78 protein-coding genes and 3 pseudogenes are annotated in these 99,683 nt (G+C 68.7%); 35 read left to right on the top strand and 46 right to left on the bottom strand.

All coding sequences use genetic code 11. From position 1 onward, the window contains the following. From AC1DKV_RS21785 to AC1DKV_RS21775, 3 genes are all read right to left on the bottom strand, one after another. The coding region (locus AC1DKV_RS21785) for a sensor histidine kinase (RefSeq protein ID WP_477137975.1) at positions 1 to 846 on the bottom strand (846 nt) is incomplete at its 3' end. Positions 847 to 849: 3 nt separating this feature from the next. Beyond that, positions 850 to 1,527: a response regulator transcription factor gene (locus AC1DKV_RS21780; RefSeq protein WP_477137974.1), complete on the bottom strand. Its 678-nt coding sequence runs from the start codon at positions 1,525 to 1,527 to the stop codon at positions 850 to 852. Positions 1,528 to 1,576: 49 nt separating this feature from the next. Beyond that, positions 1,577 to 1,918 (bottom strand): PepSY domain-containing protein, encoded by a 342-nt coding sequence (locus AC1DKV_RS21775; RefSeq protein ID WP_477137973.1) that lies wholly within the window; start codon positions 1,916 to 1,918, stop codon positions 1,577 to 1,579. 160 nt (positions 1,919 to 2,078) lie between these two features. Here AC1DKV_RS21775 and AC1DKV_RS21770 point away from each other — a divergent pair, with 160 nt between their 5' ends. Then, positions 2,079 to 2,321, top strand: a complete 243-nt coding sequence (locus AC1DKV_RS21770) for a hypothetical protein (protein ID WP_477137972.1) — start codon at positions 2,079 to 2,081, stop codon at positions 2,319 to 2,321. A gap of 22 nt (positions 2,322 to 2,343) precedes the next feature. Here AC1DKV_RS21770 and AC1DKV_RS21765 read toward each other — a convergent pair whose 3' ends face one another. Then, positions 2,344 to 3,126, bottom strand: coding sequence for an IclR family transcriptional regulator (locus tag AC1DKV_RS21765; protein ID WP_477137971.1), 783 nt, complete (start codon positions 3,124 to 3,126; stop codon positions 2,344 to 2,346). A 227-nt stretch (positions 3,127 to 3,353) separates the two neighbouring features. On the opposite strand from AC1DKV_RS21765, the gene AC1DKV_RS21760 reads away from it, so the two are divergent. The 7 genes from AC1DKV_RS21760 to AC1DKV_RS21730 all read left to right on the top strand — a co-directional run bounded on the left by AC1DKV_RS21760 (position 3,354) and on the right by AC1DKV_RS21730 (position 11,988). Next, on the top strand, positions 3,354 to 4,736 hold the full coding sequence (locus tag AC1DKV_RS21760) for an MFS transporter (protein ID WP_477137970.1): 1,383 nt from the start codon (positions 3,354 to 3,356) through the stop codon (positions 4,734 to 4,736). Between the two features lie 24 nt (positions 4,737 to 4,760). Next, complete coding sequence (locus AC1DKV_RS21755) at positions 4,761 to 5,213, top strand: type II 3-dehydroquinate dehydratase (protein ID WP_441615205.1); 453 nt, start codon at positions 4,761 to 4,763, stop codon at positions 5,211 to 5,213. Between the two features lie 339 nt (positions 5,214 to 5,552). After that, a complete protein-coding gene (locus AC1DKV_RS21750; RefSeq protein ID WP_477137969.1) occupies positions 5,553 to 6,515 on the top strand; it encodes a cyclase family protein in 963 nt (320 codons plus the stop codon). Between the two features lie 131 nt (positions 6,516 to 6,646). After that, positions 6,647 to 8,329 (top strand): class I adenylate-forming enzyme family protein, encoded by a 1,683-nt coding sequence (locus tag AC1DKV_RS21745; RefSeq protein WP_477137968.1) that lies wholly within the window; start codon positions 6,647 to 6,649, stop codon positions 8,327 to 8,329. Positions 8,330 to 8,705: 376 nt separating this feature from the next. Beyond that, entirely contained in the window at positions 8,706 to 9,167 is a 462-nt protein-coding gene (locus AC1DKV_RS21740) for an HU family DNA-binding protein (RefSeq protein ID WP_477137982.1), read from the top strand. 157 nt (positions 9,168 to 9,324) lie between these two features. Further along, positions 9,325 to 10,272 carry an alpha/beta hydrolase gene (locus AC1DKV_RS21735; protein ID WP_477137967.1) on the top strand — a complete coding sequence of 316 codons (948 nt, stop codon included), beginning with the start codon at positions 9,325 to 9,327 and terminating at the stop codon, positions 10,270 to 10,272. Between the two features lie 126 nt (positions 10,273 to 10,398). Beyond that, on the top strand, positions 10,399 to 11,988 hold the full coding sequence (locus AC1DKV_RS21730) for an FMN-binding glutamate synthase family protein (protein ID WP_477137966.1): 1,590 nt from the start codon (positions 10,399 to 10,401) through the stop codon (positions 11,986 to 11,988). Positions 11,989 to 12,015: 27 nt separating this feature from the next. Here AC1DKV_RS21730 and AC1DKV_RS21725 read toward each other — a convergent pair whose 3' ends face one another. The 4 genes from AC1DKV_RS21725 to AC1DKV_RS21710 all read right to left on the bottom strand — a co-directional run bounded on the left by AC1DKV_RS21725 (position 12,016) and on the right by AC1DKV_RS21710 (position 16,326). Next, positions 12,016 to 12,942, bottom strand: coding sequence for a helix-turn-helix domain-containing protein (locus AC1DKV_RS21725; protein ID WP_477137965.1), 927 nt, complete (start codon positions 12,940 to 12,942; stop codon positions 12,016 to 12,018). 89 nt (positions 12,943 to 13,031) lie between these two features. After that, positions 13,032 to 14,066: a tripartite tricarboxylate transporter substrate binding protein gene (locus tag AC1DKV_RS21720; protein ID WP_441615217.1), complete on the bottom strand. Its 1,035-nt coding sequence runs from the start codon at positions 14,064 to 14,066 to the stop codon at positions 13,032 to 13,034. Further along, positions 14,006 to 15,073 carry an NADPH:quinone oxidoreductase family protein gene (locus AC1DKV_RS21715; RefSeq protein WP_477137981.1) on the bottom strand — a complete coding sequence of 356 codons (1,068 nt, stop codon included), beginning with the start codon at positions 15,071 to 15,073 and terminating at the stop codon, positions 14,006 to 14,008. Before AC1DKV_RS21715 ends, AC1DKV_RS21720 begins: the two co-directional genes overlap by 61 nt. Beyond that, a complete protein-coding gene (locus AC1DKV_RS21710) occupies positions 15,073 to 16,326 on the bottom strand; it encodes a CaiB/BaiF CoA transferase family protein (RefSeq protein WP_477137964.1) in 1,254 nt (417 codons plus the stop codon). The genes AC1DKV_RS21715 and AC1DKV_RS21710 overlap by 1 nt, the downstream gene beginning before the upstream one ends. Positions 16,327 to 16,426: 100 nt before the next feature. Between AC1DKV_RS21710 and AC1DKV_RS21705 the strand changes: the two genes are divergently transcribed. Further along, on the top strand, positions 16,427 to 17,494 hold the full coding sequence (locus AC1DKV_RS21705) for a LysR family transcriptional regulator (protein ID WP_477137963.1): 1,068 nt from the start codon (positions 16,427 to 16,429) through the stop codon (positions 17,492 to 17,494). On the opposite strand, the gene kdgD is transcribed toward AC1DKV_RS21705, so the two are convergent. Continuing rightward, the gene (gene kdgD, locus AC1DKV_RS21700; RefSeq protein ID WP_477137962.1) at positions 17,472 to 18,386 is read right to left on the bottom strand and encodes a 5-dehydro-4-deoxyglucarate dehydratase; all 915 of its coding nucleotides are present in this window, start codon (positions 18,384 to 18,386) and stop codon (positions 17,472 to 17,474) included. The two genes, AC1DKV_RS21705 and kdgD, sit on opposite strands and share 23 nt — an antisense overlap. Before the next feature lie 508 nt (positions 18,387 to 18,894). Between kdgD and AC1DKV_RS21695 the strand changes: the two genes are divergently transcribed. The 3 genes from AC1DKV_RS21695 (at position 18,895) to AC1DKV_RS21685 (ending at position 23,581) form a co-directional block, all read left to right on the top strand. Then, positions 18,895 to 20,253 carry an MFS transporter gene (locus tag AC1DKV_RS21695; RefSeq protein ID WP_441615225.1) on the top strand — a complete coding sequence of 453 codons (1,359 nt, stop codon included), beginning with the start codon at positions 18,895 to 18,897 and terminating at the stop codon, positions 20,251 to 20,253. Between the two features lie 93 nt (positions 20,254 to 20,346). Then, complete coding sequence (gene garD, locus AC1DKV_RS21690) at positions 20,347 to 21,900, top strand: galactarate dehydratase (protein ID WP_477137980.1); 1,554 nt, start codon at positions 20,347 to 20,349, stop codon at positions 21,898 to 21,900. Positions 21,901 to 22,195: 295 nt separating this feature from the next. After that, entirely contained in the window at positions 22,196 to 23,581 is a 1,386-nt protein-coding gene (locus AC1DKV_RS21685; RefSeq protein WP_441615227.1) for an FAD-binding oxidoreductase, read from the top strand. A 263-nt stretch (positions 23,582 to 23,844) separates the two neighbouring features. On the opposite strand, the gene AC1DKV_RS21680 is transcribed toward AC1DKV_RS21685, so the two are convergent. The 7 genes from AC1DKV_RS21680 to AC1DKV_RS21650 form a co-directional block, all read right to left on the bottom strand. After that, a complete protein-coding gene (locus tag AC1DKV_RS21680; protein WP_477137961.1) occupies positions 23,845 to 24,786 on the bottom strand; it encodes a LysR family transcriptional regulator in 942 nt (313 codons plus the stop codon). Positions 24,787 to 24,820: 34 nt separating this feature from the next. Next, on the bottom strand, positions 24,821 to 25,720 hold the full coding sequence (locus tag AC1DKV_RS21675) for a 2-hydroxy-3-oxopropionate reductase (RefSeq protein ID WP_477137960.1): 900 nt from the start codon (positions 25,718 to 25,720) through the stop codon (positions 24,821 to 24,823). A gap of 63 nt (positions 25,721 to 25,783) precedes the next feature. Beyond that, positions 25,784 to 26,575, bottom strand: a complete 792-nt coding sequence (garL, locus tag AC1DKV_RS21670; protein WP_477137959.1) for a 2-dehydro-3-deoxyglucarate aldolase — start codon at positions 26,573 to 26,575, stop codon at positions 25,784 to 25,786. Positions 26,576 to 26,629: 54 nt separating this feature from the next. Beyond that, on the bottom strand, positions 26,630 to 28,186 hold the full coding sequence (locus tag AC1DKV_RS21665; RefSeq protein WP_477137958.1) for a UxaA family hydrolase: 1,557 nt from the start codon (positions 28,184 to 28,186) through the stop codon (positions 26,630 to 26,632). A gap of 131 nt (positions 28,187 to 28,317) precedes the next feature. Next, complete coding sequence (locus AC1DKV_RS21660) at positions 28,318 to 28,689, bottom strand: 5-carboxymethyl-2-hydroxymuconate Delta-isomerase (protein WP_441615237.1); 372 nt, start codon at positions 28,687 to 28,689, stop codon at positions 28,318 to 28,320. 42 nt (positions 28,690 to 28,731) lie between these two features. Continuing rightward, positions 28,732 to 29,826: a malate/lactate/ureidoglycolate dehydrogenase gene (locus AC1DKV_RS21655; RefSeq protein WP_441615239.1), complete on the bottom strand. Its 1,095-nt coding sequence runs from the start codon at positions 29,824 to 29,826 to the stop codon at positions 28,732 to 28,734. A gap of 162 nt (positions 29,827 to 29,988) precedes the next feature. After that, positions 29,989 to 30,933, bottom strand: a complete 945-nt coding sequence (locus AC1DKV_RS21650) for a Bug family tripartite tricarboxylate transporter substrate binding protein (RefSeq protein WP_441615426.1) — start codon at positions 30,931 to 30,933, stop codon at positions 29,989 to 29,991. Positions 30,934 to 31,361: 428 nt separating this feature from the next. On the opposite strand from AC1DKV_RS21650, the gene AC1DKV_RS21645 reads away from it, so the two are divergent. From AC1DKV_RS21645 to AC1DKV_RS21625, 5 genes are all read left to right on the top strand, one after another. Continuing rightward, entirely contained in the window at positions 31,362 to 33,053 is a 1,692-nt protein-coding gene (locus AC1DKV_RS21645) for a thiamine pyrophosphate-binding protein (protein WP_477137957.1), read from the top strand. Positions 33,054 to 33,206: 153 nt separating this feature from the next. Then, positions 33,207 to 34,640 carry an FAD-binding oxidoreductase gene (locus AC1DKV_RS21640; RefSeq protein ID WP_477137956.1) on the top strand — a complete coding sequence of 478 codons (1,434 nt, stop codon included), beginning with the start codon at positions 33,207 to 33,209 and terminating at the stop codon, positions 34,638 to 34,640. 81 nt (positions 34,641 to 34,721) lie between these two features. Further along, positions 34,722 to 35,726, top strand: coding sequence for a Bug family tripartite tricarboxylate transporter substrate binding protein (locus AC1DKV_RS21635; protein WP_441615243.1), 1,005 nt, complete (start codon positions 34,722 to 34,724; stop codon positions 35,724 to 35,726). Between the two features lie 55 nt (positions 35,727 to 35,781). Then, on the top strand, positions 35,782 to 36,855 hold the full coding sequence (locus tag AC1DKV_RS21630) for an Ldh family oxidoreductase (protein ID WP_441615245.1): 1,074 nt from the start codon (positions 35,782 to 35,784) through the stop codon (positions 36,853 to 36,855). Between the two features lie 84 nt (positions 36,856 to 36,939). Next, complete coding sequence (locus tag AC1DKV_RS21625; protein WP_477137955.1) at positions 36,940 to 37,479, top strand: MgtC/SapB family protein; 540 nt, start codon at positions 36,940 to 36,942, stop codon at positions 37,477 to 37,479. 177 nt (positions 37,480 to 37,656) lie between these two features. Here the strand turns inward: AC1DKV_RS21625 and AC1DKV_RS21620 are convergent. From AC1DKV_RS21620 to AC1DKV_RS21610, 3 genes and pseudogenes are all read right to left on the bottom strand, one after another. After that, positions 37,657 to 38,310 (bottom strand): annotated as a pseudogene (locus tag AC1DKV_RS21620) (IclR family transcriptional regulator); the annotation flags it as partial. Between the two features lie 34 nt (positions 38,311 to 38,344). Further along, positions 38,345 to 39,919 (bottom strand): class I adenylate-forming enzyme family protein, encoded by a 1,575-nt coding sequence (locus tag AC1DKV_RS21615; RefSeq protein ID WP_477137954.1) that lies wholly within the window; start codon positions 39,917 to 39,919, stop codon positions 38,345 to 38,347. 151 nt (positions 39,920 to 40,070) lie between these two features. Then, a complete protein-coding gene (locus AC1DKV_RS21610; protein ID WP_477137953.1) occupies positions 40,071 to 41,675 on the bottom strand; it encodes a methyl-accepting chemotaxis protein in 1,605 nt (534 codons plus the stop codon). 309 nt (positions 41,676 to 41,984) lie between these two features. On the opposite strand from AC1DKV_RS21610, the gene AC1DKV_RS21605 reads away from it, so the two are divergent. After that, positions 41,985 to 43,874: an EAL domain-containing protein gene (locus AC1DKV_RS21605; RefSeq protein ID WP_477137952.1), complete on the top strand. Its 1,890-nt coding sequence runs from the start codon at positions 41,985 to 41,987 to the stop codon at positions 43,872 to 43,874. Here the strand turns inward: AC1DKV_RS21605 and AC1DKV_RS21600 are convergent. The 3 genes from AC1DKV_RS21600 to AC1DKV_RS21590 all read right to left on the bottom strand — a co-directional run bounded on the left by AC1DKV_RS21600 (position 43,846) and on the right by AC1DKV_RS21590 (position 46,342). Further along, positions 43,846 to 44,574, bottom strand: coding sequence for a response regulator transcription factor (locus tag AC1DKV_RS21600; protein WP_477137951.1), 729 nt, complete (start codon positions 44,572 to 44,574; stop codon positions 43,846 to 43,848). The genes AC1DKV_RS21605 and AC1DKV_RS21600 overlap by 29 nt on opposite strands. Before the next feature lie 514 nt (positions 44,575 to 45,088). Beyond that, entirely contained in the window at positions 45,089 to 45,241 is a 153-nt protein-coding gene (locus AC1DKV_RS21595) for a hypothetical protein (RefSeq protein ID WP_441615258.1), read from the bottom strand. Positions 45,242 to 45,316: 75 nt separating this feature from the next. Next, entirely contained in the window at positions 45,317 to 46,342 is a 1,026-nt protein-coding gene (locus AC1DKV_RS21590; protein ID WP_477137950.1) for an aldo/keto reductase, read from the bottom strand. Between the two features lie 136 nt (positions 46,343 to 46,478). Between AC1DKV_RS21590 and cls the strand changes: the two genes are divergently transcribed. Continuing rightward, positions 46,479 to 47,912 carry a cardiolipin synthase gene (cls, locus tag AC1DKV_RS21585; RefSeq protein ID WP_477137949.1) on the top strand — a complete coding sequence of 478 codons (1,434 nt, stop codon included), beginning with the start codon at positions 46,479 to 46,481 and terminating at the stop codon, positions 47,910 to 47,912. Between the two features lie 36 nt (positions 47,913 to 47,948). Here cls and AC1DKV_RS21580 read toward each other — a convergent pair whose 3' ends face one another. The 10 genes and pseudogenes from AC1DKV_RS21580 to AC1DKV_RS21535 all read right to left on the bottom strand — a co-directional run bounded on the left by AC1DKV_RS21580 (position 47,949) and on the right by AC1DKV_RS21535 (position 69,146). Then, positions 47,949 to 48,419: an ion channel gene (locus AC1DKV_RS21580; protein WP_477137948.1), complete on the bottom strand. Its 471-nt coding sequence runs from the start codon at positions 48,417 to 48,419 to the stop codon at positions 47,949 to 47,951. Positions 48,420 to 48,869: 450 nt separating this feature from the next. Beyond that, positions 48,870 to 49,139, bottom strand: coding sequence for a hypothetical protein (locus tag AC1DKV_RS21575; RefSeq protein WP_441615265.1), 270 nt, complete (start codon positions 49,137 to 49,139; stop codon positions 48,870 to 48,872). Between the two features lie 125 nt (positions 49,140 to 49,264). Then, a complete protein-coding gene (gene treY / locus AC1DKV_RS21570; protein WP_477137947.1) occupies positions 49,265 to 51,898 on the bottom strand; it encodes a malto-oligosyltrehalose synthase in 2,634 nt (877 codons plus the stop codon). Then, a complete protein-coding gene (malQ, locus tag AC1DKV_RS21565) occupies positions 51,899 to 54,184 on the bottom strand; it encodes a 4-alpha-glucanotransferase (protein WP_477137946.1) in 2,286 nt (761 codons plus the stop codon). It lies immediately after the preceding gene. An 11-nt stretch (positions 54,185 to 54,195) separates the two neighbouring features. Next, complete coding sequence (treZ, locus tag AC1DKV_RS21560) at positions 54,196 to 56,085, bottom strand: malto-oligosyltrehalose trehalohydrolase (RefSeq protein ID WP_477137945.1); 1,890 nt, start codon at positions 56,083 to 56,085, stop codon at positions 54,196 to 54,198. A 38-nt stretch (positions 56,086 to 56,123) separates the two neighbouring features. Next, positions 56,124 to 58,232, bottom strand: coding sequence for a glycogen debranching protein GlgX (gene glgX, locus AC1DKV_RS21555; RefSeq protein WP_477137979.1), 2,109 nt, complete (start codon positions 58,230 to 58,232; stop codon positions 56,124 to 56,126). 26 nt (positions 58,233 to 58,258) lie between these two features. After that, positions 58,259 to 60,538: a 1,4-alpha-glucan branching protein GlgB gene (glgB, locus tag AC1DKV_RS21550; protein ID WP_477137978.1), complete on the bottom strand. Its 2,280-nt coding sequence runs from the start codon at positions 60,536 to 60,538 to the stop codon at positions 58,259 to 58,261. A gap of 55 nt (positions 60,539 to 60,593) precedes the next feature. Continuing rightward, positions 60,594 to 64,097, bottom strand: coding sequence for a putative maltokinase (locus tag AC1DKV_RS21545; RefSeq protein ID WP_477137977.1), 3,504 nt, complete (start codon positions 64,095 to 64,097; stop codon positions 60,594 to 60,596). A gap of 14 nt (positions 64,098 to 64,111) precedes the next feature. Next, positions 64,112 to 67,399 (bottom strand): annotated as a pseudogene (locus AC1DKV_RS21540) (maltotransferase domain-containing protein); the annotation flags it as partial. A gap of 709 nt (positions 67,400 to 68,108) precedes the next feature. Continuing rightward, positions 68,109 to 69,146, bottom strand: coding sequence for a sigma-54 interaction domain-containing protein (locus AC1DKV_RS21535; RefSeq protein WP_477137944.1), 1,038 nt, complete (start codon positions 69,144 to 69,146; stop codon positions 68,109 to 68,111). Positions 69,147 to 69,383: 237 nt separating this feature from the next. On the opposite strand from AC1DKV_RS21535, the gene AC1DKV_RS21530 reads away from it, so the two are divergent. Then, positions 69,384 to 70,712, top strand: a complete 1,329-nt coding sequence (locus tag AC1DKV_RS21530; RefSeq protein ID WP_477137943.1) for a sigma-54-dependent transcriptional regulator — start codon at positions 69,384 to 69,386, stop codon at positions 70,710 to 70,712. Between the two features lie 28 nt (positions 70,713 to 70,740). Here the strand turns inward: AC1DKV_RS21530 and AC1DKV_RS21525 are convergent, their stop codons facing one another. Then, positions 70,741 to 73,233 carry a glycogen/starch/alpha-glucan phosphorylase gene (locus AC1DKV_RS21525; protein WP_477137976.1) on the bottom strand — a complete coding sequence of 831 codons (2,493 nt, stop codon included), beginning with the start codon at positions 73,231 to 73,233 and terminating at the stop codon, positions 70,741 to 70,743. A gap of 388 nt (positions 73,234 to 73,621) precedes the next feature. Here AC1DKV_RS21525 and AC1DKV_RS21520 point away from each other — a divergent pair, with 388 nt between their 5' ends. The 3 genes from AC1DKV_RS21520 to AC1DKV_RS21510 all read left to right on the top strand — a co-directional run bounded on the left by AC1DKV_RS21520 (position 73,622) and on the right by AC1DKV_RS21510 (position 75,559). Continuing rightward, positions 73,622 to 74,449, top strand: coding sequence for a histidine kinase (locus AC1DKV_RS21520; RefSeq protein ID WP_477137942.1), 828 nt, complete (start codon positions 73,622 to 73,624; stop codon positions 74,447 to 74,449). 272 nt (positions 74,450 to 74,721) lie between these two features. Then, positions 74,722 to 75,030 (top strand): hypothetical protein, encoded by a 309-nt coding sequence (locus AC1DKV_RS21515; protein WP_441615281.1) that lies wholly within the window; start codon positions 74,722 to 74,724, stop codon positions 75,028 to 75,030. A gap of 64 nt (positions 75,031 to 75,094) precedes the next feature. Further along, entirely contained in the window at positions 75,095 to 75,559 is a 465-nt protein-coding gene (locus tag AC1DKV_RS21510; protein WP_477137941.1) for a PRC-barrel domain-containing protein, read from the top strand. Between the two features lie 395 nt (positions 75,560 to 75,954). Here AC1DKV_RS21510 and AC1DKV_RS21505 read toward each other — a convergent pair whose 3' ends face one another. From AC1DKV_RS21505 to AC1DKV_RS21475, 7 genes are all read right to left on the bottom strand, one after another. Continuing rightward, positions 75,955 to 77,898 carry a hybrid sensor histidine kinase/response regulator gene (locus tag AC1DKV_RS21505; protein WP_477137940.1) on the bottom strand — a complete coding sequence of 648 codons (1,944 nt, stop codon included), beginning with the start codon at positions 77,896 to 77,898 and terminating at the stop codon, positions 75,955 to 75,957. 7 nt (positions 77,899 to 77,905) lie between these two features. Beyond that, the gene (locus AC1DKV_RS21500) at positions 77,906 to 79,303 is read right to left on the bottom strand and encodes a sensor histidine kinase (protein WP_477137939.1); all 1,398 of its coding nucleotides are present in this window, start codon (positions 79,301 to 79,303) and stop codon (positions 77,906 to 77,908) included. Continuing rightward, positions 79,300 to 80,421, bottom strand: coding sequence for an ATP-binding protein (locus AC1DKV_RS21495; RefSeq protein WP_477137938.1), 1,122 nt, complete (start codon positions 80,419 to 80,421; stop codon positions 79,300 to 79,302). Before AC1DKV_RS21495 ends, AC1DKV_RS21500 begins: the two co-directional genes overlap by 4 nt. A gap of 12 nt (positions 80,422 to 80,433) precedes the next feature. Beyond that, a complete protein-coding gene (locus AC1DKV_RS21490; protein WP_441615290.1) occupies positions 80,434 to 80,907 on the bottom strand; it encodes an anti-sigma regulatory factor in 474 nt (157 codons plus the stop codon). Then, entirely contained in the window at positions 80,904 to 81,257 is a 354-nt protein-coding gene (locus tag AC1DKV_RS21485) for an STAS domain-containing protein (protein ID WP_477137937.1), read from the bottom strand. The genes AC1DKV_RS21490 and AC1DKV_RS21485 overlap by 4 nt, the downstream gene beginning before the upstream one ends. Before the next feature lie 30 nt (positions 81,258 to 81,287). Continuing rightward, a complete protein-coding gene (locus AC1DKV_RS21480) occupies positions 81,288 to 82,100 on the bottom strand; it encodes an STAS domain-containing protein (RefSeq protein ID WP_477116459.1) in 813 nt (270 codons plus the stop codon). A gap of 235 nt (positions 82,101 to 82,335) precedes the next feature. Next, positions 82,336 to 82,971 carry a type 1 glutamine amidotransferase domain-containing protein gene (locus tag AC1DKV_RS21475; RefSeq protein WP_477137936.1) on the bottom strand — a complete coding sequence of 212 codons (636 nt, stop codon included), beginning with the start codon at positions 82,969 to 82,971 and terminating at the stop codon, positions 82,336 to 82,338. Between the two features lie 464 nt (positions 82,972 to 83,435). Between AC1DKV_RS21475 and nthA the strand changes: the two genes are divergently transcribed. The 5 genes from nthA (at position 83,436) to AC1DKV_RS21450 (ending at position 87,482) form a co-directional block, all read left to right on the top strand. Then, positions 83,436 to 84,149, top strand: coding sequence for a nitrile hydratase subunit alpha (gene nthA / locus AC1DKV_RS21470; protein WP_477137935.1), 714 nt, complete (start codon positions 83,436 to 83,438; stop codon positions 84,147 to 84,149). After that, complete coding sequence (gene nthB, locus AC1DKV_RS21465; protein ID WP_477137934.1) at positions 84,146 to 84,817, top strand: nitrile hydratase subunit beta; 672 nt, start codon at positions 84,146 to 84,148, stop codon at positions 84,815 to 84,817. Before nthA ends, nthB begins: the two co-directional genes overlap by 4 nt. 40 nt (positions 84,818 to 84,857) lie before the next feature. Next, positions 84,858 to 85,223 carry a nitrile hydratase accessory protein gene (locus AC1DKV_RS21460; protein ID WP_441615436.1) on the top strand — a complete coding sequence of 122 codons (366 nt, stop codon included), beginning with the start codon at positions 84,858 to 84,860 and terminating at the stop codon, positions 85,221 to 85,223. 173 nt (positions 85,224 to 85,396) lie between these two features. Continuing rightward, positions 85,397 to 85,993, top strand: a complete 597-nt coding sequence (gene ribA, locus AC1DKV_RS21455; RefSeq protein WP_477137933.1) for a GTP cyclohydrolase II — start codon at positions 85,397 to 85,399, stop codon at positions 85,991 to 85,993. A gap of 139 nt (positions 85,994 to 86,132) precedes the next feature. Continuing rightward, a complete protein-coding gene (locus tag AC1DKV_RS21450; protein WP_477137932.1) occupies positions 86,133 to 87,482 on the top strand; it encodes a sensor histidine kinase in 1,350 nt (449 codons plus the stop codon). Between the two features lie 49 nt (positions 87,483 to 87,531). Here AC1DKV_RS21450 and cqsA read toward each other — a convergent pair whose 3' ends face one another. After that, a complete protein-coding gene (gene cqsA, locus AC1DKV_RS21445; RefSeq protein WP_477137931.1) occupies positions 87,532 to 88,872 on the bottom strand; it encodes an alpha-hydroxyketone-type quorum-sensing autoinducer synthase in 1,341 nt (446 codons plus the stop codon). A 558-nt stretch (positions 88,873 to 89,430) separates the two neighbouring features. On the opposite strand from cqsA, the gene AC1DKV_RS21440 reads away from it, so the two are divergent. The 3 genes from AC1DKV_RS21440 to AC1DKV_RS21430 all read left to right on the top strand — a co-directional run bounded on the left by AC1DKV_RS21440 (position 89,431) and on the right by AC1DKV_RS21430 (position 91,038). Then, on the top strand, positions 89,431 to 89,880 hold the full coding sequence (locus AC1DKV_RS21440; RefSeq protein ID WP_441615306.1) for a PA2169 family four-helix-bundle protein: 450 nt from the start codon (positions 89,431 to 89,433) through the stop codon (positions 89,878 to 89,880). A 148-nt stretch (positions 89,881 to 90,028) separates the two neighbouring features. Beyond that, positions 90,029 to 90,694 (top strand): class I SAM-dependent methyltransferase, encoded by a 666-nt coding sequence (locus AC1DKV_RS21435; RefSeq protein WP_477137930.1) that lies wholly within the window; start codon positions 90,029 to 90,031, stop codon positions 90,692 to 90,694. A gap of 161 nt (positions 90,695 to 90,855) precedes the next feature. Further along, entirely contained in the window at positions 90,856 to 91,038 is a 183-nt protein-coding gene (locus tag AC1DKV_RS21430; protein WP_477137929.1) for a hypothetical protein, read from the top strand. 24 nt (positions 91,039 to 91,062) lie between these two features. Here the strand turns inward: AC1DKV_RS21430 and AC1DKV_RS21425 are convergent, their stop codons facing one another. From AC1DKV_RS21425 to AC1DKV_RS21410, 4 genes are all read right to left on the bottom strand, one after another. After that, the gene (locus AC1DKV_RS21425) at positions 91,063 to 91,482 is read right to left on the bottom strand and encodes a hypothetical protein (protein WP_477137928.1); all 420 of its coding nucleotides are present in this window, start codon (positions 91,480 to 91,482) and stop codon (positions 91,063 to 91,065) included. A 169-nt stretch (positions 91,483 to 91,651) separates the two neighbouring features. Then, positions 91,652 to 92,329: a sensor domain-containing diguanylate cyclase gene (locus AC1DKV_RS21420; protein WP_477137927.1), complete on the bottom strand. Its 678-nt coding sequence runs from the start codon at positions 92,327 to 92,329 to the stop codon at positions 91,652 to 91,654. 44 nt (positions 92,330 to 92,373) lie between these two features. Beyond that, positions 92,374 to 92,790 (bottom strand): hypothetical protein, encoded by a 417-nt coding sequence (locus AC1DKV_RS21415; protein WP_441615315.1) that lies wholly within the window; start codon positions 92,788 to 92,790, stop codon positions 92,374 to 92,376. 171 nt (positions 92,791 to 92,961) lie between these two features. Continuing rightward, positions 92,962 to 93,933: a site-specific integrase gene (locus tag AC1DKV_RS21410; RefSeq protein ID WP_441615317.1), complete on the bottom strand. Its 972-nt coding sequence runs from the start codon at positions 93,931 to 93,933 to the stop codon at positions 92,962 to 92,964. Between the two features lie 340 nt (positions 93,934 to 94,273). Here AC1DKV_RS21410 and AC1DKV_RS21405 point away from each other — a divergent pair, with 340 nt between their 5' ends. The 3 genes and pseudogenes from AC1DKV_RS21405 to AC1DKV_RS21395 form a co-directional block, all read left to right on the top strand. Continuing rightward, positions 94,274 to 95,245, top strand: coding sequence for a DNA-binding protein (locus AC1DKV_RS21405; RefSeq protein WP_477137926.1), 972 nt, complete (start codon positions 94,274 to 94,276; stop codon positions 95,243 to 95,245). Between the two features lie 858 nt (positions 95,246 to 96,103). Then, positions 96,104 to 96,712, top strand: coding sequence for an NUDIX hydrolase (locus tag AC1DKV_RS21400; RefSeq protein WP_477137925.1), 609 nt, complete (start codon positions 96,104 to 96,106; stop codon positions 96,710 to 96,712). Between the two features lie 42 nt (positions 96,713 to 96,754). Beyond that, a pseudogene (locus AC1DKV_RS21395) lies at positions 96,755 to 96,862 on the top strand (IS5/IS1182 family transposase); the annotation flags it as partial. A gap of 151 nt (positions 96,863 to 97,013) precedes the next feature. On the opposite strand, the gene AC1DKV_RS21390 reads toward AC1DKV_RS21395, so the two are convergent. Further along, a complete protein-coding gene (locus AC1DKV_RS21390) occupies positions 97,014 to 98,597 on the bottom strand; it encodes a fatty acid--CoA ligase (protein ID WP_477137924.1) in 1,584 nt (527 codons plus the stop codon). A 269-nt stretch (positions 98,598 to 98,866) separates the two neighbouring features. On the opposite strand from AC1DKV_RS21390, the gene AC1DKV_RS21385 reads away from it, so the two are divergent. Then, the gene (locus tag AC1DKV_RS21385; protein ID WP_477137923.1) at positions 98,867 to 99,679 is read left to right on the top strand and encodes a TIGR03084 family metal-binding protein; all 813 of its coding nucleotides are present in this window, start codon (positions 98,867 to 98,869) and stop codon (positions 99,677 to 99,679) included. The last annotated feature ends 4 nt before the right edge of the window (positions 99,680 to 99,683 follow it).

Below are 99,683 nucleotides of genomic sequence, written 5' to 3'. Positions count from 1 at the left end.
GTCTACCTGGCGGCGCATGGCCTCGACCTGCGCGGCGGCGGCGCGGGCCGCCTCGCCGGGCAGCCGTCCGGCCTCGTTGGCCAGGATGGCCAGCGGCGTCTTGACGGCGTGGGCAAGGTCGGCGGCCTGGCGGCGCGAGCGCGCCAGCGCATCGGCGTTGCGCGCGAGCAGGGTGTTGATCTCGGTCACCAGCGGCACCACCTCGGATGGCCACGTGCCGCCCAGGMGGCTTTCGCGACGCGCCTGCATGGCGGCCAGCGCTTGCCGCAGGCGCGCCAGCGGGGCCAGGCCGAACTTCACCTGGGCCGCCACCGCCAGCAGCAAGCCGGCACCCAGCGCGGTCAGGGACCAGCCCAGCAGGCGGTTGAAGGCCTGGCGCGCGGCCCTCAGCTCAGTGCGGTCGAGTGCCACGGAGAGCGTCACGGGCGTGTCGGCCGAAGCCAGCACGATGGGGCGTGACACCACCAGCAGCGATTGTCCGTTTGGCCCGGGGCGGATCTCGGCGTGGCTGCCCGCCACCCGGTTGCCCACCGTGGCCGGCATTTCCGCATCCCACAGCGAGCGCGAACGCAAGGTGGCGCGGCCGGACTGCGCCTGCCAGTAGGCGCCGGAGTAGGGCAATTCATAGCGTGGATCGGCCGGCGCGCGCGTCAGCGTGAGCTTGCCGTCGGCGCTCCAGTCCAGCGCGGCGGCCAGGCTGGTGAGCTGGTTGTCGAGCTGGCGCACATAGGTCTGGTTGACGTGGCGCGCGAACAGCGTGGAGAGCAGCCAGCCGGTGCCGCCGAGCGCGGCAACCAGCCAGATTGCCGCCACGGCGAGCAGCCGGATTGCCAGGGACTGGCGCATGGCTCAGTGCGCCGCGGGGGCGGGCGGCKGGCGCAGGCGGTAGCCCTGGCCGCGCACGGTTTCGATGACGTCCACGCCGAGCTTGCGCCGCAGRCGGCCGACGAAGACCTCGATGGTATTGCTGTCGCGGTCGAAATCCTGGGCGTAGATATGCTCGGTCAGCGCCGCCTTGCTGACGATGGCGCCCGGATGATGCATGAGGTAGTCCAGCACCTTGAACTCATGCGCCGTCAGCACCACCGCGGCACCGTCCACGGTGGCCACGCCCGTGCGCGMGTTCAGCCGCACCGGCCCGCAGGCCAGCTCCGGCGCGGGCATGCCATGGGCGCGGCGGATCAGGGCGCGGATGCGGGCCAGCAACTCCTCCATGCGAAAGGGTTTGGCGAGGTAGTCGTCGGCGCCTGCGTCGATGCCTTCGACCTTGTCGGTCCAGCTGTCGCGCGCCGTCAGGATCAGCACCGGCACGTTGACCTGCGCAGCGCGCCAGCGGCGCAAGACGGACAAGCCGTCCAGCCCGGGCAGGCCGAKGTCCAGCACCACTGCGTCGTAGGKCTCCTGGGCGCCGAGGTGCCAGCCGTCGAGGCCGTCGGCGGCCGTATCCACGGCATAGCCGGCGCTGACCAGGCTGGCGTGGATCTGGGCGGTGAGCGTGGCTTCGTCTTCCACCAGAAGGATGCGCATGCGGGCTCAGGTGTTGTCAGGGGGTATGCGGGGTGTCTTCAGGGTGTCTTCAGGGCTTCTTGCGGGCCTGGTCGAGGTCGCGTCCCTTGGCCTTGAGCAGGGTCGCGGTGCTGGCGTCGTACTCGAGCTTGGCGACCGAGCCACCGGGCAGCAGCAACTTCACCTCGTACTGCCAGATACCGTCGTCGCGGTCGAGCTTGACGCCGATCACGTCGCCCGCGAACTGCGCGGAGACTGTCTCAAGTATGCGCGAGAGAGGCAGGATCTGGCCGGACTGCACCGCGGCGCGCGCGCGGTCGGCGTCATTGTCGGCACGCGCGGKCGGCACCGCGCCCAGCAGCGCGAGCGCGGCGAGCAACGGCAGCAGCGCGCGCGGAGCGCGGGCGAGCATGGGCTTGCGGGCGGGAAGGCGTGCGGGAGAGCGGGGGTTCATCGGGCGCAGTGTGCGGAGTCTTGCCTGAACGGAAGCTGAATGCCGTACTCAGGCTTGGTTCAGGGAGCGGCCGTCAGAATGAACCCATTCATCGTCACCGCATTCCAGGAGCMAGGCCATGCAAGGCATTCGCGTCACCCATGATAGCCCTTCCCGCCGCCGCGACGGCAGCACGCGCGCTKCGCTCCTGCTGGCCGGTGCGGTGCTGGCAGTCCTGCTCGGGGTGGTCGCGCCGTTCTGGGCGCAGGTGGATGCGCATGCGGTGCTGCACGAGTGGAAGCATCTGGACAGCGGGCTGTCGATGATCCTGCTTGGCGCGCTGGTGCTTGGGCCGGTGCTTGCCTTCSGGCTCGACGCGTAAGCGTAGCCGGCTCCGCCTGCGTTCAGCGCCCCCGGTTGAACAGCGGCGAAGTGTGGCTGGCCGCCGCGAGTTCGGCCGCCGCCGCAAGCAGCGCGGGCCCCAGGCTCGCCATGCGCTTCTCGTCGAGCCGGATCAGCGGGCCGGCAATACTGATCACGCCGATGGCGGGATGGCCGCGCCGCTGCACCGGCGCCGCCATCGCCGTCATGCCGGGCGCGAAGACTTCGTTGATGGTCGCGTAGCCGCGTTCGCGCGCKGCGTGGATGAAGGCGAGCAGGGCCTTGACCGTGGTCGGCGCATTCGGCCCGTATTCCCGGGGCTGTCCGTAGCCCTGCCGCGACACCAGTTCCAGCGCGCGCTCGTCGCTCATCGTGAGCATCCAGGCGTGCCCCGTCGCGCTGCAGGACAGGGTCGTGTCCATGCCCATGTCCGGGTCGTAGCGCAGGCCTTTGAGCGCGCCTTGTGCCTTGGCTACCCAGGTCAGCCGGTCGCCGTCGACGATCGCCAGCCGCACCAGTTCGCCCGAGGTCTCCGCCAGCCGGTCCAGGGTCGCCTGCGCCATGTCGACGATGCCGGCCGTGGCCAGGAAACCCAGGCCGAGGCCGACCAGCTTGGTCGTCAGTACGTAATCCCCGTGTTMGCGCAACTGGCGCACGTAGCCATAGGTCTTGAGGTCGGTCAGGAGGCGGTGGCAGGCGCTGCGCGGAATATCMAGTTCGTCCGCGATGGCGGCAAGTGGCGTGCCTTCCACCTGTGTCGCGAGATATTCCAGGATTCCCAGCGTTCGTTCCATCACGCCTGACATRGCGTTCTCCTTCCGTGGTGCGCGGCAGCGGCAGGCGGCCGCCTCAATCCACAATTACTTGCATCGTCATTTCATAATACAACAAGAGATTCCACTTTGGAATGCGGTTCCACAACTGCTGCTACGATGGTTTCACTGGGMCGGCCGGCATGGCGACGGGCCAAGGACACCCTGGTGAGAGCATGCGAGGCATTCGACCCGCAGCATGACGGATTGAAGGAGACAATATGATTGACGAGACCCAGCACCATTCACACGCGGCGATGCGCACGYGGGCAGTCACGGCCGCCACGATCGGCACCGCGCTGGAATGGTTCGATTTCACGCTGTACGGGGCGCTGGCGGCGACCATCCTGCCGAAGCTGTTCTTCCCGGCGATGGATCCGACTTCGGCGCTGCTCGCGTCGCTGGCCACGTTCGGCGTGGGCCTGGCGGCCCGGCCGCTCGGCGCCATCATCTGCGGGCATCTCGGCGACAAGCTCGGGCGCCGCAATCTCATGCTGGGCACGGTATCGATCATGGKGCTGTCATCGGTGCTCATGGGCCTGCTGCCGACCTATATGCAGATCGGCGTGTGGGCACCCGTGCTGCTGGTCGCGCTGCGCATCCTGCAGGGCTTCGCGCTCGGCGGCGAGTCCACCGGGGCGCAACTGATGGCGATCGAGCACGCCAGCCCGGACCGTCGCGGCAAGTACTCCGGCCTGCTGGGCCTGTGCTCGCCGCTGAGCCAGATCCTGGCCAACGGGGTGTTGCTGCTGCTGGCGTCGACCATGTCGGCCGATGGCTTCGAATCCTATGGCTGGCGCATTCCGTTCCTGCTGAGCTTCGTGCTGGTGGTGGTGGGCGTCTATATCCGCCTCAAGGTCAGCGAAACGCCGGCGTTCGTCGAATTGCGCAAGACGCAGGTGGCCGAAGCCGGCAATCCGCTGCGCGATGCCCTGCGTTTCCACTACAAGACCGTGATCCGCTGGATGCTGTTCTTCTGCGGCCCGGCGGCGATCTTCTACCTGATCGTGGTGTTCTCGCTGAGCTACATCACCAAGACGCTCGCAGTACCGAAACAGACTGGCTTCCTGTTGTTGATGGGCGCCAACGTCTGCGCCATCTTCGGCGCGATGGCGGGCGGCATGCTCAGCGACAAGATCGGGCGCAAGAAGGCGCTGGCCATCGGCTCGATTGCCACGCTGCTGATCCTGTTCGTGTATTTCGCGATCCTCGACACGAAGAGCTTCGTCCCGATGCTGGCGATCATGGGCCTCTTCCTCGGTTTCACGCAGTTCCAGAGCGGCATCCAGCCGGTTGCATTCGCCGAAGCCTTCCCTACCAATGTGCGCTACTCGGGMTCCGCGCTGGCCTATACCGGCGCCAACCTGATCGCCGGCGGCCCGATGCCGGTGGTAGCCGTGTGGCTGCTCGCGGTGTGCAATGGCTCTCCGTGGGGCGTGGTGGCCGTCTGCGCGGTGTTCAACCTGGTCTCACTGGCCATGATCCTGACCGCGCCGGAAACGCTCGGCATCGACATGAACCGTGTCGATCCCGCGGTCGACCCCGCCGCGAATATCGTCGGCCGCGAGCCTTTCGCGCAGCCCGGCATCAGCAAGACTCACTGAATTTCTAGCGTTCCGAACACCATCATGTCCAAACTCGTCTATGTATTGAACGGCTCGAACCTCAACATGCTGGGCAAGCGCGAGCCGCACCTGTATGGCACCACGACCCTCGCCGAAGTCCGGCAGCAGGTCGAGGCGCTGGCCGACTCGCTCGGACTCGCCTGCGAGTTCCGCCAGACCAACAGCGAAGCCACGCTGGTCGACTGGCTGCAGGAGGCGTTCGAGCGCGACGCCGGCGTGATCATCAACCCGGCCGGCTTCTCGTTCGCCTCGATCCCGGTGCTCGATGCCGTGCGGCTGATCCATCGGCCGGTGATCGAGCTGCACATCACCAATATCCACAAGCGGGAAGAAACGCACCGGCATTCGCTGATCTCGCGCGCGGCGACGGCCGTGATCTGCGGGCTGGGCGTGGATGGCTACCTGGTCGCCATGCAGGCCATGGCCACGGCGCTGCGCAAGTCCGCCAGCCAGTAAATTGGGGGCCGGCTGCGCCTACCTCGACCGGATGCGCCGCCGGCCCCGCGCTTGCGTGCGATCGCGCCAGGCGTTGCGTCCTTGCTTCGGGAACTGCGCCCTGAACTTCGGCGAGGTCCCGGGAGCGGACCACTCGCCTTAGGCAGTTTCCGAACGGGTTTCCATGTGTGGACAACGTCCCGTCCCGGGTCCTAAACTKAGCCAACAATAAAAAACGTACGACCGTTCTTATTTATTTGCCTGGCGCATGACCAACCATGCGCGAGCGGCATGGCCGGTGCGATGCGTTCATCTTCCGGGTCATTCTCTCTCGCAAGGTCATTCAGACAGGAGACAGGCATGGAATCAAAAAACGCCCCGCTGGTAGCCGAGTTGTTGCGCGATGCGCCGAAGAACTGGGGCAAATGGGGCCCCGATGACGAKGTGGGTTCGCTGAACTACCTCACGCGGGCCGAGGTGTTGCGCGGCGTGGCATCGGTGCGCTCGGGCAAGACCTTCACCTTGCAGATCCAGATGGGCAATCCCGCCGGCGATCCGGTCTGGCCGGGGCGTTCGCAGGCGCGCCGCCTCAACGTGATGGACAAGGGCCACTATCTGTGCGGCAAGGGCCCGAAGTTTCCCGGCGAGGCCGAGTACGCCGACGACATGATGATCATGTACCTGCAGGGCTCCACCCAGTACGACGCGCTGGGCCACGTCTGGTACGGCGACCAGTTGTGGAACGGATTCGATGCCAGGTCCACCATCGGCGGACTGGAAAAAGCCAGCGTGCTGCCCATCGCCGAGCGCGGGGTGGTGGGGCGCGGCGTCCTGATCGACATGGCGCGCCATCGCGGCAAGGCGGTGCTGGACCCGGGCGAGACCTTTACCCACCATGACCTGCTGGCTGCCGCCGAAACCCAGGGCGTGCGCATCGAGAAGCACGACATCCTGGTGGTCCGCACCGGCTGGATCGGCTCGTTCTACAAGCGCGACCAGGCCGAGTTCTACCGCAATTTCGTCGAACCGGGCCTGACCTATAGCCCCGAACTGGTCGAATGGTTCCATCGCATGGAGATCCCCAATCTGGTCACCGACACGATCGCCAACGAGGTCACGGTGGATCCGGAATCGGGCGTGGTCCTGCCGCTGCATAATGCGCTGATGCGCAACCTCGGCGTGACGCTGACCGAGATCGCGCAGCTMGACCCGCTGGCTGACGACTGCGCGGAAGACAAGCAATGGACCTTCCTCTACACGGCGGCACCTCTCAAGGTGGTCAACGGTAGCGGCGCGCCGGTCAATCCGGTGGTGATCAAGTAAGGAAGCTTGCCGCCGACGCCGGCCGTGCGCCGGCCTGCGTTCCTCCCGCAACCGCCGTCAATGGCTGCCGGATGCCGTCCGCGCTGCATCCGGCATTGGGCATCCGGCAGCCGTGCMAATCGAGGTACCTCATGACCCCTTACGAAGCCAAGCCCTGGTTGTCGAGCTACAACCCGGGACAGCCGCACGCCATCACCCCGCAGTACACCGACGCGCTGTCGATCTTCCGCGACGCCGCGCGCCGCGCGCCCGCCAGCCCGGCGATCCATTATTTCGACGCCACGCTCAGCTATGGCGAGCTGGACGAACTCTCCGACGCGCTGGCGGTGGCGCTGTCTGCCCGCGGCTGCGCGCGCGGCGAACGGGTCGCGCTCTATCTGCAGAACGTGCCGCAGTTCGTCATCGGCCTGCTTGCCGCTTGGAAACTCGGCGCCATCGCCGTGCCGGTCAACCCCATGAACCGTGCGCGCGAACTGCGTCTGGTGCTGGCGGACTCTGGCGCCAGGGCGCTGATCTGCCACGAATCGCTCTACGCGGAGGTGGTGAAGCCACTGTTCGAGGCGGAAACGAACCGGCAGGGCGGGCAGGAAGCGCCGCTGGCGTTGCCCGCGGTCATCACTACCTCCGAACTGGATTTCCAGGCGCGCGATGATGCGCGCGTGTTCGCCGCGGCCCGGCGTCAGMCCGCCGCCGGCGTGCCCGACCTGCTCGCGCTGGCGCAGGCGCATCGCGGCCAGCGGCCGCCTCCGGCCGCATGCGGCCCGGACGACCTGGCCATGCTGGTCTACACCTCCGGCACCACCGGCGTGCCGAAGGGCGCGATGAACACGCATGCAAACGTGGCGTTCAATGCGCAGGTCTACCGCGACTGGATCGGCCTGCGCGAGGGTGGCCCCATCCTTGGCGTGGCGCCGCTGTTCCATATCACCGGGCTGGTCGGCCATATTGCAGCGGCGTTMATCTGCGCCGCGCCGCTGGTGCTGGCCTGCCGCTTCGAGMCCGGCGTGGTGCTGGAGGCCATCCGCGAGCGCCGCATCGAGTTCACCATCGGCTCGATCACGGTGTTCATCGCGCTGATGAACCACCCGGACGCTACCCGCGCGCACTTCGCCACCCTGACCAGGATCTACTCGGGCGGCGCGCCGATCCCGCCGAGCGTGGTGGAGCAGTTCCGCGCCAGGTTCGGCCACTATATCCACAACGGCTACGGCCTGACCGAGACCAATTCGCCCACGCACGTGGTGCCACTCGGGCGCGAGGCGCCGGTCGACCCGGCTTCGGGCACCCTGGCGATCGGCGTGCCGGCCTTCAATGTCGACGCCTTTATCGGCGACGATGCGGGCCAGCCGGTGCCGGTGGGCGAGGTCGGCGAGATCATTTCGCGCGGGCCGATGATCGTGCCGGGCTACTGGAACAAGCCGGAGGAGACGGCACGCGCGATGGCGGGCGGCTATTTCCATACCGGCGACGTCGGCTTCATGGACGCGCAGGGCTGGTTCTACCTGGTCGACCGCAAGAAGGACATGATCGTTGCCGCTGGCTACAAGGTCTGGCCGCGCGAAGTGGAGGACGTCCTCTATACGCATCCGGCGGTGCGCGAGGCGGCGGTGGTCGGCGTGCCGGATGCCTACCGCGGCGAAACCGTCAAGGCCGTGGTCAGCCTGAAGCCGGGGGCCAGCGCTACGCCGGAGGCCTTGCTGGCCTGGTGCAAGGAACGCATGGCGGCGTACAAATACCCGCGCGTGGTGGAGATCATCGACGAGTTGCCGAAGACCGTGACCGGCAAGATCCTGCGGCGCGAGCTGCGCGGATAGGGCCGGTGCGCGCGCCGGGAAGCCTCGCCATTCCCGGCGCGCGCGCGKATTTTTCCGCCGATGGCGCAGCGAATGCGCGTGCGTGCGCGGTCTTCCCGCTCGCCGATTTCGTGTTTTTCCCTTGTTTTCAGGGGTCAATTCGATGCGTGGTGGTGCTTGCGCGCGACACAAGCGCTGGACGCCGGAGCAAAAACCCCCAAAAAACCCGGGGAAAACCCCGCTTTTTGCATCGGCATGTACGAAAACCCCTTGACGTGCGCTTGTTTCCGCTATGATTCAGTCGTTGCCGCGCGCCGATGACGCCCGACCAAGAGCCGGGCGAAATCGGATGCCACATCCCGCGCGGCACGATTTTGTTCAACTCATCTCTATCGATATGGCGACCAAAGCGAACCCGACCGCGAAGACTGCAACCAAGACCGCTGCCAAGAAGGCACCGGCAACCAAGGCACCCGTGAAGGCTGCCGCCAAGAAGGCCGCGCCGGCCAAGAAGGCTACCGCTGCTGCTGCGCCGACCGCGCGCCCGCTGAAGGACACCTTCAACAAGTCGAGCCTGGTCGCTMACCTGGTAGCACAGACCGAGCTGGATGCCAAAGCCGTGAAGACGGTCCTGGCCCATCTGGAAAACACCATCGTCAGCGCGCTGCACAAGAAGGGCGCCGGCGAGTTCACGCTGCCCGGCCTGATGAAGGTCACGGCGCAGCAAGTGCCGGCCAAGAAGAAGCGCTTCGGCAAGGACCCGTTCTCCGGTGAAGAGCGTTGGTTCCCGGCCAAGCCGGCGAGCGTCAAGGTCAAGGTACGCCCGCTGAAGAAGCTGAAGGACGCAGCCGCCGCCTGACCGGTGACTGTTTCGAGCTTGCACAGAGCTTGAATCCAGCTTGAAGAAGGAGCCGCCCGCCGGCTCCTTTTTTGTATCCGCCGCAGTCGTTCCCCAGTATCTTGCCGTCCCCGGCCAGCCGCCAGGCAGGCCGGCACCGCCTTTCCGGGAGATCGTCATGCCCAGCATCCAGTGCCGCCTGTGGCGGCTCGCACTGCGCCTGGTCCGGCGCAAGCACCGTTTTTCCAGCGMGCAGGCGCTGCACGAGGAAATTCGCAGACGCCGCAAGGCCGGTCGCGCCGAGCCTTCTGCCAGGCTGCTGGCCCGCCATGAAGTCAGCTCGGAAGCGATTGCGGGCGTGGATTTCGAGGTCTACACCGTGCGGCCGCGCGGCGCCGGCAGCGGTCGCCGCATCCTCTACCTGCACGGCGGCGGCTACGTGTTCGACATCGTCAGCCAGCACTGGGAGTTCGTCGGCAAGCTGGTCGACGAACTCGGCGCCACCGTGATCGTGCCGATCTACCCCCTGGCGCCGGAGCATACGCACCGTGAGGTCTTTGCGGGCCTGATGCCGCTCTACGAGCGACTCGTGCACGGCCACGATCCCGCCGGCCTTACCGTGATGGGCGACTCCGCCGGCGGCGGCATGGCGCTCGCGCTGGCGCAGCTGGCGCGCGACGCCGGCCTGGCGCTRCCGGGCCGGCTGGTGCTGCTGTCACCGTTTCTCGACGCCGGCGGCAGCAATCCCGGCATCGACGCGATCGAGCCGCTGGACCTGATGCTGTCGCGGCCAGGCGGCATCGAATGCGGCCGCGTCTACGCCGGAGACGATCCCGTCACGCTGGCGCAGGTCAGTCCCATCAACGGCAGCCTGCAGGGTTTGCCGCCGACCACGCTGTTCATCGGCACCCACGACATCCTGTTGCCGGACTGCCGCCTCTTTCGCGAGCTGGCACGGCAGCAGGGTCTGCCGCTGCGCTATTTCGAATACGAGGGCATGTTCCACGTATGGATGCTGCTGCCGATGCCAGAGGCCGACGCGGCCTTCGCGCAGATCCTGGCCGCGGTCGAAGCGGGCGATCCCCGGCATGCGCGCGACACCGTGCGATCGCAGGAGATGGTGTAAGGGCGCGTACGGGGGCCAGGTCGCGGCCGGCCCCCGTACCTTGCCGGTGCAACCGGCGCCAAGCCGATTCGGCGAAGAACGGCGATAATCGCGGGTTGCCGGCCTGGCCGGCCCCAAGGAGCATCCATGTTTTCTCGTCGTTACGGCGCGGTCTGGCTATCCGCGCTGGTCTTGCTCGCGCTTGCCACCTTCGCTGCCGTGCACCGCATCTCGCCTGCCTGGGTTGCCGCACCGGTTGCACTGCTGTTGATCGGGTTGCACGATATCGGCCAGTCGCGCCACTCCATCCTGCGCAACTACCCGATCTGGGGCCACCTGCGTTTCTTCTTCGAATTCATCCGCCCGGAAATCCGCCAGTACTTCATCGAGGACGACACGCACGAAATGCCGTTCTCGCGCCAGCAGCGCAGCCTGGTCTACCAGCGCGCCAAGAACGAGGTGGATAGCCGCCCCTTCGGCACCGAGATCGATGTGCGCGTGGCCGGGCATGAATGGATCAGCCACTCGCTCGCGCCCACCCGCATCCCTTCCGCGGACTTCCGCATCACCGTGGGCGAAGGCCGGGCTCAGCCGTATTCGTTGTCGGTGTTCAACGTTTCGGCCATGAGCTTCGGCGCGCTGTCTGGCAACGCCATCCGCTCGCTCAACCGCGGCGCGAAGATCGGCGGCTTCATCCACGACACCGGCGAAGGTTCGATCTCGCCCTATCACCGCGCCGAGGGCGGCGACCTGATCTGGGAGGTGGCGTCCGGCTACTTCGGCTGCCGCCGCGCCGACGGGGGCTTCGATCCCGACAAGTTCGCCGAGCAGGCCCGCTCGCCGCAGGTCAGGATGATCGAGGTCAAGCTCTCGCAGGGCGCCAAGCCCGGCCATGGCGGCGTGCTGCCGGCGGCCAAGGTGACGCCGGAGATCGCCGCCACGCGCGGCATCGCCATGGGCGAGGACTGCATCTCGCCGGCCACGCACAGCGAATTCTCCACGCCGCTGGGCCTGTTGCAGTTCGTCGACCGCCTGCGCAACCTGTCCGGCGGCAAGCCGACCGGCTTCAAGCTCTGCATCGGCCACCCATGGGAATTCTTCGGCATCGTCAAGGCCATGCTGGAATCCGGCATCCTGCCGGACTTCATCGTGGTGGACGGAGCCGAAGGCGGCACCGGCGCGGCGCCGCTGGAGTTCGTCGATCACATCGGCGTGCCGCTGCAGGAGGGTTTGCTGCTGGTCCACAACACGCTGGTCGGCGTGAACCTGCGCGACAAGATCCGCGTCGGTGCCAGCGGCAAGATCATCACCGCGTTCGACGTGGCCCGCACGCTCGCCACCGGTGCCGACTGGTGCAATTCCGCGCGTGGATTCATGTTCGCGCTGGGCTGCGTGCAGGCCCAGAAATGCCATACCGACCGCTGCCCGGTCGGCGTGGCCACGCAAGACCCGGTGCGTCAGCGCGCCATCGTGGTGYCGGACAAGGCCCAGCGCGTGGCCAATTTCCACCGTCAGACGCTGCACGCGCTGCAGGAACTGCTGCAGGCGGCGGGCCTGCAGCATCCGGGCGACCTCAAGCCGCACCATATCGTGCGCCGTATCTCGCCCAACGAAGTGCGGCTGATRTCCGAGCTGCTGAAGTTCCTCACGCCGGGCGATCTGCTCAACGGCAACTTCCGCTACCAGCTCTACGAGAAGTACTGGCCGCTGGCGCGTTCGGACAGTTTCTMGCTCTGATCCGGMGCCAGGCCACGCCGCTGGCGGCTAGCTGCMGCTCGCCTGCGGCGCCGGCAGCCGCGCGCGGCCGTGCTGCCGGAATGCCGTCGGCGTCTGCCCGACCTGCCGGGCGAAGAAGCGCGCGAAATACGCCGCATCGGAAAAACCCAGCGTGGAGGCGATCTGCTTGATGTCGAGATCGCTGTAGAGCAGGTCACGCTGTGCTTCCACCACCAGGCGCGAGTGAATCAATTGCAGTGCGCTGCGCCCGGCCAGTTGCTGGCAGATGCGGTTGAGCTGGGTAGGCGAGATGCCAAGCGTGGCGGCGTAGCCGGCGAGGTCCTGGTGCTGGCGGAAACGCGCTTCCACCAGTTGCTGGAATTGCTGGAAGTGGCGCGCGGTGCGGCCTGCAGGCTGCGCGCTGGCCTCGCCCGCTACGGAGATCCGGCKGGCGATACCGACCAGCAGCAGCGACAGCAGTGCCGACAGCGCGGCACCGCGCCACAGCGAGACCGTATTCATCTCCGCGCGAAACAGGCCAAGCGCCCCGGCCAGCACGGTGGCGTCGCTCGCATTCTCGCCGGGGCGTGCTTCGGCGGCTTCGAAGCTGGCGTGATAGGGCCGCTCGAACAGCGGCAGCGTGTCCGGCACGCCGGCCAGCAGGGTGTGGAGGTAATGGTCCGTCATGGTGATGACGATACCGTCCACGTCCGGGGTGAAGCGAAAGCCGTGCACGCAGCGCGGCGGCACGGTTACCACGGTGCGGTTCGCGAGCGGATATTCGCGGTCGTCGAGCAGTGCCCGGCCGCCGCCCTGGTGCACGTACAGCACCTGGAAAAAACGCTCGTGGCGGTGCGGCTTGATTTCCCAGTCATTGACGCCGCTGCGCTCGGGGATCGACTCGAAATGCAGCTGTTCCAGGAGCGGCTCGTTCGAGTTGACGCCGTAGAGAGAGTAGGTCGGGACGGTTTTCATGAGGCGGGGGCGGGCACCGGAGCTGCAATTGTCCCGCCCCGGGCAGGGGGCTGTCCATCCGCGCCGCGGATCAGGATCCCCGCCGGGCCTTACTGGTCTGCCCGGGCCCCCGACTTGCGCACGATCTCCGCCCACTTGTTGCCTTCGGCCACCGTATAGCGGGCAAATTCCGCGGGCGACGATCCCACCGGCTCGGCGCCCATGTCGGCGTACTGCCGTTGCACATCCGGCTGGCGCAAGGCCTGCGCCGCGTTCGCCGCCAGTTTTTCCACCACCGGGGCGGGCGTGCCGCGCGGCGCCCACAGGCCATACCACGTGCTGATATTGAAGCCCGGCAGGCCCGATTCGGCCACCGTGGGCACATCCGGCAGCGCGCGTGCGCGCTTGAGCGTGGTGACCGCCACCGCGCGCAGCTTGCCGGCCTTGATAAAGGGCATGGCGGACGGCATCGAATCGAACATCAACTGGATCTGTCCGCCCATCAGGTCGGTCAGCGCGGGCGAGCTGCCCTTGTACGGTACGTGCTGCATGGAGACATGGGCGGCGATCTTGAACGATTCGCCGGCCAGTTGCTGGGCCGAGGCATTGCCGGCTGAGCCGAAGTTGAGGCTGCCGTTGCGTGCCTTGGCATAGGCGATCAGGTCGCGCACGGTCTTGACCGGCGAGTCGTTGTTGACCACCAGCACCAGCGGTACGTCCGCCAGCTGCGTGACGGGCACGAAATCGCGGAAGGCGTCGTAGCGCATCTTGGCGTAGATGCTCGGGTTGATCACGTGCAGGGAGGCGTTGGCAAGCAGCGTATAGCCGTCCGGCGTGGCCTTGGCCACGCCCTCGGCGCCGATCATGCCGCTCGCGCCGGGCTTGTTGTCGACCACCACGGTCTGGCCCAGCGTGTCGCCCATCCTGACGGCGACCACGCGGGCCAGCAGGTCGGTGGGGCCGCCCGGGGGATAGGGCAGGACCATGCGGATCGGACGCTGTGGGTAGTCGTCGGCGGCGCGCGCGGGGGCCGCGCCGAGGGCKGCGACGGCCGTGGCGGCGCCCGCCAGCAGCGCTAGCCGGATCACGGCCCGGCGGGGCGCGTGGGGTTGGGAAGGCTGGGATGGCTCGATGCGGCTCTGCATGTTTCTGTCTCCTTGATTCTTATAGCGACTTTGCCAACGACCTGGCKGGCTTCGAGCGCGTGCAGCGCCTCGGCCAGCCCGGTCATCGGGAATACCTTCGATACGGTCGGGCGTATCTTTCCTGCACCGGCCCAGGCGTACAGCGTCTGCATCACCGCCTGCAAGGCGGGCGCGTGCTGCGCGCGTTCGTTGGCCGGCGTCCAGCCGATATAGCGGCCGACGAAAAAGCCGTGCAGGGTCAGGTTCTTGACCAGCATGAGGTTCAGCGGTGCCTGCGGGATGCGCCCGCTGGCGAAGCCGATGCTGAGCAGCCGCGCATTGGGCGCGGCCGCTCGCAGCGCCTGATCGAACAGATCGCCGCCCACCGGGTCGACCACCACGTCGGCGCCGCGTCCGCCCGTCACGCGCTTGACGGCCGCCGCCAGGTCTTCGGGGGCAAGCGCGTGCGCCGCACCGCGCCGCAGCGCTTCCTCGCGCTTGGCCTCGGTGCTGGCGCAGGCAATCACCTGCGCGCCGAGCTCGCGGGCGATCTCCACCGCCGCCAGGCCGACGCCGGCACCGGCGCCCAGTACCAGCACGGTTTCGCCGGGCTGCAGCGCGCAGCGCCATACCAGGCCGCAGTAGGCGGTGCCGTAGGACAGCGGGACCGGCAGCGCCTGCAGCGCGTCGACTTCATCTGGTATGGGGTAGACCGTGTATTCGGGCAGGCACACCTGTTCGGCAAAACAGCCCCAGTCGGCAATCGCCACCACGCGGTCGCCGGGGCGCAAGCGTGTCACGGCCGTGCCGCAGGCGACCACGCGGCCCACCGCCTCGGTGCCCGGCACGAAGGGCAGCGGCGGCCTGGTCTGGTAGCGCCCGGCCACCATCAGGCCGGTGGCGTGGCTGACGCTGGCATAGTCCACGGCCATCACCACCGCATGCGGGTCGATGGCCTCGGGTGCGGGAATGTCCGCCACGCGCACGTCTTCCGGCGCGCCGAACTGGTCGCAGAGCAGGGCGCGCATCATGCTTCGGTGCCCGTTGCCGGCGCCGCCTGCCGCACCACGCCGGCAGCCAGGTAGCGGTCGAGATGATCCTGGGTCACGCCCCATTCCCGCAGCACGGCCTCGGTGTGCTCGCCGATGCGAGGCGCGGCGCCGGCCAGCCGGCGCAGGCTCCTGGCGGGAATGCCGGCGAACGGCAGCATGCCGAGGCCCGGCTGGTCGATMTGCTGGAAGGTGCCCTGCTGCACTGCCTGCGGATGGTCCAGCACCTGCCGGTGGTCGCGCACCGGCGCGTGGAGGACATCGTGCGCCTGGAACACGCCGAGCCAGTGCGCCGTGCTTTCGCGGGCCAGGCAAGCCGCCACCGCGTCGCGCAGCCAGCCGGCATGGGCCATGCGACTGGCATTGTCGGCAAAGCGCGGGTCCGCCGCCCAGCCGGGCTGGCCGAGCGCCTGGCAGAGCCGGCCGAACTGCGCATTATTGAGGGCGAGCAGGGTGAGGTTGCCGTCGCGGGTGGAGAACACGCCGTTGGGCGCACTGACCGGACCGGCCGCCGCCGTGCCCTGGATGGCGTATTCGAGGATATTGTTGGCCTGCAAGGCACAGCAGGCGTCGAACAGGCTCAGTTCCACATGGGCGCCGGTGCCCGCCGTGCGGAAGCGCCGGCACAGGGCGGCGGCGCAGGCCTGCGCCGCGTAGAGGCCGGTAGCGGCATCGGCCAGCAGCATGCCGATGCGGCGCGGCGTACCGTCGGCAAGGCGGTTGGTGAACATCAGGCCGCTGTCGGCCTGCATGACCGAGTCCGAGGCGGGGTGCTCCGCATAGGGGCCATCGGCGCCGTAGCCGCTGATGGAGACGTAGACCAGCGCAGGATGGCGCGCGGCCAGCGCGGCATAGCCCACGCCCAGGCGCTCGGCCACCCGCGGCCGGAAGTTCTGCACCACCACGTCCGCCTGCAGGGCGAGGTCGAACAGCAAGGCCTTGCCGGCGTCGGTCGCGGCATCGATGCAGACGCCGCGCTTGCCGCCGTTGTAGGCCACCGACAGCGCGCTGTGGTCGCCGCGCACCACGCCGACATGCCGGCCCCAGTCGCCCGCGGGCGGATCGACCTTGATGACCTCGGCGCCCTGTTGCCACAGGATATGCGCGCAGTACGGCCCGGCAATGCCCTGGCTGATGTCGAGCACGCGCAGGCCGGCAAACGGCAGGTCGGCAAGCGCGGCCGAAGGCGGTGCGGAGGAGGGAGCGGTTTGCGTGAGTTGTGTCTGGGCCATCGTTATCGCGCCGGGAATCGTCAGGTGGCTGGGGATGGCTTATGCTAAGGCGTAGCTCCCGCCGTAACAATCCGCCAAACTGTGCCATCCGTGTTGATTCATGATTGACAATACTCTCGGGCAACTCGACCTGAACCTGATCCGGCTGTTTGTCACGCTGGTCGAATCGAAGACCCTCACGGCCGCCGCCGCGCGTGGCGGCATGACCCGCTCCAACGTTTCGCGGCGCCTCAAGGCGCTGGAGCAGCATATGGGCGCGCAACTGATGCGCCGCACTACCCGGCATGTCGAACTGACCGAGGCTGGCCGCCTGCTCTATGGCCACGGCGTGCGCATGCTGGACGAACTGCAGGCCGCGGGCGCCTCCATCGACAGCCTGGGCCAGAGCGTGCGGGGCGACGTGCGCATCCGCCTGCCAACGGGCCTGGGCCATCTCTATCTGGCGCAGGTGCTGCTGGACTTCGCGCGGCAGTTCCCGGCGATCTCGCTGCGGGTGCTGATCAATGACTACATCGGTGACCTGGTTTCCGCGGAAGTGGACGTGGCGCTCAAGATCACCTCGCAGCCCCCGGACGACCATGTGGCCCGCAGGATCTGCGCGGTGGGCTGGTGCCTGTGCGCGTCATCGGAGTTCCTCGCGCGGCACGGTCCGGCAGGCAGCGCCGAAGACCTGGCCCGCTGCGACCTGATCGCGCCCGCCTCCCTGGGCCGGCGCTTCGACCTCAAGCTGAAGATGGCCGGCACGCAGCTGATGCTGCGCGTCGCGCCGCGTATCCAGTCGGGCGACTATCCCTTCCTGGTCGAGACGGTAACGGGCGGGCTCGGCATCGCCTTGCTGCCGCGCTACGCCGTGTGGCGCCAGATCGCGCGCGGCGAGCTGGTCGAAGTGCTGCCGCAGTACGAACCCGAAGGCGTGGGCGACAGCATCTATATGCTGACCGCGCCCAATCGCTTTCCGACGCTGGCCACGCGCACGCTGATGGATTTCATCCGGGCACGGCTGGAGAGCCAGGCCGGCAACTGGGCTGGCGGGAAGGGGGAGACGGAAGAGGGGAGGGAAACGGGAGGAATTGCAATTGCCKGAACCCGGAMAGGTTCCGACGAAGAGAGCCGGCGGACCRTGGACGGCCCGCCGGATGGTCCCTTTACTGCGGACCCAGCTTCTTGATCAGCGCGTCGAGCAGCGCGAGTTCCTGCTCGTCCAGGTCCGTCAGCGGCGCGCGCACCGGACCCGCATCATGCCCGACCAGCTTGGCGCCGGCCTTGACGATGCTCACGGCGTAGCCGGCGCGGCGGTTGCGGATATCCAGGTACGGCAGGAAGAACTCGTCGATCAGGCGGTTGGTGGTGGCGTGGTCGTCGGCTGCGACGGCGCGGTAGAAGTCCATCGCCGTCTTGGGGATGAAGTTGAACACCGCCGAGGAGTACACCGGCACGCCCAGCGCCTTGTAGGCGGCAGCATAGACTTCCGCGGTCGGCAGGCCACCCAGGTAGGACAGGCGGTCGCCCAGCTTGCGGCGGATGCGCACCATGTGCTCGATCTCGCCCACGCCGTCCTTGAAGCCGATCAGGTTGGGGCAGCGGTCGGCCAGGCGTTCCAGCATCTCCGCATTGATGCGCGAGTTGCCGCGGTTGTAGACGATCACGCCGATGCTGACCGACTTGCAGACTTCCTCGATATGGTTGGCAATGCCGTCCTGGCAGGCTTCGGTCAGGTAATGCGGCAGCAGCAGGATGCCCTTGGCACCCAGGCGCTGTGCTTCCTTGGCATAGGCGATAGCCATGCGGGTCGGGCCGCCCGCGCCCGCCAGGATGGGTACCTTGCCGGCGCAGGTCTCCACCGCGGTGCGGATCACATTGGAATAGTCGTCCGGGGTCAGCGAGAAGAATTCGCCGGTACCGCCCGCGGCGAACAACGCCGTGGCGCCGTAGGGAGCCAGCCATTCGAGGCGCTCGACATAGGTGTMGGGACGGAAGTTGCCTTGCGCGTCGAAGTCGGTCACGGGGAAGGAAAGCAGGCCTTCCGAGACGATCTGCTTGAGTTCTTGTGGTGTGGTCATGATGGCTGGTCCTGAGCGCCGCAAGGGCAAGGGTTAGGTCAGTTGGCTCCGAGTGCTTCCCGGMGGGTCGCACATCCTTGAGATATGTCATCGTACAACTGAGATTGGATTTGTGCAAGTKGATTTGTCACCTGGGACGTTCATTTGCAAAGATGAGGGCACGKGGACGGCGGCGGTCGCTAGTAGCTTGCGGCTGGGGGCGGGCAGTCGCACGGCAGGCCGGCAGTCCTGTGCAGGGCGGTGAAAGCTGGCTGAAAGCCTTGTGCGGTAAGGCTTCCCGGAAGCGTTCGAGTTCCGGGCMGCGCGCCTMGGCGCGGGCCAGGCCTTCGATCAGGCCTCCGATCCGCTAATCCAGCTTTCCTCGGGTAAACACTGAGCAGCATGGCTGAACCCCGTGCTTATAATTCCGGTCATACGATGACATATCACGAGGCCGGCAGCAGGCCCGAGATGGCCCGCACCGGATGGTTGGGCTTTTCTTCGCGCTGCCGGCCCTGCCGGAGACCCCATGAATCTCAGCAATACCTTAAGCGTGGCCGGAGCGGCCACCCGCCGCAGCAATGTCCGTTACTGGATCCTGCTGATGATCTTCGTGGTGACCACGGTGAACTACGCCGACCGCGCCACGCTTTCCATCACGGGCCCGGCCATGCGCCAGGAGTTCGGCTTCGACGCMATGCAGATGGGCTTTATCTTTTCTGCCTTCAGCTGGGCTTATGTGATGGCGCAGATCCCGGGCGGCTGGCTGCTTGACCGTTTCGGCGCGCGTCGCATCTATGCCTGCAGCATCTTCCTGTGGTCGCTGTTTACCTTGCTGCAGGGCTTCCTCGGCGTCTTCGCCACGGTCGGCGCGGCCGTCACCACGCTGTTCGTGCTGCGTTTTGCCGTGGGCCTGGCTGAGTCGCCCGCCTTCCCGGCCAATGCCAAGGTCGTGGCGAGCTGGTTCCCCACGGCCGAGCGCGGCACGGCGTCGGCCATCTTCAATTCCGCCCAGTACTTTGCCGCGGTGCTGTTCACGCCGCTGATGGCATGGCTCACGCATGCGCTCGGCTGGCACCATGTCTATATGTGGATGGGCGTGCTCGGCATGGTGCTGGCGGGCCTGTGGCTCAAGGTCGTGCGCAGCCCGGCCACGCATCCGTCGGTGAACCGCGCCGAGCTCGACTATATCGCGCAAGGCGGCGGGCTGATCGAGATGAGCGGCGATGCCGGCAAGGCAAAGGCAAAAGAGCCGGCCGGCGCGCGCTGGTTCTATGTGAAGCAGCTGTTGTCCAACCGCATGCTGCTGGGTGTGTACCTGGGCCAGTACTGCATCAACGTGCTGACGTACTTCTTCCTGACCTGGTTCCCGGTCTACCTGGTGCAGGCACGCGGCATGTCGATCCTCAAGGCTGGCTTCGTGGCGTCGCTGCCGGCCATTTGCGGCTTCCTCGGCGGCGTGCTGGGCGGTGTGATCTCGGATATGTTCCTGCGCCGCGGCTACTCGCTGACGGTGGCGCGCAAGGTGCCGATCGTCGCCGGCATGCTGCTCTCGGTCAGCATGGTGGCCTGCAATTATGTGGACAGCGAGTGGCTGGTGGTGGGCTTCATGGCGCTGGCCTTCTTCGGCAAGGGCATCGGCGCGCTGGGCTGGGCGGTGGTGGCGGATACGGCGCCGAAGGAAGTGATCGGCCTGGCCGGCAGCATTTTCAATATGTTCGGCAATATTGCCGGCATCGTCACGCCGATCGTGATCGGCTATATCCTTGGCACCACGGGTTCGTTCAACGGCGCGCTGGTCTTCGTCGGCGCCAATGCGCTGGTGACCGTGATCAGCTACCTGGTGATCGTCAAGGAAATCAAGCGCGTTGAACTCAAGCACCCCTGAGCGGGGCGCGGCAAGTATCTGGCAAGGAAGAAAGTCATGTCGGTCATCGATATCAAAGTAGAACAGCAAGGCGCCGCGCAGGCGAGCGCGCAGGTGCAGGGCACCCCGCTGTACATCCGCATCCACGAGCAGGACAACGTGGCCATTGTCGCCAATGACGGCGGCCTGCCCGAAGGCACGGTGTTCCCGTGCGGGCTGACCCTGCGCGAGCGCGTGCCGCAGGGCCACAAGGTGGCGCTGTCGKACCTCAAGGCCGGCGACGCCGTGGTGCGCTACAACGTGGTGATCGGCTATGCGCTGCGCGACCTGCCCAGGGGCAGCTGGATCAACGAACGCGTGACCGAGATGCCGGTGGCTCCCGAGTTGCACGACCTGCCTATCGGCACCCGCGCCGCGGCGCCGCTGCCGCCGCTCGAAGGCTATACGTTCGAAGGCTTCCGCAATCCGGACGGCTCGGTGGGCACGCGCAATATCCTGGCCATCACCACCACCGTGCAGTGCGTGGCGGGCGTGGTGGAGCATGCCGTGCGCCGCATCAAGGCAGAGCTGCTGCCGAAGTATCCCAACGTGGACGATGTGATCGGCCTGGAGCACACCTATGGCTGCGGCGTCGCCATCGACGCGCCGGACGCCATCGTGCCGATCCGCACGCTGCGCAATATCGCGCTCAACCCCAACTTCGGCGGTACCGCGATGATGGTGAGCCTGGGCTGCGAGAAGCTGCAGCCCGAGCGACTGATGCCGGCCGGCACCATGCCCGTGCAGACCGGCGCCGGCAGCGTGGAGGTTGGCGTGGTATGCCTGCAGGACGATGCGCACGTCGGCTTCGAGAGCATGATCGACTCCATCATGGCCATGGCGCATACCCATCTCGCCAGGCTGGACCAGCGCCGCCGCGAGACCTGCCCGGCGTCCGAGCTGGTGGTGGGCGTGCAATGCGGCGGCAGCGATGCCTTCTCCGGCGTTACCGCCAACCCGGCGGTAGGGTTTGCCACCGACCTGCTGGTGCGGGCCGGCGCGACGGTGATGTTCTCCGAAGTGACCGAGGTGCGCGACGGCATCGACCAGCTCACCGCGCGCGCCGCCACGCCCGAAGTGGCGCAAGCCATGATCCGCGAGATGGACTGGTACGACCGCTACCTGGAAAAAGGCCGTGTCGACCGCAGCGCCAACACCACGCCCGGCAACAAGAAAGGCGGCCTTTCCAATATCGTGGAAAAGGCGATGGGCTCGATCGTCAAGTCAGGCAGCACCGCCATCACCGGTGTGCTGTCGCCCGGCGAGAAGCTCAAGCAAAAGGGTTTGATCTACGCGGCCACGCCCGCCAGCGACTTCATCTGCGGCACGCTGCAGCTGGCCGCGGGCATGAACCTGCACGTATTCACCACGGGCCGCGGCACGCCCTACGGCCTGGCCGAGGTGCCGGTCATCAAGGTCGCCACGCGCAGCGATCTCGCGCGCCGCTGGCACGACCTGATGGACGTCAACGCGGGGCGCATCGCCACCGGCGAGGCCACCATCGAAGACGTGGGCTGGGAACTGTTCCGCCTGATGCTGGACGTGGCAAGTGGACGCAGGAAGACCTGGGCCGAGCACCACAAGCTGCACAATGCGCTGGTGCTGTTCAATCCGGCGCCGGTGACCTGAAGCCGGGCGCGCGGCACATCTTCAAGGGCATCATCCGGGACACCGGTCCCGGATGCCTTTACATTGGCCCGGCGCCCACCTTAAATGAGGATGGTTCTGTTCTCCGCCTGGCCGCACAAGTGCACGACCTGTTGCCAAGAAACGCCGCGCAAGCCCTTACAAAAAGACCCCGCCCGCCTCCAGCGCTTTTCCCCTTCAGTTCGCCATGCCGGAGCCGGAGCAGGGCACGCTTCGCGCACGTTCGCCGGCCACGCGGCTATTTCCTGAATCGGGGAATCACGTCGCGAGGTGCATCATGGCTGACCTGTCCAGTGAACTGGTGGAAGGATTGAGGGCGAAATTGCGGGGCCGGGCACTGCTGCCGGGCGAGGCGGGCTACGACGAGGCCCGCCAGATCTGGAATGCGATGATCGACCGGCGTCCCGCGCTGATCGTCAAGGCCGCGGGCGCGGCCGATGTCATGGCCACCGTGGCGTTCGCGCGCGACCAGGGTGCGCTGCTTTCGATACGCTCCGGCGGCCACAATATCGGCGGCCATGCGGTGTGCGACGGCGGCATCACACTGGACCTCTCCGCCATGAAGTCGGTCAGGATCGACCCCGTCGCGCAACGCGCCTATGTCGAGCCCGGCGCCACCCTCGCTGACTTCGACCACGAAGCGCAGGCCTTCGGCCTGGCCACGCCGCTCGGCATCAATTCGACCACCGGCGTGGCCGGCCTGACCCTCGGCGGTGGCTTCGGCTGGATCAGCCGCAAATTCGGTACCACGGTCGACAACCTCACCGGCGCGCACGTGGTGACGGCCGACGGCAAGATGCTGCGTGCCAGCGCGGGCGAGCATGCCGACCTGTTCTGGGCCATCCGTGGCGGCGGCGGCAACTTCGGCGTGGTGACGATGTTCGAGTTCGCCCTCCACCCGGTCGGGCCCGAGATCTACGGCGGGCTCATCGTCTACCCGCTGGAGCAGGCTGGTACCGTGCTGCAGGCATTGCGCGACCGCTTTGCCGGCATGCCCGACGATCTGACCGTGTGGGCGGTGCTGCGGCAGGCGCCGCCGCTGCCGTTCCTGCCGCCGGAGACGCACGGCAAGCCCATTGTCGCGCTGGCCATCTGCTATGTCGGTCCGGTGGAGAACGGCCCGCAACTGGTCGCGCCGCTGCGGCAGCTCGGCACGCCCTATGGCGAGCATGTGGGGCCCATGCCCTTCGCTTCCTGGCAGCAGGCGTTCGATCCGCTRCTGACGCCGGGCGCGCGCAACTACTGGAAATCGCATAACTTCGCCGGGCTCGACGATGGCCTGATCACGCTGCTCACCGACTATGTCGGCAAGCTGCCATCGCCCCATACCGAGATCTTCATCGGCGCCATGGGCGGGCAGACCAACCGCGTGGCGGCGGATGCCACGGCCTATGCCAACCGCGACGCGAACTTCATCATGAACGTGCACGGCCGCTGGACCGACGCGGCGGACGATGATGCTTGCGTGGCCTGGTCGCGCGAGGTCTTCGCGGCAGCGGCGCCGTATTCGCTTGGCACGGTGTACGTCAACTTCCTCACGCAGGAGGAGGGCGATCGCGTCGGTGCGGCCTACGGGCCGAACTATGCGCGGCTCGCCGAGGTGAAGGGGCGCTACGACCCGACAAATCTGTTCCGGCACAACCAGAACATCAAGCCGTCCTGAGGCGACGGACCGCCATGCCACTCGCTTGTCCCGCCCGGGCAGGCGAGTGACGGGGCGTTGTGGAGAAAAATACGCAATTAACGCCCAGGTTTTTTTATCAAACGCCAATCACCTGGCTAGCAGGATCGGCGGGGAGAAGCGGAATGGAGAGCGCGGAGAGGTCCTGKGGGCGGGAGCCCCCTCACTGGGCTGCGTTGCACTGCGCTGCGCTGGGCTGAACCGCACTGCGCCGCACCGAACCGCACCGAACCGCACCTGCCGAKTCAAATCAACCGCGCCCCCGGCCACGCCCCGGACATCACGATATTGCGTACCGATTGCCGCACGGTCTGCATGATGTCCCACAGTTCCGGCACGGGCGGCCGGTTGCGTGCCGTGGCCAGCGCCACCTGGCGCGTCACCACGGGATCGACCAGGCGGGCGGAGTGCAGGCGCCCCTGCGCCACACGGTCGGCCACCGCGGCAAACGGCAGCAGCGTGGCGCCGCAGCCGTCTTCCACCAGGCGCATCGATACCGTGTTGGATGCATCGCACTCCAGCGCAAGCTGCAGGGCGGTGCCGGCCCGCGCGGCCAGCGATTCCGCCAGCACGCGCAGGCCGTGCCCGGTGCTCGGCAGGATCAGCGGCACTTCGCCGAGCCGGCGCACGGCAAAGGTCGGGCCGAGGTGGCTCCACGAAGTCGGCGTGACCAGCGTCAGGTCTTCCTCGAGCAGGATGTCGACCTTCAGCGCGCCTTGCTGCTCGGGCAGGTAGAGCAGCGCCACGTCGATCTCCCCGGCGGCGAGCCAGGCCAGCACGGGGCTGGCCAGCCCTTCGACGAAGCGCACCTTGGTGGCGGGAAAGCGCTGCTTGAGCGCGGTGCCGATGCTGGCGAAGGCGGTATTGGCGATGGTGGGCTGCGCGGCGATCACCAGTTGCGTGGGTCCCTGCGCAGATGATGCGCGGATGGCTTCGCGCGCCTCGGCCAGCGTGGATGCGACCTGGCGCGCGTAGACGATCAGCGTCTGCCCGGCTTCGGTCAGTACCACGCCGCGTCCGCTGCGGTGGAACAGGCGGGTGTCCAGCGCGGCTTCCAGGCGCGCGATMTGCCGGCTGACGGTGGACTGGTCGGCCCCCAGCTCCAGCGCCGCCCGCGAGATGCTCTGGGTGTTGGCCACGCAGACGAAGCAGGCCAGGTCTTCCGAGTTCAGCGCGTTGCTTGTCATCGGGGACCCGTGGCCTTTCCCTTCGCGCGCGCCATCAGCCCTTGGCCGGCTTGTCGCCGATGGCGTGGCCGGACATATGCTMGAGCGCGCGCACCAGCCCGGAGTGGTCCCACTTGGCACCGCCGAGCGCGCCACAGACATTGAACAGCTGCTGGCAGGAGGCGGTATTGGGCAGGCTCACGCCCAGCTTGTGCGCGGTGGACAGCGCCAGGTTCAGGTCYTTCTGGTGCAGTTCGATGCGGAAACCCGGGTCGAAGGTGCGCTTGATCATGCGCTCGCCRTGCACTTCGAGGATGCGCGAGCTGGCAAAACCGCCCATCAGTGCCTCGCGCACGCGAGCCGGATCGGCGCCGGCCTTGGCGGCCAGCACCAGGGCTTCGCCCACGGCCTCGATGGTGAGCGCCACGATGACCTGGTTGGCGACCTTGGCTACCTGGCCGTCGCCTACGGCGCCCACCAGCGTGATGTTCTTGCCCATCAGCTTGAGCAAGGGCAGCACGCGGTCGTACACGTCCTGCTTGCCGCCGGCCATGATCGACAGCGTGGCGGCCTTGGCGCCGACTTCGCCGCCGGATACCGGGCCGTCCACGTAGTCGCRGCCCAGMGCCTCGATCTTGCCCGCGAACACGCGCGTCTCGATGGGCGAGATGGAGCTCATGTCGACCACCGTCTTGCCCTTGGAGAGGCCTTGCGCCACRCCGTTCTCGCCGAACAGCACGCGCTCCACGTCGGGCGTGTCGGGCAGCATCAGGAAAATGATCTCGCTCTGGCGTGCCACCTCGGCGGCATCGGCGCAGGCTTGCGCGCCGGCGTCCAGCAGGGCCTTGGGCGCACCGCTGCGCGAATGCACGTAGAGCGTATGGCCGCCGGCGACCAGGTGTTGCGCMATCGGCGTGCCCATCACGCCCAGTCCGATGAATCCGATCTTGCTCATGTCAGTCCTCTCTTCATGTGCGCCGCGCCGGGGCGCGGCGCAGCGTCAGGTTGTTGCCGTGCCTCAGGCGGCGAAGCGGTCGCGCAGCGCCTGCGTGGCATTGYGGAAGATATTCTGGTCCAGGCCCACCGCCACGAAGGCCGCGCCCATGTCGAGATAGCGGCGCGCGTCGGCTTCCACCGGGGTCAGCGTACCCACGGCCTTGCCGGCCTGCCTGGCGGCCTCGAAGATGCGAGCCACCTGCGCCTGCACTTCGGGGTGGTTCGGGTTGCCGAGGTGCCCGCAGGCAGCAGCCAGGTCGGATGGCCCGATGAATATGCCATCCACGCCATCCACCGCGCAGATTGCCTCCACCGCGTCCACGCCTTTCTGGCTCTCGATCTGCACMAGCACGCAGATATTGTCGTTGATCTGGCTGAAGTACTCCGGCACGGTACCGTAGCGGTTGCTGCGCTGGACCATCGACACGCCGCGCACGCCGGCTGGCGGGTAGCGCGTGGCGCTGACCGCGCGCGCGGCCTGCTCGGCGCTTTCCACGAACGGGATCAGGAAATTATAGAAGCCGATATCCAGCAGGCGCTTCATCAGCACCGGGTCGTTCACGGGCGGGCGCACCACCGGCGCGCTCACGCTGCCTTGCAGGGCCATCAGCTGCGGGATGAAGGTCAGCACGTCGTTGGGCGAATGCTCGCCGTCGAGCAGCAGCCAGTCGAAGCCGGCCAGGCCCAGGATCTCGGTGGTGGTGGCGTTGCCCAGCGAGCACCAGCAGCCGATCAGGCGCTTGCGCGCCAGGATGTCGGCGCGGAAGCGGTTGGGCAGGGGGGAGGGCAGCAGCGAGTTTGGCAGCGATGGCATGAGGGCAATGTTTCCTGGATCAGTAGGTGCGATAGGGGGCCGCCGGGCGGGGCGTCAGCCGGTGATGCCGATTTGCCACGGCGCGAATTCGTGGTCGCCCAGGCCGAGCAGCTCGCTCTTGGTGCGCAGCCCCGAGGCCGCGGCGAGAATCTGCGCGAAGATCCGCTCGCCCATCTGCCCGATGGTCGCGGTGCCGTCGAGGATCTCGCCGCAGTTGATGTCCATGTCTTCCTCCAGCCGGCGGTACATCGGCGAATTGGTGGCGAGCTTGAGCGAGGGCACCGGCTTGGCGCCGAACATCGAGCCGCGGCCGGTGGTGAAGCAGATCAGGTTGGCGCCGCTGGCGATCTGGCCGGTAGCGGAAACCGGGTCGAAGCCAGGCGAATCCATGAAGACAAAGCCCTTCTGCGTGATGGGCTCGGCATAGCGGTACACGCCCATCAGCGGCCCGGTGCCGCCTTTCATGGATGAACCCAGCGATTTCTCGAAGATATTGGCCAGCCCGCCGGCCTGGTTGCCCGGGCTCACGCGGCCGTTGATCTGCACGTCGCGGCCGACGGCGTAGACATCCTTCCACCAGCGGATGCGTTCGACCAGTTTCTCGCCCACCTCGCGGCTGGCCGCGCGGCGCGTCAGCGTGTGCTCCACGCCGTAGATCTCCGGCGTCTCGGACAGGATCGCGGTGCCGCCGTGGCGCACCAGGATATCCATGGCCGCGCCCAGTGCCGGGTTGGCGGTGATCGAAGAGAAGCTGTCCGAGCCGCCGCACTGCAGCCCGATGCTCAGATGGCTGGCCGACACGGGCTGGCGCGCCACGCGGTTGGCATCGGGCAGCAGTGACTGCACCGCGGCCACGCCGGCGGCGATGGTCTTGCGGGTGCCGCCGGTGTCCTGCATGGTGAAGGCGTGCAGGCGCGGGCCGGTTTCCAGCCCTTCTGCCTTGAGCAGGGCATTCACCTGGTTGCGCTCGCAGCCCAGTCCCACCACCAGCACCGCGGCCAGGTTGGGGTGGCGCATATAGCCGGCCAGGGTCCGCTGCAGCATGGCCATCGGCTCGCCGCTCATTTCCATGCCGCAGCCGGTGCTGTGGGCAAAGGCCACCACGCCGTCCACATTGGGGTAGCCGGCCAGGCGCTCAGGCGTGAACCACTCGGCGATCTTGTGCACCACGGTGGCGGAGCAGTTGACGGTGGCCACCACGCCGATGAAGTTGCGCGTGGCCACCCGGCCGTCGTCGCGCACKATGCCGTCGAAGGTGGCCTGCTCGGCCTCGGGCAGCATGGCCACGGGAACGAAATCGCGCGCGTGCGCATAGTCGCGGTCGAACTCGCGGAATTCGATATTGTGGCCGGACACCAGGGTGCCCGGCGCGATATCGGCGCCGGCAAAACCGATCGTCGTGTTGTACTTCAGGATCGGCTCGCCCCTGGCGATCGGGCGCGCGGCGATCTTGTAGCCGGCCGGCACCTGGCTGCGGATGGTGAAGGCCTCGCCCGGCACGGGCATGYCGATGCCGAGCTCGGTGCGGGCGATCAGCACATTGTCCTGCGCATGCAGGCGGATCACCGGGGCGGCGGGGGCGTGCGGGGCGGCTTGGCTGGTGGCGGTCACTGCGTCTCCTGTGGGCGTCTTCACTGATTGTCTGCGTGGCCCTTCGTTGCAGCCGTGCCGCGCGCCCCGGGGGCAGGCATGCGGCACGGCCCCGAGGCCATCGGTGCTGCGTTCTTTCCCGCGGTGCGGGGCTACTTGCCCTCTACGACCTGCTTGGCGAAGCTGGCGCGTTCCATTTCCACCACGTCCACGCTGACCTGCACGCCTTCGCCGGACTGGTCGCGGCGAACCTGTTCAGCGATCACCTCGCAGATCGCCTTGGCGAGCGCCTGCCGCACCGCCAGCTCGCGGCCGTCGAGGATGCGCAGCGTCGCGTGCACGAAGGCGCGCTCGCGCGCCTCGGTGCCCTGGCGGAACGAAGTCAGCACGATGCAGCGCGACTTGATGTCCGCCTCGCCGAACTGGCCGGAATCCAGCAGGGCGGCGTTGGCCTGGTCCATCAGCTCTTCCTGGGAGCAGGCCAGCCGGGTGTTTTCGGTGATTTCGATGGTGAGATGCGGCATGGGGCTCCGGATGATGGTTGGCTGGATGGGAGCGCGCTGCGCTCAATGCGCCGCGAGGCGCGACAGCGCGCCGGGCGATTCGCCGCGCGCGGCCTGCACGCGGGCCGCGGCGTCGTCGAGTTGCGCCAGCGTGCCGCTGTCGATGGGAATGAATTCGGCGCGGGCGCGGCGCCAGGCGCGCTCGGGCTCGCCGGGCAGCAAGATGGCGTCGGTGCCGGGCTGCAGCGGCGAGGAGCGGATCCAGTCGACGAAAGCCTGCACCTCATGACCGAAGGTGGTGCTGCTGCCCAGCCGCGCGGGATCGAACACGATGGCCAGCATATTGTTCCAGACCGCATGCTCGTGGGTCAGCGTCTCGGGGCGGATGGTATGCCCGCCGGTGACCGCGGCGCCGAGCAGCTCGCACATCACCGCCAGCACATAGCCCTTGTGTTCGCCGAAGGAGCGCAGCGCGCCCTGCGCTTCGCCAGCGGGCGGGAACATCACGGCAGGATCGTCGGTGGGATGGCCTGCGGCATCCAGCAGGCTGCCCGGTGGCACCTGCACGCCCTTGTTGTTGGCCACGCGCACCTTGCCCAGCGCGATCGCGCTGGTGGCGAAGTCCATCACCAGCGGCTCGGCCCCCGCCACGGGCACGCCGACGGTGAAGGGGTTGGTGCCGTAGCGCGCCTCGTAGCCGCCATGCGGCGCCACGATGGGCTTGGACAACACGTTGACGAAGTGGATCGAGATCATGCCCGCGGCGGCAGCCTGCTCGGCCCAGTGGCCGACCCGGCCAAGGTGGTGCGAGCGGCGCAGCCCCAGCACGCACACGCCGTGCTCGCGCGCGCGGTCGATGGCCAGGGCCATCGCTTCCTCGGTCACCGCCTGGCCCATGCCGCGGTTGCCGTCCAGGCTGAGGATGCCGCCGGCCTCGTGCACCACGCTCACGTGCTGGTTGAGCTGGAGCTGCTCGCCCAGCCACGACAGTACGTACTTGGGGATCATGCCCACGCCGTGCGAATCGTGYCCGGACAGGTTGGCGCCGACCAGATGGTCGGCGGTCAGGCGGGCTTCGCGCGCGTCGGAGCCGGCGGCAAGCCAGAGGTCGGTCACCCACTGGTGCAGGGCGGCGGTCGGGATACGGTGTTCACTCATGGGATCAATGGGATCAGGTAGCGTGAATAAGCGTGCGGGGGGAGGCCGGCGCAGGCAACGGCAGGGCAGGGGTCAGGCAAGTGCGGCCACCATCATAAGCCGCCGGGCCCCGCTTGGGTACCCGGCATTCGGAGCGAGTCATGCACAAACCAGTCCACTGCATCATTCTGGCCGGATGTCGGCGCTCTTGATCAGCTTTGCCCATTTCGCCACTTCGCTCTTCTGGAATGCGCCCAGTTCCGCCGGGCCCGCGCCGGACGGCTCGATGCCCAGCGTGGCGAAGCGCGCGCGCATCTCCGGTTCCTGGATGATCTTGCCGATGTCGGCGCCGAGCCGGTTGACGATGGGCTGCGGCGTGCCGGCCGGGGCGAACACCGCCTGCCAGGACACGATCTCGTAGCCGGCCAGCCTGGGCCCGCCCGCCTCGGCGATGGTMGGTACGTCGGGCAGTTCGCGCGAGCGCTTGCCCGCCGTGGTGGCCAGCGCACGGAACTTGCCAGCCTGGATCATCGGCATGGCGGCCACGCTGTTCTCGAACAGTACGTCGACCTGGCTGCCCAGCAGGGCCTGCACCGCCGGTCCGCTGCCTTTGTATGGCACATGGAGCAGCTTCACGCCCGCCATGGTGGAGAACAGCTCGCCGGCGAGGTGCTGGGAGGTACCGTTGCCTGCCGAACCGAACGAAACGGTGCCCGGCTTGGCCCTGGCCGCGGCGATCACGTCCTGCACGCTCTTCCAGGGACTGCTGGTGTTGACCACCAGCAGGTTGGGCAGCGTGCCGATCAGCGCCACCGGCTTGAAGTCCTTGATCGGGTCATAGGGCATCTTGGGATACAGGCTCACATTGATCGAGTGCGAGCTGATGGTGCCGCCGACCAGCGTATAGCCGTCCGGCGCGGCCTTGGCGACATAGTCCGAGCCGATATTGCCGCCAGCGCCGGCGCGGTTCTCCACCACCACCGGCTGGCCGATCATCTGCGACAGGCGCTGGCCGATCAGGCGGCCCAGCACATCGGTGGTGCCGCCCGCGGCGAAGGGCACCACGTAGTTGACGGGCTTGGTGGGCCAGGCATCCTGCGCATGGGCCGGGCCGGCCATGGCCAGCATGCCGAGGGTGCCGAGCGCACCCAGCGCGCAGCGCCACAAGGTTTGCGCACGGTGCGGGCCGGCCGGGGTTGCCGCGTGGGAACGGGCCGGCCGGAGGGGCCGAAGGTACATGGGCATATCCTGGTCTCCTGACTTCGTTGTCTGGCATCCTCCTTTCCGCTGCCGGCCGCGCACCGCTATGATCAGGCAGGCGGCGCATGGGGCAGGGCGGGATCGCCTTGGCCACAATCTACACGCGCGCGGGATCGTCMAGCCTTGCGTTTTACGCATAGCAGAAATGCGCCTTATGCCAGGCGCGCAAGGCGGGGCGGCCATAACAATCGCTACATTGCCCGCCGCGCTGCTGCCCACTGCTTGCCGCGCCGCAACACCGGCCCCCCGTGCCGCCAGGCCCCGAACCGACTGCAGTGCACCAATTCAAGATCGACATGACCAATACTCCTGCTGCTGCCACCGCGTCCCCTAACCCCGCGCCTGCCCGTACCGGCGGCCGCGTCCTGGTGGATGCCCTGCGCATCCATGGTGCCGAGCGCATCTTCTGCGTGCCGGGCGAGAGCTTCCTCGACGTGCTCGACGCCCTGCATGACCAGCCGGCCATCGACCTGATCGTCTGCAAGCACGAGGGCGCCGCCGCCAACATGGCCGAGGCCGACGGCAAGCTCACCGGCCGTCCGGGCATCTGCTTCGTCACGCGCGGCCCGGGCGCCACCCATGCCAGCATCGGCGTGCATATCGCCGCCCAGGACTCCACGCCCATGCTGCTGTTCGTCGGCCAGATCGCGCGCGGCCACAAGGGGCGCGAGGCATTCCAGGAAGTGGACTACGGCGCCATGTTCGGCTCCATCGCCAAGTGGGTGGTGGAGATCGAGGATCCCGCGCGCATCCCGGAACTGGTGGCGCGCGCGTTTCGCTGCGCCACATCGGGCCGCCCCGGGCCGGTGGTGATCTCGCTGCCCGAGGACGTGCTGGACGGCCTGTGCGAGGTTGCCGACACCGCGCCCTACCAGCCGGCCGTAGCCGCGCCGCGCGCGGCCGATGCCGATGCCCTCGGCGCGCTGCTGGCAGGCGCGCAGCGCCCGCTCGTGATCGCCGGCGGCGCCAACTGGACCKCCCAGGCAGCGGCGGACTTCGCCGCCTTCGTGCAGCGCTGGGACCTGCCGGTGGCATGCGCGTTCCGCCGCCAGGACGTGTTCGACAACCGCGATCCGCACTATGTGGGTCACCTGAGCCTGGGGGTGAATCCCGCGCTGGCCGAGCGCGTGCGCACCGCCGACGTCATCCTCGCCTTCGGCACGCGCCTGGGCGATATCGCCACCGACGGCTACACCCTGCTGGATGTGCCCACGCCGCGTCAGCGCCTGATCCATGTGCATGCCGACAGCGCCGAGCTTGGCCGCGTCTACCAGCCCGAACTGGCCATCCAGGCCGGCATCGGGCCCGGCGCCGCCATGCTGGCCGCGCTGCCGGCACCCGCGAGCGTGGCCTGGGGCGACTGGACCGGCGCCGCGCGCGCCGCGCACATAGCCTTCGTCATGCCGGGCAAGCCGCACCCGGAACTCAGTGGCGTGGACATGACCGCCGTGGTCGATCATCTCAACCAGACCCTGCCGGCCGATGCCGTGCTCAGCAACGGCGCGGGCAACTACACGGTCTGGCTGCACCGCTACTATGCCTACCGCCAGCCGCGCACGGAGCTCGCGCCGACTTGCGGCGCCATGGGCTACGGCCTGCCCGCGGCCATCGCCGCCAAGCTGCGCGACCCGCAGCGCACGGTGGTGTGCTTTGCCGGCGACGGCTGCTTCCTGATGTACCCACAGGAGATCGCCACGGCCGCCGCCTACGGCGCCAACCTGATCGTGGTGCTGGTCAACAACGGCATGTACGGCACCATCCGCATGCACCAGGAAAAACGCTATCCGGGCCGCGTCAGCGGCACCGATATTCCCAGCCCGGATTTCGTGGCGATGGCGCAGTCCTGCGGCGCCTGGGCCGAGCGCGTGACGCGCACGGAAGACTTCGCCGCGGCATTCGAGCGGGCCCGGGCGGCAGGCAAGCCGGCGGTGCTCGAGCTGACGACCGACCCGCGCCAGATCACGCCGGCCATGCGCATCGCGGGTTGAGGACGGCGGCGCTGCCTGGCCGCGAGAGCGCTCCCGGCCAGCGGTCCCCGGACCTGCAAAAGACATAAGACCGAAGACCGAAGACCGAAGATACAAGACGCATCACATAAGACGCATCACATAAGACAGACGACGAGAAACAGGAGACACAGCATGACCGAAGCCACGCTGGACGGCCTGCGCAGCCGGTTCTCCGGCCGCCTGCTGACCGCGCCCGACGACACCGCGCCCTTCCTGACCGACTGGCGCCGCAACTTCACCGGCCGCGCGCTGGCCGTGGCGCAACCGGATACGACGGCAGACGTGGCGGCCATCGTGCGGTGGTGCGCGGCGCTTGGCGTGCCGCTGGTGCCGCAGGGCGGCAATACCGGCATGGTGGGGGGCGCGGTACCCGATGGCGACGGTCGTGCCCTGGTGCTGTCCACCGCCCGGCTGAACCGCATCCGCGACATCGATCCGCTCAACAACACGCTGACCGCCGAGGCCGGCTGCATCCTGGCCAATGTCCAGCAGGCAGCGCAGGAGGCGGACCGCCTGTATCCGCTGTCGCTCGGCGCCGAAGGCAGTTGCACCATCGGCGGCAACCTCGCCAGCAATGCCGGCGGCGTGCAGGTGCTGCGTTACGGCAACACGCGCGAGCTGTGCCTGGGCCTGGAAGTGGTGACGCCCGACGGCGAGATCTGGGACGGCCTGCGCGGCCTGCGCAAGGACAACACCGGCTACGACCTGAAGCAGCTCTTCATCGGCGCGGAAGGCACGCTCGGCGTGATCACMGCCGCCACCCTGAAGCTCTATCCGCGTCCGGCCGCGCGCATGACCGCGCTGGCCGCCGTGAGCGACCCGCACGCGGCGCTGCSCCTGCTTGAACTGGCCCAGCGCCGCCTGGCCGCCACGCTGACCGCCTTCGAACTGATGAGCGGCGCCTGCATGGCGCTGGTGGCGCAGTATTTTCCCGACTGCCGCGCACCGTTCGACMAGGACCATCCGTGGTACGTGCTGCTTGAAAGCAGCGATCCGCACAGCGAGGGGCACGCMACGCAGGCCTTCGGCGAGCTGATGGAAGAAGCGTTCGAAGCCGGCATMGTGGCGGACGCCGCCATCGCCGCCTCGCTGGCGCAGTCCGACGGGCTCTGGCGCATCCGCCACCATTTGCCCGAGGCGCAGTCGATGGATGGGGGCGACAACATCAAGCACGATATCTCGGTGCCCATCTCGGCCATCGCGACGTTCATCGAGCGTACCAGCGCCGAGATCGTGGCGGCCCATCCGGGCGCACGCGTACTGGCCTTCGGCCACCTCGGCGACGGCAACCTGCATTACAACGTCAGTGCGCCGCGCGGCGTGCCGCAGGCGCCATTCGTGCAGGCCAGCGGCGCGGCCATCAGCGCGCTGGTGTATGAGGCTGTGGATCGCGTGCGCGGCTCGCTCTCGGCCGAGCACGGCATCGGCCAGCTCAAGGTCGACAAGAACGCGCACTACAAGTCCGCGGTCGAGATGGCCCTGATGCAGAAGATCAAGCACGCACTGGACCCGCACGGCCTGATGAACCCGGGCCGGCTGCTGCCGCCGCCCGACGCGCAGTACTGAGCAACGAAGAAAGCCCGGCAAGCCCGAAAAAAACAAGATCACCAAGATCGACAGAATCAACTAGGTCAAGAGGAGACATAGATGCAAGATGCGAAGCTCAAGCGCGGCCGCCGCCCGATGCTGCTGGCCCTGGCCGCGCTGGCCGCCACCACCGTCTGCGGCGTGCTGCCCGCGCAGGCCGAGACCTGGCCGTCCAAGCCGATCCGCCTGATCGTGCCGTTCACCGCCGGCGGCAATACCGACATCGTGGCGCGCCTGGTCGCGCGCGACCTGCAAAAGGCGCTCGGACAGCCGGTGGTGGTGGAGAACCGTCCCGGCGCATCGGGCAATATCGGCGCCGACATGGTCGCCAAGTCCGCCCCGGACGGCTATACGCTGCTGATGGGCACGGTCGGTACCAACGCCATCAACGCCAGCTTCTACCGCAAGATGCCCTATGACACGGTCAAGGACTTCGCCGCGGTGGCGATGATCGCCTCGGTGCCGAATATCCTCGTGGTCAATCCCGGCGTGCCCGCCAACAACGTCAAGGAACTCACCCAGTACGTCAAGCAGGCCAACGGCAAGACCACCTTTGCCTCGTCCGGCACCGGCACTTCGATCCACCTGTCGGGCGAGCTGTACAAGGTCATGACCGGTGTCTCGATGGTGCACGTGCCCTACAAAGGCAGCGCCCCTGCGGTGACCGACCTGATGGGCGGCCAGGTGCAGCTGATGTTCGACAACGCGCCGACCTCGCTGCCCTTCGTCAAGGCCGGCAAGCTCAAGGCGCTGGCGGTCACCGGAGCGCACCGCATGAGCGCGCTGCCCAAGGTGCCCACCATGGAGGAAGCCGGGTTGCCGGGCTTTATCACCGGCTCATGGTTTGGCGTGTTCGCGCCGGCCCGCACGCCGCGCGAGATCGTGACCCGCCTGAGCGACATCATCATGGCCGCCTCGGCCCGGCCCGATTTCCGCGAAGCGCTGGTGACCGCCGGCGCCGATCCGGATCCGAAACCCGCGGCCGAGTTCCAGGCCTTCTCGCTGGCGGAGAAGGTCCGCTGGGAGAAAGTCGTCAAGGCCGCCGGCGTGTCGGTGGACGAATAAGCAGGACACCGGCGCGCGGCGCCGGGCGCAGAACTTCATCGAGGAACCCTTCAACATGAGCAATCCAGCCCCAGCCACTTCGCGACACGACGCCACCGCACTGCGGCTCATGGCGCAGGCCATGTTCGTGCGCGCCGGCATGCCGGAAGACCGCGCGGCCGATGTCGCCGCCATCCTGATCGAAGCCGACCTGATGGGGCACGACACCCACGGCCTGCAACTGCTGCCGACMTACCTGGCGGAGATAGAAAGCGGCAGCATGGCCGTCAACGAAGACTACGAGGTGATCTCCGAGCGCGCCGCCGTTGCCACCTGGGACGGCAAGCGCCTGCCCGGGCCCTGGCTGACCCTGCGCGCGATGGAGAGCGCGATGGCGCGCGCGCGCGACTACGGCACCGGGACCGTTACCATCCGCCGCTCGCACCATATCGCCTGCCTGGCCGCCTACCTCGAGCGCGCCACGCAGGCAGGCCTGGTCATGCTGCTGTTCTCGTCGGCGCCGGGCGCCGCCACGGTGGCGCCGTTCGGCGGCACCCGCCCGATATTCTCGCCGAGCCCGCTGGCGGTCGGTTTCCCGACGCCGCAAGGTCCGGTGCTGATCGATGTTTCCACCTCCATCACTACCAACGGCCTCACCGGGCGCCTGTACAAGGAAGGCAAGCGCCTGCCGCATCCCTGGCTGATCGACGAGCACGGCAATGCCAGCGACGACCCGGCGGTGCTGTTTCCCCCGCATGCCGGGTCGATCCTGCCGCTGGGCGGGCTCGATGCCGGGCACAAGGGCTTTGCCCTCTCGCTGATGGTGGAGTCGCTGACCGCCGGCCTGAGCGGCCATGGCCGCGACGACCCGGGCAAGCGCTGGGGCAATACGGTATTCCTGCAGATTCTGGACCCCGCCGCCTTTGCCGGCGAGGAAGCCTTCGCCACGCAAATGGGCTGGGTGGCGCGCGCCTGCACCGACAACCCGCCGCGGCCCGGCGTCGACCGCGTGCGCCTGCCGGGGCAGGGCGCGCTGGAGCGCAAGACGCGCCAGCTGCGCGATGGCGTGGCGCTCAATCCGGCGATCCTGCCGCAACTGGCACCGTGGCTGGAAAAGTACGGGATGGCGGCGCCCGAGGCACTGGCCTGACGCCGGTGTGCTGGCCCCGGGCCGGCGCCTTGCGGTAAGCTCGCGGAAACCAACCTTCGCGCGCCGCCGGTCACCGCCTATCCTATGCAAGCTTTCAGCCTGGATCTGTTCGTCAGACTTCTCTGCGGCCTGCTGTGCGGGGTGTTGATCGGGCTCGACCGCAACCTGCGTGGCAAGGCAGCGGGTGCGCGCACGCTCGGACTGGTCTCCCTTGGCGCGGCTACGGCGGTGTGCCTGGTGACGGTGGCGGGCCATCCTCCCGACGCCATGTCGCGCGTGCTGCAAGGCTTGCTCACGGGGATCGGCTTTCTGGGCGTGGGAGTGATCTCCCGCCACAGTAGTGACGACAAGCCCCAGGGCCTGACCACGGCGGCGGCGATCTGGCTGGCCGCCATCATCGGTGCCGCCTGCGGAGCGGGGTATTTCGCCATCGTGGCGATGGCGCTTGGCCTGGGCCTGGTKCTGCTGCTGGTGGGCGGGCGTTTCGAGYGCACGCTGCACAGGCGGCTGCTGCACGAAGAGGCCGGGTTGCCGCCTACCCCCAAGGTCCATCGCAACGGCGGCGCGCATGCCGACGCGGACGGGCAGAAACGCCAGGCCCCGCCCGGGCTGGACGAGAGCTGAACAGCGCCCGGCGCGGCATTGGCCTMAGCGCGCCTGCGCGCGCAGCGCGGCTTCGATGCCGCGGATGCTCTCTACCAGCAGCGGACGCACCGTTTCCAATAGCATGGCCGCCGGCACGATGGCGGTGGGGCCGCTGCACGACAAGGTCATCGGCGGCAGCGCGGGTCCCGGGCGGAAAGCCGCAGCAATCGAATTGATATCGGGCAGCCACTCGCCAAAGGACGTGGTGCAGCCCAGCCGCTGCACCTCGGTGCGGCTATGCGCGACGATGGCATCGGCGCGCTCGCTGTCGAGTCCGTCCTGCCTGCGGAAGGCGGACAGCGCCTGTTTCTGCTCGGCCGGGGGCAGCGCTTCGAGGTAGGCGCGTCCCGCCGCGGTGGTCAGGCCGGAGATGCGCGTGCCCACCGCGACCCGCAAGGTCAGGTAAGACTCGGACTGGCAGTTCTCGTAGATCAGCATCTGCGCGCGGTCGCGCACGATCAGCGAGGTCACGCCCTGGGACAGGTCGGCCAGTTCCCGCATATACGGCCGCACCACGTCGAGCACGTCCGCGCCTTGCTGCGCCGCGGGCGCCAGGGCCAGCGCGGAGCTGCCCAGCTGGTACTTGGCCTGCTCGGGGTCCAGGCGCAGGTAGCCCAGTTCGGTCAGCGTATGKGTCAGCCGCGATACCGTGGACTTGGGCAAGCCGCAGCGCTGGGCCAGCTCGGCATTGCCAAGTCGCGTCTCGTAGCTGCGGAAACAGGCCAGCACATCGAGGCCACGCGCCAGCGCGGTGACGAAATGCCGGTCTTCCTTTTGCTGGGCGGCATCTTCTGGCAGCGGCGCTTGCATGCGGTATGCCTCGGTTGTCTGTGACGGCGCGTGATCAGCCGGCGCCGGCGAGCATCTCGCGCAGCTTTGCCTTGAGGATCTTGCCGGAGGGCGCGGCCGGCAGGTGGGCCACGATCCTGACCTCCGCCGGCATCTTGTACGGCGACAGGCGTTCGCGCAGGAAGGTACGCAGCGCGGCCTGGTCCAGCGCCATGCCGTCGCGCACCTCGACAAAGGCGATCACTTCCTCGTTGCCTTCCACCGTGCGCCCGACCACGGCCGATTGCAGCACCGCCGGGAACGCGTTGATCGATTGCTCGACTTCTTCCGGATAGACGTTGAAGCCCKAGTGGATGATGATTTCCTTGGACCGCCMCACGATGGAAACGGCACCGTCGGCATCGATGCGCGCCAGGTCGCCGGTATGCAGCCAGCCGTCGGCGTCGATCACCTGCGCGGTGAGGTCGGGGCGGCGATAGTAGCCCTTCATCACGTTCGGGCCGCGCACCAGCAGCTCGCCGCTGCCGTCAGGCAGCGGATCGCCCAGGCGGATTTCCACTTCGGGCACCACGGGGCCCACCGAGCAGTCGCTGCGCGGGGCTTCCACGCGCGTCTGGCATACCGTGGGCGAGGTTTCGGTCATGCCGTAGCCGTTGTGCAGGACGATGCCGAAGMTGCTCTCGAACGCCGACTTGAGCGAAGCCGCCAGCGGCGCGCCGCCGGACTGCGCCATGCGCAGCGCGGGTGCCCGCAGCGGGGTGTCCTGCGCACGGCTCCACTCGATCAGCTTGGCGTACATGGCCGGCACGCCGTGCAGCACGGTGAGTTGCAGGTCGGCGAGCGCATGGGCGAGCTTCTCCGGGCGGAAGCGCGGCTCGTAGAAGACCGTGGCGCCGTTGGACAGCGGCCCGACCAGCAGCACCGACAAGCCGTACACGTGCGAGATCGGCAGCACGCCGTAGATGCGGTCGCCCGGCTGCACGCGCGCCTGCAGGCGGTTGGAGCGGCCAATGAACATCAGGTTGGCATGGGTGAGCATGACGGCCTTGGAGGCCCCGGTGGTGCCGGTGGTGTAGATCAGCGCGGCGACCTGGTCGCGCGCCGCCGCCTCGACCGGCTCGGCCACGGCATTCTGGTTCACGGCGCCGGCCAGCAGAGCGCCCGCGTGCGGCCATTGCAGCGGCTGCGCGCCACGCGCCAGGCCGTGCTCGCGCGCTTCGGGGTGGGCGCTGTCGAGGTATAGCGCGACGCGCGCGCCGGCATGCTCGATGATGTTGTCGATCTCGCGCGGCGAGAGGCGGGCGTTGACCGGCACCGCCCACGCATCGAGCGAGCTGAGCGCGAGAATCAGCACCGCGCAGCCCACGCTGTTTTCCGTCACAAGCACCACGCGGTMGCCGCCGCGCACGCCCAGGTCCGCCAGGGAACGCGCGGTTTCGGCGATAGCCCCGTCCAGTTCGCCGTAGCGCAGGGACCGCTCGGCATCCATCAGCGCGACACGCTCGGGGTGGCTGCGGACCCACGGGGCGATGGTCTGGTGCAGGCGGGTGAACGAGGCGGTGGCTTGGGAAGCGTCGGCGCGCGGGGAAACTGCCGGCGCGGGCGCGCCAGACGTGGGGGTGCTGCTCATTGCGGTCTCCGGTAAGGCTTCCGGCGTGGCCGCCGGATTTGTTCGATGGCGGCATACTCCCACCGATCGCCTCGCCCGTCAACTGCACTGTGGAATGACTGTTCTGCAGTGCAGAACAGTCATGATCAGGACAACGATCGGCCGCCGGCMCTCAGAAGCGGAAGCGCGCCACGCCTGCCGACAGCGCCGCGGCCTGCGCATCCAGGCTTGCGGCCTGCTCTGCCACCGCCTCCACCAGGCCGGCGTTCTGCCGGCTGGTCTGGTCCAGTTGCGCCACCGCTTCGCCCACGCCGCGGATGCCGCGGGCCTGCTCGTCGGCCACCCCGCACAGCCGCTCGGCCAGCGCATGGCTCTGGCCTACCGCCTGCTCGATACCGCCCATCGCGCTGACGACCTGCTGGCTTAGCCGCGCGCCGCGCCCGATCTCCGCGGTGGTCTGGGCGATGGTGTCGCGGATCTCGCGTGCCGATGTGGCGCTGCGCTGGGCCAGTCCGCGCACTTCCTGCGCCACCACCGCGAAGCCGCGTCCGGCGGCGCCCGCGCGGGCCGCTTCGACAGCGGCATTGAGCGCGAGGATATTGGTCTGGAAGGCAATGCTCTCGATCACCGACACCATTTCCGCCACGCTGCGCGAATGCCCGTGCACGGCATCCATGGCCCCGCTCATGTCGTTGACCACGGCCATGCCTGCCTCGGTCGCCTGACGTGCAAGGCGCGCCATTTCGCTGGACTCGGTGGCTTGTTCGCGGGCTTGTCCCACCAGGGTGRTCAGGCGGGCGACGCTGTCGGCGGCGGCGGCCAGCGCGCTGGCCTGCATGGCGGTACGGCGCGACAAGTCCTGGTTGCCGCCGGCAATGCCTTCGCTGGTGGCGGCGATCTCCCGCGCGTGATGCTGGATATCCTCCAGCACGCCGGCCAGCTGGTCGCGCATGCGGGCCAGCAGGCTCATCAGGCTGCGCTCGTCGCCACGGCGCAGCGGCACGGCCTGCTGAAGGTCGCCGGAGGCGATGCGGCTGGCKACCCTGGCGGCATCCGCAGGCTCGCCGCCGAGCTCGGACAGCAGCAGGCGCGCGGCGAACCAGGCCAGCGCGGCGGCGGCGCCCAGGCTGGCCAGCAGCATCGCCGCCATCACGGTCTGCGCGCGCAGCTGGCTGGCGGCCACCGCCGCCACGGTAGCCGCGGCCTGGCTTTCCTGCAGCTTGCGCGCGGCCTCGACCACGGTGCCCAGCTTCTGCAGCTGCTCGCCGAGGAAATGGCCGTCCACCGACACAGCGCTGTCGAACTGCAGCGCGTCGAGCGGCTGCTTGCGCAGCAACGCCACATAGTCGCCCAGCAGCCTGGCGGCGGCGTCGCGTTCCTGTTGCAGCGCCGGCGCCTGCCGTGGCGCGGCGGCGCGGACCACCGTCAAGGCCTGGTCAAGCCCKGAGAGGGCGTGTTCGATATCCCTGGCGGCGTCGTCCCGCTCGCTGCCGCTGGTGGCCAGGGTCAGGGCGAGCTGGGCGCGATCCAGCCGCGCCAGTGCCGCCTGGGCGCGTTCGGCGGAAATGGCGCCCTGCATGTCGCGCTGGTAGAGGGTGTCGGTCATCTGCTTGACCGAGCCGAGGCTGAAGATACCTGTCAGCCCGACCGCTGCGCCGAACACGTAGACCAGGGCGAAGGCCGCGCACATGCGCGCGGCGAGCGGCAGCCGGCCAAGGCAGGCGGGCAAGCGCAGGCCCGCGCGGCGCGGGGCCTTCAGTTGGATGGTTTGCGACACTGTGAGGCTCCGATGGACCTGGCGGTCCGCATGCTGACCCTGGGGCACCGCCTTCCAGCCCGGCCAGGCCGGGGCCGCTGGCGGCGGATTCGTTGTGTGCGCATGCTCGGATACCAATGTGACGGAACCATGACATCCCGACACAGCCACAGGGTAATCCCCATTGTCACAATGGTGACATATCGTTGACATGAAATAGGGCCCGCGTCACTTGCGGGGGCCTCGCCGCGCACCGGCCTGTGCGCTTTCCCCCCATTGCGCACCTCAGGCGCCGCGCCGCCCACCCCAACAGGTCTGTCGATTCCGTTCATGCCCAACGCTTCCTCCCTGGCCGGCGTGCCCCTGCCGCGGCTGCGCCTGCCGCCGCTGCATGCTGTGTTCCAGCCCATCGTGACGTTCGGCAGCGGCGAGATACTTGGCTACGAGGCCTTGGTGCGGGGGCCGTCCGGTACGCCGCTGGCGATGCCCGACGCTTTGTTCCGGCTGGCCCGCAACGAAGCCGATACCGTCGAGCTTGAGCTGCAGGCCGCGCGTGCCGCGCTGTCCGGCTGCGCCGCGCTTGACCTGCAGGGCAAGCTGTTCCTCAACTTCAGCGCCACGGCGCTGCGCTACCTGCTGGCCGACGGCGGTCGCGCCATGGCCGCCCTGGTGGCCGGCAACATCGCCCCGGCGCGCGTCGTGATCGAGGTGACCGAGCACGCCCAGATCGAGCATGCCGAGCGCTTCGGCCGGTCCATGGCCGTGCTGCACGAAATGGGCATGCAATACGCGCTGGACGATTTCGGTACCGGCCACGCCAACCTGGATCGGCTGATCCACCTCGCGCCGCACTACATCAAGCTGGACAAGTCGCTGGTGCGGGACATCGGCACCTGCTCGCGCCGCCTCGAGGTGGTGCGCACCGTGCTGGCGCTGGTGGAGGCGCTGGGCGGCGCCGCGATCGCCGAAGGGATCGAGGACGCCGACGAACTGGCGGTGCTGCGCGACCTCGGCGTGCCCTTCGGGCAGGGCTACTATCTCGGTCGCCCGCAGGCGCAGCCGGTGCGCGAAGTCGCGCCGCAAGCGCGCCTGGCGCTGGTATCGAAGCAGATCGCGGTGTTCCCGCAGGCAGTGCGCTCGGCGCGGCCGGGCATGTCCGCAGGCAAGCTGATGCGGCCCGKCCCGGCGGTGCGTCCCGGCACGACCAACAACGAACTGCTGGCCTTGTTCCATGCGCACCCGGAGCTGCACGCGGCGGCCGTGGTCAGCGATGACGACAAGCCGCTCGCCATCGTCAACCGGCATTACTTCATCGACCGCTTTGCCGGGCCGTTCCACCGCGAGCTCTACGGCAGGAAGGATTGCCTGGCCCTGGCCAACCGCGCGCCGCTGTGCTTCGACAAGGGCGCCGGCATCGACGAGATGGCGCAGGCCCTGTCGGGCGAGGACCAGCGTGCGCTGGCCGACGGCTTCATCATCACCGAGCGGGGACGCTACGCCGGCCTGGGCACCGGCGCAGACCTGATCCGCGCGGTCACCGAGATCCGCATGGAGGCGGCGCGCTATGCCAACCCGCTGACCTTCCTGCCCGGCAACATGCCGCTGAACCGGCATATCGACCGGCTGGTMGAGGCCGGAGCGGAGTTCCACGCGTGCTATATCGACCTGAACCACTTCAAGCCCTACAACGACCAGTACGGCTACTGGAAGGGCGACGAAATGCTCAAGGGCGCCGCCGCCTTCCTGGCGCAGGCCTGCGACCCGGTGCGTGATTTCCTCGGCCATGTGGGCGGCGACGATTTCCTGGTGCTGTACCAGAGCCCGGACTGGGAAGCGCGCACGCGCACCGCGATCGCGCGCTTCGACCTGGCCGCGCGCGAGCTCTACTCCGACGCCGATCGCGAGGCCGGCGGCATCCATGGCGAGGACCGGCTGGGCCAGCGTGCGTTCTTTCCCACCGTGACCATGGCCGCCGGCGCGGTGCGCGTGGGGCCGCGGGGGCCATCCGGCCCGCAGGGCATGCCTGGCTTGTGGCGACTGGACAGCAGCCATATCGGCGCGGCCGCGGCCGCGGCCAAGCGCGCGGCCAAGAAAGCCAGCAGCGGCTTTGTGGTGATCGACTTGCGCGAGCTGGCGCGCGACGGGCGTCTCGGCGCCCCGGCGTCCGGGCAGGCGGCAGCCCCCTACCTGGCTAGCCGCGGTGGCGGGCGCGCCTGGTGACGCCGGCCGCCGTTTCCTCCAGCCGGTATCCCTGCCCATAGACGACCGTGATCACCACGCCATTGCCGGGGTGCAGCGCCAGCGTGCGGCGCAGGCGCGAGACCAGGTTTGCCAGCGCCCGCGACGTGGCCGGCAGCCCGTATCCCCAGATCGCGTGCTCGACCTGTGCGTGCGGTATCACGCGCCCCGCACCGGAGAACAGCAGGGCGGCGAGATCGAATTCCTTGGGTGTGAGCTGCAGCCGCCGGCCGCGGAACGTGACCTGGTGCGACAGGTAATCCAGCGTGTAGGGCCCGATCACGACGGCAGGGCCCGGGGCGGGCGCCGGGTCGCGGGCGGCGGTGCGGCGTCGCAGCGCGTGCAGCCGGGCCACCAGCTCGCGCGCCCKCAGCGGACGGATCATATAGTCGTCGGCGCCCGCCTGCAGGGTGTTGACCACCGAATCCTCGTCGCGCCGGTCGGACAGCACCATCACCGGCAGCTCGCCCCGCCACGCCGCGCGCACCGCGCGCACGKCCTGCACCGCGGGCATGTCGGCCAGTTCGTGGTCGATCAGCAAGACGTCGTAGCCGGAGTGGTCGATGCGCTGGAACAGATCCCGGCTGGCGTGATAGGTATGGCAATACATGCCGGCGCGGGACAGGGAATCCGAGAGGGCCTCGGCCTGGACCGAGCGGTCCGCTAGCAGTGCGATCTTCATTGGGATGGGTCCAACTGGCAACTGGCGTTCGGGCAAAGAGGGGGCTGGCGCGCATCCGCCGCCCGGCCAGACGGGCAGCCATGCACTGGGCCGGGACGGGCTCGGGCCTTCCCCGCAAGGCATGCGGGCAGCATAGTCCGGGGCGAGGCCGATAACGTTCAGAGCAATCCGCAAGCGCGAGCGGAGTATTCCCAAGGCAGGCGGCGACGCATCCGGGGCGGCGCCCGATCTCGCCGAGGCCCGCATGGGATTGCTGCGCCGCATTTACATGATTTGTCCGAATCTGCCGCTTTATGTTATCCACAGAATATGTGGATAAAAGGGGGCGGCCCTYGGCGCTGTGCCAATAGCGGCGGATTTGTATCGGACTGCCTAAATTTTGAGCAATCGGCGCGGCGGCCGGTGGCGGCGCAGACCAGCGTCGGCGCCCCGGCATGCGCAGCAGCAATCCGGAGCCATCACGGCGATGCCGTCCGGCCTGAAGCTGGCGAGCCGCTGGCATGGGGGCCGGCGATCATGCGCGGCTGCCCGTCTCGCGCAGCCGCACGATGCGGCGCCGCTTGCCCTGGATGAAGGCGCCGGGATGGCCGGCGGCGTGGCCGGGCAAGTCCACGACGATGACCTCGCCGCCGCTGCCGGGCAGCGCACGGCCATGCGTCAACGGCATCGGCGCCGCGGGCAATGCCTGTTGCGGCCAGGCTTCGACAAAGCCCAGCCGCTGCCGGAACGGGCTGCGGCCCGCTCAGAACGCCGAGATCGGCCGCCCCGTCAACGGATAGTTGGGATCGTTGTAGCCATGCGTGGAGGCATGCCCCGGCCGTACCAGGTCGTCGACCATCGCCTCTTCCGTGGCCGAGACCGCGACGCCCACTGCGCCGAAGTAGTCCTCGAACTGGGCCAGTGTGCGCGGCCCGGCAATCACCGAGCTGACAATGGKATTGGCCAGGACCCATGCCGTGGCGAACTGCCCGAGCTGGAGGCCGCGCCCGTCGGCATGCTGCTTGAGCTTCTGCGCGATGACGAGCGATTCCTCTCGGAACTCGGTCTCCATCATGCGGCGGTCGGCGCGGCCCGCGCGGGAATCCTGCGGCGGCTGCTGGCCGGGCTGGTATTTGCCGGTGAGCACGCCGCGCGCGATCGGGCTGTAGGGCACCACGCCCAGGCCGAAGTGCTGGCAGGCGGGCAGGATTTCCACTTCCGGCATGCGGTTGAGCAGGTTGTAGTAGGGCTGGCATGCCACCGGACGCGGCACGCCCAGTTGGTCGCACAGGCGCACCAGCTCGGCGATGCGCCAGCCGCGGAAGTTGGAGACGGCCCAGTAGCGGATCTTGCCCGCGCGCACCAGATCGCCCATCGCGCGCACCGGCTCTTCCAGGTTCTCGCCGGGGAAGTCGCGGTGCAGGTAGAGGATGTCGAGGTAGTCGGTAGCCAGGCGGCCCAGGCTTTCTTCGGCCTCGCGCAGGATCCACGTGCGCGAGTAGTGCGAGCGGTTGGGCGCGGCGTGCATCGGGTTGCCGAGCTTGCTGGCCAGTACCCAGTCATGGCGGTCGCCGGCCAGCAGCTTGCCGACCATGCGTTCGGAGCCGCCCTTGCTGTAGACATCCGCCGTATCGATGAAATTCACGCCGTKGGCGCGCGCGCTGTCGACGATGCGGCCGGCTTCGGCTTCATCCGTCTGGTCGGCGAACATCATGGTGCCCAGGCACAGGGCGGATACTTTCAGGTTGCTGGCGCCCAGGCGCCGGTACTCCATCTTGAACTCTGACATTGCGGTCTTCCTTGACGATACGGGGTGCGGCGAGGCGAAAAACGCTACAGCTTAACGCCTGCCGCGAAATCCTGCCGCGCCTATGCCAGAATGGCAGGCATTGTGATCCGTCGCCGCATGGCGACCCCTGACGGTCATGCTCAGCCCTTCCCTGATCGCTGCGATCGTGCTGGTCTTCMATGCACTCGGCATCCTCGCCGCCCTGCACGCGGTGATGACCGTGCGCACGGCACCGGGCGCCATCGCGTGGGCAGGGTCGCTGGTGATGATGCCGTATTTCGCGCTGGTGCCCTACCTGATCCTGGGCAGCAGCAATTTCGCCGGCTACGTCAACGCGCGCCGTTTCAACAACGATCGCCTGCGCGAGGTCACGTTCGACATGGACGCCGGCGAGCGCGCCGCGCGCGATGCCAGCGTGGTGCACGCGCCCGAGCAGGCCTGCCTGCGGGCCTTGCCGCGGCTCACCGGCATGCCTTGCCTGGCCAACAACGCCGTGCGCCTGCTGGTCAACGGGGACGCCACCTTCGCTGCCATCCTGGCCGCCATCGCTGCCGCCAGGCAGGTGGTGATCGTGCAGTTCTTCATCGTCCATGACGATGCGCTGGGCCAGCGCCTGCAGGACCTGCTGTGCGAACGCGCGGGCGCCGGCGTGAAGGTGTATTTCCTCTACGACAGCATCGGCTCGCACGCGCTGCCCGGCGACTACGTGAAGCGATTGCTGGCGGCGGGCGTGGAGGCGCGCGCGTTTGCCACGCGGCGCGGCTTCGTCAACCGCTTCCAGCTCAATTTCCRCAATCACCGCAAGCTGGTGATCGTGGACGGCGCCTGCGCGTTTACGGGCGGCCACAATGTCGGCAACGAATACCTGGGCCTGAAGCCGCCGCTGGCGCCCTGGCGCGACACGCATATCGAGATCCGMGGCAGCGCGGTGCTCGATTTGCAGATGGTCTTMGCCGAGGACTGGTACTGGGCCGCGCGCGAGGTGCCGGTGCTGCTGCCGCCGCCGGCCGCGCCGGCCGGCACCATGACCTGCCAGGTGGTGCCTTCCGGCCCGGCCGACGCGCAGGAGACCTGCTCGCTGTTCTTCGTCGAGGCGATCCAGTCGGCGCGCTGGCGCGTGTKGATCACCAGTCCGTACTTCGTCCCGGACGAAGCCGTGTTCGCCGTGCTCAGGCTGGCGGTGCTGCGCGGCGTGGATGTGCGTATCCTGCTGCCGGCGCGCCCGGATCACCTGGTGGTGTTCGCGGCCTCCACGCTGTACGCCTACCAGGCCATCTGCGCAGGCGTGAAGATCTACCGCTACCAGCCGGGTTTCCTGCACCAGAAGGTGATCCTGATCGACGACGAGGCCGCGGCGGTGGGCAGCGCCAACCTGGACAACCGCTCGTTCCGCCTGAACTTCGAGATCATGGTCATGACCGCGCACCGCGGCTTTGCCGCCAGCGTGGCGGCCATGCTGGAGGAGGATTTCGCACAGGCGCGCCGCATCGGGCGCGAGGAGTACATGGGCGGGACCCACCTGCGGCGCGTGGCGATGCACGTGGCGACCCTGTTCGCGCCGATCCTGTAGCGCCGGCTCCGTGCGCCGCGGCGTGCCGGCCGCGGGCTAGATCTCGTCCTGGGATGCGTGCCTGGACCTGCCTGTGGGCCAGTCGCGGCGCATGATGATGTAGGTGAATGAAGTGGACCAGCCGATCAGGATCAGGCCGACCAGCGGCTCGATACTGGCGATCAGCCGCGTCGCGCCAACCGGGGAGATGTCGCCCAGGCTCTGCGTGGTATAGGTCTCGAGCGAGAAATAGACGTAGGTGATGGGCTGGATCTCCTGCGGCCCGGCCAGGCCGCCGAGGCCCAGCCAGTGGCCGGCRGCCCAGTAGCCCCCGGCGAACACGATGGCTTCCAGGCAATGGGCGAGGATGATGAAGACGATCAGCACGCCCACATTGACGCGCCCGGCCCAGCGGCGCGGGCTCATTTMCGACAGCAGCCGCAACACCTCGTAGTGGATCGCAACCACCGTCACGGTGAGCACGCTGGCGCAGAACAGTGCCAGAAGATCGTCGGTGGTCAATTGCATWGGGCAGTCCTTGTGTTGCCGTGCGGTACGCATAGTGGACCGCGGCCGACGCCGGGATGTTCCGTCCGCCGCGTACCAGCGCGGTCACAAACTGCATGGAATGTAACGGCGGATCACGAGGAATGCCAGCGCGCCCCGTTGCGCGGCGCGGCAGCGGCGGCCATGACGCCGGCGTGGCGAAGCGGCGGCGCGACCATGCCACCGGCGGGCCGGGCACCGGCAACTGCTGCGACGGTGCTTCCGCCGCATCACGGTAGTCGGTGGCAGGTGACACGGCCGTGCGCGTCGAAGCGCGGATGCGAACCGCCGTGGAGCTGGCAAGGCCTGCCGTTCAATGTGAGGTGAGCGGCCCAGGCKACGAAGGCCTTGGGCAGCGCCAGCGCGCCGTTCGACGGCCAGTTCGAGACGCTATGCAGGGCGGACGCGCAGCGGGCTGCCGGTCCCCGCTGACTAGTCGAATTCKACGTAGATCTCGCCGCGCGGGCCGTCGTAGCACAAGCGCGGTACCTTGCCGTGCTCGCGGCTGGTGCGGGCCAGGGCCCGCAGCTCGGCCTGGCGGCCGGGCTCGCGCAGGTTGCGGCGCGCGCCGGTGCTGATCTCGGTGGGCCCGCATTGGGGATTGCCGCAGCCATACAACACCCATTGTCCGTAACTGCCGCGGCGGGTGCGGGTTTCGGCCTGGGTGCCGCAAAGTGGGCAAACATTCTGTCTATGGGTCATGGCCGGGTCCTGCGCGCCGGGGCGCATTGGCTTGACGACATTGGGTAACCAGTCTGCGCAGTTCGGCGCTTCACGGCTTCCCCACTTGAGAGGGGAATAGTTTTTCGGATGTGCTGCAAACGTTGTCACGGAGTGCGCAGCAGCAATGCCACCGGCAGCATCTCCAGGACTTCCGCCAGCGGCAGGCGACCCGCGCGAGCGAGCAGGGGCCGGCTGGTCAGTACGTCCACCCACTGGCTGTCCTGCCCATGCCCGGCCTGCAGCGCGGTGTCGCGCCAATGCTCGCGCGCGACCCGGGGCTGTCCGGGATCGCTCAGGTGCGCGGCCAGCCGGGTGGCCACCACGAGTGCCTGCACCTGCCCATGGCGGCGCGCGAACGCCACGGCGTGCGCCGCCAGCGCGCCGCCGAGCGCGGCCGGGCGATAGTCGCCCGCGGCKAACAGCGCGGCATGCGCGCGGCGCGCCGCCAGCACGCTGCGGATCAGTTGCAGCTTGAGGCGGCCGTCCTGCCAGCTGGCCAGCCAGGCGGGCCAGCCCGCGGCATCGCCCAGGCCGGCGCGCAGCTTGTCGAAATCCACCGGGCGGCGGTTGTCGGGATCGACCAGGCTGAGGTCCCAGTCTTCGGTGCCCTGGTAGCGGTCGGGCACGCCCGGCGCGGTAAGCTGCAGCAGCGTCTGGCTCAGGCTGTTGACGGCGCCCGGCACGGCGATGCGCCGGGCGAAGGCGGCGATCCGCGCCAGCACGCTGCCGCGCCCACCGTCCCGGTCGTGCGCCAGCGTCGCGAGGACATCCGCGCTGCCCTGCTCATAGGCGCTGTCCGGGCTGGTCCAGGTGCCGTGCCGCTTGGCTTCGCGGATCGACTTGCGCTGCCACTCGCGCACCCGCGCGAGCAGTGCCGCCACGCCGTCGGTGTCGCGGGGATCGAGCGCCGCCGGCCATGCGCCGACCAGCGTCTGGTACAGCATCAGGCGGTCCGCCGCGTCGGGCGCGCACGGCAGGCGTGCCAGCAGTGGCTGGCATTGCTGCTCCCAGTCGCGCACCTCCCGGGCCCATTCACCGGGCAACTCGCTCAGCACCGCCAGGCGCATGCGTGCATCCTCGCCACGCTTGTGGTCGTGCGTGGCGGTGGCCAGCATGGCCTGTGGCCAGGCCTGCGCCCGCTGCGCCATGCGCGCGTGGAAATCCTCGGGCGTGAGGGCCAGGGTTGCCGGGTCGCTGCCCACTTCGTTGCGCGAGAGCAGGCGGCCGTGKCGGTAGAACACGGTGTCTTCCGCCGCCTTGGCTGCCAGCGGCGGCATCAATTGCTGCACGCGCGTGCGCGCCTCGCGCAGCGCCGTGCTGTCGCGGGCAGRATYGGCCAGCCATGACAGCAGGTGCGCCAGCGCGGGCCGGTCGGTGGCGGACAGCACGGCGTGCGCGGCAGCGCCGGCGCGCTCCAGCACGGCCTTGTCCTCGCGCGAGCGCAGGCGTTCGCTGAAGTAGGTGCGATAGACCGGCAGCGGCACCAGCAGGGCGGCCAGCGCGCGGCGCAGGCTGGCCAGCGTGAGATCGCGCGTAGCCGGCTCGCTGCGCGCGCAGGCATGCAGGCGGCGGCTCGCGCCCTCGAATTCGGTGACCAGGTGATGCGACAGCAAATGGGCGCGGGCCGCCTGCACCTGTGCTTCGACGCTGCGCGTCTCGCCGCTCATCCGTTGCCACAGCGCATCGAGCCCGGCGGCGCCGTCGCCGTCGTGCAGCAGTGCGGACACGGCGTCCATGAAGTCATAGCCGGTAGTGCCGTCCACCAGCCAGTCGGCGCGCAACGCTTCGCCGGGCGCGAGGATTTTCTCGACCACAAGCCAGGGGCATTGCACGGCGCGCCCCGGCGGCCGCTMGGGCGCGAGCGCGGTGAGCCGGGCGCGCAGGCGCTGGCAATAGGCGGCCGGGTCGGCCAGCCCGTCCACGTGGTCCACCCGCACACCGTCGATCCAGCCGTCGCGGAACAGCGCGAATACCAGGGCATGGACAGCGTCGAACACCGCCGGCTGTTCCACCCGCATGCCGACCAGGTCGCTCACCTCGAAGAAACGCCGCCAGTTCAGCTCGTCGGCGGCGGTGGCCCACCAGGCCAGCCGATAGTGCTGCTGCTCMAGCAACTCGTGCAGGCGCGCGCGGCCCTCGGGCTGGTGCGCATCGAGCAGGGCAGGCAGCGCCGCGGCCGTGTCCGGCTCGAAGGTGTCCTCCGCCAGCGGCAGCGTCTGGCCTCCGTAGCACAGCAGCGGCTGGCCGGCTTGCTGGTCGAAGCGCACCGTCAGCTCCGCGGCGCACAGCGCATCCCAGTACGGTTTGCCCAGCACCGGCAACAGCACGCGGCCATGCAGGTCGGGGTCGGGCGAATGCCAGTCGATGTCGAAATGATGGGCGTACGCGCTMTGCGCGCCGCGCGCCAGCACGTCGCGCCACCACGGGTTGTGCGCGGGGCTGGCCGCCATATGGTTGGGCACGATGTCGAGCACCAGCCCCAGGCCATGTTCGCGCGCGCACTCGGCGAAGCGGTAGAAGCCATCCTCGCCCCCCAGCTCGGGGTTGATCACGCGGAAATCGGTTACGTCGTAGCCGTGCGTGGAGCCGGGCCGCGCGGCGAACACAGGCGACAGGTAAAGGTGGCTGACGCCAAGCGCTGCGTAGTAGCCGGCCTGCTGCGCGGCATGCTCGAAGGTGAAGCCGGCATGCAGCTGCAGGCGCGCCGTGGCGCGTGGCGGCAGGCAGGGTTGGGGCATTCAGCGTTTCTCCTTGCGGGGCGGCGGCTGGCGGGAAGGCCCGGCGTCGCCGCCCGGGCCACGTAGCGCGGCAACGCGCTGGCGTACMGGCCAGGCATCGAACAGCGTGCGTACGTCGGCGTCCAGCCGCCGCTGCCAGTTGGGATGGCCGGCGATGGTGCCGGGCAGGTTGGGCTGCTMGCGCGCGCCCAGCAGGTCTTCCACCGGCACCAGCCGCAGCGGCGTGGCGGCGCGTCCGAGCCACGCCAGCACGGCGTCGAGCGGGGCGTCGCCCGGCGCGGCTTCGGGCCCGAGCACCAGCCCCGMTTGCGCCAGCGCCCGCCACAGCGCGGTGCGGTCGCGGGCGCGGGCGGCCAGCGCGCTGGCCTCGGTCTCGCCGGCACCGAGCTGGCCCAGCCGGGCGCGCCACGTGATGTCCCGCCCCGACCACCAGCCGGCCACGGTGGGCAGGTCGTKGGTGGTGGTKGTCGCCACCGCTTCGGCAGGCCAGCGTTCGGGCGGCAGGAAATCCGGCACGGCAKGGGCGCCTGCGGCKGGCGTTTCCACGGGCAGCCGCGCCGGCGCGTGGGCCGATGCCTCGGGGCCGGCGCGCTCGAACCACAGCACGTCGATGCCCAGCATGCCGCGCGCGGCCAGGCTCTCGTTGAAGCTGGCCGGTACCGTGCCGAGGTTCTCGGCCACGATGATGGCGCGATGGCGCCACGACTCCAGCGCGACAAGCCGCAGCAGGTCCGAGAACGGAAAGCGAAGGTAGGCGCCGGCGGCGGGCGGCGCGCCGTCCGGCACCAGCCACATGCGCGCCAGCCCCAGCGCGTGGTCGATGCGCAGGCCGCCGACCGGGCCGAGGTTGGCGCGCAGCATCTCGATGAACGCGCCAAAGCCGTGCCGGAGCGCGCGCGGCGAGAATAYGGAGATTCCCCAGCCCTGGCCCAGCGGGTTGTACAGATCCGGTGGCGCCCCCGCGCAGACGCCCGCCAGGATCTCGCCCTGGCGGGTCCAGGCGTGGCTGCCGCCGCCATCGGTGCCGACCGCCARGTCCGCCACCACGCCGATCGCCATGCCGGCGGCGCGCGCGCGGCGCTGGGATGCGGCCAGGCCGTCGGCCGCCAGCCACTGTGCGAAAGCGTGGTAGCCCACCGCATCCGCGTGCGCGCTGGCGAAGGCTTCGAGCGCGACCGATGCCGGCGCGCGCTCGGTGACTGGCCATTGCCGCCAGTCGGCCGCGGCGGCGGCTTCKGCGGGGCTGCCGGCCGTGGCCACGCGCTGCGCCTGCAGCGCCTCGAAGCGCGCGTGCGCCTCCAGCGCGGCGCCCTGGCGCAGGCGGAATGCCGTGAATGCCTGAAGCGCGCGCGCCGGCAGCAACGTGGCGCGATGCTGCCACAGCCACTGCATGACGGCATTGCGCGCGCGCGCCAGCGCCGGCCAGTCGATTTCGGCGCGGGCTTCCAGCGCCGGCATGATGCGGCCCAGCGCAAGCGCGGCGACGGCCCGGTCCACGGCGCCCTGGCCAAAGACGGCAGCGGGATCCGCGTAGAGCGGGTTAAGGAACAGCCGGCTCGAAGGCGAATACGGGCTGTAGCGCTCCGGCAGGGCGGCAAAGCCCGCGTGCAGCGGATTGATGGCGACGGCGTCCGCCCCCGCGCCAGCGGCGGCCTCGCAGCACGCGGCCAGCGTGGTCAGGTCGCCAAGGCCGGCTGGCGCGCCGTGCCGCAGCGAGTACAACTGCACAGACAGGCCCCAGGGCCGCCTGTGGCTGGCCGCGCTGGCGCCAGCGCCCGCGCGCAAGGCATCGGCGACACCGAAGCAGCGGGCCGGCGCCACCGCCAGCGTAAGCTCGGCATCGCCGACCAGCAGTCGGTGATAGCCGATGGCAGCGATGGCCGCTACGTGCATGCCGCCATCGGCATGAGGGCGCGCGGTGCCGTTCACCACGGTGCCGTCCTCCAGTTCKAGCCGGTAGGGAAGCCGCGAAATCGTATGCGCCAGCGGTATCGCCACGGGGTGGCCCTGGTTGGCGGTGAGCAGCGGGGGCAAAGCCCGGGCCGCGTCTTCGGCCGCCAGTTGCGCCCGCGATGCCTCGCATTGCCCGGCGGTGGCGCTGGCCAGCCCCAGGGCGGCCAGGATGKCGCGCAGCACATCGGGCTCGACCTCGCGCGCGCGGCCCTGGGCGTCTTCCCAGTGCACCATCAGGCCGGCACGCCCGGCCAGTGCGTGCAGCGGCTGCAGTGCCGGATCGCGCGGACCGGCGGCGCGCAGGGGTTGCCCGTCAAGGGGATCCGTGTCCATGGCGGGCTGCGCTAGGCGGGTTGGTGCCTGCCGCCGCCCAGGCAGGCGATGGCACAGGCCGGCGGCAACGTACCAGCGGCCAGCGCCTGCAAGGCGTCCTGGCGGCTCTGCGCCAGCAGCCGCGCGGGGATCGCGGGCKGCAGGCCGGGTAGCACGGCCGGCACCGGCGCATCGCCGAGATTGATCCAGACAGTGAGCAGGGCGCCGTCGCCGAGCCGCCAGCTTGCCGCCAGCGCGCGTTCGCCGAGGATGCGCACGCCCGCGCTCATGCAGCCTGCCAGGCGCGGCGCCAGTTCACGGTGGCGCGTGGCTAGCAGGGCGCCGTAATAGTGGCTCCAGGCGTTGTCGCCTTCGAGGCGCGGGCGCGAGGCCTCGAAGGTGGCCGGGTCGTTCGGATCCGGTATGCGCGCCGCGCGGGCCGGGTCGGAGAATGCAGCCACGGCGCCGAACTCKCGCCGGCGGCCCTCGCGAACCGCCTCGGCCAGCGCAGGCGGATGGCTGGTGAAGTACAGGAAGGGCGTGGTGGCGCCAAATTCCTCGCCCATGAAGACCAGCGGCACCTGCGGGCACAGCAACTGCAGCAGCACCGCCGCKCGCAGGGCGTCGGCGCCGGCCAGCGTGGCCAGGCGCTCGCCCATGGCCCGGTTGCCGGTCTGGTCGTGGTTCTGCAGGAACAGCACGAAGGCGGTGGGGGGCAGCGCGGCGCTGGGCTGGCCCCGGTGCACGGGCTTGGCCGGCTGGCTGCGCGTGGGCGAGGCCTCGCCCTGGTAGGAGAAGCCTTCGGCCAGCACGCGCGCGAGGTGTCCCAGCGCCGCCGCGTGCGGCGTGCCCTCGCCCTGCACGGGGCCCTCGCAGGCAGGCATGGCGTAGTCGCCGTAATAGCCGTCGCGCTCGCCGGTCAGCAATACGTGCAGCGCGTGGTGGCCGTCGTCGTTCCATTGCGCGTCGTAGCCGGCGGCGAGCAGGCCGGCGTCGTTGTGGTCGTTCTCCAGCACCAGGTGGATATGCCGGTCGGGATGGCGCGCGCGGATCTCGCCGGCCAGTTCGCGCAGCCAGCCTTCGTCGACGATGGCGTGCACGGCGTCCAGGCGCAGGCCGTCGAAGCGGAAGTCCTCCAGCCAGTACAGGGCGTTCTCGGTAAAGAAGCGGCGCACCTCGGGGCGGCGGAAATCGATGGCCGGGCCCCACGGCGTGCGCATGTCGTCGCGAAAGAATGCGCTGGCGTACTGGTGCAGGCAATTTCCCTCCGGGCCGAAGTGGTTGTAGACCACGTCGAGCAGCACGGCCATGCCCAGGCCGTGTGCGCAGTCCACCAGCGCGCGCAATGCCGCGGGCGTGCCATAGCTGCATTCGGGCGCGAACGGCAGCACGCCGTCATAGCCCCAGTTGCGCCCGCCGGGAAACTCGGCCAGCGGCATCAGCTCCACCGCCGTGAAGCCGAGCGCGGCCAGGCGCGGCAGCTGGCGGGCCGCGCCGGCGTAGCCGCCGCACAAGCCGACATGCATTTCATAGATCACGGCCTCTTGCCAGGGGCGGCCGCGCCAGAAGGGGTGGCACCACGCATGGGCGGCCGGATCGCATACCAGGCTGGCGCCGCCGATATCGGTGGCCTGCGCGCGGCTGGCGGGGTCCGGCACGGTGCTGCCGTCGTCCAGCCGGAACCAGTAGCGGGCGTCGGGACAGCAGGGGGCGATGGCCTCCAGCCAGCCTTCGTCCCCGTCCGGCCCGGGCGCCGCGCACATCGGTACCGGCCCCATGCCGGCGATCTCCAGGCGGATCGGCTGCCCGGCGGCAGTGGCGTCCGGCGCCCACAGCCGGAAGCACATGCGCCCGTCCGCGAGACGATGGGGCCCGAAAGATTGCAGCGGCGCGGGTGTCGCCACCGATGGCACAGCGTTCATGATGCGGCCTCCTTCTCCGGCCGTTGATGCGCGGGTCGCTAGCTCCATTGCGAATCCGCTTCGTCGGCCGGCACCGCCAGCAGCAGTACCACCGCATGAGCGGGCACGCGCACGGGCGTGCCGGCGGATGCCTCGGGCGATTCCGGGCGGCTGCTGTCGAGCAGCAGGCGCCAGTCCTGGCGCGGTTCTGGCATGTGGAAATCGGCGTCCTCGCCGCCGGCATTGAACAGCAGCAAGGTCACCTGGACCTGGCCGCCCGGCGCGGTGGCGGCGCGCCGCAGCGCCAGTGTGCGGCCCTCGCTGCCGGACCATTGCTCCGGGGTGAGCGGCTCGCCGTCGGTGTCGAACCAGGCGATATCGGCCAGGCCGGGTTCGATTTCCCGGCGACCATGGGCGAAGCCGGTCTCGGCAAAGGCATGCAAGCGCCKGCGCGCCGCCAGCAGGCKGCTGACGAAGGCAGTCATGGCGCGCCCKGCCGGGGCGTCGGCGCCCTCCCAGTCGAGCCAGGACAGTTCGCCGTCCTGGCAGTACGCGTTGTTGTTGCCGTGCTGGCTGCGGCACCATTCGTCGCCGGCGGTCAGCATCGGCGTGCCGTGCGAGAGCAGCAGCGTGGACATGAGCGCGCGCGCCACGCGCCCGCGCGTTTCCTGGATGGCGGGATCCCCGGTGGGCCCTTCGGCGCTGCCGTCCGGGCTCCAGTTGGCGCTGGCGTTGTCGTCGGTGCCGTCGCGGTTGTCCTCGCCGTTGGCTTCGTTGTGCTTGGCGCTGTAGCTGACCAGGTCGGCCAGCGTGAAACCGTCGTGCGCGGTGATGAAGTTGACCGAGGCCCAGGGCTTGCGGTGGCGGCGGTCGAAGATGTCGGCCGATCCGGCCAGCCGCGCCGCCAGGTCGCCGCGCTGGCCGGCGTCGCCGCGCCAGAAACGGCGCACGGTGTCGCGGAACTTGTCGTTCCACTCGGCAAAGCCGGGCGGGTGGTTGCCGACCTGATAGCCGCCGGGGCCGAGATCCCAGGGCTCGGAGATCAGCTTGACGCGCGACAGCACCGGGTCCTGCAKGATGGCGTCGAAGAAGCCCGCGCCGGGGTCGAAGCCGGTGCCTTCGCGGCCCAGCGTGCTGCCCAGGTCGAAGCGGAAGCCGTCCACGTGGAAGCACTCCACCCAGTAGCGCAGCGAATCCATCACCATCTGCAGCACGCGCGGGTGCGACAGGTTGAGCGTGTTGCCGCAGCCGGTGTCGTTGATGTAGTGGCGCTCGTCGCCGGGCATGAGGCGGTAGTAGCTGGCATTGTCCAGGCCGCGCCACGAGACGGTGGGGCCCAGCTCGTTGCCTTCGCAGGTGTGGTTGTAGACCACGTCGAGGATGACCTCSAKGCCCGCCGCGTGCAGGCGCCGCACCGCCACCTTCAGCTCGTTGAGCTGGCCGTTGCCGAGATAGGCCGGCTCCGGGGCGAAGTACGCCATCGTGTTGTAGCCCCAGTAGTTGCGCAGCCCACGCTCGAGCAGGAAACGATCCTGCAGGAAGGCATGCACCGGCAGCAGTTCCACGGTGGTGACGCCCAGTTTTTTCAGGTGCTCGACAAAGCGCGGGTCGCACAGCCCGGCAAAGGTGCCGCGGATATGCGGCAGCAGGTCGTGGCGCAGCATCGACAGCCCGCGCGGATGCACTTCGTAGATTACCGTCTGCTCCCACGGCACCGCCGGGAAACGGTCGTCGCCCCAGTGGAAGCTGGCGTCCACCACCACGGCCTTGGGCATGGTGGGCGCGCTATCGCGGCGATCGGGCGTGAGGTCCGCGCGCGCGCTTTGCAGGCGGTAGCCAAACAGCGCGTCCGACCAGCGCACCGGTCCGCTCAGTTGCCGCGCGTAGGGGTCGAGCAGCAGCTTGTGCGGGTTGAAACGGTGCCCGTGCGCCGGTTCGTAGGGGCCGAAGGCCCGGTAGCCATAGACCGTGCCCAGCGCGGCGTGTGGCAGGTAGCCGTGCCAGACCTCGTCCGTGCATTCCGGCAGCGTGTGCCGGGCCAGTTCCTTGCGGCCGTTGTCCGAGAACAGGCACAGGTCGATGCGGGCGGCATTGGCCGAGAACACGGCGAAGTTGATGCCGAGTCCGTCCCAGTGCGCGCCCAGCGGGTAYGGCTTGCCTGGCAGCATGCGGGTGGCAGGGGCAAGGGGCAAGGTCAGGCTCCTCGGTTGGCGAAATCTTCGGCGGCGCCGCCTGCCGGATCGTCGGCAAAGCGCAGTACCAGCGTGGCCAGCGGCGGGATGGTGAGGATGAGGGAGGCGGGCTGCCCGTGCGAGGGCGCGTCGGTGGCCAGCACTTCGCCGCCATTGCCGACGTTGCCGCCGCCGTAGATGGCCGCGTCCGTATTCAGGCATTCGAGCCAGCGCCCGGCGAACGGCACGCCCAGGCGGTAGTCGGGGCGCACCAAGGGCGTCATGTTGACCACCGCCAGCGCCACMTCGCGGCCGCCCGGCGCGGCGCGGCGCAGGTAGGCGAACACACTGTTGCGGCTGTCGTCGCCCACCACCCAGCTGAAGCCTTCGGGGCGGTGATCCAGCGCATGCAGGGCCGGCAGCGTGGCGTGCATGCGGTTGAGGTCGCGCACCAGCGCCTGCATGCCGCGGTGCGCGGGCTGCTCAAGCAGCGGCCAGTCCAGCTCCGTGTCGTGGTTCCATTCGCGCCACTGGGCGAACTCGGCGCCCATGTAGAGCAGCTTCTTGCCGGGGTGGGTCCACATGAAGCCGTAGTAGGCGCGCAGGCTGGCGAAACGCTGCCAGTCGTCGCCGGGCGTCTTGCCGATCATCGAGCCCTTGCCGTGCACCACTTCGTCGTGCGAGATCGGCAGCACGAAGGCTTCGGACCACGCGTAGACCATGCMGAAGGTCATGTCCTGGTGGTGCCAGGCGCGGTGCACGGGGTCGTGCGCCAGGTAGCGCAGCGTGTCGTGCATCCAGCCCATGTTCCACTTGAAGGTAAAGCCAAGGCCGCCGCTTTGCACCGGTGCGGTCACGCCGGGCCAGGCGGTGGACTCCTCGGCGATGGTCATGGCGCCCGGGCAGCGCTCGCGCACCACGGTATTGAGTTCGCGCAGGAAGGCCACCGTCTCCAGGTTCTCGCGCCCGCCGAAGCGGTTGGGCAGCCACTGGCCGGCCTCGCGGCTGTAGTCGCGGTAGAGCATGGATGCCACCGCATCCACGCGCAGGCCGTCGACGTGATAGTGCTCCAGCCAGTGCAGCGCGCTGGCCAGCATGAAGCCGCGCACCTCGTTGCGGCCCAGGTTGTAGATCAGTGTGTTCCAGTCCTGGTGGAAGCCCTCGCGCGGATCCTGGTACTCGTACAGCGCGGTGCCGTCGAATCGGGCCAGGCCGTGCGGGTCGGTGGGGAAGTGCGCCGGCACCCAGTCCAGGATCACGCCGATGCCGGCCTCGTGGCAGCGGTCCACGAAGGCGGCGAAGGCCTGCGGCGGGCCCAGCCGCGCGGTGGGCGCGAACAGCGAAAGCGGCTGGTAGCCCCACGAGCCGCCGAACGGATGCTCCATCACCGGCATCAGTTCGATGTGGGTGAAGCCGAGTTCCTGCACATAGGGCACCAGCCGCGCCGCCAGCCGCTCCCAGCCGCGCACGGGGTCGTTGACCTCGCGCAGCCAGGACAGCACGTGCAGCTCGTAGATGGACATCGGCGCGGCATGCGGGTCGGTGCCGGCGCGGCGGCGCATCCAGGCCTGGTCGGTMCACGCGTAGGGCGGCGCGGTGCGGCCCGGCTCGGCGACSACCGAGGCCGTGGCCGGCGGCGCCTCGGTGGCCAGCGCCAGCGGGTCGGCCTTGTCGGGCAGCGCCTCGCCGTGTGCGCCCAGCAGGTCGAACTTGTAGCGGCTGCCGGGCGCGGCGCCCATCCMGGCGGGGATGAACAGCTCCCACACGCCGGCGCCGTGGCGCAGGCGCATGGGATGGCGCGCCGGGTTCCAGCCGTTGAAATCGCCGATCACCGAGACGCGCCGGGCATTGGGCGCCCACACCGCGAAGCGCACGCCCGGGATGCCATCGAGCTCCTGCGCCTGCGCGCCCAGGCAGCTGCTCAGCTCGAAGTGGCGGCCCTCGGCGATCAGGTGCAGGTCCAGGTCGCCCAGCAGGGTGCCGAAGGCGTAGGGATCGGCGCTGAGCTGTTCKCTGCCGTCCGGCCAGCGCATGCCKAGTCGGTAGTCGGCCGCGCCGGCGCGTGCGGCATGCAGGGTCCCGGCGAAGACGCCACCAGGGTGCAGCGGTTCCAGCCCGGCCAGGCGGGTGCCGTCCGGGGMGGCCAGCCAGGCTGCCCGGGCGCCGGGCAGGCAGGCGCGTACGACGGTGCCGCGCGCGCCCGCATGCGGGCCGAGCACGGCAAAGGGATCGGCGTGGCGCGCGGCCAGCAGGGCTTCGATATCKCTCGCGTTTGGCAGYGGCGAGGGCGGCGAGGGTGGCATGGAGGGCGGCACCAGGGCCGGCGCGGGAGTAGGCATGGCGCGTGGCGGGGCGCTGTCAGTCTTGCGCATCGGCATCCCCGGTGACGCCGGTCAGCTTGCGCACCAGCCGCGCCAGCCCGTTGACCGGCAGGTCGATCCAGGCCACGCGGTTGGCGGCCTCGTAGCCAACCTCGTAGGCAGCGCGTTCGAGCAGGAACAGGTCGAGCAGCGCCTGCACCTGCCCGGCTGGCACCCAGGGCTGCTGCGCGCCGGCCGCCACCTGCCGGTAGCCCGCCAGGAAGGCCTCGCTGGCAGTCTGGCGGAAACGGTCCAGCAGCGCCTCGCGGCGCTGGGCCAGGGCCGGCGGCAGCGCGGCATGGGTGCGTTCGTGGCGGTCGGTCCCGACGGTGGCGGCGGCATAGTCGATCGAACGCAGCAGGCCCGCCACGTCCCGCAGCGGCGACGTCTTGCGGCGCCGCCACGCCAGCGGCAGCCCCGGCTCGCCCTCGAAATCGACCAGGTAGGTATCGTTCTGCGCGACCAGCACCTGTCCGAGGTGGAAGTCGCCGTGGATGCGCGTCTGCAGGCTGCCGGGCGCGCCCGCGGCGAGCCGCGCCACCAGCGCCGGCAGGTGCGCCCGGGCCGCAAGCAGCGTGTCGATATCTGCGGCGAAGCGGTCGTTGCGGGCCTGGCGGCCGAGTTCGCCGGCGCGCTGCTCCAGCAGCGTCATGGCACGCTCCAGCTCGGCCAGGGCCTGCCCGGCCCACTGCTGCACCTGCGCCTCGCCGGCGGCTTCCGGCGCGAACGCGGGATCGTCGCAGGGGCGGGCCAGCACCGCATGCAGCTCCGCCAGGCGCTGGCCCAGGGTGCCGGCMAGCGCGGCGTAGCCGCCGAGCGCCTCGCCGAATTCGTCCTCGGGGTCTTCGGACGGCACGGCGTCGTCGATGGCGCGGCCGATATAGTCCAGCGTCCAGCCCCAGGCGTCGCCCTGGTTCAGGATGTAGCCCTGCAGCAGCATCAGCGTATGCGGGGTGCCATCCAGCCCGGTACGTACCACCTCGCCAAGCAGCGGCGCGGAGTTGCGGTAGCCGTTGGCGCTCAGGTGGCGGGTGACCTCGGCCTCGGGGTGGATGCCGCCGGCCAGGCGGCGTACCAGCTTGAGCACGGCGGTATTGTTGTAGGACAGCGAGCTGTTGGACTGCTCGGCCGACATCCACTGCACTTCCTCGGATTCCAGCGGCAGGCCTGCGAGGGCGGGCTCGCCGCGAAAGCGGATCGGGCCGCGCGGGCTGGACAGCTCCCGGCCGGCGCGCAGCGTGCGCACCACTTCGCGGGCAAAGCACTCGACCGCGAAGGCATCGGTGACCAGGCCCACGCGGCTGCCCTTGCGCACGCGGGCCATGGACAGCGAGTGCGCCAGCTGCGAGGCGCCTTCGCCGGCGCCGTCGCGGTCCCACAACAGGCCGACCGGCAACTGGTAGCAGGCGGTATGGCCTTCCAGCGCCAGCTCCATCTCGCACAGGAAGGTTTCCTCGCCGGCCGTGCCCCGCGCKAACGGGATGGCATAGGCAATGCCCACGCTGCGGATGCGCTCGCCCTTGGCGCCGTACCAGCGGCGCCTGCCGATGTAGTGCGGCAGCACTTCGTTAGCCAGCGTGCGGCGCGAGGCTTCGGTGAGTTCCGCCTGGGCGGCGTTCTGCATCACCAGCGTGATCTGGTCGGGCATCTGCTCGGGGGCATCGACGTGCCAGGACGGTGGCTGGGCTTCGTTGCTCAGCACGAACCAGTAGAAGCCGTAGGGCGGCAAGGTCAGCAGGTAGGTGAGCTGGCCGATGGCGGGGAAGGGCGTGGCGCCCAGCATTTCCACCGGCACGCGGCCGGCGAAGGCGGACAGGTCCAGCTCCACCGCCTGCGGCGCGCGCGCCAGGTTGGCCACGCACAGGATGTGCTCGCCTTCGAACTCGCGCAGGTAGGCCAGGATCTTGCGGTTGCCGGGAAACAGGAAGCGCAGCGTGCCGCGCCCGAAGGCGCGGTGCTGGCGGCGCAGGGCCAGCATGCGGCGCATCCAGTTGAGCAGCGAGTGCGGGTCGCGGGCCTGCGCTTCCACGTTGACCGCTTCGTAGCCGTACAGCGGGCCCTGCAGCGGCGGCAGCACCAGGCGCTCGGGGTCGGCGTGGGAGAAGCCGCCGTTGCGGTCGGGCGACCACTGCATGGGCGTGCGCACCCCGTCGCGGTMGCCGAGATGGATGTTGTCGCCMATGCCGATCTCGTCGCCGTAGTAGATCACCGGCGTGCCGGGCATGGAAAACAGCAGGCTGTTCATCAGCTCGATGCGGMGGCGGTCGCGCTCCATCAGCGGCGCCAGCCGGCGGCGGATGCCGAGGTTGATGCGGGCGCGCCGGTCGGAGGCATAGACCTCCCACAGGTAGTCGCGCTCGGAGCTGGTCACCATTTCGAGCGTCAGTTMGTCGTGGTTGCGCAGGAAGATGGCCCACTGGCAATTGGGCGGGATCTCCGGCGTCTGCCGCATGATGTCGGTGATCGGGAAGCGGTMCTCCCGCGCGATSGCCATGTACATGCGCGGCATCAGCGGGAAATGGAATGACATCTGGCATTCGTCGCCGGGCACGGCGGTGCCTTCGTTGCTCAGCTCGCCCGCGCTGTGCATGGGCGGGGCGCCGGCGGCCGGCGCGGCATGGCCCGCGCCCTGGGTGCGGCCTGCCACCGCGGGCGAGATGGGGGCCGTGKAGGCGGCGGGCGCGCCCGGTCCGCCAAAGTATTGCTGGGCGTCTTCCGGCCACATATTGGCTTCCGCCAGCAGCAGGCGCCCCTTGTACTCCGCGTCCAGGTGGGCGCGGATGCGCTTGATGATGGCATGGGTCTCGGGCAGGTTCTCGTTGCTGGTGCCTTCGCGCTCGACAAGGTAGGGCACGGCATCCAGCCGCAGCCCGTCGACGCCGATATCGAGCCAGAAGCGCATCACCGACATCACCTCGCGCAGCACCTGCGGGTTGTCGAAGTTCAGGTCGGGCTGGTGCGAGTAGAAGCGGTGCCAGAAATAGGCGCCGGCCACCGGGTCCCAGCTCCAGTTGGATTTCTCGGTGTCGCAGAAGATGATGCGGGTGCCGGCGTAGGCCTGGTCGGTGTCCGACCACACGTAGTAGTTGCGCGCCGCCGAGCCGGGCTTGGCCAGGCGCGCGCGCTGGAACCACGGGTGCTGGTCCGAGGTGTGGTTGATGACCAGTTCCGTGATCACGCGCAGCCCGCGCGCATGCGCCGCGGCCACGAAGCGGCGCGCTTCGGCCAGCGTGCCGTAGTCGGGGTGGACGTTGCGGTAGTCGGCGATGTCGTAGCCGTCGTCGCGGCGCGGCGACGGATAGAACGGCAGCAGCCAGACCGTATCCACCCCCAGGTTGACGAGGTAGTCGAGCTTGGCGTGCAGGCCGGCGAAATCGCCCACGCCGTCGCCGTTGGCATCGAAGAAGGACTTGATGTGCAACTGGTAGATGACGGCGTCCTTGTACCAGAGCGGATCGGCGTTGAGCAGCGCGGCGCTCCCCGGTTCGGTMAGGCGTTTMATGCTGTCTCCTCGCGCAGCGGCCGCACCCGCCACAGCGCGAACGGCAACGCGTGGGGGTCCAGCCGGATGCGCTGGTGCTTGCCCCGCCAGGTGAAGCGGGGCCCGTGCATCAGGTCTTCGGCGTCGAGCGCGGCGTGGTCGGGCAGGCCCCATTCCCACAGCGGCAGCTCGATGGCCGCCTCGCGCGCGGCGCGCGGGTCCAGGCTGATGGCGGCCAGCAGCACTTCGCCGTCGAAGGCGCCGGGGACGGGCGGCGTGCCCGGCAGCGGCGCGGCGCGCGGCACGAAGCGGGCGAAGTACAGCACCGCGTCGTCGCTGGCGTGGTAGAAGCGCAGGCCAAGGTGGCTCTGCAGCGCCGGGTGGCTGGCGCGGATGGCGTTCAGGCGCGAGATCTCGGCAACGATATTGCCCGGGCGCTGCCAGTCCCACGCGCGCAACTGGTATTTCTCGGAGTCCAGGTACTCTTCCCTGGGCGCGCCGCCGGCCATCACCGGCGTGCCCTCGCACAGCTCGAAGCCGCTGTACATGCCCCACAGCCCGGACAGCAACGTGGCCAGCGCCGCGCGGATCAGGAAGCCGGGCCGGCCGCTGTCGTGCAGGAAATAGGGGTTGATGTCGGGTGTGTTGACGAAGAAATGCGGGCGGAAGTATTCGCGCAGCGGGCCCTGCGTCAGCTCCGTCATGTATTCCACGAGCTCGCGCTTGTGGTTGCGCCAGGTGAAGTAGGTATACGACTGGTTGAAGCCCAGCTTGGCCAGGCGCGCCATCATCTTGGGCCGCGTGAAGGCTTCGGCCAGGAACAGCGCGTCCGGGTACTGCGCGCGCACATCGGCGATCATCCATTCCCAGAACGGCAGCGGCTTGGTGTGCGGGTTGTCCACGCGGAAGATGCGCACGCCCTGGCCCGCCCAGAACAGCACCACGTCGCGCAGCGCGGTCCACAGCGTGGCGTCGGACGGCGGCGTGCCGTAGAAATCGACGTTGACGATGTCCTCGTACTTCTTGGGCGGGTTTTCCGCATAGCGCAGCGAGCCGTCCGGGCGGTGGGCGAACCATTCAGGGTGTTCGCGCAGCCACGGATGGTCGGGCGAGCACTGGATGGCGAAGTCCAGCGCCAGCTCCAGGCCCGCCGCGGCAGCGGCGTCGCGCAGGCGGCGGAAGTCATCGAAGGTGCCCAGTTCGGGGTGGATGGCGTCATGCCCGCCTTCCTCCGCGCCGATCGCATATGGGCTGCCCGGGTCGCTGGGCGCGGCGCGCAGGCTGTTGTTGCGGCCCTTGCGGTGGGTGCGGCCGATCGGGTGGATGGGCGGGAAGTAGAGCACGTCGAAGCCCATCGCGCGKATCGCGGGCAGCCGCGCGATCACGTCGTCGAAGGTGCCGTGGCGCTGCATGTCGCCGCTCTGCGAACGCGGGAACAGCTCGTACCAGCTGGCGAAGCGCGCCGCCAGGCGGTCCGCCTCCACCGGCAGCGCCACCGGGTGGCGCGTGGCGAACGGGCGCGGGTCGGCGGCCTGCATGGCCGCGCGCGTGCTTGGTGAGAGCAGGAGTTCGAGGCGGTGCATGTCGCGCGCGGGATCGGGGAGGGCATCGCTGCGGGCATCGCTATCGGCGTGGCCGGCGCCTTGCTGCAGTTCGCTTGCGATGGCGTGCACCGCGGCCTGGGTGTCCCTGGTGGCGCCGGCGGTGGCGGCCACCAGGCGCGCGCCTTCCTCGATTTCCAGCGTCACGTCGACGCCGGCCTGCTTTTTCTTGGTGACCTCGTCGCACCAGCTGCCGAAGGCGTCGCGCCATGCTTCCACGGTGAATTCATGGCGGCCCATGCCGCGCAGCGGAAAGCTGCCGTGCCAGCGGTCGTTGACGCCCGCCAGCAGCGGCGCTTCGTGCCAGTCCTGCTCGCCGGGGCCGCGCCAGAGCAGGACGGCGGCGAGCTTGTCGTGGCCGTCCATCCAGATATCCGCTTCCACCTCGACGCGCTCGCCGGCCACGCGCCGCACCGCGAAGCGGCCCGCGTCGCAGGCCGGCGTCACGTTCTCGATGGCGATGCGCGGCGCTTGCAAGGCAGCGGCAACGCTCCTCTCCAGCGTGGCGCGCACGGCGGCGGCAACCCGCTTGCCGTTGCGGCGCACCGGGGCCGCCTGCGCCGGGCCGGGCACGCTGTGATAGAGCTGGATGCCGGCGGGCGCGAGGGCGATGGTGGCCATGGCGTCCAGCAAGAATCCCCCGCTGCCCGCCGCCGCATCCGCACCGCCCGGACCGCCCTCGGCAGGCAGCAGCGTGCCGGCGCCTTGCGGCAGCGCGGCCACGATGCGCTCGACGCCGAGGGAAGCCGCCTGCAGCGTGTCCGGGTTGATGACGATGGCCAGCGTGGCGGCGTTATCGCCGGCAGTCCCGTCCGTGCGCGCGAGCACGGTCAGCGCCGCGTCGCCGCCGCTGACCTGGCGCAGCGAGCGGGCCGGGGCCGCGCCGCGCGCGGCCAGCCAGGCGTTGGCGTGGATCAGCTCATGCGAGAGATCGTAGGGCGGCGCGCTTGCGCCGTCGCCGCMGGCCTCGAAGCCCGCCGGCACCAGCAGGCCGTCGCCGATGGCSGCGGCGGCCCACAAGGCACGGCGCGCAGCGAGTGCGTCGGTGCCGCCCGCTTCCAGTGCCGGTGCGGCCAGCACGCGCCCGAAAGGGCGCAGCCGGGCGATCTCCTCGCTCAGCCAGAGGCTGCGGAAATCCCACCACGGCAGCGAGCAGAAGGCGCCGTCGAAGCCGCCCCGGGCAAGGTCGTCGAGCTGCCCGGGAGCCAGCCCCGGCGTCCATGCAAGKAACGACACATGGCGCCCCGGTGCCGCACGCCGGGCACCKGCGCTCAACTGTGCCCAGTGCCGCCCGGCCACGCGCGCCGGCGCGCGGCAGACGAAGCCGGCCACGCCGGCTGCCACCGGGGTGCGCAGCTGCTCGCCCCACCAGGGCACCAGCGCGGCAGCCACCTGCGGGTCATGCCAGCGCAGGCGGGCACCGGGCAGGTGGTTGTCGGTGTCGCGCGGGTCGGCTGCGAAGCCGGTGGGCTCGCGCCAGGCCGGCTCCAGCCCGGCGCTGCCGTCGGGATACCGGTCCAGCGCCAGCTCCAGCAGGCATGAGAGCCCATGCGCCTGGCATGCGGCCACCACCTGCGACAGCGCCGCGCCCCGGGCCTGCAKGACCGGCCAGCCGGCCAGCAGGACATGGTCGAAACCGAGCGCCGCGGCGCGCGCCAGCGTGTCGGCACCAGGCGCGTCGCCGGGGCGGGAGGAGGACAGTCCGATCAGACAGATCCGCACGTTCTATCCTCGCCGCTTGCCTGCAGGCCGGGGTGGCGAGCCCGGCGTKGCGGCGGACAAACCGCCCCCGGCAGCGCAGGACAGGCACGTGCGATGCAGAGCCGCGCCGCATGGGTCCGGCTGGCCGCGGGCCGCTTTACCTTTGCCTTTACCTGGCCCCGGCCCCGGTCCTGCGGTCCGAGCCTGCGGGATCGTTTCTGCGGCCAGGAATTGCATGCTTGGTTTCAATGGTGAAACTCCTTCTGCATCCACCGGCGGGTGCTGGTGGTCGGGTGGTACGCGAGCGACTGAACGAGATGGCGTGACGGCGGGGTGCTGTGACAAGGCTTGGCCCACACGGCACCCGAGAGCGCCGCATGGGTGCGCCGGTCCCGCCGCTTGTTGCTGAGCGGCGGAGCCAGGTGCGCCAGTGGTGCTATGCGAAGCGCGTGCCAGGCCCGGCCAGACATGGCACCTGACACCCGCGGCGCTGGCTGCACCAAGGCCCCACGCACGGTTGCGGCGGGTGCGCAGGGCGAGACTTCGGCGCCGGATGGCGCGTACGGGATGTAAAAACTACAGGGCGCCCGGGCAGATACGGCGGAAAAGGGCGGCAGGCGGGAAGGGGGCGGCCACGCAGCAGGTGACCGGGGAGAGACAAGGCCAGGCTGCGCGCCAGCCGACCTGGCGGTCGGCGCGGCGCCGGTCGTGCTGCCACGCGGGCAGCACGTCAGCCGGCGCGATAGCTGTCCAGGCGGTTGTAGAGGGTTTTCAGGCTGATACCCAGGKAATGGGCGGCCTGGCGCTTGTCGCCGTCATAGCGCGCCAGCGTGGCCAGGATGATCTCGCGCTGTGCATCGGCCAGCGAGGTACCTATGCGTACGTTGACGAAGCCGTCGAGTGTCGCGGGGCGTGGCGGCTGCGTGGCGATGTTCGGATTGGCGATATCGATCACGCGGTCGGCCAGGATAAAGGCGCGGTAGATGGTGTTCTTGAGTTCGCGCACATTGCCGGGCCAGCCGTAGTGGCGCAAGCGCTCCAGCACGGTGGACGAGAACGTCTTCTCGGTGCCTTCCATGGCGTTGAACTCGGCCAGGAAATGCCTGGCCAGTAGCGCGATGTCCTCGCCACGCTCGCGTAGCGGGGGGACATGCAGCGGGAATACGGCCAGGCGATAGAGCAGGTCCTCGCGCAACTGCCCCTCGCGCACGGCTTCGACCGGGTCGCGGTTGGTGGCGGCGAGGATGCGTACGTCGCACACGATCTGCGTATCGCCGCCGACACGGTGGAAGGTKAGGGTCTCGAGCACACGCAGCAGCTTGATCTGCATGTCGGGCGCCATTTCCGTGATTTCGTCGAGAAACAGCGTGCCCCCGCGTGCCTGTTCGAAATAGCCGGCCTTCTGCTGGAAGGCGCCGGTGAAGCCGCCCTTTTCGTGACCGAACAGCTCGGACTCGATCAGCGTGGCCGGAATCGCCCCGCAATTCACCGCCACGAACGGCCCGGCGCGGCGCGCGCTGCGATCGTGCACCGCGCGCGCCACCAGTTCCTTGCCGGTCCCGCTTTCACCCACGGCCAGCATGGTGATCTCGGTGCAGGCCACGCGTTCGACCTGGGCGAGCAGATGCCGCATCACCGGCGAAGTGCTCTGCCACAGCAACGCCACCGCGCCCTGCCCGGCGCCGCGGCGCGGCAGGGCACCCCCTGCCTGCGCGGATMGCGCGGTGGCGGGCGGGGAGGTGGCGACGGTGGGCTGGCTGCTTGTCATCGGCAGTGTCGTGGGGCGCGGGAGCGGCGGGTGATCCGCTGGTGCCCGCGGCAAGGCAGTGGTTGAGCTAATGCTATCGCTTGCGGCGGCGCGAAGCCACTCTTTTGCGTACAAAGCTCAATGTCGGCTTCTCGTGCGTCGTGTTGTCAGACAGACACCGGTATCGCTGTCGCCCATGCCCGCATAAACTATGACTTACCCCGGACTGACCCTCGGCTCCCTGACAGATGTCCAGGCTTGCTGCTGCCGTACCCGCGGGGATCTCCCGCGCCCGCTTGTCGCATCAACCTCAAGCTGCCCGACGGCAGCGGCATGGACCTGTTCAACGAGGTGGKCACGGCCGGCGTGGAAGTGATCCTGATKACCGGCTACGCCAGCGTGGAGTCGGCGGTGGACGCCCTGCGCCTGGGCGCCACGGACTACCTCGTCAAGCCCATCAATGTGACCCGCCTGCGCACCATCCTCAAGCGCATCGCCACCACCGGGGACCTCAAGGCGGAAGTCCACTCCCTGCGCGGCGAGTTGCGCCGCTACGGCCGCTTTGGCCGCTTGCTGGGCAGCTCTGAAGCCATGCAGGTGGTCTACGACCAGCTCGGCAAGGTCGCCCCCACCGAGGCCACCGTACTGCTGGTGGGCGAGAGCGGCACCGGCAAGGAACTGGCCGCCCAGAGCCTGCACGAACTGTCGGCGCGCCGCCGGCAGCCTTTCCTGGCAGTGAACTGCGGTGCGATCTCGCCCACGCTGATCGAGTCCGAGATGTTCGGCCATGAGCGCGGCAGCTTTACCGGCGCCGAGCGCCAGCACAAGGGCTACTTCGAGCGGGCCAACGGCGGCACCTTGTTTCTCGATGAAATCACCGAGATGCCGGTGGAGCTGCAGGTCAAGCTGCTGCGCGTGCTGGAATCAGGCGCCTTCATGCGGGTCGGCACCAATCGCGAACTGCATGCCGATGTGCGCGTGGTGGCCGCGACCAACCGCAATCCGGAGGACGCAGTGGCCGAAGGCAAACTGCGCGCCGATCTCTATCACCGCCTCAATGTGTTCCCGATCGAGCTGCCGCCCTTGCGCGCGCGCGGCGACGATGTGGTGCAGATCGCCAATACGCTGCTCGAACAGTTGAACGGCGAGCAAGGTACCCGGCGTCGCTTCGCGCCGGAACTGCTCGACAGCCTGCTGTTGCATGCCTGGCCAGGCAATGTGCGCGAGCTGCGCAACTTCGTGCAGCGTGCCTACATCATGGCCGACCAGGACCTGATCGCGGACGCTCACGTGCCGCTGCAGGTGGCGGCCACYACCTCGGCAGCCACGGCGATGGTGTCGGTGCCGGTGGGCATCTCGCTGGCGGACGCGGATCGCCAGCTGATCTTCGCCACGCTCGAGCAATGCTCGGGCGTCAAGAAGCACGCCGCCGAGATCCTCGGCATCAGCCTCAAKACGCTTTACAACCGGCTCGAAGAATATGCCTCGCGCGGCGAGCTGCCCGAATCGCTGCGTGCCAACGGCACCAGCCCCGGCGGCGCGGCAGGGATGGGTCCGGCACAGGGTGGCAGCTCGGCGCCAGGCTAGCGTGGGTGCCACCCGGGCCGGCACCGGTTCAGGCATCGGCCAGCTGGCGCCGCCGGCGCTGTGCGGCAAGACCGTCGCCGGCCTGCTGCAGCAGCGGCACCGGCACGGGGCGCACATGCCAGATGCGCGAGCAGTATTCCTGGATGGCACGATCGGACGAAAAATGGCCAGAGCGCGCCGACGACAGCACCGACATGCGCTGCCAGCGCTCGCGGTCCGCGTAGGCGGCGCTCACATCCTGCTGGCAATGCAGGTAGGAGGCGAAATCCGCCAGCAGCAGGTAGGGATCGTGCTGCAGCAGCCCGTCGAACAGCGGCTGGAACACCGCCGCGTCCCCCTTGGCGAAGAAGCCCTGGCGCGCCAGCCCGATCACCGCGCGCAGCTCGGCATTGCCATCGTAAAAGCTGGCCGGCCGGTAGCCCGCTGCCTTCAGCGCATAGACCTCCGCCGCCGTCAGCCCGAAGGGGAAGAAATTGTCGGCGCCGATATGGTCGCGCAGTTCGATATTGGCGCCATCCATGGTGCCAATGGTGATGGCGCCATTCATGGCGAACTTCATATTGCCGGTGCCGGAGGCTTCCTTGCCCGCCAGCGAGATCTGCTCGGAGAGGTCGGCGGCCGKGTAGATGCGCTGGCCATGGGTCACGTTGAAGTTGGGCAGGAACACCACCTTGAGCCGGTCGCGTACCTGCGGGTCGCGGTTGATCACCTCGCCCACCGCGGTGATGAAGCGGATCATCAGCTTGGCGTAGTGATAGCCGGGCGCGGCCTTGCCCGCGAACAGGAAGGTGCGCGGCGCGATCTCCGCATGCGGATCGGACTTGATGCGGTGGTACAGCGCGACGATATGCAGCACCGCCAGGTGCTGGCGCTTGTATTCGTGGATGCGCTTGACCATCACGTCGAACATCGAATCGGGATCGACCACCACGCCGGTGCAATCACGGATCACCGCGGCCAGGTCAATCTTGTTGGCGCGCCGCACCGCATGCCACTGCTCGCGAAAGGCCGGGTCGTCGGCAAGGGGCTCGAGCGCGCGCAGCCCGGACAGGTCGCGTATCCAGCCGTCGCCGATGGCATCGCACGCCAGCCTGGTCAGGCGCGGGTTGGCCAGCGCGATCCAGCGCCGCGGCGTGACGCCGTTGGTGACGCTGGTGAATTTCTCGGGCCACATCTCGTGGAAATCCTTGAGCACATCCTGCTGCATCAGGCGCGAATGCAGCTCCGCCACGCCATTGATGGCATGGCTGCCGACGCACGCCAGGTGGGCCATGCGCACATAGCGCGGCGGGTGCTCGTCGATCAGCGACAGGCGTGCCAGGCGCGAGTCGTCGCCGTAGAAGCGGATGCGTACCTCGTCGAGGAAGCGCGCATTGATCTCGTAGATGATTTCCAGGTGGCGCGGCAGGATGCGGCCGAACAACGGCAGCGGCCAGCGCTCCAGCGCCTCCGGCAGCAGCGTGTGGTTGGTGTAGGCAAAGGCCTGCCGCGTGATCTGCCACGCGTGGTCCCACGGCAGGTCGTGATCGTCCACCAGCAGGCGCATCAGCTCGGCGATGCCGATCGACGGGTGCGTGTCGTTGAGCTGCACCGCGAACTTCTCGTGAAAGCGCGTGAGCGGGATGTCGTGCGCATCGAGCAGGCGCAGCATGTCCTGCAGCGAACACGAGACGAAGAAATACTGCTGCTCCAGGCGCAGCTCCTTGCCTTGCTGGGTTTCGTCGTTGGGGTAGAGCACCTTGGTCAGGTTTTCCGAGGTCACCTTCTTGCTGACCGCGCCGAGGTAGTCGCCGCGGTTGAAGACGTTGAAGTCGAAGGCCTCGGTGGCCTCCGCGCGCCACAGGCGCAGCGTGTTGACGGTATTGACGCGGTAGCCCAGGATCGGCGAGTCGAACGGCACGCCCACCACCGTCTTGTCCGGCACCCAGCGCACGCGGTAGTGCCCGCGGTCGTCGGTGTAGCGCTCGGTATGCCCGCCGAGCTTGACCTGCACSGCCCATTCGGAGCGCTGGATTTCCCACGGATTGCCGTTGCGCAGCCAGGTATCGGTGCTCTCCACCTGCATGCCGTCGACGATGGACTGGTGGAAGATGCCGTACTCATAGCGGATGCCATAGCCCAGCGCCGGCATTTCCAGCGTGGCAAGCGAATCGATGAAGCAGGCCGCCAGCCGGCCCAGGCCACCGTTGCCCAGGCCCGGCTCTTCCTCTTGCGCGAGGATGTCGTCCAGGTTCAGCCCCAGTTCCGTCATGGCCTCGCGCACTTCGTCGAGGATGCCAAGGTTGACGAGGTTGTTGCCCAGGTGCGGGCCCATCAGGAACTCCGCGGAGAGATACGCCACGGTGCGCGATGGCTGGCCCAGGTAGGCTTCGGCCGTGCTGATCCAGCGCTGCACCAGCCGGTCGCGCACGGTGTGGGCGAGAGCCTGGTAAAGATCGTTGCCGCTGGCCAGCCCCGGCAGCTTGGCCTGCGTATAGAACAAGTGGTCGAGGAAGGCGCGCCGGATCGTGGTGCTGGACATCGCGGTGCGCGTGTCGTGGGCAGGATGAGGGGCGGGCGCTGCGGGGTGCGGGGCCCTGGTAGCCCTGGCGCTGCCGAGATCGTTCGGGACGTGCGGGACAAGCGGGTCGTTCGGCTCGGTATCTGCCGTCATCGGGATCCTCCTGTGGGACATGTTCGCGATCACGGGCGGGCATGCCGCGCGCAAGCGCTGGCGCGCAGCGCACTGCGCGGTGCCAGATGCGGCGCAGGGTGTGGCGCAGCCGCGMCTGTTCCCCTTGATCGTAGACAAGATTTGGCCGGGCAGGTGCCCGGATTGCGGTCCCGGCCCGCGCGCAGGCAGGGGTGCCGCGCACGCGGTATGCTTATTGCATGGCAACTGGGCAAGCAGGCCGCCCGCAAAGGTTTCGATGTCGCAGCAACATTCCCCCTCCGAGAACACGCACGGCAGTGGCGACGCAGGCCAGTCCGGTGACAGCTGCGCGCCCGGCGAGGTCAGCAGTAGCGCGGAAGTCGCCAGCCTGATAGCCCAGGTGGCGCATGACCTGCGCTCCGCGCTCAACGGGGTGCAGAGCTGGGCTTACGTGCTCGATCACACGCTGGAAACACCCCCGACCGCGGCGCAGCGCGCGCTGGCCGGGATCCGCACCGGCATGCTGCAGCAGATAGCGCTCATCGAACACATGGAAGAGGCCGTGGCCTTGCTGGCCGATGAAAGTGCGCCGCAATGGGAGCAGGTGGACCTGCGCGCGGCGCTGGATACCGCCATGGACGCGACGCGGCCCGTTGCCKAGGGGCGCAGCGTGCTGCTTCGCGCCGGCGGCGCGGACGCACCACTGGGAGCCGCGCCGCTGGTGATCGACGCCGATCCGCGCCGCCTGCTGCCATTGCTGCGGCACCTGCTGGTGCATTGCATCCGCCAGGCACGTACCGGCGATGCGGTGGAGGCGCGGCTCGAACGCGAGGCTGACCAGGTCAAGCTGCGCATCACCGAGAGTCGCACGCCCAGCGAGGCGCGCAAGAATGAGCGCATTTCCGTGCTTTCGGATTTCTTCCACCGGCGCCGGCCGGTGCAGGGTGGGGCAGGCGCGCCGCGCCAGGGTACAGCCCTGATGGTGACCCGGCGCCTGGTGGAAACCCACTGCGCCAGCATCGAGGCCGTAKGGCAGGGCTGTTCGACGGACGGCGAGTCGGTGTGCATCGCGGTGAGCTTCCCGCTGCATATTCCCCGCGCCTGAAGCACAGCATCCAGTCCGCGCCCGTGCCGTAGTTTTTACCGGTTACGGCATAAAGTGCACGGCGGCTGTGCTTGCAGGCGGGTGCGCCCAGCCGGCGCCCCGGCATGCAGCGACGCCGCGCACTTCGCTCGCTCMTTTGCTTTTGCGCCGCGTTTCCCCTTCGATTCCAGCACATTCCCGGGTGTGTCCCGACCGTCGTCCCGGTTGTCCTCCCGCTTGGCCCGCCGCTTGCATGAAGACATGCATTTCCGAATCCTGATCGAGGAGCGACCATGCACAAGGCCAGCCACAAGGAACACGCCAAGCCCGGCAAGCGCCACGGCCATGCCCGCGGCGCGAGCGCTGCCGGCAAGGACGAGGAGAACAAGCAGCCGGCCACCTACCAGCAAGCGGTGGACGAATCGCTGGACATGACCTTTCCCGCCAGCGATCCCATTTCGCCCAGCGCGGCCATGCACGCCGAGAAGCAGACAAGCACGCCGCGTGACGACAAGGACTGGCACCTCACGCCCGGCAGCGAACACCAGCCTGCCGGCGCCAAGCCTGCGGCGCATCGCAAGGGCAAGACGGATAAGCATTGACCCGATACGCATTGACGCCAGCCATGCCGGCAGGACGCACTTGATGATCCAGGAGAACTGACCGATGAATCCCATCGAAACCAACCGTTCCGGCACGCCCGTCCCGGGCGCCGCCATCGTCGGCGAACTACCGGCCGACCGCACCGGCCCCGGCCCCTTCGTCATGGCCGCCGACACGCTGGAGGGCAACAATGTGATCGGCMCCGCCGGGGATGATCTCGGCACCATCGACCACATCATGATCGACGTGCGTGGCGGGCGCGTGGCCTACGCGGTGCTGTCGTTCGGCGGCTTCCTCGGCATCGGCGGGAAACTGTTCGCGCTGCCCTGGTCCGCGCTCACGCTGGACACCCGGCGCAAATGCTTCGTGCTCGGCGTAGACAAGGAAAAGCTCAAGGCCGCGCCAGGCTTCGACAAGGAACACTGGCCGACCATGGCGGATTCGCAATGGGCCACCAGCATCCATGAGTACTACGGGGCCTCGCCGTACTGGGAAGCCGACCATTACGATCCCTGGGTGGGGCGGTAGCGATTGCGTGAGGAGGCCGGAAGACGGCCGGAACATGGCCGGAACACGGCCGGGAGATGGCCGAGAGATGGGGAGCGATAGCTCCCCGTTTTCTTGTCGCGATGGCCCGCGGACAGGGCGCGCCTGCCCCGGCCCCGCGCCATTCCATGGGCGAAKGGAGCAACCCTTCGCCCGGACGGATTGCCGCTGCCAGCCAGCTACCCGCCGGCCCGGGCCCGCTGCGGGGGCGGCGGTGGCAGGTCGCCCGGCGGCGGGTCGTTGACCGGCGTGGGCGGGTCGGGATCCGGGACTGCCGGCGGCTGGATATCAGGCCGCGGCGGCGCCTGGTCGGGTTCGGGGGTAGTGTGAAGCCGTATTTCCATCATTGTCTCCAGGTTCGCGCCGGGCAGCGGCCGTCAGGCCGTCTCGCCCAGCTCGTCGAGAATCTTCGATAGCGCATCCAGGTMGACCGGCTTGACCAGGTGGCGGTCGAAGCCGGCTTCGCTGGTCCGCTGGCGGTCGGCGGGCTGGCTGTAGCCGGTCAGCGCCACCAGGCGCACGTGCTGCAGCTCCGGAATGGCGCGCAGGCGCTGGGCGATCTCGAAACCGTCCATGGCCGGCATGCCGAGGTCCAGCAAGATGACATCGGGTTGCGCCTTGACCGCGCGCACGATGGCGGCGGGGCCGTCGATCGCGGTGATCACGGTATGCCCCATGGCTTCGAGCGTCAGGGCAATGGCTTCCAGTGCGTCAATGTTGTCGTCCACCACCATCACCGTGCGTGGCACGCCGGGTGCCGGCCTCGACGTACCCGTGGCCGGCTTCCAGCTTTGCCAGGGCTGGGCCGGCAGAGTGACCACGAAGGCGCAGCCCAGCGCGGGGCCGGCGCTTTCGGCATGCACGCTGCCGCCGTGCAGCTTCACCAGTTTCTGTACCAGCGACAGGCCGATGCCCATGCCTTCCTGGCCGCCGGGGCCGGTCTTGTCGCCGTGGTGCGCGGTGGCGGGGTCGAAGACGGCCTGCAGGGCCTGGGGCGAGAGGCCCGGACCGTTGTCCAGCACCTTGACGGTCAGCAGCTTGCCGTCGTTGGTGACTTCGACCGCGAGCTGGCCGCCGGGCTGGGTGTAGCGCGCGGCGTTGTGCAGCAGGTTGCTGAAGATCTGGGTCAGCCGCACCAGGTCGCCGCGCACCGGCATGGGCCCTTCCGGCACGCTCAGGCGCAGCGTGTGGCTGCGCGATTCGATCAGCGGACGCACGGCTTCCACTGCGGTGCTGAGCGCGGTGCGCAGCTCCACCAGGTCGTCGCGCAGCACGATGCGGCCCTGCGTGAAGCGGGCGATGTCGAGCAGGTCGTCCACCAGCCGCGTCAGGTGGTGGAGCTGGCGGGCGATGATGTCGCGCGCCTTGAAGCTGTCTTCGCGCGAGGGAGCGCAGTGCATCAGCAGGTCGGCGGCGCTGCGCATCGGCGCGAGCGGATTGCGCAGTTCATGCGCCAGCATGGCGAGGAACTCGTCCTTGCGGCGATCTTCCTCCAGCAGCATGCGTTCGGCGCGCTTCTGGCGGGTGATGTCCTGGTAGATGCCCGCCACGCGGTAGAAGTTGCCGCCCGTGTCGGAGACGGGAAAGGCGCGCGCGCGGACCTCGCGTATTTCGCCGTCGCCGCGGATCACCTGGAACTCGGCATCCATGTGGCCGTTCTTCATCATGGCGTCGAAGGCTTGCGCCACGCGCGTGCGTTCGCCGGGGTCCACCCAGTCGAGCCAGCGAAGCGGGCTGCGCCTGAGCTCATCCACCGGCCGGTCCCACAGTTGCGCGAAGGACGGGCTGATGAAGAGGAACTCGGGTTCGGCCGGGTCGAGGATCCACAGCACGTCGGACAGGTTATCGGCGAGCTGGCGCAGCAGTTCCTCGCTCTCGCGCAATGCGCGCGACGTCTGCCGGGCTTCCTCCTCGGCCTTGCGCATGCGCAGCAGGGCGTTGATGCTCGACACCAGCTCTTCGGCTTCCACCGGCTCGATCAGGAAGCTGTCGGCACCGCCATCGAGCGCCTGCACGCGGTGGCGCGATTCGGTCAGCGCGGCCGATGTCTGCAGCACCAGCGTCGCGGCCGTCTCKGGATCGCTCTTGATCAGCCGGCACACTTCGAGCCCGTCGATATCGGGCAGCTTCACATCCAGCAGCACCAGGTCCGGCGCGTGCTGGCGCACCAGGGAGAGCGCGGCCTGGCCGCTGGCCGCATCCAGTACGGAGAAGCCGGCACGCCGCAGGATGCGGCCCTTCACGTAGCGGGGTCCGTCGCTGTCGTCGACGTTGAGGATCAGGGGTCGCGCGGGGGCGTCTTGGCGTAGTGGGATGTTCATGGCGAACTCAACGATGTTGGGCGTCGGACGCAGCGGCCGGGCGCGCTCGGGCGGGACAATGGGCGGGGATCATCAGCGTGAAGATGGATCCCTTGCCCACCTCGCTCTGGACATGGATCTTCCCGTGCAGAAGGTCGGCAAGCTGGCGGCACAGCGGCAGGCCGAGGCCTGTGCCCTTGACGCGGTGCTGCAGGGGGTTGGCGATCTGCGTGAATTCCTCGAACACCACCGGCAGGTGCCCGGGCGCGATGCCGATGCCGGTATCGGCCACCGTCACCACCAGCTGGTCGGTGGCGGGCAGGTACTGCGCGCCGACGCGGACCTCGCCGTGCTCGGTGTACTTGAGCGCGTTGGAGACGAAGTTGCGCAGGATCTGCGCGAGCTTGCCTTCGTCGGTATGCAGCGGCGGGATATGGTCGACGGCACTGATCATCAGCTCGACCTCGGCGCTGTGCTGGAGCGGGCGCATCATGCCGCGCAGCGCGCTGAAGGTATTGTCCAGCGTGAAATCCGACAGGCTCAGCTCGGTCTTGCCCGAAGCGATCTTGGCCAGGTCGAGCAGGTCGTCCACCAGTTGGGCCAGCGATTCCGCGGCGTGCCGCACCATGGTCACCTGGTGCACCTGCTCGGCGTTGAGCGGTCCGTCGGTCTGGTCGAGCAGCAGGCCGGACAGCGCACGGATGGAGCTCAGCGGCGTGCGCAGCTCGTGGCTGACGTTGGACAAGAAGCGGCTCTTGGTTTCGTCCGCCACGCGCAGGCGGTCCGCGCGGTCATCGAGTTCGGCATACAGCGCCACCACGCCGCGGTTGGTATCGGCCAGTTCGTTGGCAAGCAGCTCCAGCTCGCGCTGGCGCGCCGCGAGTTCGTGCAGGGTGCCGGCCAGCTCACGGTTCTGCTMGCGCAGCTCGCTCAAGATCAGGTCGGGGGCGCGGTCCAGGCAGCGCTCGGACAGCGCGGCCAGCGCCGCCGGCGCCGATTCCGGCGCGCTCGCCGGCAGGCGCCGGTGGATCGCCAGGCGTTCCCGGGCCGTGCCTTCCTCTTCCAGCGACCAGCTGTCGGCCAGGGCGACCGCATGGAGCAGCGCCTGCGCCGAGGGGTCGCCGGGAGCGACTTCGCCGCGCAGCATGCGCGCCAGCGTGGCGATCGCGGCGGGCGCGGCGTCGACGGTGATGGCCAGTTCGCGCTCGGCGTGCTCCCTGCCTTCGCCGCGGATCAAGCGCGCGCACAGGGTGCGTGGCCCGTCCATGGAAAGCAGCAGGCGCGCCAGTTCGGATACGGTGGTGGCGATCGCGGTCTGCTCGATGGCCGAGAAGCCCAGTGTGGCCGCGGCGCTGCGCGCGGCCTGGCGCGCCAGCACCACATCGGTATCGGCGCGCAGGACCAGCTGGAAGAGGGGCAGTCTCATGACCGGGCTCCCTCGCCAGCGTCAGGCACCGCTCGGGCGCCATCCCCGGCGGCGTCCTGCACGCGCGGGGCATACGACTGGCATTCGCTGCTGCGCTTGCACACGATCACGGTGACATCGTCATGCCCGCGCGCGAAATCGCGGTACAGCACCGCCGCCACGACGGCAGGGTGGCGCGCATGCAGGCCCGGGTAATTATCCAGGTCCCAGTGCGAGCCCAGGCCGTCGCTATGGAGGACGAGCAAGGTCTCGGCCGGCCACGGCGCCTCCACCTCGGTGACCTTGCGCATGATATAGCCGACGATGCCATTGTGGGAGATCAGCTGCCGCCGGTTGCCKGAGCCGCCGAGCGCGCCGGGCGAATACACGCAGGCGGAAATATTGCCGATGCCGGCAAAACGCACGCTGCCGGGGTCGGAATCGATGCGGGCTACCGCCACGGCCGCACCGCGCGTGGCGCGCAGCGCGGCATGCGCGTGCCCGATCAGCACGGCGGGTGCCACGAAGGCGTGCGCCGCGGCAACCCGCTTGGCGGCCTCGGCCGCGCGCGCGGCGTCGGGTCCGTGGCCCAGGCCGTCGGCCACCACCAGGCTCGACAAGGCGCGCGCCGAACTGGCATGCCAGCCGTCGCCGCATTCCGTTTCGCCGGTCATCGGCACGCAAACCGCGCCCACCGACACCGCCGGCAGTGCAGGCTCGACCGGCCGGTCCGACGGCGCGAGCGTCATGCGCAGGACGGTGCCTTTGCCGGGTGCGCTGTAGATGTCGAATGCCGTGGCAAGCCGGCCCATCGCACCCAGCCCGTTGCCTGCCGTGCCGGTGGTCGAGAAGCCGTCGCGCAGGMTGGCGCCGAGGTCGGCCATGCCGGGTCCGCGGTCGATGGCGATGACTTCGACCTGCGGGGCGGCCGGTCCCGTCGCCTCTTCCTGCAAGGCGCGGATGAGCAGTTCGCCCTCCGTGCCGTACTTCAGGATATTGGTGGCGGCCTCGGACACCGCGATGGCCAGGCGGCCGGTGGCCACCTCGCCGAAGCCGCAGCGGATGGCGAGCTCCGTCACCGTGCGACGCGCTTCGGCGACATGGCTCGCTTCCTGGATCAAGGCTCGGATCTGCATCATTTCGTTCCAGCGTCAGAACGCGCCATAGCGGGCGATCGTCACGGTTGTTCCCTGGCCGGGCGCGGTCACGATATCGAAGGCGTCGGACAGCCTGCGCGCGCCGCCCAGGCCGAGGCCCATGCCGTTGCCGGTGGTAAAGCCGTCGCGCAGCGCCTCCTGCACGTCGGCGATGCCCGGCCCCTGGTCGACGAAGCGCAACTGCACGCCGCGCCGTCCGCTGGCAGCCACGGTGGCGATTTCCGCGTGCCCGCCGCCACCGTGGATCACGGTGTTGCGCGCCAGCTCGCTCGCCGCCGTGACCAGCTTGGTCTGGTCCACCAGGCTCATGCCCTGCGCCACGGCCAGGTCGCGCACCAGCTTGCGCAGGCGCACCACGTCCTCGCTCGACTGCAGCGCAACCTGCTGCGGCGCGACGCCTCCGGTGTCCGGCGCGGCGTGGTGCAGCCACGAGGACTGCGCAGCGATGGCGCCGTCATAGCGGTTCATGCGTCCGCCTGCAGCAGGGTCATGCCGCGCTCGACGTTCAGCGCCGTGCGCACCCCGTCCAGCGTGACCCCCAGTTCGACCAGGGTGATCGCCACCGCGGGCTGCATGCCGACCACGACGGTCTCGGCATCCAGCACCCGCGCGATGGCGGCGGTATTGCCAATCATGCGGCCGATGAAGGAATCGACCAGGTCCAGCGCGGAGATGTCGATCAGCACGCCCTTGGCGCGCTCCTTGACAATGCGCTCGGACAGGTCTTCCTGCAGGGTCAKGGCCAGCCTGTCGTGCATGTCCACCTGGATCGTCACCAGCAGCAGGCGTCCCATGCGGAGGATTGGAATGCGCTCCATATCGCGTGTCGGTCCTTGTGCGTGCGTTGGCTAGTGCGACCCGGCGCTGCCGATCGAGCCGCCGGTCCGCTTGAGGGCCACCTGGAATGCATCTGCCAGGGTTGCCTTGGTGGTCACGTTGGCGAGGTCCACGCCCAGGTGGACGATGGTCTGCGCGATCTGCGGGCGGATGCCGCTGATGATGCAGTCCGCACCCATCAGGCGCGCTGCGGCCACGGTCTTGAGCAGATGCTGCGCGACCAGGGTGTCCACGGTCGGCACGCCGGTGATGTCGATGATGGCAATCGATGCGCCGGACTCCACGATCTTCTGCAGCAGGCTTTCCATCACGGTCTGCGTGCGCGCGCTGTCCAGCGTGCCGATCAGCGGCAGGGCCAGGATGTCATCCCACAGCTGGACCACAGGGGTGGAGAGTTCCATCAGCTCGCGTTGCTGGCGCGCGATGACCTCCTCGCGGCTGTTCTGGTAGAGCGTGGTGGTGTAAAGCCCGAGCTTGTCGAGCAGGGCGCTGACCGCCCAGGTCTGATCCGCCAGTTGCGCGGGGCTGTTCGCCAGCGCCTTGCGCAGCCGCACGAACACCGGCTGCTTGAGCGAGAACACGAAGGTAGCGGTATCCGCTGCCGAAAAGCCTTCGCGCGCGCGGCGGCGCGAGATGTCGGCCAGCACGCCGCGCACGCGCTCCCACGCCGGCGTCTCCAGGTCGGGTGCGGCGCCGGCCCGCAGCGCTTCGCGCAAGCCGTGCAGGAAGCGCTGGGCCTGGTCCCGCAGATCGGCTGCGGACAGGCGCTGCCCACCGGGCTCTGCCAGTTGCAGTCCGACCCATTCATCCAGCAACTGGTCCATCTCGTTTGTAAAAACTACAAGAAAGTCCGGGCTCGGATCGGTAGATTCTGCATGCAGCGTGTGCGCCACGATTTTCCCCTGGGATGCGGTTGACGATGGTTGGTCCTTGTCAGCAACGGGCTGCGGGTGGCGGGTGGAGTCCCCGCCGCCCGGCGCCGCTCCGTGTGGCAGCCGTATCGCGCAAAAGCCGTGCCCGCTTGTAGGACGGTGCCGTCAGCGCGCTGCCGGCGCTGTCCTACATGGCCTGCCGGCGCCGCGGGGCGCCATTGTCCTGGCCAGCGCCCGCGCCCGCGCCGGCACTGAACAGCGCTACCATTTCGCGGTTGAAGGCAGGAATGTCGTCGGGCTTGCGGCTGCTGACCCAGTTGCCGTCGCGTACGACTTCGCGGTCCACCCATTCGCCGCCGGCATTGCGGATGTCGTCGGCCAGCGAAGGCCAGCTGGTCAKGGTGCGCCCCCTGACCATGCCCGCCGATACCAGCAGCCACGCGCCGTGGCAGATCACTGCCACCGGCTTGCCGTCGTCCTGGATTCGCCTGACGAAGCGTTGTGCCTCGGCGTTGGTGCGCAGCGTGTCGGCGTTMATGACCCCGCCGGGCAGCATGACGGCGTCGAATTCCTCGGGGCGGGCGTCGGACAGGACGGCCTGCACGTCGAAGCGGTCGGCCTTGCTGTCGTGATGGGCGCCCTGGACCTGGCCGGCCTGCGGGGCCACGATCACCGTGGTGGCGCCCGCCTGCTGCAGCGCCTGGCGCGGGCCGGTGAGCTCGACCTGCTCGAACATGTCGGTGACCAGCAGCGCGACGCGCTTGCCGGCCAGTTCGGTGGGGCTATGGTCGGTGTGAGGCATGTGGGGACGATCCTGATTCATGTGCAACTCCTGGCTTCGGCCGGCCGGAGAGGCCGGCACTACGGGGAAAAGGGAAAAACGGGACGGAAAGAATCCGCGCGGCAGGGGCAGGGCGGCAGCATGGTCCGCCGCCTGGCCACCGTGTAGCTTTGGCGTGCGCGTGTAAAACCGGCATGTGCGGCCTGCCCGCAGCCAGGCGCCGGCTGACTTGCGCGCGGCTTTGCCCCAGTGCGCCTGCGCGCCTGGCTTGACTCCTGACAACACGGGCAGCGCGCGCCCKGCATGCCTTGGGGAGTGGCAATAACCATGCCCCGCCGGCGCTTGGCAAGCGGCGCACGGCGGTGTCTGGCCGACCGGCCATGCGCTTGCCGGACCGTGCCGGAGCGCGGCTGGCAGACGCTGGCGGCCAATTGCCAAGCGACGCCGGCGTGGCCATACTGAGCACTTGCGACGCTTGTCGCCACGCCAGCCCACCCCCGACGCCGATGCCTTCCGATCCTTCCGGCCCGTCCGGCAATCCCCCGCGGCACGACCCGCACGATCACGGCCATGGGCACGATCATCATGGCCACGACCATGGCGGCAGCACGCTTTCGGACATGGACCTGCGCGTGCGCGCGCTGGAATCGCTGCTGGTCGAAAAAGGCTACGTMGACCCGGCCGCGCTGGACCTGCTGATCGAGACCTACGAGCAGCGCATCGGCCCCCGCAACGGCGCGCGCGTGGTGGCCAGGGCGTGGGCCGATCCCGCTTACAAGGCATGGCTGCTGGCGGATGCCACCGCCGCCATCGCATCGCTCGGTTTCAGCGGCCGCCAGGGCGAGCACATGCTGGTGCTGGAKAACACGCCCGCCGTCCACAATATGGTGGTCTGCACCCTGTGTTCCTGCTATCCCTGGCCGGTACTCGGGCTGCCGCCTGTCTGGTACAAGTCCGCGCCATACCGCGCGCGCGCCGTGATCGACCCGCGCGGCGTACTGCGCGACTTCGGCTTTACGCTGCCGGACGCGGTGAAGATCCAGGTGTGGGATTCCACCGCAGAGCTGCGCTACCTGGTGCTGCCGATGCGCCCGGCCGGCACCGATGGCTGGAGCGAGCAGGCGCTGGCGGACCTGGTCACGCGCGACGCCATGATCGGCACTGGCCTGCTGCCCGACGTGGGCGTCCCGGCCACGGCCGGCGCGGAGGTATCGCAATGAATGGCGCGCAAGATCTGGGCGGCATGCAGGGTTTCGGCCCGGTCCGCCCCGAAGCCGGCGAGCCGCCCTTCCACGCCGAGTGGGAGCGCCGCGTGCTGGCGCTGACGCTGGCGATGGGCGCGACCGGCCAGTGGAATATCGACACGTCCCGCGCGGCCCGCGAGAGCCTGCCGCCCGCGCAGTACCTCGGCAGCAGCTATTACCAGATCTGGTTCGAAGGGCTCAAGGCCCTGCTCCTGAAGACGGGCCTGGCCAGCGCGGAGGAAATCGCCAGCGGCCATTGCGCCACGCCACCGGTGGCGCTGGCGCGCGTGCTGGCAGCGGATCAGGTAAGCGGCGCGCTCGCGCGCGGTTCACCGAGCGCGCGGYCGGCCTGCGGCGAGGCGCGCTTCCGGCCCGGCCAGCGCGTGCGCGCCCGCATGATGCATCCGCCCGGCCACACCCGCCTGCCGCGCTATTGCCGCGGGCGCCAGGGCGAGATMGTGGCGGTCCATGGTGCCCATGTCTTTCCCGACGCCAGCGCMACGGGCGCCGGCGAGCAGCCGCAATGGCTCTACACCGTGCGCTTCGACGCCGCCGAACTCTGGGGCCCGGATACGACCGCATMCTCGGTCAGCGTGGATTGCTGGGAGCCCTATCTCGAAGCGGTGGAGGTGGCTCATGGCTGAGGCTGTCGCCGCCGGTTTCACGCCCGACAGGCTGCAGGCCATGCGCGCCGCGCTGCCGGCCCTGCCTTGCGACAGCACCGGCCCGGTCTTCCGCGAGCCCTGGGAGGCACAGGCCTTTGCCATGGCGCTTGCCCTGCACGAGCGCGGCGCCTTTACCTGGCCTGAATGGGCCGCCATCCTGTCGCAGGTGATCCGCGAAGCGCAGGCCGCGGGCGACCCGGACAACGGCGAGCACTACTACCGTTTCTGGCTGACTGCGCTTGAACGCCTCAGCACGGCCAAGGGCCTGGTGGGGACCGATGCGCTGCTGGACCGGCGCGCGGCATGGGCGGCGGCGGCACGCCGTACGCCGCATGGGCAGCCGATCGAGCTGGATGGAAAGGACGGCGGCCAGGCCGACAGTTAAGTGTCTCATGATAAACTTTTGAGTCATTGGAAGCCTGCCGGAAACCCTGCTCGCCCCGTGCCCGCGCCAGCGTCCCTGCGATCCGGCCCCGCTCGTGCTACMTTAGCGGGCTAGACGCTGCCAAAGCGCGCCCCGTTGCCCTGCCGGCAAGGGTGGCGCCACTACCGACTGACATGAATGACACAGAAATCGAGCTGATCGGCTCGGCCCGCCTGCCGACCCGCTTCGGCAAATTCACCGCCCATGCATTCAAGGGCGCCGTTTCGGGCATCGAACACCTGGCGCTGAGCGTCGGCGATATCACCGGCGAKGGCGTGCTGACCCGCCTGCACTCGGAGTGCCTGACCGGCGACGTGTTCGGCTCCTGCCGCTGCGACTGCGGCGAGCAGCTCGAACTCGCGATGGAGAAGATCGCCGAGGAGGGCCGCGGCATCCTGCTGTACCTGCGCGGCCAGGAAGGGCGCGGCATCGGCCTGGGCCACAAGATCCGCGCCTATGCGCTGCAGGACGAAGGCCTGGATACCGTTGACGCCAACCTSGCSCTGGGCCAGGMMATCGACGCCCGCAMCTACGCKTTYGCGGCCGAYMTGCTGCRCCAGTGGGGCGTGAAGTCGRTCCGSCTGATGAGCAACAACCCGAAGAAGAAACTGGCGCTCGAAGCCGCCGGCATCACGGTGGTAGAGCAGATGCGCCACATCATCCCGTCGAATGCCGAGAACGAGAAGTACCTGGCCACCAAGCGCGTGCGGATGGGGCATCTGCTGGACTGAGCCCTGAGACCGTGGTGCGGCGGGACCGGCTGGCCCGCCCATCGCAACGCCAAGCTGCGAAAAGAGCACAAAATCAGCCGGCCTCCCGGCGTATCCGGATACACTGGCGTATCGACGCCACCACCAGCCGGTTTGGAACATGCTTGCCCAGATTCAACGCAGTTGCGGTGAAGGTGCGGTGCGCCTTCGCCGGGTGCTTGCCCGGGAAGTTCATCTCGATATCCGCCAGCCGGCCCAGATCAAGCGCATCCGGCTGCTGGGATGGCTGGCGTTCATCKGCTTTCCCGTGTTCTACCTGGTCTGGACGTTCTGGTTCCCGCAGCCGTACGAGAGCCTGACCCTGCGCCTGGTGGCCATGCTGATGTGCCTGCCACTGATCGTGACGCGGGACCTGCGCGACAGGAAATGGCTTCCTGCCTATTTCCTCGTCACGCTGACCTATTGCCTGTMGTTTGTCTTCGTTTATCTGTACCTGATGAACCACGGCAACCTGGTCTGGTCGCAGTCGCTCGTGATCGCGGTGATCATCCTGTTCAACTTCAGCGGCTGGGTGGGGGGTGCCGCCTCGCTGGGCGTGGGCACGGCGGCCGCCTGGCTGGTCTACAACTACGTGACGCCGCCGCCGGCGGGGCTGCTGGCGGTGAACTGGCCGGTGGAGCTGCCCATCATCGGGTTCACCATCTGCACCATCGCCGTCCTCAAGATCGACCAGCGCATCCTGATCCAGGAAAAGCTCGACGGCATGGCGATCGCGCTGGGCACCGTGGCGCATGAACTGCGCACGCCGATCCGCAGCATCGGATCGACCGCGCTGGGCATGGGGCGATACCTGCCCGGCCTGATCCGCTTCTATGAAGAAAACGAGACGCCGGAAAACTCGCTGAACCTGCCGCGCGCGCATTTCGGCCTGCTCAAGGATGCCTTGCCGCGAATCCAGCTCGAGGTCGAGCGCATGAACCATGGCATCGACGTGCTGCTCATCAACGCGCGCGGCGGCGCGGACCGGGAGCCCGGAGATCCGTTCCCGATGGCCCTGGCCGTGCGCGAGGCGCTCAGCCGCTACCCGTTCGAGGCGGGGCAGCGCGAACTCGTGCTGGCGGACCTGGACGACGATTTCCTCGTGCGCGCGGAGCAGAAGCTGCTGGTCATGGTGCTGTTCAACCTGATCAAGAATGCCTTGCACGCGCTGGCGCGAGCCGGTCATGGCGAGATCCGGCTGCGCCTTGAGCAGGGTGCACGGCGCAACCGCCTGGTCTTTCGCGATACCGGCACCGGAATCCCGGAGCGGGAGCTGTCGTCCATCTTCAAGCGCTTCCATACGTATMCGCGCAACGAAGGCACCGGCATCGGCCTGGCGTTCTGCAAGGAAACGCTGGAGGCCTGGGGCGGCCGTATCCACTGCAACTCGATCGAGCACGCCCACACMGAGTTCGTGCTGGAGTTTCCGCTGATCGCGCCCCAGCCTGAAGGCGCCGGCGCGCCGGGCTGACATATTGCCTGGCCGCGCACCCGTGGCAGCGGGTGAACGGCCGCGCCGCTCAGGCCTCGCTACCCGCCATTTCCAGCGCTGCGCGGGCCACGGCATGCTTCGGCGCCGCCGGCCTTGCCAGCGGCGTGCGCTGGCGGCGCTGGCTCGATCGCCAGCCAGCCAGGTTCACTTCGTCGCGGATCTCGGCGCAGACCTGGATCAGCCTTTCGGTTTCCACCGCGGTCAGGCACGCATTCATGGTCAGCCGCATCAGTGCGCGATCTCGTGCCGTGGCCGGCGCGCAGAAGACGGCGCCGAAGATCCCGCGCGACTGCAAGGCGTCGCGCAGCACCAGGGTCTGCTCCTCGGTGCCCGACTCCAGCGCGATGATCTGCTCCGAGCCGGCCGAGACGTTGTAACCCAACTCGGCAAGCGCGCCGCGCACCTGGGCGGAGATGGCATGCAGGCGGGCGCGGCGGTCGTCGGCKGTGACGATGAAATCMGCGGCGGCGTCGAACCAGGCCAGCTCATGGTGCAGCAGCCCCGAGCTGAAGATCGCGGGCCGCGATTCCGCGGCGAAGTAGCCCTTGAACGAAGCGGGGCAGGTAACCAGGCCGGCGCGGCCGCCGAAGGCCTTGGCCAGGCTGGCGGTCTGGAAGTGAACCCGCTGCGACAGGCCGAGCTGCGCCACCAGGCCGGCTCCGCCGGGGCCGTGCGTTCCCAGCGAATGGGATTCGTCGACCACCAGCACGCTGCCGGTGCGCTCGGCCACTTCGACGAAATCGGTCAGCGGGCACAAGCTGCCGTTGGTGCTGTACACCGAGTCCACCACGATGACGCCGGGCCCTTCCTTGCGGATCTGCCGTTCMGCGTGCTCGGCATCGTTGTGCATGAAGGGCACGGCACGCGCGCGCGCCGCGTGGGCGCCTTCCCACAAGGACATATKGGCCAGCATGTCGAGGTAGACGGGCGTGCGCTCGTTGGCGATGCTTTGCAGCAGGCCCACATTGGCGGCCCAGCCGGACTGGCAGAGGATACTGGCCTCGGCACCGGAGAATGCCGCCAGCTTGCGCTCCAGGCGGCTGGTCGGATTGTCGCCGTACTGGAAGACCGCGGACATCAGCAGCTCGCTTTCCGGCCCGCGCATCGCGGTAACCTGGGCCATGACCAGTTCCTGCTCGCCAAGCAGGCTGAGATAGTCGTTGCTGGAAAAGTGCACCGCGTCGGGACCGGGCTGCCTGCCGTGCAACAGATGGCTGCCGCCCCAGCGTTTCTGTACCCGCTCCACTTCGTGCCCCGCGACGCGCGAGGTGATGAAGTCCGGCCATGCCGCGGCAGGCGCCGCAGGCGAGGTTGCGGCTTGACCCGCGTTGCGATCMAGTTCCAGGCAGTTCGTATCCGTTTTGATCATTACATTCCCCAAGGAAGCACTCCGACGAAAAAACCGGCCGCAAAACGGCCGGCGAGAGTCGTTGCAACGCAGGCGCGCTGTCCGTACCCATTGTTCGCAATGTTGGTCTGGAGTGAATCAGGGTGCCTGTGGCAAATTGCGTGTTGCGCCGACAAGGCTATTCTGCCGTGTGGCGGGKAATTCGCCTGTCCGCTTGCGGTCAGTTGTGACGGGATAAGCGCAAAAAGTGTTTGAGACGCCACAAAAACAACGCCGCGCGTGACGGCCGGGGCCGTGCCGCAGGACCCGGCTGACTCGCAGCGGACATCGCGGGCCACAGCAGGTCTCGTCCCGCATGTGCGCGGGAACGTCGTTGCGGCGCAGCGCTGTAGGCGTGCGCCGACAACGTTTCCGGGGGGCGCCCTACAGCCGCCGTCGCGCGGTGTCCTTTATCTTGAAKGGGTGCTGGGCAAGGGGCATCGCCGCCCCGCAGCCGAGCCAGCGTTATCCACAGGTAGCCGTATGACGTCCCCGCGGCGTCATGCTTCTGTCGAACACGAATCCCTCCGAGGAGCTKACATGGCTGAAAAGAACATTTCCGTACTCAACGACCTGATCGAGGTGTCGCGCGATGGCGAGCAAGGGTTCCGCAAGGCAGCGGAAGACGCGCAGAACCCCGAACTGAAGTCGCTGTTCTCCGGGCGCGCGAGCGAGATCGCCGGCGCGGTGGCCGAACTGCAGGCCCAGGTGGCGGCACTGGGCGGCAAGCCCGAGGATCACGGCAGCGTGGCGGGCGCGCTGCATCGCGGCTGGGTCAGCCTGCGCACGGCCGTAGCGGACCGCAGCGACCTCGCCATCCTCGAGGAAACCGAGAAGGGCGAAGATGTGGCCAAGAAGAAATACGCGGATGCGCTGCAGGAAAGCGAACTGGGCTTCGATATCCGTGCGCTGGTGGAGCGCCAGTATCAGGGCGTGCTGCGCAACCACGACCTGATCCGCGACCTGCGCAACCGCTATCGCGCGGCCTGAAGCACGGGCTTCCCGCAGGCCGGCGCGAAGCCGGAACCTGCGGGCCTGGACCTTTGCGCCGAACCCTCGGGCTGACCGTGGCCACGCCTGCTTACCTTCGTGCCGACGCCGGGGATCGGGAGACCGGCTTGCGCGATGGTGCCGCATCATGAAGCCGCCTCTTGTTGTCATCGACAGCGAATCCCCGGGCGAAGCCCCGGATCCCGTAGCCGCGCCGCAGGACATGGGCACATACTTCGATGCGCTCTATGCCAGCAGCGACGATCCCTRGTCTTACCRCACGAGCTGGTACGAGGCGCGCAAGCGTGGCCTGATGCTGGCCATGCTGGACCGGAAGCGCTACCGCTGCGCCTTCGAGCCCGGTTGCGGCAATGGCGAACTGTGCGCGGCGCTGGCGCGCCGCTGCGACAGCCTGCTGGCGGCCGACATGCATCCGCGCGCCGTGGAGGCCGCGCGCCAGCGACTAGCCGGCATTCCCAATGTGCGCGTGATGCAGCTCACCGTGCCCGAGGCGTGGCCGCGCGCCAGCTTCGAGCTGATCGTGATCAGCGAGCTGGCTTACTACCTGCCGGAAGATCAGGTAGCCAAGCTGGGCCGGCGTGTACGGCGCTCGCTGGTACACGGCGGCCTGCTGCTGGCGTGTCACTGGCGTCATCCCTTCGCCGGGCGCCGGGTGCCGCCCGAGCGTGCCCATGCGCTGCTGGAGAAACACACGGGCCTGCCCTGCATTGCCACCCATGCGGAGGCGGATTTCCTCATGCAAGCCTGGTTGCGCGGCAGCGGCTCGGTGGCCTCGCGGGAGGGCATCGCATGATCKGCATGATCGTCCGCTTGTACTGTGGTACGGCGGTACGGCGCATCGAGGCCGCAGTGGCCGCAGTGGCGTGGCCGTGGAGGCCGCGGGGCGCCGCGATTGGCATCTCGCTGCAAAGCCTTCTAAGATCAAGGCTCATCTCCCTTGCCCAGGATCAGGCCATGACCAAGCCCGTCTCGCCGAAACAGCCGGCGCCACCCAAGCCCGCCAAGCAGGCGCCTGTGCCTGGCAAGGGCACCCCGGAGCCAGGCGCGGACCATCAGGAAGATGAACTGGACGAAGCCCTGCGCKAGACCTTCCCGGCCAGCGACCCGATTTCCGTCGACACCGCGCACGGCAAGTAGAAGCGGGGGCCGTGCCCGGCCCCCTCAGGCCAGCGTGCGCAGCTGGCCGATGACCTTCATCAGTTGCCCGTGGGCAACGATCACGCCGGATTCGTCCTGCAGGGCCTGCTGGTAGCGGTCGCKAAAGACGGGCTCGCCTTGCGCGCCAAACAGTTTTTCGGTGGCGGCGGCCACGGCGCGGCAGGTTTCGTCGTGATGCTCGGGCGCATCCAGTTCCTCGTCGATCTCGATGATCAGGCGCGAGAGCGGATCGAGCCAGCGAAAATACGTCTCCTCGGTCACAACCTGCACGAACAGGCCGGCAGGGATCGGGCCGTGCAGGCGCTCGTACTCCACGCGGCCCAGCGCAATCACCTCCTTGTGCACCTTGAGCAGSGCGGCGCGCAATGCGCGTAGCCCGCTGCKGCGGTCTTCCTGCTTGGCGAGGAATTGTTCGTTCGGCATATCCCTTCTCCGTTGCTAGCGGCCGTGCGGCCCGCATGCCAGTATAGGCAGGGCTGCCTGCCCGGCGGGAGGGGCATGAAGAGAGCGAGGCAGTCCCGACACAGTGATGCAGCCGAGGCATCCAGCACGGCGCGCACTGTGGTAGGACCTGGCGCCCGCGGGCCGGCGGTCAGCGCCGTGCGGCCTTGCGCAGCGCCTTGTTCGCATACATCGCTGTGTCGGCCTCGCCCAGCAGCGCGGCGATGCCGTTGTGCCGGCCCGCATCGAAGACGATGGAGCCCACGCTGAACTCGATGTCATAGCCGCGCGCGGCCTGCAGGTTCTGCGCGGCCACGCCCGCCCGCAGCCGGCTCAGCGTGGCCTCGCAGGCGGCCGCGTCGGTGCTGGTCAGCAGCGCCACGAATTCGTCGCCGCCCAGGCGGCCGATCACGTCGGAGTCGCGCAGGCAATGGCGCAGTTCGGCGGCGAAAGCATTGAGCGCGCGGTCGCCCTCGGCATGGCCGAAGCGGTCGTTGATGGCCTTGAAGCCGTCCATGTCGAAGAACAGCAGCGTGGCGGGCTTTTCCAGGCGCGTGCAGACGTTGAGCGCGTGCTGGGCCAGCGCGGAGAAGCCGCGGCGGTTGGACAGCAGCGTGAGTTCGTCCATGGTGGCGAGCTGCAKGGCGGCGAGTTCCTGCTCGGCCATGCGCGCCAGGTMGCGCAGCAGGGCGCKGTCATCTTCGCCAAACTCGCGCGGCTGCACGTCGATCAGGCACAAGGTGCCCAGCTTGCTGCCGTTGGCCACCGCCAGCGGGCAGCCGGCATAGAAGCGGATGATATCGGCCTGGCAGCCGCAGATTGTAATCAATCACCGCCTTCAAATGGACATCCGGCACCGCACGCGCGGGCTGCTCAGCAGCGCAGCCGCGCCATCTGGTCACGCAGGTAGCGGTTGCGCGCCCGATAGTTCTCCACCTCGGGCAGCCGTGCACGCTGGCGCGCGGCGTAGTCGGATTCCAGCTGGCGCATCTGGCTGGCCAGCATATAGCACTGGTTGATCTCGGAGCGTGCCAGGTCGTTCTGCTCGCGTACCAGGCGCGCCTGGTACTCGCGCTCCTCGGCCTCGCGCTTGCGCAGGAACTGTTGGTTGGCCGCGTCCGTCTCCGGCTCGGGACTGATGCGCGACAGGTTGCCGCCCAGCGCGGCGGCCCGCCAGCCCGGCGGGCAGGCCGTATCCGAATAGAGCGTCTTGTCGCCGTTGACGCATTTGCCGGCATGTGCGAGCCCGGTGCAAACGCCCAGGACAAGCAGAATGAGCCAGTGCCGCATGCAGATCTCCTGTGGATGGCGCCCGGGCGGGCACTGTCGGTGGGTCGGGTGGCCAAGGCATCGGCGCTGCGCCGGATTCACCCGCGTGTGGCCAAGTCGGCATTCTTGTGCGGCCGGCGCGGCTTGTCCAGTCCCGAGGTGACCGGGCAGGCGCACCGCGCCGTGGAGGCCCTAAGCCTCGCCGTCCCCGACGTTGCCGATCAGGTCCGCTGCCGCCGAGCGCCGCGCATCCGCCGCGCGGAAGTAGCGCACCAGCGTKGCGACGCTGGTATGGCCCGTCATGGCCATGGTTTCCGCCAGCGGCACCTGGCGCGCCGCCGCCTCGGTCACGAAGCCCGAGCGCAGCGAGTGCGCCGAAAAATCTCCCTCCACTCCTGCCTGCTCGCAGCGCTGCTTGACGATCTTGCGCACGGCGGCCGCGGACAGCCCTTCGCCCACATGCCCGCCGCGGCGCACGCGCCGGAAGATCGCGCCTTCGCTCAGCGCGGCCGCATGCAGCCACGCTTCGAGCGCGGCGCCGGCCGCGCCGATCACCGGCTTGGCGTTATCCGGCAGGTCGGCCCCGGACTGGTTGGTCTTCGACCACCCCAGTTCATAGACGAATTCGCCCGGCGCCAGCCGTGTGAGGTTGGCCAGGGTGGCCCCGGCCACTTCCGAACGCCGCCGGCCACCGCTGGACCAGGCGAACAGCAGCAGCGCGCGATCGCGCAGGCCGATCAGCGAGTCGTCACAGGTTGCCAGCAGGCGGGCCAGCGGCTCGCGCGTCAGTGCCGCCTTGCGTGCCGGGCGCTCGCCGCGCCTGGCATAGGCGCGCCGCGTGCGCGACAGCAGCTCGCGCACGGCCGGATCCGCGCAGGGGTTGGCGGCACCCTCCAGATGGTGCGCCTTGGCGATCACCGCCAGCCGGTGCGTCAAGGTGGCCAGCGCGGGTGGCCCGGTGCGGGCCTTGAGCCCGCGCGCGACCAGTGCGGCATCGATGGCCGCCGGCAGTTCACTCACGGGACCTTGCGGCGTACTGCGCGTGGCGTGGTCTACCAGGAACTGGATGACGACCGCCGGCTGCAAGGGAAGAGCGATCGGCTGACCGTAGCGCAGGGCGAACCAGCCCGCCCAGTACCGTAGGGCGGAACGATAGCTGGCCACCGTGTTGACGGATTCGCCTTCCCGGTACAGCGCTTCTGCGGCCTGGCGGCCGGGCGGATCGAGTTCTGACGGGCGGAGCGGCGCGGGGAAATCGGCATGGGCAGGGCTGAAAGAAGGGTCGACGCGGCCCCGCCMACCGTCGGGCAGGTTTTCAGGGGCGATATCTGGCGGGTTTTCAGGGGTTCCGCCAAGGCGAGGCGGCGTTTCTCGATGTATCATAATAAATATGATGTCTGCTGTATTAAATTATACATGAAGACAAGATAAGGCGCGATAACTATTCCTTATCGAGCCTTATTTGATGTGTGTTGCCAAAGCCGTTAATCCGATTGCCCGAACCATGCAAAACGCCKATTTCCCCGCTTCCTCCCGTTCCCGGGCCATTACCCGCKAAGACGTCTGGCAGGCCGCCGATGCCTTGCTACTGGCGGGGCAGCGCCCGACCATCGAACGCATCCGGCTGCATCTGGGCCGCGGTTCGCCCAATACGGTCAGCCCGCACCTGGATGCGTGGTTCGCGGGACTCGGCGCACGGCTGCAGGACCCGCAGGCATTCGCGGCGCCGGCCAGCCTGCCGGACCCGGTGAACCAGGCCGCGCGCTATCTGTGGGAAGCGGCGCAGGCCGAAGCGCGGGCCGCCGCCGCCGCCGGCTTCGCGGAACGCGAAGCCGCGCTGCGGGCCGCACAGGAAGCGTTGGGGGAGAAACAGGAGGAATTGGCGCAGGAACGCGCGGTGCTCGAAGCCCGGCTCGACGCCGCGGACAGCGCGCTCGCCGAACTGGCCCGCGCCMGCGACGAAGCCACTGAGCGGGCGGCACGCGCCGAAGCGCAACTAGTGGCGCAGCAAGCGGACAACGACACGCTGCGCGGCCGCCTGCTGCAAGCCCAGCAGCAGAAAGACGCCTTGCTGGCCGAAGCMGCCGGCCAGCGCGCCGCCTGGGACAAGGAGCGCGAGACCATGGCCGAACGCKCCAGCGCCAACGAGCGCCGCATGGCGCTGGAACTGGACGCTGCGCGCGTGGCGCTCAAGGAAGKGCAGCGGCAGCAGGAGAACGAGCGCCGCGCGGCGCAGCAGAAACTGGCCGAAGCGGCGGAAGCAGCCGCGCGTCAGGCCGGGGAGGCTACGCGGCTGGGCAATGCGATGGCAGTGCTGGAGGAGCGCCTGCGGCAGCAGGAGGGGATGCTGGCCGAATACCGGCAGCGGCTGGAAAGTCGCGCCGCAGGGGAGACGGAGACGTTGCGGTCGGCGCGGCCCGGGCCGGCGAGAGGCCGTCAGTTGCGGGCGGCGAGGCCGCCGCGGTTCAAGGTCTGACAATCGGACACCTACCGTACCCCGGCAAGCAAACGAAGGCAAAGCACGATGGCTCAATGCCAAGCGGAGCCATTCGGTCGGCAGTGCTCGCCGCAGCGTCACTAGCTCTGTAGCCTCACCTGTAGAACGTCGTTGCAACACTTAGCTCTTGTGGATTAAGGAGTCTGCTCAGATCTTGTTCGATGYGTACCTTCGATTGGATGTGATTGGCTGCGCCGTCTGGTCGGGGACTACGGGCAGCATTTTGACGTGGCCGATGCGTTCCGCCAGCCCGGTGTAGCACTGCGAAGCCGATCTGATCTCGTGACGTCGCCCCACTTGCACGACGAGGTCGAGTGTCGCGGCTGTCCGCTAACGTGCGGCAGTCGGACGGGCCATCTGCAAACAGATCCCAATCCCGGTCAACGCGTCGCCAGGGCATTGGCTCCAACCGCCACTCCTGTGGGTGATGTTTGCAGACGTCAAGTTCGCCATCAGCAGGCGCTCATCCATATCCACAGAAACATAGCGCTCATCATATTTTGCCTGATCGAGGCCGTGTCATCTAGTAATCGGTGAAATATCGCTACCAATGTTAGGAAATTTCCGCTTGAGTAGCCACGTACGTGCCTCTACGGTTGATATTTAAGTACATCCCGTTTTGAAAATGCACGTCGACAATTATTAAGTTTTTATCTCCATATTAAAAATAAATATACAAAAAGCAGTAGAAAAATTACGGGTTGAGAAATTCGTAATTCAAAAAACCAGATCGATGGGTKGGTTAAAAATATTGTAACGCCAGAATTTACGGAATTAAATTTGCTGGAATGATGGGGCTTTATGGCGATTTAATTAATAACTTAATCGGAGGTAAGGATGATAAATAAGTGGCGCATTCTTGAAAAAAAAGAGTTGGTTAGAGATCAGTGGTTGCATCTATCGCAACATCGATGTCAGCGTCATGATGGATCGATAATTGACCCGTACTATGTAATAAGTGGCGCAGACTGGGTAAATATTATGCCACTCACAAAGAAAGGGCGAGTATTGCTCATTCGTGAATATCGACACGGGTATGGGGATGTCTTGATCGGACTTCCAGGTGGACTAATTGACAAGGGCGAAACCCCGGATGCCGCGGCAGTCCGGGAGTTACGAGAGGAGACTGGCCTCTTTCCCTTGGCGCCACCACTTTCAACMGGAAAAATGATCGTTAATCCGTCCACTCACACTAATGTKGGATATAGCTTCGTTGCAATTGTCGATGACGCCATGGCAACATCCGCCTCAATTTTTGAGCCGGACATAGAACTGTTTGAAATGGACCTTATTKATTTATTCCGAGCGGTATTGGACGGGTCTTTGATGTTGTCCGGTTACGATGTAGCCTCGATTCTGAGGGGCATTTTTTTTGTTCAAAAAAATGAAGAATCAAATGTGTATTTTTCAGGTATATCAATGGGTAATGCACTAAATATTTTTTAATTTAAATATTCTTAATTTTTTGCGCACGAACTTCTGGAGGGGAAGAGATTGAGGGTGCGCTCCGAGCGCCTCGCCACCATTCACGAAGCCTTCCTGAAAATCGCCTGTTGTATCATTTGTTGGCGTCACCTCAGGAAGTCATTTTGTTAGGCCTTCTTATCGCAAGCGCCAAAAACGATCGATAAATCGGGTCTCCCTTTCCGATTTTCGCTAGGCGATGAGTTTGTGGCCGACAGCAGTCGTGGTTTGGTTTCTGTCGGATCCTGTCATGGAAACAGTTTCCGTGGTGTCGTCGCGCCTGTCATTGTGACGCCGACCTCTCTTTGCGCAACAAGTGCTTCTGAATCTTGCCGCTMGTCGTCTTGGGCAGCGCCTCCACCAGGTAGTAGCGGCGCGGACGCTTGTAGGCGGCCAGGCGGTCGCCGTGCACCAGGAAGTCGTCAAGCACGCCGGCGCTGAGTTCGGCGCCCGGCTTGGCCACCACGTGGGCCGTGACAATGTGGCCCCAGGTCTCGTCGGGCTCGCCGATCACGGCGACTTCCAGCACGGCGGGGTGCTCGATCAGCGCATCCTCGACTTCGCGCGGATACACGTTCTCGGCGCCCGAGTTGATCATGTAGTCGATCCGGTCGCGCACCCACAGGTAGCCGTCTTCGTCCAGGCTGCCCAGGTMGCCGGTGTGGTACCAGCCGTGGGCGAGGGCGCGCGCGTTGGCGTCGGGGCGGTTCAGGTAGCCGGCCATCATGCAGGGGCCKCGCACCAGGATCTCGCCGACTTCGCCGGGTGCGCACGGCTGGGACGGATCGGTGGGCGCGCCGTCGTCGCGCAGGGCCGCCACCACCAGGTCGTGGTTGAGCGACGGCAGGCCGGCCGAGCCGGCGTGGCTGAGCTGTTCATGCGGGTAGAGCACCGACATGCACGGCCCCATCTCGGTGGTGCCGTAGACCTGCACCAGCCCGGCGCCCACAGTGCGGTCCCATTCGCGGATCAGGTGGGGCGCCATCGATGCGCCGCCGTACTCGACCAGCCGCAGCGAGGACACATCGCGGGTGCCGATGTCGGGGTGGTGCAGCATCATGGTGATCATGGTCGGCGCGGCGAAGAAGTGCGTGACCTTTTCCCGCTCCACCAGCTCCCACGCTTCGCCGGCGTCGAAGCGCCGCAGCAGCACCTGCGTGGCGCCCAGGTGCAGGCGCGGCAGGAAGCTGGTGTGCAGCTCGGCCGTGTGGTTGAGCGGCGCGACCGACAAGCCTACGTCCTCGCGTGAGAGCGTCATCACCTGGTGCATCATCGCGTTGTGCGCCAGCTTGCTGCGGTGGGTGTGCAGCACGCCCTTGGGGCGGCCCGTGGTGCCGCTGGTGTACATCAGGATGCAGGGATCGTTCTCGTCCACCGCGATGCCCGGCGCATGGGCCGGCTGCGCGGCGGCCAGCGAGTCCAGCCGGTGCGTGGCKAAGGCCGGCGCGGCATCGGGGTCCGCATAGATCCAGTGCGCGGTGCCCGGCGTCAGTTCGGCCGCCTTCTGCGCCACGGCCGCGCCTTCGGCCTCGAACAGCAGGGCACGCGCCTTGCCATCTTCCAGGATGAAGGCCAGTTCCTGCGCCGCCAGCCGGTAGTTGACGGGATTGAAGATCGCGCCCACCCGGGCCGCCGCCAGCATGGTGAAGACGAAGGCCGGCGTGTTGTAGAGGAAGGCCGCCACCACGTCGCCGTGGCCGATGCCGATGGACAGCAGCGCGTGGGCGTGGCGGTTGACCTCGGCGTCCAGTTCCGCATAGGTCCAGGCGCGGCGGCTGTCGCCCGTGCCGGCGATCAGCGCGGTCTTGCGCGGCAGGTAGCGCGCGGGCCAGGAAAGGGTGTCGCCCAGCGTAAGGACGTGACTCAAGGCAATGCTCCGACGGCGAAGATGGGAGAGGCCGCGGCGGCTCGGCGCCGGCCGGCGAAAACCTTCGAATATAAGTGCGGGGCTGTATTTTGGGAAATAATGAATTAGCTTGTGCATATATGCGGCGGGCGGGGTAAAGCGCCACCGCCGCCGCGACCACTTAGCGCAAGACTGCCGGCGCGCCGGGGGCACAGAATCGAAGCGATTGCCGCCTCCGCGCAGCCTGCGCAGCCCACACGCGACCGACCCCAACCAGACCAGACCTGCCCATGAAAGACACCTGCGAGGACCTGCTCKCCGAATACCGCGAGCTGCATGCCCTGGCCGCCACCCTGACCCCGGCGCAGTGGCGCCAGCCCGGCGCCTTCTACGGCTGGAGCGCCTGGGACGAGATCGCCCACCTGTGCTATTTCGACCAGACCGCGCTGCAGTCCGCCACCGACCCAGCAGCCTTCCTGCGCGGCGCCGAAGTGCTCAATGCCCTGATGGCCGCCGGTGGCCATATCAGCGCGGTGGCGCGCGAGCAGTACGGTCACCTGGACGGCCCGGCGCTGCTGGCGTATTGGCAACCGGTCTACGAACAGCTGGTCGGCACGCTGGCCGCCCTCGACCCCAAGGCGCGCCTGCCCTGGTACGGCCCGCCGATGAGCGCGCGCAGCTTCGCCACGGCGCGGCTGATGGAAACCTGGGCCCACGGACAGGATGTGTGGGATACCGTGGGCCGCATACGCCAGCCCAGCGGGCGGTTGCGCCATATCRCGCATATYGGCGCCACCACCTACGGCTGGACCTTCGTCAACCGTGGCGAGCCGGTGCCGGGGCCGGCGCCTTACGTCGCGCTGACCTCGCCGGACGGCGCCACCTGGACCTGGAACGAGCCGCAGCCGGACAACTTCGTGCGCGGCAGCGCCGAGGATTTCTGCCTGCTGGTCACGCAGCGGCGCCACCTGGACGACACCACGCTGGCCTACAGCCCCGGCCCGGCGCAGATGTGGCTGGCCCAGGCCCAGTGCTTCGCCGGCCCGCCGGCCAACGGCCCGGCCGCCGGCACGCGCGTGGTGCGCGCGGCGCAGGCCGGGTGAACGG

The organism is Cupriavidus sp. 05T41, assembly GCF_056396525.1.
Note: the sequence above shows the minus strand (reverse complement) of the source record. Positions and strands in the feature narration are given on the sequence as shown.

Bases quoted from the DNA above. Each gene is read 5' to 3' on its own strand.
- AC1DKV_RS21755 (WP_441615205.1), top strand. From the start codon at position 4,761: ATGTCCAAACTCGTCTATGTATTGAACGGCTCGAACCTCAACATGCTG.
- AC1DKV_RS21660 (WP_441615237.1), bottom strand. From the start codon at position 28,689: ATGCCGCATCTCACCATCGAAATCACCGAAAACACCCGGCTGGCCTGC.
- AC1DKV_RS21635 (WP_441615243.1), top strand. From the start codon at position 34,722: ATGCAAGATGCGAAGCTCAAGCGCGGCCGCCGCCCGATGCTGCTGGCC.
- AC1DKV_RS21595 (WP_441615258.1), bottom strand. From the start codon at position 45,241: ATGCCGTTGACGCATGGCCGTGCGCTGCCCGGCAGCGGCGGCGAGGTC.
- AC1DKV_RS21515 (WP_441615281.1), top strand. From the start codon at position 74,722: ATGCACAAGGCCAGCCACAAGGAACACGCCAAGCCCGGCAAGCGCCAC.
- AC1DKV_RS21490 (WP_441615290.1), bottom strand. From the start codon at position 80,907: ATGAACCGCTATGACGGCGCCATCGCTGCGCAGTCCTCGTGGCTGCAC.
- AC1DKV_RS21480 (WP_477116459.1), bottom strand. From the start codon at position 82,100: ATGGACCAGTTGCTGGATGAATGGGTCGGACTGCAACTGGCAGAGCCC.
- AC1DKV_RS21460 (WP_441615436.1), top strand. From the start codon at position 84,858: ATGCGCGCCGCGCTGCCGGCCCTGCCTTGCGACAGCACCGGCCCGGTC.
- AC1DKV_RS21440 (WP_441615306.1), top strand. From the start codon at position 89,431: ATGGCTGAAAAGAACATTTCCGTACTCAACGACCTGATCGAGGTGTCG.
- AC1DKV_RS21415 (WP_441615315.1), bottom strand. From the start codon at position 92,790: ATGCGGCACTGGCTCATTCTGCTTGTCCTGGGCGTTTGCACCGGGCTC.